Here is a 111,453-nt window from a genome sequence, read left to right on the forward strand (position 1 = left end):
ATTCTCTAAGGATAAGTGCGGACCGTTGTTTTTCAGGCAAATTATTAATCGCTTCGCGAACCATCGCCATTCGCTCATTGCGAAGCACGAGCTGCTCCGGACCTGCATCAGGGGCCGTTACGGGCACAATTCCCGATTCATCTAGAGACAAATTCGCAGCTTTCTGCTTGCGCAGCTCGCTAAGCACGGTATTGCGGGCAATCGTATAAAGCCACGTGGAAAAAGAAGCATCCACCTCACGAAACGAGTGCAGGCTACGATAGGCTTTATAAAACGTTTCCGAGCATAAATCCTCTGCCAGTAGCTCAAGCTTCGCGCTTTTGAGCATATGAAAAATAAAAGATAATATTTTGCGCTGATAACGGCTCATTAGCTCTGAATAAAGCTCAATGTTGCCATCTTTAATTTCCCTTATTAATTGGGAATCAGTCATGACAGGCGAACCTCCCCACCTGCGAATTCATCTTCCCGGCCCTGTTATCATTAAATTGTACCAAGCCGGAAGCAAAAAGTTGCGGTATGTATAATAAAAAATATGAATCGCTAGTCTATCAACATAAATTCGCGCCGCATAATCAAAATCCTGCTTTATTCGACAAAAGGATAAATGAGGAATTTTTTAGAAAAAGGTGCTTGCTATTGATAAATCCCCCTCCGTTTGCCCTATAGAACAAAATAAAAGTGGTTAAGCAGGCAACTAATCCTGCTCAGCCACTATCCCGTTTGCCTATCCTGCTCTTCCTCCTTCAGGTAATGCTCAAAGGGCAAAAATCACGTATAACGACAGCAACTCAAGGTTATGATATTTATGTTTCACCGCCCGTAAGCCCTTAATATAAAAAGTTCCACTTATCAAGCTTAAATACAGGGTGGCGTTATTGCTCTAGTATTAATATTAAATTTAGTGAATTGAGGAATATAAATGAATGAGAAAAAAAAATGGGATTTATCGGCTCTCGCGACTATCCCGCTTATTATGACGCTTGCGAATTCCATGCTAATTCCTATCCTTCCTCTTATTCAAAAAAAATTGCATATCTCTTCTCTTCAATCCAGTCTCATTATTACAGTTTACGCTGCGATATCCATCTTATGTATCCCTTTCGCCGGTTATCTTTCCGATCGCTTCGGAAGAAAACGAATTATTGTCATCGGGCTGTGTATTGCGGCTGTCGGTGGTTTAATCTCAGGTTTAGCAGCATGGTTATTGCATGATCATGTTTACGCATTCATTTTAGCAGGCAGACTCATTCAAGGAATCGGTGCCGCTGGCGCATTCCCGATCGTTATGCCATTGGTTGGCGATATGTATAATAGTGAGGAAGAAGTTAGCAATGGACTTGGCATTATTGAAACCTCTAATACTTTAGGCAAGGTTTTAAGTCCCATTCTAGGTTCTGCATTGGCGCTAATCATTTGGTTTCTACCTTTGGCTGTCATTCCCGTCATTTCAACCGTCTCCATTTTAGCCGTTATTTTTCTCGTTAAAGCACCCAAACAGCAAAATAAAGCAAAGCTCAATTTTAGAAATTTTCTTGCTTCCCTTAAAGGCATATTCTCCGAAAATGGGAAGTGGCTATATGTCATATTTGCGCTCGGCGGAAGTGCCATGTTTATGATGTTCGGTTTTCTTTATTATTTATCATCCGTCCTTGAGGAGAACTATCATATAGAAGGTATTTGGAAAGGTGCGCTGCTGGCAATCCCGCTCAGCGCTATTTGCATCGCTTCTTTCGCCTCGGGGAAATGGATTGGAAAAAATAAAGTGAAAATGAAATGGTTTACCGTGGTCGGATTTGTACTTCTCGCCTCAGCAATGCTAATTTGTGCATTAGCTAATACAAAAAGCTTATTTTTCCTAATCTCTCTCATGTTTATTAGCGGATTAGGCATTGGTCTTGTTCTGCCCAGCTTAGATGCGTTAATTACGGAAGGAATAGACAAAAAACAACGTGGGACTATCACTTCTTTTTATAGCAGCACAAGGTTTATAGGCGTTGCCTGTGGACCATTAGTCGCTTCCATGCTTATACGACATATCGAATGGTTGTTTTATATTTTTGTAGCTATTGCTGGCGCGTGCTGCTTAATTGCTTTGTTTTTTATAAAACCGAGTCAAATTAAAATATAGAAAAATGGAATCTATTGCTCTCTAAATGATCCTTTAATAGGGCTGTTAGCACGGCCTCCATTATTAACCCCTTGACAATCCGTTCTATTATAATATAGGCTTTCATCTGTCATTATTCGCCCTTCTTGCACAAAGATAGATAGGAGTCTAGTAAACCTTGGGTTGTTACCCTTCCAAATTTCCACCTCCTACGTATGATAACTCAAATCTTAGGAGGTGTATTCATTGAGCTGTACCATGAACAAGAACAAGAAACGTTGTCATAAAAAAGTTATTACGGTATGTAAACCTAAAAGAAAAAAGAATGTAATTATACAGAAAAAAGTTGTTAAAGTAACCTGCCCTGCCCCTAAAGTTAAAGTTAATGTTACTCCTACACCGGGCCCACAGGGACCGCAAGGGGCGGCTGGAGCTACAGGGCTGACAGGACCTCAAGGACCGGCCGGAGCTACAGGGCCTCAAGGACCAATTGGAGCTACAGGACTTCAAGGACCAGCTGGAGCTACTGGACTAACAGGACCTCAAGGACCTCAAGGACCTCAAGGACCTCAAGGAGCTCAAGGCGTGCAAGGGGCCACTGGATTAACAGGGCAAACAGGGCCTCAAGGGCCAGCTGGCGGCATCTCTTCCTTCGCCTTCCTATGCAGCACAGAAGCACAAAATGTAGCAGCAGCACCGGTACCAGGCGGGCAAGGAGGAGCAGTAACCTTTAACGATATGGTGATTAGCGCAACTGCGCTTACGTTCTCACCACCAAGCGATATTATCATAAACGAAAATGGATTTTACAATATCAGCTGGGAAGTATTCCCAACAGCTGGAGACTCTGCATTTGGTCTTTTCTTCGACCCGGACGGAGCAGGCCCTACTGTCGCAACACTTGTGCCATGCAGCAACTACGGTTCTGGAGCAGGCAACAATCCTTACCAAGGTCAAGTCGTTGTTCAATTGACCGCTGGCGGCGTATTGACTTTGAATCGTATTGATAACATGGGCAATCAAGTATTGCAAAACGCTATTGGCGGCGGCACGCCAACCGTGAGTGCCTCTATTGTCATTGAAAAACTAGCCTAATCTAGTCTATTCTTCGGGGCTGACCAGAAGTCATTAGTAATGACTTCTGGTCAGCCCTTTTTTACATAGAACTAGAACTATCTCTATATAAATACACGTTAAGCATCTTTCGTAAAACAACAAAAAAAGACCGCCATATAGGCGGTCCATGTTCATTTACAGAACATAAGTTTTGGATAGGAGTGGAGAGAAACCATACTGTACTTTTATTATATGTATACGCTTCCAATATGTCAATAAGCGTTTTCATTTTTTTGAAATATATTTTGTAAGCGCTTATATCCCTATCAGCTAATTTCGCTTGTTCGTCAGACGCATGGTTTTTAATTAAGAAAGGCCCGCGTTAGCTCAAAAGCTTCTGCGGGCCAAATTGCTATATTTACTGATGGACCGCAAAGCCGGCATCCGCGAGCACAAGCTGAGCCTCATCCAAATCCTCCTGAGTACGGAAGGACAGCCTGAGAATGCCTGGAACGTCCTCTCTGCTCTCAATAATATGGATATTGCTCAAATTGATGCGCTTCTTGCCGAGGTCGCTGGCGATTTTACCAATAATGCCGGGATGATCGGGTACGTCTACATAACAATCATAAATCGAATGCAGCATACCCTTGCGGCGCTCAGGCAGCTTGCGGCGGAATTCGCCCGCTGTACGGAACGCTTCCTCTATGCCTTCTCCATCTTCCCGCTCCAGCAGGTCCGCGAATGTTGCGATTTCTGCATTCCAATCTTTCAGCAGCTTAAGCAGCACGCCTTTGTTATTAACCAAAATGTCGCGCCAAACGACCGGGTCGCCTGAGGCGATACGGGTAATATCGCGGAAGCCCCCCGCTGCAAGCGAAGCATACAACTGATCCTGCTCATTGTAGCCGCGGATCTGGTTGACCAGCGCAACTGCAATCATATGCGGCAGATGGCTGATCGCGCCCACGATTTCATCATGCGACTTAGCGTCCACACTGACAATGTGCGCTTTCGTCAGCGCAAGCAGTTGGGTGAGCTTGTCCAGTTGTCCCTGCGGCGTCGACGCGTCGGGCGTGAGGACGTAAAAAGCATTTTCGAACAAATGGGTCGAGGCCGCTTCAACGCCGGAGCGCTCCGAACCAGCCATCGGATGCCCGCCGATAAACGACACGCCCGGCTGGCTCTCCAGCCTGCGTCCGCACAGCGCCACGGAAGCTTTCGTGCTGCCGACATCCGTCACAATACAGCCCGGCTTCAGCGGAAGCAGGCTCAGCTCATCTACATACTCCTCCAGCTTGCCTACAGGCACGCAGAGGAATATAAAGTCAGCGTCAACAGCTGCCTCCCGAACAGACGTCGTTGCTGAATCGACAACGCCACGATTGACATATTTCTCTGCGGAGGACGCCCGGTTTGAATAGCCGACAACCGTTACGTCCGGCTTGCCCTTAAAACAAAGGGCAAGCGATCCGCCAATTAATCCTACGCCAAAAATCGCTATTTTCACCATAACCTTATGACTGCACCGCCACTTCCTGCAAAACCTGCTCCAAAGCAGCTATAAACTGCTTATTTTGCTGCTTCGTGCCTACGCTGACCCGAATATAGGTCGGGTAATACGTCCAGCGGGAACGAATAATAAAGCCTTTGCGCAGCAGCGCATCAAATACTTCCGGGGAAGGACGTTTTACATCGACCATAATAAAATTGCCATGCGCCGGGTAATAAACAAGGCCAAGCCGGTCAAACTGCTCAGCAAAATAAGCGATGCCCGCTGCATTTTGCTGCACAACATGCTGAATAAAAGCTTGATCGGATACGGCCGCTTTCGCCGCTGCCTGTGCGATTCTCGATGTATTAAACGGCTCTCGCACCTGATTAATAAAGCGAAGCACGTCCGCATCGCCAACGCCATAGCCAATGCGCAGCGCAGCCAAGCCATACACCTTCGAGAATGTGCGGAGTACGATCAGGTTCCGGTAGCTGCTCAGCAGTTCAATGCCGTTCGGAAAAGCAGGATCTGTTACTAGCTCGCAATACGCCTCATCCAGAACAACAAGCACATGGCTTGGAACCTCCTGTAAAAAGGAAGTCAGCTCATCCTTCGTCACAATCGTGCCGGTCGGATTGTTCGGGTTGCAAATCCAGATGATTTTCGTGCGCTCTGTTACTTTTGCCAGCATAGCAGGAAGATCATGCTTACCCTCCTTCAGCGGCACCTCAATGATGCGAGCGTTCTCAATTTCGGCGTTATGCTTATACTGCGGGAAGGTCTCATCCGCCATAATTGTTTCGTCGCCGGCAACAAGAAACGCGCGAGCCAGCATTAAAATAATTTCACTGGAGCCTGTGCCGAAAATCAGCTGCTCCGGCTTTACGTTAAGATGGTTTGCAAGTGCTGCTGCAAGCTCAATGCTGGCGCCATCAGGATAAATATTCGTTTGGTTTATTTCTTCCAACATTGCCGCTTTAGCCTGCTCGGAACAACCATGTGGATTTTCATTGGAAGCCAGCTTCGTAACTTCAGTTAGCCCAAGCTCTCTCTTCACATCTTCAACCGGCTTGCCAGGCTGATAGACAGGGAGATGTAAAATATTGTTTTTTGGCTGCATGCTGCCGATCACCTCTTCTTAATATATCAACACATTAATTGATATATAAATATCAATTGCATAAAGCCTATTGTCTCACATCTTGTCCCGCTTTAAAAGATGTTCTATTGCAATTGATTGCGCCTGTCCAAAGAAAAAATCTAAAATCCCATCTCGGCAAGCCATGATGACAGTTTGGCCTCCCGCTCCTTCAATTCGGCTTGTCCGAGCCCACCGAGCCGCCGTTCGCCAACGATGCATCCGTCCAGCATAAATAGCACTCGCTGTGTTTTGGCAGCTACCCTCGCATCATGGGTTACCAGCATAATCGTCGTCCCTGCAGCGTTCATTTCCGCTAAAATATCCATGACCTCATCACTCGCCTTGGAATTAAGCGCCCCCGTCGGCTCATCGCCAAACACCAATTGCGGCTGGTTGATGAGCGCCCGGCAAATGGCCGCCCGCTGGAGCTGTCCTCCAGATACTTGCGACTTGTCCGCATGAGCCAGCTGCGCAATGCCTGTCCGCTTCATCAGCTCGCTGGCACGCCTGTTGATAGCAGCGCGGCTCTCTTCTTTCGCGATATAAGCGGGTAAAATAATATTATCGAGCAGACTGAGATTTTTCAAAAAACCGCTCTGCTGAAAAATAAATCCCATTTTCCTCAAGCGAAGCTGCGCCAGCCGCTCTTCCGGCAGATTGCCGATTTCTTCCCCTTGTATGGCGACGCTGCCTGACGTCATTTTATCCATCCCGCTGATGATTTGCAGCAGGGTCGACTTGCCGCAGCCAGAAGGCCCCATTATGGACACGAACTCGCCTGCCCGCAATTCCAAATTCACATTTTTCAGCACAGGCTGTACGTTATTTTTACCTAAGGAGTAGCTTTTGCTAACCTTTTTCGCCTCTAACACATTTGTCATCACGATGCCCTCATTTCGAAAATGATTTTGCTGCGCCAGCGCCTTTGCCAGCTCCCATTACGGCTAAACTGCTGAATAACGTCGTTATGATTACGACAACGATAAGTGCCAGCGGAATCCATATGTAGGCCATAAGCGGATTTATGACAAACGCGACGCGGGCTGCGCCCATAAAGGACATTAGCACGCTGACTGCACTCTGCCCAAGGGTTCCTGCTGCTGCGGTGCCTAACACCATTCCCGCCAGTAATACGACCAGCGAGCGGATGATGTATTGCAATCTGATCTGTTTCAAGGAAAATCCAATGCTTCTCATAATGACGATGTCGGAAGCGTCTTTCACGATTAGCATGTTGAAAAATAAAGCGGTAATCAGCAGCGCGATCACGAGAGCTGCTGTCGAGGTGAGCGCTGTTATTTTTTGCAGCTGGCTTATGGTGGAGCTTAACGTCTGGGACAGGTAATCTTCCATAAACGTCACCTTTGCCGGATGAAAGGCCGCTGCGTATTCCGCTGTTTTTTCGCCAATTGGCACACCCGGCTTTACATTCAGGCTGACCATGTACCAGAGAACAGATTGTGCTTCGTAAGGCAGCAGCGCCTTCGCCGTCTTGCCGCCATTGGTCACATCCTGATAAATGCCCGAAAGCTTCAGCTCTCGTTCTTTCCCGGCTACGAGGAGCGTTAGCGTGTCGCCGAGCTGCTTGCCGCGCTCCTTCGCATGGAGATAAGAAAGCGCAATTTCATCATTTTGAGCAGGCGCAGCCCCGCTTAAATAGGCTAGCGGGAACAGCGAAAAATCGCCCGTTTGCACGCTCACATTTTCATAGACGCCATCCTCGCTGCGCAGCTTAAAAGAGCTCGTTACGAGCGGCGAATACATTTCCACATCGCTGTCGTTTTGTATATAGGCGAGCATATCTTTGTACCGCTGCGCTGCGTCGCTTGTCTGCCGCATATCGATTTGAATATCACTCCTCCCGGCTCCCATATAAGTTATAAAATCGGGCGATTTCATCGTATTCAAAAAATTCGCCGGCACAATGATAAGGAAAAAACAAAGCGTAAACACGAGGCCCAGCAAGCCGAATGTTCTAATCCGGACGAATACATCCTGTAAGGCAACAAATAGATGGATAGGGATAACCCGGCTGCGATGGAGCTTCAACAGCCCTGACATCCGTCCTATGGTCGAAGTGCTGCCTGAACGCAAAGCTTCAACGGCCGATATTCGCTTAAATCTCCGCAAAACGAAGCGGCAGAACAGCATCACTAGCAGAAAAATACAGACCGCTCCCAGCAAGGGGACGATATAGCTAAGCGCATTTTTTTCAGCTGTGCCCATATATAGGCTCCGATTCGCTATGAAAGCCCGCTCTGTAAATAGGGACAGCACATACCCTGCCATACTCCCCAGCAAAGCGATCATCCGATATTTCATTAAATAAAGCCGGCGGATATGCTCTCCAGCCATCCCAATCGCCTTCATGACGCCAATCTCATAAAAATCCTCCTCCATCGCAGCAAGCATCGTGAACCGCAGGCAAAGAAAGGCGATCGCAATCAGCAGCAAGCTGGCTAAAAGAATAACAACAGCCGCAACGCCATCGGTCAGCGCATTCAATAGCCGAAATTGGGCGGATGTAATCGCGGGCCCTTGGTGGGGAAGTCCAGATGAGAGATAAAGCTGTTCAAATTCGCTAGTTCGCTCCCCATCATACAGCAGAAATTCGATCAAATATTCTTTTTCGGCAAAATAGTCCTTAAGCGTCTCCCAATCCGAATCGCTCACAACGATACGCTTCGAGCTGACAATGGACGGATTCATCTGGGCATCCCTAACAAAATCCGCTATCGTAAAAGTCATGCTAAAGGAACCTTTGGTAATCCGCATCGTATCCCCGATTTCCAGTCCCTGCTGCTGTTTAAAATAAATCGGCACCGCTATTTCGCCTGGAAGCACAACCAGCCTGTTATTGTTCAAATCAAGTAAAAAATCAAACACTTTGTTTTGCTTTACAAGGCTCATTTCCATGACGCTGCCTGCCTCTGACTCACCGCTCGTGCCAAAATAAACATGAGCCGGCTCCATAGAAATCATCTCGACCGTTTGCTGCTCCTTCACTAGCTTACTGCCGTTTGCAAAAGCATCCATTTCCCGCTGGTCGATTTCCCCGGCATGCATTTGGACAAAATGAGGGACAGCCGCTTTCTCAAACCAGTCATCCACCGAACGGAATAGCTCCAGCAGCATACTTGCACTGCTTGACACGAGCAGCGAGGAAATCATAATAAATATAAATAAAATAGCGGTAATCCATTTATTCTTTGCGATATCTTTTCTCCACATCGTTCCTAGCATCTTGCTCTTCCTCCCCTTTTTGATTTTGATAAAACCTCTTTGTCAGCCAAGCGGTTAAGAGCAGGGCTGCGAACATAAGCAGGGCAGGAATATACACCTGTAAGCTGAACATTTCAAACAGCTCGCCGTATACGATTTGCCCAACAGGAGCCGCTATTTGGGCAACCGCCATAATAATGGCCATCACCTTGCCAAGCAGCTCATTAGGGGTCTGCTTTTGCACCCGGGTCAGCACAAAAATTGAAATCATCGTCAATGCCATCGCGATGGGAACAATGCTTGCCATAAACAGCATATAAGCGGGATAATAGCCGAGCCCCAGCATCCATGGCGTCAGCGATAATGACATTGGCAGCAGCCATGCGGCTATGACGAGCAGCCACCGGTATAAGGTGCTCATTTGCATTTTTCTCGCGAAAAAGCCAATCGTCAGTGCCCCCAGTATCGTGCTGCATTCCACAATGCCCATGCCAACTCCGTAAAGCGTATCGCTGCTTTGCATCGTAACCCGCAAAATAATCGGCCCGCCCACAACAAAAAACGGCGTTAAAATAAAATTGAGCAGCGCCGCTAATACCATCGCTTTCAAGATCGGTCGCCGCTGGACTACATAGGCCATCCCTGCTTTCATATCGGCTGCAAGCATTGCAACAATATTTCCCTTCTGCTCGCGTTTCACAAACGGGATTTTAATAAATAGCTGCATGAGAGCTGACAGCAAAAAAGCGATACCGCTTCCGATCATTAATGTATGCAGGCCAAGAACACCATACAAAATGCCCCCAAGCACCGGGGCAGCCATTTGGGCCAGAGCGCCGATGCCATTCACCATTCCATTGGCCTGCTCCAGCTGGCTCTCCTGCACCAGCTGCGGGATACTCGCCTGTACAGCAGGCTGGTACATCGCGCTGATCAGCGAAAGCAGCACCATTACAATACCAATAACAACAACGGGCGCGTCGCCTGCTGCTAACAGGAGTATAAAGCCCAGAACGACGAAGCCGCCTCCAAAATCGTATAGAACGAATAAATTACGGCGGTTGAAACGGTCAGCGATGGCCCCGCCAATGGGCGACAGCAGCAGCGGAATGCTGGACATCGCATAAAGAGTCCCATAAATATCTGCTCGCCCTGTAAGGTCTAGCGCATACAGCGACAGCCCAAAGCGCAGCAGCGCGCTGCCCAGAATGGAAATCATTTGCCCTAAAATAAGCAGCTTAAAGCTTCGCGTGAACGGTACCCTTTTTACGTTATTTTGTATCATTTTCCAGCTCCCCTTTTGAAAAATAAATTAGTCCCCCTTATGGACTGACCGTCAGTCTATAAAGTTCAAAAAAATAAGCCAGCATCCAAGCGTATCCCGTCATTTGACGGCTTCGGAATACTGGGCACGCTAACGGCTCTACTTGCAAAATGAAGTCGGATGCTGCAATAAATCAGGTCATTCCCCGTTCGTCAGCATTTCATATATAAAATCAAAGCTGCCTTTTTTCGCGCCAAGCGTCGTTTCCATCACATGAATAAAAGCTTTCGCCTTCTGGATGATCTCCGCTGGCTGCCATTCGAATAAACCTTCATCGAATAGAAAAGTGGAGGATACGATTAGAAATTCCACCGTCTCCTTCGGAAATTCGGTTTGAAAAATATGCTCCTCTATGCCTTGCTCTATGACTTCTGTTAACACTGGCGTCAAGTGATTGATCGTCTGCACGAGGCTTTTCTGATGCATTTCTGCATTGCCGACCTGATGGAATTGCTCCAGCAGCTGCTCCTTACGGTCACCATGCTTAGGCTTCTGAGCCATCAAAATTTGAAATAATTTGACCAAGGTCGGCAGCTCCGGGCTAGAGGCTATCTCCTTTGCAGCGGCAACATCCGCTGCGACGATCCGCATAATGATCGCATCCATAACTTCCTCTTTGGATTTAAAGTAATAATAAAACGTCCCCTTCGCAATGCCAATCTCCTGAAGGATGTCATTGATCGTCGTTTTATTGTAGCCCTTCGTATAAAAAAGCATTTCTGCTGTATCTAAAATTTCATTTTTGCGTTCTTCAGGGTCTTTCAGTATACGCATTGTCCGCTTAGTCGCTCCCTTCTATAGACCGTCGGTCGGTCTATGTGTAGTATATGCCATTTTTGGAGCATGATCAATCTTATTTTTGAGATGACACAAGCGTAAACGGCTTTCGCCGTCCTCTGGCGGCAAAGCTTCCGTTTCGAGGGTGGAATATAAGCCGATTATAAGAGTGAAACTTATAATTTCTTATATTTTAAGAAAAACGCCTGGCGGCGTCCTTTCTATTAGACGCCAACGTTTTGGCGAAACGTATAGAGAAAGGATGAGAACATTCATATCCTTTCCTTATTTAAGAAAAGAGGCACAGAATACGCTCGTATTCTGCACCTCTTAAACTATGCCTCCCGATAAGAGGTTAAGTATGCCCTAGCCCTTCAGCGCGGCTACAAACTCGCCGATCTGCTTCAAGCCTGCTGCGCGAGTGCTATCCTCTTCGAGCAGCGGAATGGATTCTTCTATTTTGCGGACGATCGCGCTGCCAACAACAACGCCATCGCATTGCTTGGAGAAACGCTCTACTTGCTCGCGGCTCGAAATGCCAAAGCCAACTGCAATCGGCAGATCGGTCGCTTCCCGCACGGTAGCGAGGAAATCGTCGATCCCACTGTGGAATTCAGCCCGCACGCCCGTTACGCCCAGCGAGGAGACGCAATACACGAAGCCTTTAGCTTTTTGCGAAATACGTACGACGCGATCCTTGGAGGTCGGAGCTACGAGCGGAATGAGATGAATGCCTGCCGCTTCCGCTAGCTGGCGAACCTCGGCATCCTCTTCGATCGGCAGGTCGGGAATGATTAGACCGCTGATTTCTTTATTTTTGACCAGCTCCATAAAGGCTTCCAGACCGAACTGGAGCACCGGATTAAAATAAGTAAACAAAATGAATGGCAGCTTCACGCCAGCTTCACGTGCCTGTGCCGCCGCTTCAATGCAGTCGCGCAGCGTAATGCTGCTTCTCAAAGCACGCTCGGATGCCCGTTGAATAACTGGACCATCGGCGAGCGGATCAGAATAAGGAACGCCCAGCTCAATTAGATCAGCGCCGGATTCCTCCAGCTGCTTAATAATCGCCAGCGACGTTTTCAGGTCAGGATCGCCCACTGTTAAAAAAGGAATCAGCGCGGTACGCTTCTCCTCACGTAGCTTTGCAAATACCGTATCAATGAGATTCATCGACTGCGCCTCCCAGCTTGCTCATAATCGTCTCTACATCTTTATCGCCGCGTCCCGACAGGCTGACAACGATAATTTTATCCTTAGCAAGCGTTGGAGCCAGCTTGACTGTCTGGGCAATCGCATGTGCCGACTCAAGCGCCGGAATGATGCCTTCTGTCCGCGACAGCAACTGCAAGGCATCCATCGCCTCGTCATCGGTAATCGGGAAATATTCCGCACGGCCCGAATCCTTCAAATAGGAATGCTCAGGGCCAATGCCCGGATAGTCGAGACCAGCCGAAATCGAATGCGCAGGCAGCACTTGTCCGTTATCATCCTGCAGCACATAGCTCAGCGAGCCTTGGAATACGCCATGACGGCCTTTCGTCATGGTAGCCGCATGCTCCTCTGTCTCTACTCCACGTCCAGCTGCTTCTACGCCAATCAAACGCACATTCGCATCTTCAATGAACGGGTAAAAAATACCGATCGCATTGCTGCCGCCGCCAACCGCTGCTACTACATAATCCGGCAGACGTCCTTCTTCTGCCACAATTTGCTTGCGCGATTCGTCGCCGATAATCCGCTGAAAATCGCGGACGATCATCGGATATGGATGCGGTCCTGTCGCCGAACCCAAAATATAATACGTATCGTCTACATGGCTAACCCAGTAGCGAAGCGTTTCATTACAGGCATCCTTAAGCGTGCGCGTTCCCGAAAGAACCGGCACGACTTCCGCTCCAAGCAGCTGCATGCGGAAAACGTTGAGCTGCTGGCGCTTCATATCTTCCTCGCCCATAAATACTTTGCATTCCAGTCCAAGCAAAGCTGCAATCGTCGCCGAAGCAACGCCGTGCTGGCCAGCGCCGGTTTCAGCAATAATTTTCGTTTTGCCCATGCGTTTCGCCAGGATGCCCTGACCGATTGTATTATTGATCTTGTGGGCGCCCGTATGGTTCAAATCCTCGCGCTTCAAATAAATTTTAGCGCCGCCAAGCTGCTCGCTCAGGCGATCCGCATAATAGAGCGATGTAGGTCTTCCCGAATATTTATGCAGCAAATTGCGGATTTCCTCTTGAAATGATTCATCCTTGGAATGGCGGTTGTACGCTTCCTCCAGCTCAAGCAGTGCGTTCATCAACGTCTCGGGAACATAACGGCCGCCAAACTTGCCGAAACGACCATTTTCATCCGGTACTCGGTTCATCGTTGCATCACCTTTCTGACGAATAATCTAATTTTATCGATATCCTTTACGCCGTCCGTCTCTACTCCGCTGGACACATCAAGGCCACTCGGAGCATACGAAGCTAACAATTCCTGCACGTTGTCCGGGTTTAGGCCGCCCGCTACATAAAGCGGCACCTTCAACTGCGCTTCCGCAGCCTTGTAGTCCTCTATAACCTGCCAATTAAACGCTTTGCCCGTGCCGCCCCCCGCTGTGTCGATTAATACAGCATCGACTTTGCCAGCATAAGGAGCAAGGCGGGCAGCGGCCTCATCCGCACTAGCACTCGTATTAGCGCCCGAGCCCCTGTCTGTAACTTTCTCAGACTGAACCGCCGCTTCATCGCGTATAGAAAATACCTTCCACACCTTCACTGCCAATTGCTCACGTACCATTTGGCAAAAAGCAGGCGTTTCGCTGCCATGCAGCTGCACCACATCAAGCGGAGCAATAGCCAGCGTCTCGCTCAGCTCCGCAAGCGCAGGATTGACGAATACGCCGACGGTTTGCGGGCGCTGTCCGTCTGCCGCCTTCAAGCCGTGTACAGCCGCAATCAGCTCTGCTGCTTGCGCAGGAAGCACTTGACGCTTGCTAGCCGCAAATATAAATCCAATGTCATGGAACGGCAGCCCATCCATTTGCTGAATCGTCGCCGCAGTCTTCAGGCCGCAAATTTTGATCCGGGGAGTCGTCTGCGCTTTCACTAGCGGCTCACCGGACCCATCAAATCAATAATAGCCTGGCCAGCATCGGCTTGACGCATGAAATGCTCGCCAATAAGAACGCCCTGTGCTCCAATGCCTTGCAAATAATCCATATCTGCCGGACCAGCAATGCCGCTCTCGCTAATAACGGTCACACCTTGCGGCATCAAGCTGATCAGCTGCTCCGTTGTACGCAGATCGGTGACAAAGCTTTTCAAATCGCGATTGTTGACTCCGATAAGCGTCGCTTTATTCAACTCAAGCACCGCCTCCAGCTCCTCGCGGTTATGCACCTCGACCAGCACATCCATACCGAGGGAAACGGCCGTATCATACAGCTCAGACATCTGCTGCTTCGTCAATATCGCCGCAATGAGCAAAATCGCATCCGCACCAATGACTCTCGCCTCATACACCTGGCGGTAATCAATAATAAAGTCCTTGCGAAGCAGCGGAATGCTGACCGTATCCTTCACTAGCGTCAAATACTCATTTGCCCCTTGAAAATACTGCCTGTCTGTCAGCACGGAAATACAATCCGCGCCAGCCTGCTCATACGCAGCAGCCAGCTCCGCCGGATGAAATTCCGGGCGAATCAGCCCCTTAGAAGGTGAAGCTTTTTTCACCTCAGCAATGAGTCCAACCGTGCGCTTGCGGCCCGCAGTCAATGCACGCTCAAAGCCGCGGCACGGAGCAAGCTCGGCAATCGTCCGCTCATATTCCGCTAATTGGAAGGTCGCGGATAATGCTTCAACCTCTTCGCGTTTCGTTACTACGATTTTATCCAAAAACATGGGTCAGCTCTCCTGTCGTTTGAATCAGACCCAGCAGCTTTTGCTCGGCCAATCCGGAATCAATCATATCCGCCGCGATTTTAACGCCATCTGTCAAGCTCGCAGCAGCTCCCCCTACATAAATGCAGGCCCCTGCATTCGCAAGCACGATATCGCGATAGGCGCCGCGCTGTTCACCGCTGAATATGCCGCGAATAATCGCCGCATTAGCCGCAGGATCGCCGCCCAGCACCTCGCTTATCGGATAGCGGGTCAAACCTAGCTCCTCCGGCGTAATTTCATACGTGCGAACCTCGCCGCTTCGAAGCTCCGACACTCTAGTCGGCGCCGAGATGCTAATTTCGTCAAGCCCGTCGTTGCTGCTGACGACCATCGCACGCTTGACGCCAAGCTCTGCCAGCACGGATGCGACGGTGTCCGTTTTCTTATAATCATACAAGCCGATTAGCTGGCGATCAGCACCAGCAGGATTCGTCAGCGGGCCTAGCATATTAAAAATCGTGCGGATGCCCAGCTCTTTACGCGGAACAGAAGCATGGCGAAGCGATGGATGGTACAGCTGCGCGAACATGAAGCAGATGCCAACCTGCTTTAGACATTCCTCCGCCTGCTCAGGCGTGAGCGTAATTTGCACGCCCAGCGCCTCCAGCACATCAGCGCTGCCTGCTTTGCCGGACATTGCGCGGTTGCCATGCTTAGCTACGCGAATGCCGGCTGCCGCCGCAATAATCGCCGAGGACGTCGATATATTGAATTTATGAATGCCGGAGCCGCCTGTGCCGCACGTATCGAGCAGTCCCTCCTGCTCGGTCTGCACATGGCTCGAATGAGCCCGCATCGCCTGGGCAAAGCCTGTAATTTCGTCCTTCGTCTCGCCTTTCATGCGCAGCGCGGTCACGACGCCTGCAATTTGAACTGGCGTCGCTTCCCCACTCATAATAATATCCATGACGGAGCGGGCTTCTTCCCGTGACAAATGCTCGCCGCCGATTAATTTGGTTAACGCGCTTTGCATTGTAATCGGTGTTAGGCTGTTTGTCATTGTACGAAACCCTCCCCTGCTTTAATGTAATAATCGCTATTGATGGCATTGAAGCTCTGGCCCAGAGCATCTCCAGGCTTGCCGAACAGCTGCTCAGCGGCCCGAATGGCCGTCAGCAGCGCTTTCGCTTTATTCACCGTTTCGGTATATTCGCTTTCCGGAACGGAATCCCAGACGATGCCTGCCCCGCTCTGCACGTAGGCTTTGCCATTTTTGAAAATGATCGTCCGAATCGTGATGCAGGTGTCGAGCGTGCCGCCGAAGCCTAAATAACCAATCGCTCCCGCGTAAGCGCCGCGAGCTTCATTTTCAAGCTCCGCAATAATTTCCATCGCCCGCAGCTTCGGTGCGCCAGATACGGTCCCGGCAGGGAGACAGGAGAGGAATGCATCGTAAAAATCCTTGTCCTCCCGCAGCTTGCCCGTCACATTCGAGACGATATGCATGACGTGGGAATAACGCTCGATTTCCATGAAGGAATCGCATTTCACCGAGCCGAACTCGGATACACGGCCGATGTCGTTGCGACCTAAGTCAACGAGCATCAGATGCTCCGCGCGCTCCTTCTCGTCTGCCAGCAAATCCTGCTCCAGCGCAAGATCCTCCTCCGGCGTTTTGCCGCGAGGGCGCGTTCCGGCGATTGGGCGGGTTTCCACCTTGCTGCCATCTACTTTAACGAGCGCCTCCGGCGATGTGCCGACGATAACCTCTTCCCCCATTTTCAAATAATACATGTATGGTGAAGGGTTCATCGTGCGAAGTACGCGGTACACATGCAGCGGATCAACATCCGTCTCAATGCTGAAGCGCTGGGACAGCACCACCTGGAAAATATCGCCGGCGCGAATATACTCCTTCGCTTTGTCGACATTGGCGATGAACTGCTCCTTCGTCAAATTGGACTGCACATCGCCAACCTCGGGCATAGTCGGCACGCCAGCACCGATTGGCACCGGAATTTTCACCTGCTGCTGCAGGCGCTCGACCGTCGCTTCGATTTTGGCAACTGCTGCGTTGTATGCCTCCTCGACGCCGTAGGACTGAACGATGCCCGTCTGCGTCGTCTCCTTCGGCACATGCACATTGCCGATAATTTGCAGCTGCTGCTTGAAGTGGTCGAAGACGATGACTTGATCGCAGAACATAAACTGCAAATCATTCATTTCCAAATCATCAATACGGTGGGGTGGGAGCTTCTCATAATATTGCAGCAAATCATAGCCGAAAAACCCGATAGCCCCGCCCGTAAACGGCGGAAGATGGGACATCGCCGGACTGCGATAGTAACGAAGATGATCCTTCAGCAAGCTTAGCGGCTTATCATCGAAGCTGATTTTTTCACCATTTTTCTCAAAAATCATTTCGCCGTTTTTGCCGTACAGCATCATAAACGGATCGGTTCCAATGAACGAATAACGCGCCCATTTCACGCCGCCCTCTACACTTTCAAGCAGAAATGCATGCTTTTCCTTGGCAAAATGCTGAAACAGCCGAATCGGCGTCTCCGTATCCGCCATCATATAACGAACGATCGGAATGAGATTGTATTCCTCAGAGAGCTTGACCACTTGCTGTAATTCACTATTCATCGTTACGTCCCCCTTCTCGGTATGTGTAGACACATTCAAAATAAAAAGCCCCTGCCAAGGCAGGGGCGTTGATTTAAGATGAGGACAAAAAAGTAAAGGCTAGCCAACAAATAAACCTATAGCAGCATCATGCACAAATGTACGCAATGTAAAACAGCTGTCGCCATCTGATAAGATGGATAGGCTCTTCTCATGACGAAATAGAATATGATTATAAGCGCTAAGCTTATACATCATCTACCTTTCATCATCACGTACTCTGCTCTATAGTCTTTATATTCGTAACTTGGCTATGCTCGTCTCTGCTCTGCTCATCTAATTTCAACTAAAACCTGCTCACTTGCCACTCAACTAGTCTTATTTACTTCATCCAATATACAACATCTTGTGCCTGATCGTCAATTAGATTAGGATTGCGTTAAATCTGGACGAAGCACTTGGGCTCCTCCCAAGTACACATGTTTAATCTCGGCTTGCGTTTTGTCCGTATTTACGGTAACCATCAGCCTAATGCAGCGGGCAAGGCTTCCCTTGACTGGCACCTCCAGCGCGCACATGAGTGGAACAAGCTCCCAACCGCTCATTTGGCGAATAGCCACGGCCGGAAAAGCATCGTCCAAATCATTCGTCACCGTAATAAATACGCTGCAAATATCGTCAGGCTGAACGTCATTGTCTGCGACAATGGCATGCAGCATTTCAAGTGTTGCTTTTAAAATAGGCTCTTTCTCGTTTGTATCAACGGTAATTGCCCCGCGAATTCCCCTAACGCTCATATTACTCGGCCTCCTGTTTCAATTCCTCCACGATTTCCCGAACCCATGACGCCGGAACATCCTTCTTGATTTCCACTTCGCCGATCGCCGTCGGCACTACGAAAATCATCGTGCTTTCGCTGAACTTTTTGTCATGCATCATCGCTTCCATAATCGCGTCCACGTCAAAGTGCGCCGGCAGCTTCACCGGAAGCCCGCATTTAGCAAGCACTCGCTTCGTTGTTGTATAGACGTCCTCAGGCGCTCCATAACGCAGTCCAAGCTTGGCCGAGCCAATCATGCCTATCGAAATCGCCTCGCCATGAAGCAGCTCCCCATAGCCAGCTACAGCCTCCAGCGCATGTCCAATCGTATGGCCCAGATTCAAAATCGCACGCAGGTCATTTTCGCGCTCATCCTTGGATACGACAGCCGCTTTTACACTGCAGCCCTTGTACAAGGCATAGCCGAGTGCTTCTGGATCAAGCGCCAGCAGACGCTCTGAGTTTTCATCGCACCACTGCACGAAAGCGTCGTCCCAGATGAAGCCGTGTTTGACCACTTCTGACAAACCTGCACGAACGTCGCGCGGCGGCAGCGTCTGAAGCGTGTTCAAATCATATAGCACCATTTCCGGTTGGTGGAAAGCGCCGATAATATTTTTCGCCAGTGGGTGGTTGACTGCCACTTTGCCGCCAACACTGCTGTCATGCGCCAAAATCGTCGTCGGAATTTGAATAAACTTCACGCCGCGCATATAAGACGCTGCTACGAATCCAGCTAAATCGCCAACTACGCCGCCGCCAAGAGCTACGATCGCTGACTTGCGATCAAGCCCTGCCTTAAGCGCATGCGTAACCAAATCTTCCAGCATCGCCAAAGACTTCGAGCTTTCACCTGACGGTACGATTGCCGTAGACGGCTGGAAGCCCGCTGTACTTAGCGCGTTTGCAAGCGGCTCCAAATAATGGGGGGCCACCTTGTCATCTGAGATGATAAGCAGCGGCGATTTTTTACTAATGCCATGCTTTTCGAAAAAAGAGGGAGCCTCCTGCAGGAGACCCTCCCCAATATAGATCGGATAAGAGCGTTCGCCTAAATCAACCGTTAGCTCTCTCATCCCTTAGTACCTGCCTATTTGCTCAAGGTATTGATTCAGGTTCGAGCGGATTTCCTCAATGGAGTCGCCGCCGAACTTCTCCAAGAATGCTTTCGCTACTTCAAAAGCCACAACATGCTCCATAACTACGCTCGCCGCCGGAACTGCACAGCTGTCGGAGCGTTCGACTTGCGCAGTGAACGGCTCCTTTGTGTCAATGTCCACGCTGCGAAGCGGCTTGTAAAGCGTTGGAATCGGCTTCATAACGCCGCGGACGACGATCTGCTCGCCATTGGTCATACCGCCCTCGAATCCACCCAGACGGTTCGTCGCTCTCGTATAACCTTCCTGTGCGGTGTACAAAATCTCGTCATGCACCTGCGAGCCGCGCAGCTTCGCCGCTTCAAAGCCAATGCCGATTTCACAGCCTTTGAAGGCATTAATCGAAACGACAGCGCCCGCGATGCGTGCATCCAGCTTGCGATCCCATTGCACATGGCTTCCAAGTCCAATTGGCACGCCTTCAATAATGCATTCGACTACGCCGCCGATGGAATCGCCTTCGGCTTTAATTTGGTCAATGTACGCGGTCATTTTTTCTTCCGTTTCTTTATCAACGACGCGTACAGGCGATTCTTCCGTAATGCGAATAAGCTCATCGAGCGGCAATTGGTTTGCCGGCGCTTCAATCTCGCCAATGCGGATAACCTGTCCACCCACTTTAATGCCGAATTCAGCAAGAAGCTGGCGTGCAACCGCGCCTACCGCTACGCGTGCTGCTGTCTCGCGGGCACTGGAGCGCTCCAGTACGTTGCGAAGATCCTTCAAATTATATTTCAAACCGCCGTTCAAATCCGCATGTCCAGGACGCGGACGGTGTACCCGGCGCTTCTCTTCATCTCCGCCTTCAATCGGGGCGATGTTCATTACGCTCGTCCAATGCTTCCAGTCATTGTTCTCAACGATTAGCGCTACAGGAGCGCCAGTCGTCCGACCATGACGAACGCCGCCGACAATGTTCGCTGTATCCTTCTCAATTTGCATGCGACGGCCGCGGCCATGGCCCTTCTGGCGACGGTGAAGCTGAAAATTAACTTCCTCAAAATCAATCGTTAAATTGCTAGGAAGACCCTCAATAATGGCGGTCAATTGGGGACCATGTGTTTCCCCCGCTGTCAAATAACGTAAACTCAACCTAAAGCTCCTCCTTCAACGCAAACAACCTAATATGGCCTCGTGCGCTGCAAGCGTGCGCACTTTGCCGATTATTAGGCGCATGCTATCATCAGCTACCCTAAACATCTTTGCTCATTATAGTACAGCCTTGCGGGTTTGACAAGAAATGCGCACCGCCAATCCGCGGTCAAACGCCTTTTTTATCTCAAGCGCAAACGGCTGTCGCTTTCCTTTGGCGGCAAAGCTACGTTTCGTGATGAAATATAGAGAAAGGATCGAAAAATCATATCCCTTCCAATATGTCAAAAAAAAAGCAGGATCAGTAGCCTGATATGGCACCTGATCCTGCTCTTTTTCAAACGATGACCTTCTATGGGCTTTCCTTAGCTATTCACTGTACGCTTGCTCTGCGAATCCGCATAGTCGGAAGCCAGCTGCTGGGATTTCATTAATCCAGACAATTGCCCGCTGTCCAGTCCCAAAATCTGCGCGCACTCCTGAATCGATATAAAACCAAGCTTATAGGCTTGAATCACTTTGCGTTTATCCATCTTTCGTTCCGCCTCCAAATGGTGCTTTACTACCACTAGTATAGGAGAACAAGGATGACGATATACATTAATTGCTCGTTTTTCTATAAAAGAACGTATCCGCCGTGTCAAAGCCATACTGGGCTGGCGAAAAAATCTGCTCCGTGCTGCCGACGAACAAAATGCCGCCCGGCTTCAAAGCCTTAGCAAACTTGTGGTACAAAATGCGCTTCGCATCCTCGGTAAAATAAATCATAACATTGCGGCAAACAATAAGGTCGAATCCGCTGTCAAACGTATCATGCAGCATATTTTGCTGCTTGAACTGAATCGATTTTTTTAAATCGTTTGAGACGGCAAAGGCTCCATGATCTGGAGCAAAATATTTCTGACGGAACGCTGGCGGCACATCCTTAAGCGAACGCTCTAAATAAATGCCCTCCTGCGCCTTCTGCAGCACGATATTATCAAGATCCGTCGCCAAAATCGACGATTTGCCAATCGCACCAATTTCCGTCAAAATCATCGCCAGCGTATAAGGCTCCTCGCCCGTCGAACACGCTGCGCTCCAAATTTTCAGGCGGCTGCTGGTTTGCAGCATTTCCGGAAAAAACTGATTTTTCAGCACTTCCCACCGGTTCGGGTTACGCCAAAACTCCGAGACGTTAATCGTCATCCGGTCGAGAAATTCATTCATCAAAGTACGGTCATTCTCTAGCTTTCTCCAGTATTCATCGAATGTCTGGAATCCGTGCTTCATGCGCAGCGTCGTGAGCCTGCGTTTCATTTGCGCTTCCTTATATTGCGATAAATCAATGTTGGTCTTATCTCTCATCTTCTGGATAAACGTTGCAAAATCCCGATCGTCCGTCATTATGCCTTCAGCCTCCGTTTGTATTGCAGCTGGCTAAACCCAGCGCTGCATCGTTTGTTCGTATTCCACAAGCTGTTCAGGAGTGAAGAAAATGGAAATTTCCCGTACGGCATTTTCGGGAGAATCGGAGCCATGAATCAAATTATAATTCGTATGTACAGCAAAATCAGAGCGAATGGTGCCTGGAAGCGCATCGACTGCATTCGTCTTGCCAATTAACGCGCGGGTTAGCGCAATGACGTTATCGCCTTGCCACACCATCGCAAACACGGGGCCAGACGTAATAAATGCCAGAAGCGGCTCATAAAAAGGCTTGCCTTCATGCTCCTCATAATGCTTTTGTGCCAGGTCGCTACTTACGGTCATAAACTTGGCTGCAACCAATTGAAGCCCTTTACGCTCAAAGCGCGACATAATTTCTCCAATGAGGCCACGTTGAACACCGTCAGGCTTAATCATTAAAAAAGTTCTTTCCACTAGTAGCAGCTCCTTTTCGCATCTTTATTAATAATTGCGTTTGCCGACAAAATGTGCGATATCGGATAAGTTCTTCTTCGCCGGAAGAGATGGCAATTCCTTCAAAGCAGCTAGAGCTTTCTCGACATACTTTGCTGCGAGCTGCTCAGCGACATGAATGCCCTTGCTATTTTTGATCAAATCGATTGCTTCTCGCGTATCCACATTGCCATTATGCTCGCGAATACGGGCGATTTCCACAAGCAGCCGCTCGCGGGTCGCCTCATCCTGCAAAGCCAAAATAACGGGCAATGTAATGTTGCCCTGTCTAATGTCAGAGCCTGGCGGCTTGCCGATCTGCTTCTCGGTTCCGAACAAATCAAGCAAATCATCGCGGATTTGAAACGCCATTCCCACATTGTAGCCATATTCATATAGCCGGTTTGCTGTCTCTCTGTCCCCATCGGCTGCAATCGCTCCAAGCTGGCAGCTTACTGCAATGAGCAAGGCGGTTTTGCGCCTGATGCGCAGCAAATAATGGCGGATAGTTTGTTCCGTATTGAAAAAATAACGGATTTGCTCCATTTCGCCAATGCTCATTTGCACAATCGCCTTGGACAGCACCTGATGAATTTGCGGGTTGCCAAGCTCCGTGGCGATAACGAGCGCTCTTCCGAAAATATAATCTCCGGTATACATCGCAACCCGATTATCCCATTTAGCCTTGACCGTTGGCTGGCCACGTCTGGTAGCTGCATCATCAATCACATCGTCATGGACAAGCGAGGCCATATGGATCAGTTCAAGAGGCACGGCGATTTTTTTCATGACCTCCAGATTGTAGCGCCCAAACTTGCCGGCAAGCAGCACAAAAACAGGACGCAGCCTTTTGCCGCCTGCCTTGAGCAGATGAAGGGATGCCTCGCTCAGCAGCTTATGCTCGAAAGTGACGCTGCGTTCAAGCTCCTTCTCTATTTGCGTTATATCGCCTTTTAATTTTGCGTACATATCTAATAGTTTCATTCTTTCACCTATTCGGCAGAATTGTCTTCGTAGAACGCCAGCTGAACCTCATGGTCCAGCAGACCTAATTGTGTCGCATAACGGAAATACAGCGCCAGTCCCTCGCGCAGCTTCTGTCCGAAATCATATTGCAGACATGTAAAATAGTCCAGCCAATACGCGCGTTCGCCGCCAAGCTCCTCACAAGCCTTGTCCACAAGCGTTGACAAGTCGGCAAGATTGTGGTGCTTAGTTGCAAGCATCGCCTGATGGAGATCATGAATTTCCTGAGGAAAGGCAACTGCCGCCTCCTTATGTACCGCCACAACCGCAAAGGTCATGCCAAGGCCCGTCCAGCGATGCCATAGCTCGCCAAGATCGATGATTTGCAGCTCTTCACTTCTCCAAGAGGCATGAATAGCTGGGTCGCCAATAATAAGCGCCCCATCCGCGATCTCAAGCATCTGATCAAGCACCGGCTCAGCAGGAATATATTCCGCATCAAGATCGTAATAAAGCTTCATAAGGATTTTGAGCAAATTGACGGAAGTGGCAGAAGCGGTTGTAACCGCAATTCGTTGTGGACGCACTCGCTCAATCGGCTGCTTAAGGAACAGCAGGACCGAATTAACCCGGCCCTCCGATCCTACGCATAGCTCAGGGAGCAGCAAGTAGTCTCTGCTGTTTAAGCCGTAAGCATAGGATGAGACGGCCGAAGCCTGAAGCTCGCCTTCGCGCAGCTTGCGGTTCAGCTCTGCCGGAATGCGAGAGCACAGCCCCAGCTCAGAAGCATCAAGACGCTGATCAAGGCCAACAAAGAGCGGCCATGCATTCGCGTAATCAATTTCTCCAATCATTAGGGGCAAGCTGTCTTTAGTCAGCATCAGGCCCATCCCCCCATCTTGTAAACAAAGCATGCTCAATTCCCATGCAGTCTAATAATTTGCCAACCAGAAAATCAATCATGTCATCCATCGATTGCGGCTTATAATAAAAGGCCGGCATAGCTGGAACAATCGTTACGCCCATTTTTGCAAGCTTCAGCATGTTTTCCAAATGAATCGCATGCAGCGGTGTTTCCCGAGGGAGCAGCAGCAGCTTGCGTCCTTCCTTCAGCATTACGTCCGCTGCCCTGGACAGCAAATCATCGGATATGCCGTGAGCGATGGATGCGAGCGTCCCCATAGAACATGGCGCAACGACCATTCCCTGTACCCGGAAAGAGCCGCTGGCAATGCTTGCCCCAATATCTGAATTCGGATGCAAAACAAGCCGCTTCGCCTGTACTGCCTCTGCAAAATGCAGCTCGACAGCAGCTTGTCTGCGGCTCGTCATCCAGCCCAGCTCTTCCTTAAGCACTCGCCAGCCAGCCTCAGTCACAACGAGATGGACGTCAAAGCCCGTTCTAAGCAGTTCCTCTGCCAGCCGAATGCCGTAGATGGAGCCGCTTGCTCCGGTGATGCCAACAACCCATCTGCCAGCCGTCCCGCCCCCTACCATTTGTGCAATACCATCAAGTCAACAATGGCAAACAAAAACAGAACGACGCTTAATGTGCCATTCATTCCGAAAAAAGAAAGCTGAACGCGGGAAAGATCGTTTGGGCGCACCAGCCAGTGCTGATAGAACAGCATAACGATGGCAAGCAGTGTTCCAAGCAAGTAAACCCAGCTCAAATTTGTCAAAGTAAATAGCGTGATAAAACCGACTGCCGTTACCATATGGAAACTGCGGGCAATCCACAGCGCCTTTGCTACGCCAAACCGGGCAGGAATGGAGTTTAAGCCTTCCTTGCGGTCAAACTCGTAATCCTGCGTTGCATAGACGATATCGAAACCGGCAATCCACAGCGCAATCGTCCCATAGAAAACCCATGCTGCCGCGTTAAAACCGCCCGTAACGGCTACCCAGCCGCCAAGCGGCGACAGCCCGATCGTCAAACCGAGAAAAACATGGCACAACCAAGTGAAACGTTTCGTATAAGAGTAGAGCACCAGTAATACGACAGCAATTGGAAGCAGCTTCATCGCAAGCGGAGCCAGATTAGCCGCAGCAATGAACAACAGGACGAAGGATACAATCGTAAACAAAAGCACCTCCGCTGACTTCAGCAAGCCTGCCGGAATGGCGCGGTTGCTTGTGCGGGGGTTGCGCAGGTCGATCGCCGCATCAATGAGTCGATTGAGGCACATCGCTGCGCTTCGCGCCCCAACCATTGCGAGTGTAACCCAGCCGATTTCCGCCCAAGAAGGAAGACGCTGCTCCATAACAACAGCGCCCAGAATCGCTCCCATAAAGGCGAAGGGAAGCGCAAATATCGTATGCTCAAATTTGATCATTTCAAGAATAATGCGTATTTTGCGAATCATGTTGGCTTCTTCTCCTTTATGCCTATATGCAGCGCAGCAATGCCTCCAGTCAGCGGGTAGCCTTTTACCTGCTTGAGCCCTGCTTCTTCAAACAATGCGGACAGCTGCTTTAGGTCAGGAAAAAGCTTTAATGAGTCCGGCAGCCATTTGTATTCTTGGAATCGCTTGGCTACCAGCTTGCCGATCATTGGCAAAATCCGTTCAAAATATAAATAATATAAGGCCTTGAATGGCTGCCAGCCCGGCTTTGAAAGCTCCAGGCATACGACCTGTCCACCCGGCTTCACAACGCGGTGCATTTCCTTAAGCACCTGCAAATAATCAGGTACGTTGCGCAGACCGAAGCCAATCGTTACATAATCAAACGAATTATCCTCATAGGGCAATTGCATCGCGTTGCCCTGAACGAGCGTAATTTGCTTGTCGAGTGACAGTTGCTTCACTTTCTCGTGGCCGACATTCAGCATATTCTGACTGAAATCAAGTCCGCTAATTGCCCCGCTCTCACTGGCCTGGGCTAGCGATATCGTCCAGTCACAGGTGCCGCAGCACAAGTCAAGCGCAGTCTGGCCACGCTGTACATTCATTTTGCGCATGGTGAACTTCCGCCATGCCTTATGACGCCGAAAGCTTAGCAGGTCATTCATTAAATCATATTTGGGAGCAATGTTTTCAAATACAGCATGTACATGCCCCTTGGAGTTTGCATCCATTTGTCTAAGGTCACCTCGTCTCGTTGAGAGCGGGAGTAAATCCCGTAATCTTGTAAAGCACGGCATCCGTAATGTGCTGCAGCTCCTGAACCAGCTTGTCTGATTCCAGCTTGGCCGCAATCATCTGGACATCTTCCACAGCCTGCTGCAGCAGCGCAGCAAGCTTGGCATGAATATCATATTTGTTAAAAAGATCGCTAATGAAACCAGCCTCAATCTGCTGACCTTCCAGCATTTGTTGCTCTTCCAACGTACCTGCCTGCAGGATATGCCAGTAAGCCCAGCTCTGGTGAAAACGAGCAGGCACCTTGCTGCGCGCAAGCTCCTCCAGAACAACCTCGCAGCGGCTTAAAGCATGGAGCAGCTCCGTCCAATAAAGGGCCGCTGCACCTTCCAGCAAATCCTGAAAGGCAAGAAACAATCCACTTTTCAGCTGCACCATGCTGCTCAAATAATCGTCATCCTGCATGACAGCCTGCTGCATACGCAAGTAAAGGTTTATTTTCAGCCCATTGACTTCGCATACCGCCTGGCTGATCTTGGCTATCATTGCTATTTCTCCTGCTTGTGCGAGCAGTTGATAGAATCGGCCGCTGAAATAATCGCCGGCCAGCACCTTGAGCTGCCTTGAACGCATTTCGCGCTCCGAGCGGCTTCCATCCTCAACATCAATTTCATCATGCGTATCCAGCCCTAGCTGCAATAAAGACAGCACGAGCGCAAATAGCTCGGCCTTCTCGGCATAGGTGCGGGTTTCGCTAAGGAATGCTTGAAGCAGATGCAGACGCGAATCGGGAAAAGCAGGAAGCTTCGTATGGTTTTGAATCATGTCATAATCGACGTACTTCTTCGCTAATTGTGGTACACGATACGGTTTCATGGGGTAAGCCTCCGAACAGAGAAGCAGATATTGCCGCTCAATAATCTAAACTATTATAGCACAACTTTATGTAAGACGCATATGAAGCTGCCCACAGGATTGGCATTTTTTCAAGCAGAAAGGCGGAGCAGGCCATTAACCTTTACTCCGCAGCAGGTCTAGTAGAATAAGTAGGCACCGGCCCATACCATTTCGTCCACTCCGATGTGCTGCTCATGCGCAGCCTCTCCCGCCATATTTCATCATGCAGCGGATCAGCGCTGCCCAGCTCCCCAAGGCTTGCAAGCCAGCTGTCTGTGCGCCGAATATCCGCCGCAAGCAGCAGCCGAGATTTCACTGAGCTGTCTGCAAGCTCAGTTTGCCCATCTCTTTCTTTGCTGGCATTGCTCGGCAAAGCGGCCTTATCTGCTGGCACAGCGTAGCGGATCAGTACCCGGTTCACATTTTCCATCTTCACAAAAGAAAGCCGCAGCAATTGCTCTACATCGCGAGTCCATTCGACTGGCAGCCCTCTTGCTGCATTCACTTTAAACTCCACCGTAAGCAGTGAATTCTCCCACTCCACCCGTAAAATAGGCGTAGCCAGCTGCAAGCCAATCAGCAGATCAACAAGATTGCTGTTCGTCAGCCTTGTTGCAGCAGATGGACGAAATACAGCCACTTCCGTGCCCGACTCGGATTTTCGCATATCTCGCAGAAGGGAAAGTCCCGCCATTACAACAAGCACAAAAACCAGCGACAGCAAATAAGGCCGAGCCATACGCAATATTACCGCCCCTTTCGAGCGTAAACGGCTTTGCCATCTTAATGGCAAATGCTCGTTTCGCGGAGATATAAGCATTATGATGAGTGACACGCCTCATTCATCCTTATATTTCGAGCGTAAACGGCTTTGCCATCTTAATGGCAAAAGCTCGTTTACGCTTTTTATACCAAGTGTGTACGCACGAATATGTCCTCATACCCATTGTACAAACATTTGGTCCCGCCTATGCCTGGAGCGGCTGTTTCCGCCATAAAAAAACTCCCGCCCTGCATCGAGGCAGAAGGGAGCGGCAGGTCGCTATTGGTCGGTCTCTATTTGGCCATGCTTCGTCATGATGACCGCTTTTCCCCGCACCTTAATGGCTGAAGTATGGTCCGTGAACTGCACGATCAGCACTTCGTTGCGATCCAGCTTTTCGGTGTGATGAAACTTCGTATCTTGTCCGCGGGTCAGCCCGATGACCTGCACCCCTTGGTCCTTCGCCTTAATGACGATAAAATCGCTGTTTGTCGGCTCCATTTTCCATCCCCCTTGTCGTTCCTCTCTGATAGACAGGTCGTTTATAAGTGTCACACTTATAAACGCTTATCTACAAGCGTAAACGGCTGAAGCCGTCCTCTGGCGGCAAAGCTGCCGTTTCGCAAGTGAAATATAAGCCCTTTATAAGAATGATACTTATACATGCTTATATTTTTAAAAAGCGCCCGAACGCTAACGTCCGGACGCCGATTTAACGAATGCTGCTGTTAGTTGGATACGAGATCCTTAAGCGATTTGCCTGGCTTGAAAGCCGGGATTTTGCTAGCCGGAATATCAATTTCCAAACCGGTTTGCGGATTGCGTCCTTTACGAGCTTGACGCTCGCGAACCTCGAAGTTGCCAAAGCCAACAAGTTGGACTTTGTCGCCGCCTTGAAGCGCATCAGAAATGGCATCAAATACAGCATCAACTGCTTTAGTCGCATCTTTCTTGGACAGATCGGATAATTCAGCAACCTTGTTGATCAAATCCGTTTTATTCATTCGTTTCACCTCCCTATTAGGCAAATGAAGAGTCATCTTATCCCTCTTATTAACGGAATTACCTAAAAATATACATGCCATAGTTTTCTATGCATTTACCAAACCTATAGTAATACAGCCGTTTAGCAATTTCAAGTATTTCAGCGTGTTTCCGCATTTTTTCACGATTCTCATTAAAATCGGCTAGCTATTTCGGCGTTTGTTCAAATGAATGAACGTAACGGCGAGCGCCAAAACGAGCACGACACCTTTAATAATATCATTGGAATAATACTGCACCTTCATCATCGTCAAACCGTTCAATAGCACCCCGATCAGCAGCGCGCCAAAAAAAGTGCCGATTACATTCGGCTTGCCCGCGCCAAACACGGAATAGCCTACAAATACGGCCGCTACGGCCTCCATCATCATAGGCGCTCCAGCGTCAATTTGCCCCGTTCCAACACGTGCGGCGAACAATACCCCGCCAATCGCAGCGAAGACCCCTGAAGCCACATAGGCGGCTGTACGAATGCGGCGAACGCGGATGCCGGACAAGCGGGCTGCTTCTTCGTTGCCGCCAGTCGTTTGCATTTGACGTCCCCATTTGCTGTACTTGAAAAACAGATGAACGACTATAACAGCAATGACCATCAGAATAACAGGTACCGGAATTTGCCCGATTTTGCCTTGGCCCAGCCACAGGAAGGAGCTGTTGAAAACGCCAGGCGCAGTCGAACCATCAGGCATTGGCATATTGTTGTAAATCGAGTAGCCCTTCGTATACGTTTTGTGAATGCCGGCTACAATGTACATCACGGCAAGCGTAGCGAGCAGATCCGGAATTCGGATGCGTACGATGAGCAGCGCGTTAAGCAGCCCTACCAAGGCGCCAATCGCGATTGCCACAATCAGTACAACAATAAGCGGCTGCTGAAACCACACCATCATAGCGGCGGTTACAACCGTTGTCAGCGACACCGTCGAGCCAACCGACAAGTCAAAGCCGTCTACCGTCAGCGAAAAGGTTACGCCAATCGCAACAAAGGTCACGATGGAAATCGAACGCAAAATATCAGAAAGATTGGCATAAGTGAAAAAATGCTCATCCCATAATGAGAAAAATAAAATGACAATGGCAATAACGATGAGCGAGCCATATTTAAATAAAAAGCTTGAAAACTTCTCCATTACACCGTTTCATCCTTTCCACCGCTGGCATACAGCATCAGCTTCTCCTGCGTCGCTTCACCGCGTCCAAATTGCTTGACGAGCTTCCCGTCGCACATGACCATAATCCGGTCGGCAATACCGATCGCTTCGGCAAATTCACAGGTCAAATATACAATTGCTTTTCCTTGGGTTGCGAGCGTACCGATTATTTTGAAAATATCGCTTTTGGCGCCAATGTCAACGCCCTTAGTTGGCTCATCAAACAAATACACGCTTGCCCCGGTGGGCAGCCATTTGCCAATGGACACCTTTTGCTGGTTTCCACCGCTCAGATGTGCGACCTTTTGCTCCGGTGAGGAGGTTTTGACCCCAAGCCGCCCAATTACAGCTTCAGCATTATTCGTCTCACGCTTCGCTGACAAAAACCCGAGCTTGGACAAAGCGTTCAAAATCGGCAAGCTGAGATTGTTTTTAACCGATTCCTCTACCAAAATCCCCTGCTTGCGGCGTTCCTCCGGCACAAGCACAAGCCCGCCTTTAAAAGCATCTGCTGGTGAAGCCAAATTGACGTCCTGTCCATTTACGCTTACCGTACCGCCGTCCGCTTTGTCTGCACCGAACAGCAGCCGGGAAAGCTCTGTTTTCCCCGCTCCTACAAGGCCGACTATCGCGACGATTTCACCGCTATTCACATCAAAGCTGACATCTTTAACCTGGTGGCCCCGATGAATGCCGGTTACGTTTAGGAGCGGCTTCCCAATTGCTGCCTCCAGCTTCGGATATTCCTCCTCGAACACACGTCCGAGCATGGCATGGACGACGTCCTGCATCGTCATAGACGCAGCCGCCTCTGTCACCATTCTCTCTCCATCACGCATAACGGTTATACGATCGCAAATTTGGAATACTTCCGGCAATCGGTGAGAGATAAATACGATGCCGATTCCTTCTCCCTTAAGCTGGGCGATAACACGGAATAACCGCTCCGCTTCTTCCAAACTCAAGGGGGCGGTCGGTTCATCAAAAATGACATATTTGGCTTTCTCGGTGAGCAAGCGCGCAATTAATACGAGCTGTTTCTCCGCAAGCGTCAGCTCTCCAGCCTTCTTTCGAACGGGAATACGCGCACCTAAACGAGCCAGAGTTTCCTCTGCCTCCTTCTCCAGCTTGCCCCAGTTCAGCCACGCCTTGCTTCCTTTTGCCGAAATGCGATCCAGCATGACATTCTCCACTACGCTTAGCTGTGCAACCAGTGCGGTATCAACCTCCTGATAAACACAATGGATGCCTAATGACTTGGCATCCCCTGGCGAACTGATATGAACTTGCTGTCCATCAATTACAATGGTTCCTTCATCCTGGCTGTAGGCCCCTGATAAAATTTTCATCAGCGTGCTTTTGCCCGCGCCATTGGCGCCAAGCAGCGCATGGACCTCACCGCTTTGCAAGATAAAATCAACATTCCGGAGAGCGGGAATGCCGGAAAAAGCTTTCCGGATTCCCTTCATTTGCAATTGTTTGTTTGCACTCATCGTTTGCATCTCTCCATCCCTGCATGTGCCTATTGCTTAGGGCAAGCCCTTATTTCAATGCTTCCAAATCTTTCATCCAATCCTCATAACCTTGCGAACTGCTTCCCCAGCCTTCTACATGCTCGGAAAGTTGTGTAGTGCTGACTTTCTCTTCTGGCAACGCATCACGGTGAACGTATACCGGCTCCAGAACGACTAAAGGCTCATTTGCATCGCCTTTGAATTCTTTGTACAAAATACGAACTTGAACGCGGCCGATATCTTTAGGATCAACAGCCGCCGAAGCGACCCAAGGGCTCGTTTTGTCTTGAATCATTTGCAGATCCTCATCGCTCATGTCGATGCCGTATACTTTAATTTCTGTACGGCCAGCCTGCTGAATGGCACGGGAAGCGCCTTTAGCGAACTCATCCCAAGCCGCCCATACCGCTGTAATATCGCCTTTGTTCGGGTATTGGCGCAAAATGGCTTCCATCTGCGATTGTGTATCAAGCGCCGGGTTGTTGGCATTACCGAAAGCAGCAATTTCTTTAATGTCAGGATATTTCTCTTGGAACTGCTTGTAGGCCACTTGACGGCGCTCCATTGGCGCAAAGCCTGCTACCCATACTTTAACGATATTGCCTTTGCTGCCAGCATCTTTAGCGAGCTGCTCAAGCGTAATTTCAGCCATTTTCTGGTCATCCTGCTGCAATACAGGCACACCATCCACTTTCACGTCTGCATCGAATACGACGACAGAAATGACTTGCTCTTTCGCTCTTTTAATTCCCGCTTCGAGCGCCGCAGCTTGTCCATGGTCAATCAAAATGCCGTCAAAGCCTTGGTTGATTGCTGCATCAAGGTTTGAGGACATTTTCGCCAGGTCATTGTCGGATGCGAAAACCGTTACTTCTCCGCCAAATTTTTGGGCTTGCTCTTTCACCCCTTCTACGTATTGGGACGAAAAGGTTCCTGTATTAAATTGCATAACGAGCGCAAGTTTTTTACCTTTTAAAGCTGCCAAATCGCTGCTTCCGCCAGCTGCATTATCTGCTGTAGCTTCAGCTGATGCTGTCGGCGAGGACGATGCTTCCCCTGCAGGCGCATTGTTTTTTGCCGCTCCGCAAGCCGATATTACAATCAGTACCGCAGCTAAAAAAATTGTTAATGAAAGCTTTCCCCATTGTTTCATGTTCTTTCCCTCTCCCCATCTCATGTCTCTACCATCATCAGTATATTGCTTCCTTGCAATCATATCACTTTATCCCACTATGTCAATCGGAATTTAGTATATTGTCGAAAAAATCGTTTGACGCGACAATTGTCATTATAGTAACGCTTTTCAAAAATTGCAACCTCATTTTAATAGCTGCAACAGCCCCGAGCACAATCCGCCGCAAATGCAAAACAGCCGCTGCTTGAAAGCCCGTTAGGCCTTTCAAGCAGCGGCTGTTTTCAACTATATCAGAATGCGTTACAAAATAATGGCGATCAGGCCGCCGGAGCCTTCGTTAATAATTCGGCCCAGCGTTTCCTGAAGCTTGTAACGCGCGTTGTCCGGCATCATCGCAATTTTTCCCTGAATGCCTTCTCTTACGAGCGAATGCAGCGACCGGCCAAAAATATCGGACTCCCAAATTTTGATTGGATCGCTCTCGAAATCCTGCATCAAATATCGTACGAGCTCTTCGGTCTGCTTCTCCGAGCCTATAATCGGCGCAAATTCCGATTCCACATCGACGCGGATCATATGGATAGATGGAGCTGTTGCTTTCAGCCTTACGCCGAATCTTGAGCCTTGGCGAATGAGCTCCGGCTCCTCGAGCGCCATCTCTGCAAGCGTCGGAGCTGCAATGCCGTAGCCCGTCGCCTTGACCATTTCCAGCGCTTCAGCGAATCGATCATATTCCCGCTTCGCATGGGAAAATTCCTGCATTAGCTGTAGCAAATGATCTTTGCCGCGAATTTCTACGCCGACCACTTCCATTAAAATCCGGTCATACAGCTCATCCGGCGCATACAGGTCGATCTCAGCTACGCCCTGCCCCATGTTCATGCCGCTGAGTCCCGCCCGGGCGATAAAGTCGTAATCCATAAACTGCGCTACTACCCGGTCCACATCCCGCAAACGGCGAATATCCTTCACCGTATCGCGGACCGAATTTTCATAGTTGCTGCGCAGCCAGTGATTTTCATTAAGTACCATTACCCAGCTTGGCAGATTCACATTGACTTCATGAACAGGGAACTCGTAAAGCACTTCGCGCAGCACCGAAATAACTTCCTCTTCCCCCATCGTTGCTACGCTGAGTGTAATGACCGGAATATCATATTTCGTTTGAAGCTCGGAGCGCAGCTGCAGCGCTTCCTCACTGCGTGGACGCGTCGAGTTAATAATCAGTACAAACGGCTTGCCTACTTCCTTCAGCTCGCTGATGACCCGCTCCTCGGCCTCTACATAGGAGCTGCGCGGGATTTCTGCGATCGAACCATCAGTCGTCACGACTACGCCTAATGTAGAATGCTCCTGGATGACTTTGCGCGTGCCGATTTCCGCTGCTTCCTGGAAAGGAATCGGATCATCGAACCACGGCGTTGTAATCATCCGCGGCCCATTTTCATCCTCATAGCCTTTCGCGCCTTCCACCGCATAGCCGACGCAATCGACCAGCCGCATATTTACTTCGAGCCCTTCGGCTACTTTCAATTGCACCGCTTGGTTTGGCACAAATTTCGGCTCGGTTGTCATGATGGTTTTGCCCGCGGCGCTTTGCGGCAGCTCGTCTACGGCTCGTATACGATCAGCCTCACTCGTAATGTTAGGGAGCACCACCGTTTCCATGAACCGCTTGATGAACGTTGATTTGCCCGTACGGACAGCCCCTACAACACCGAGGTAAATATCCCCACCAGTACGTTCGGCTATGTCCTTGAAAATGTCTACTTTCTCCACTGAATATCCCCTCCCAATTGATTTCCCGGTTCGCCGCCTTCCACCGGACAAGAGGGCAGGCCAGCGACGCAACTCGTACAGCTTTTAGGACTAGTAATATCCTATTGTTCCAGCTCTCCAATTATGACGATTGTTATGAAATCTTTTAAAGCTTAAGTCACGCTCTTGCCCTTCCAAGATTGAGTTATATGAGAAATGCAGCTGCAGTATGCCAATACAGCAAAAAATCCTCTCCCACAAAAGCTCTATTTTAACAAGCGTCCTTGATTCAAATGGGCAGGTTCGTTTTCTTTAAAATAGATTTCGTTCAGAACGTTGATGCGAACGTTTATCTTTTGCTCCAGCTTCAAAAACCAATTGGATTTCCATTCCTTTAAATTCTCCTCTGTCAATTGGGGACGAAAGATCAGCCCGATACCCAATACATCCGATTTAAGGAAATGGATCTTTTTCACCGTTTCCTCAAATCGCCGACTTAACTGTTCCAGCATCTCTTTCTCAATTAATGCATTGGCTTTTCCCTCAGGACTTTCCAAGACAACTACATTGAGAAGAACATCCGTCTGGATGGATGGCCCTTTCTCCGACCATTTTGTGTGATGCTTGATTTCGGCATTTTCAATGAGAACGCTTGTGTTTTGGGCTACCTCAATCGTTCCCCCGGTATACTTTCCTTTGAATAAATTGAACAATAAAGTCTCGTCTTCATTCAGCGTTCCTACCATGCGGTCCTCCCGCATCACGGCCGTACCTTTAAAGGTGAACAAGGTTTTATCGCCGTTTTTGAGCATGGGGACAGCCATGTCTTCAGAATAAGATTTTTGGCCTTGATAGGCTTCCCATATTCTGACGATGGATTGATTGGGGGTCCATCCGGCTTCTTCACTAAAAAAATCATAGGAAGAAATTTCGGGTGTCGGCGAGATTTGATGATAGAGCGTCTTTTCGAAATTGCCGTCAACGATGCCCACCAAGCCTTTGATCGAGATGTCATTCGCTCTGACGGCAAAATTGATAATGTTTCCAATGCCCTGCTGGGCGATCTCCCTATCGATCAGCAGCAATCTAAGATGCACCAATTCGATGCTCTTTTCGGAGTCGGTACGGATCAAATCGATTGCTTTGCTGATAGATTTCGCTTCCTTGTCTAAAATTTGGGTTTTACCCAGCGCATTCGGTATTTGGAGAATGACCCGGTATTTTTCGCTTTTGCCTTTTCCGACTCCCATTACGACTGGCAGGTACTGCTTATTAATATCCTTCGTGTCCCAACACCCGGCAAGCAGGATGCTCATACATAGGGCTAAAGTCATTGTTCGGATGATGCGGACATTCATGTGATTACCTTCTTTCGCTGCCATAGCGCTGCAAGAAATACGACGACCGGGAAACCGATAATGCTGTACAGGCAAAAGTAAGAATTCAAATATAGATAAAAATTCATAGCGTCCATATCCGGTATCCGCAGGGACGACAGATACAGGATGGCGCATAAACTCGGCAGAATCCACATTCGATTTATATTAGGCAGAAATAGTTGATGAAGCAGCGAAACAAGCATCCAGAGTAAAACGGAAAACTGTACGATCCCCAGCACACTTGAAGAAACGACATAAAAGCTGGGCAGCCAATCAAATACGACCCATTCCAGATCAATCGTATCCGAGGCCATGAGCATAGGGTATTGAAAATTAACAGCCGTCTCCCGGCCGAATACGAGCAGTGGAATATAGACCGATGCCATAGCGAACACAAAAAGGATAGCGACCAGCGTCGCCATTTTTCCAAAACGTATCGTCTTTTTTGAGGGAATCATGCCAAGGAATAAAAATCCGGACAAAATAGAAAGGCTTACATAGAAATCCGAATGAGAGATAAACGAAAAATGGCTATCCCAAACCGGAAAGATATAGTTAACTCTAAAATTTTGGAGACTGATCAGCATGGAGAAGATGAGGAACGGCATTAACAGAAAAAACAAGGCAGCGCTTGCCCGGATGATTGCAGCAAGGCCCTTCCATGCTCCGTAAAAGCAGATAACGACAAATATAGCCGATGTTGCTGCTGCAGGCGTTCTCTGAAGCAATACGGCTTTAATTTCAATGGTCTGGTAGTACAAAAGCAAAGCAAGCTGACATAAAAGAAAAAACATTAACGGCAGAACAACGAGCCACGTTCCCCATTTGCCCAGAGCATCACTGCAGATCTCGACCACTGTTCTTCCCGGGAACAGTGACATGCCCTTAAGGTAAAGCCACAGAATCAGCAGCTCTGCCAAAAAGACAACCGCTATGGGCAGCCAATGCCCTTTTGAAGTAGCCGCTATCATTCGTTCAGGGAATATGGCAAATAACGATGCGAGATGGAGCAGAAGAAACAGGGTAAGGATCGGGGTTCTATTCATCCGGAGACTTTCCTTTCACGCTTAAGCTTAAATAGGGAACCGAGCATGTATTCATAGAGGCAAAATAAACTATAATCCAAATGATTGATACCTCCAGCCCCCATATGCCGAAGCAGGAACTGACGAACACGACAACATACTTGTACATACGTATGCCAATTGTATTCATGTATCCTGCAAGTACAAAATTAGCGATAGCTGAGGCTACCAAAATAATGATTAACAGATTGCTGACAAGTTTGGCCTGGACAATCGCTTGCCCCAAAAGAATGCCGCCAATCATTGTAAAGGTTGGGCCAATGTTTTTGGGAAGGCGAATTGCGGCTTCGATAATCATCTCCAGAAGCAGCATAACCAGTAACACTTCGATCAAGGTAGGATAAGGAACGCCCTCCCTGCTCTTGGCTACCGTTATGGCTAATTGGATTCGCAATAGTTCCGGGTTCACGGAATTAAGCACGACATACATACCTGGAAGCGTAGTGGCCAAAATCGCGCCTCCCGCCCGGATGATGCGTAAAAACACTTGAAACAGGTACGGGTAATTGAGATCAAGCGTGGTGGACCAAAGATCCGTGATAATGGCCGGGAAAGCGAATGCAAACGCAAATTGGTCGATTAGGATAACGACTTTTCCGTTTTTCAGATTTTGTACCATTTCTCCTGGGAGCTCGGAAGAGATATAGGTTGGTGTAATCGCAAATTTGGGATGACCCAGAATTTGAAGCAGATCTCGAACCGTAGTAAGCTCCCTATCTTTATTTTGTTCCAGCTTTTCCCGGATAGATTGGATGACTTTTGTTTGGGCAACCCCCTCCAGATAGAGCACAGCAAGTCTCTTCGTGGATTGGCTGCCTGTATACCGGGTCTCAATTACCAATTGGTCGGAAACCATTTTTTTTCGCAGCAAACCGATGTTTATATTAATGTCCTCTGTAAAGGCATCGAATGCTGACTGCAGGGGGTTCTCGCTCTCAGGAGAGGAAACCGGTCGAAAAATATCGGACCGCTCCTGTTCAATGACAGCGACCGACCCTTCCATGCTCAACAATATGATCCCCCCCTGCAGCAGAGCGCTCAACCAATCGCCCGATAGCATGATGGAATCTTCTTCAATGGGCCTGAACATATTCATTAGGGACTCGTTGTCACGCCCTGTTACCGACTCCTTTATGGCAGACAACGTCGCAGGAAAATTGACTAAGGTTTCAAAAAAATAAGCTTCGAATTTCTCAGTGCCGATCACCACATTTTTGCAGGTAAAATCAGAGTTTTTCTCTAAACGGCCACTCAGTTGTTTTTTCAAAGCATTAAGGTTTTGTTCATTGATTCGCTGCAAATTTTACCACCTCTTGAGAAGTAGTATGTCGTTAAGAAAAAACTTTATTCAACACGGCGATTAGGCGAATATACGATCCCTCCACCAAATAAAAAAAGCATCTGCTCATGCTATATCGTTGCAAGTCTTAGCCAACAGATATAGCACTAGCAGATGCATATTAACTAAAAAAGTCGATTTAAGATGCAGCAGCCTGCGGCTGCCCGTCTACCCAAATATAGACGGGAGACTTTACGGGCACAAACACATCCCGCTCGACCAACAACCGGCGCAGATCGAAATCGGCGGCGAAGGACGTTTCGCCATCCTTCTGGATCGCCTGCATAAGATCAGGTCCATAATCCGCATAAATCTGGCCTTTCTCGTCCAGCATGGCCGCCATCGTCAAGCCTGAGTAGCTGCTGACAATCGTAGGCGCTTTTTTGCAAAGCACATTGTAATCCACATAATAAAAGCCCGGGTAAACCTCGTCGCCCTTCGGCAGCTTGCCTGCATTAGCAGTGGAATAAGCCTGCACCCAGCTCGAAATATCGTTAATCTGCTGATAAATGCGCAAATCCATCAGTCGAACTTTAGGATCTGTTTCTTCATCCGTAATTAAAAAATAATAATTGCCGCCCTTCTCAAACGCCGCGGACGGAATGTCACCCAAATACCCTTTTCCTTGCAGCGAAACGAAATCAAGGATGAACTTCTCATATAGCGGCGTTTCAGACGTGCTATTCTTAATGGGCAGTACACCCGTATCTGCCTTATACTCATCAATAGCAGCCTGTACATTACGGACCGCCTCTTTCGGAGCGCCTTGATTTTGTGATAGGCGATCATTCGGATACATGCATCCGGTTAACACTAACAGCACGGCGGCAGCTGCCAGCAGCGCTGCCCTCCGCCCCCATAGCCCGTGGCTAACGGGATGCGCAAGCACAAAATTAAACATTATAACGCTTCCCCCTGTCTCTCCAGACTTACCAAAGCTTATCATCTTCCTCGGCTTGTCTCGCCAGCTGCCTTAATACCGCTGCGCGAAGCGGGTCCATCGGAATTACGGCCTGCACCTTGCCCTTCACGCGCGCCTGGCAAGACAGCCGTATGCCGTCTTCCATGCCTGCAAGCTTGCGCCGTTCCACTTCACCGATCGGCATCAGCTCGCTGCCTGGCTTTACTTCCATTTTGCACATAAAGCAGGCGGCATTGCCATCACAGCGTGTTCTTACGACAATACCCGCTTGTCTTGCAGCGTCCAGCAGCTTTGTGCCAGGGCGCACCTTAATGGTTTTGCCAGAAGGCAAAAACGTCACCTCGGCGCTCATATCAGCTGCCCTACCCGCTGCTCCGCAATCCAGCGGCGCACTTCAGCTTTCAGCGCTGCGCTGAGCTGATTGCGGCTTTCCAGCTGCTCAAGCGCTGGTTTATGGCGGACTTCATCCTCGCAATACGCTTCAATAATCAGCTCATAACGATCTGGACGATCACGAAGCACATTAAACCATAACTCATGAGCCAGCGGCACAACAGACACGGTCGCAGCGGGTGCAGAGCCGCCTCTGCCAACCTTTATCTGCTCTGCGTAAGGCAGCAGCAGCGAACGCACCTGCGTCTCATAGCAGCTGTCATGTGCTCGCACAACAAATCCGCCTACAAGCTCAACGGGTACACCGTCAATGACATAGTGGCTTAGCCTGGAACGGTAGATACCCGTTTCATCCAATACAGGCATATCTGTGGAAAAAGGCTGCAGCAAGGCATGAAGACGATCGACGTCAGCCTCATCGGTGTATAAATCCAAGTCTCTAGGTTCGCTGGTCAGCGCCATGCCTCTCAGCATAAGCCCTGCGCTGCCCCCAACGATCCAAGAAGCACCGATTCCGGCTGTCAGCTGGGCAATGGAGGTTAGCGCTTGCTCGATTTGTCCTCTAATGCTCATCACTTGCACTTCCTTCATCAAAAATAATGGCGGCAAAGCTGCCGGTTCGCGGTGAAATATAGGCTGATTATAAGGGTAAAACTTATAAATGCTTATATTTTAAAAATAAGGCTTGTTAACCGCTTTAATGGTCACATCAACCGATTTTACAATCGCCTGACAAGCAAGGCGATAGCCTTCTTCAAACTCTTCCGGGTCCATGCGGTCCCATTCCTGATCCGTTATCCCTTCAAGCCCGCTAGCCCCTTCGATTACTTGACAGCGACAACGGGCGCAGGTGCCCCGCGTGCAAGAGAATGCAAAATCCACATTATGCTTCATGGCCAAATCCAGCAGCGACAGCCCGTCTTCCGCTTCTACAATCGCCGTTATCGTTCTCCCCGTAAGCTCAATCATAAACGCAATCGTCCCCTTCTCTATCTGGATGTATGTATGCCCCTCGTACTTGTATAACCGTTAAATAATGGATATGACTCCGCAAATAAAACCAATGATCAGCAAAACAAAAGCAATCAGCGATAAAATAAATTTGACGATCCCCTTCGTCTTGATTCGAGCAAATGTAATGATAACCGCCGAAATGGCCATTAAACCGATGCCGATCAGCGAAACCCACATTTTCATCATAGCATCCATAGTCGACTTCTCCCACTCTTCACCAATGTAATAAATGCAACCCATATTATATCATTGACTGCAAAAAAGGACAAAAGGCGCAAAATTGCCGCAGCGAGATCGCTCCGCTGCAGCAAAGCTTTGCGCTTTTGCCCAATTATAAGGATTTGTTACTTCTTGATCATCATTTTGATAAGCGATTCCATACTGTTCATATTCATGCCGGTCGCCTTAACGGCTTTGACAATATCGTTTATGGTCGATTCCGCCACAGGCACCTTCGCCATCTCTGCCACTTGCTTGATCAGCTTGCGAAGTTCGGCTTCGTTCTGCATCGTCGAATCCGTTACTCCGCTGGCCAACTTCTTGACCGAGTTTTCAGAAATATTTTTGCCTGTTTTTTTATTAATAGCGCCGAGCACGTCTTTTGAAATATTTTTCCCCATGCTTTTACCTCCCATCGCAATCGCATCAGCTTGTTAAGCTTCAGCTCCGATGGGATATCATATGAACAGGGCAATCGTTTGGTGTAGGCGCCTGTCTTAGCCGATGCTTTCAATCTCATGGGTTTTTAGCCGGCCCATCAGATGCTCAACCGCTGCCTTTGCCGAAAATTCCTCGAACAGCACCTTGTACAGTTGTGCAGTAATCGGCATTTCAACCTCATAGCGCTTGGCCAGCTCAAACGCGGCACGCGTCGTACGCACGCCTTCGACGACCATGCCCATATTTGTGAGCACCTCGGCGAGCGGCGTGCCATCCGCCAGCATATGCCCCGCACGCCAGTTGCGGCTGTGCTGGCTCGTGCAAGTAACAACTAGATCGCCAACACCGGCAAGCCCAGCGAAGGTGAGCGGATTGGCGCCCATGGCCGCGCCAAGGCGTCCAATCTCTGCAAGCCCGCGCGTTAGTAGCGCCGCCTTGGCATTATCGCCGAAGCCGAGCCCGTCTGATAAGCCAGCGCCGAGCGCGATAATATTTTTGATCGCGCCAGCTACTTCGACGCCCACGACATCGGGATTCGTATAAACGCGAAAATCGGAGGTCATGAAAGCATCCTGTGCTTGCTCGGCTGCTTTCATGTCTGCCGAAGCGACAACAACGGTTGTCGGCTGGCGTTTAATGACTTCCTCCGCATGGCTCGGGCCAGACAGCACGACAATTTGCTCAGGCGCACGGCCTAGCTCTTCGGAAAGCACCGTCGTCATCCGCTTAAGCGTATCGGCTTCAAACCCTTTCGTTGCATGCACGCAAAGCGTCTCGGCTGCAAGAAAAGGAGCGGCCTGCTTCGCCACTTCCCGCATAGCACCGGATGGAGCAACGAATAGGGCAAGCTCCGCTCCGCTGAGTGCTTCCTGCAAGTCGGTCGTTGCCTTAAGCCCTTCCGGAAGCGTTACGCCTGGCAAATATTTAGCATTCATGCGGCTTTCATTGATGCCGCTAGCCTGCTCCGCATTACGCGTCCACAACAGCACCTCATAGCCGTTGCGAGCCAGAACGGAAGCAAGCGCTGTTCCCCAGCTTCCCGCTACAAGCACCGCAGCGCGGCGCGCTTGTTCGGTCTTTGCTTTTGCCATATTGGACTCACATTCCTTTCTTTGCGCCAAGCTTGTTCTCCGTTCCCTTAAACAGCTTCACAATATTCGCCTTGTGACGAACAAACGCGAAAACGCATAATACAAGGCTCGCGCAAAGCAGCGGCAAAGAGTAAGTAAGCAAAGCAATAAAGATCGGCGTCAATGCTGCAAACAGCAAGGAACCAAGTGATACGAAGCGCGTAATCGCAATAGCAAGTATAGCGACGATACCCGCAAGCAGCGCTGGCAAGAAAGCAAGCGTTGCAATGACACCAACGGTTGTCGCGATGCCTTTGCCGCCTTTAAAACGAAACCAAATGGGCCAGTTATGGCCAATAATGGCTGCCAGGCCACATAAAGCAGGCGTCCAGCTTGCCGCATCGCCTCCGCTGAGCCACTCTCCCAACAGTACAGCTACTACCCCTTTTGCAATATCCAGCAAAAAGACCGTAATACCCGGCCCTTTACCAAGCACACGAATCGTATTCGTCGCCCCGGCATTGCCGCTGCCATGCTCGCGAATGTCAATGCCTTTCAGCCATTTCGCGATGACGATGCTGAATGAAACGGAACCTAATAAATAACTGATAATAACTGCAATGGCTGAGTACAGCACGCCTCTTCTCCCCTAATCCTCGTCTGACTTGCGACGTGTAAATAACCGTAGCGGCGTGCCTTCAAAATTAAACGCTGCCCGTATTTTATTTTCTAAATAACGCTCATATGAGAAATGCATCATCTCTGGCTCGTTGACGAAAATGACAATCGTCGGCGGTTTTGTCGCCACTTGAGTCACATAGTTGATTTTCAGGCGTTTGCCTTTGTCCGTCGGCGGCGGGTTGTAAGCAACCGCATCTCCAACAATATCATTCAGCAAATGCGTCTGAATACGCAAAGCATGCTGCTCGGAAACGTGATTGACGACTGGCAGCAGCTTATGCAGACGGGACTTCGTAAGCGCAGATAAATAAACGATCGGCGCATACGACATAAACAGGAAGTGGTCGCGAATCGTCTGGGAGAATGCTTGCATCGTTTTCTCGTCCTTCTCGACGACATCCCATTTATTAACGACAAAAATAGACGCTTTGCCTGCTTCATGCGCATAGCCTGCAATATGCTTGTCCTGCTCGATAATGCCTTCCTCACCATTTATCAGGATGAGGGCAACGTCAGCGCGTTCAATCGCTTTCATCGCACGCATAACGCTATATTTTTCCGTGGATTCGTACACCTTGCCGCGCTTGCGCATACCAGCCGTGTCGATTAGCACGTACTTCTGTCCATCGCGCTCGAAAGGCGTATCAATAGCGTCGCGAGTTGTACCTGCTACATTGCTGACGATCACGCGTTCTTCGCCAAGCAGTGCATTTACAAGCGAGGATTTGCCTACGTTTGGACGTCCAATTAAGGCAACGCGAATAACATCTTCCTCATATTCAACATCTTCAATTTCTGGCAGCTTCGATACGGCAGCATCCAGCAAATCGCCAATGCCCATACCGTGGGAACCAGAAATAGCAATCGGTTCGCCAAAGCCCAATCCATAAAACTCATAAACCTCGTCCATACGTCCCGCATTGTCCACCTTGTTAATAGCGAGTACGATAGGCTTGCGGGAGCGAAACAGCATTTGTCCCACTTCTTCATCCGAATGGGTGAGGCCCGCTTTCGCATCTGCCATAAAAATAATGACATCTGCCTCTTCAATTGCCAGCTCGGCTTGCATCCGAACCGATTTCATAATTTCATCTTCACCATCAATTTCAATGCCGCCTGTATCTACAATATTAAAGGCTATGCCATTCCATTCTCCGGTGCCGTACAGCCGATCCCTCGTAACCCCCGGCTTATCTTCTACAATTGCCAGCCTGTCGCCGACTATCCGATTAAATATGGTAGACTTACCCACATTCGGGCGCCCGACGATGGCGATAACAGGTCTTGCCATAGTTATCGATTCACTCCTTCAGTAATTCTCACGCTTACCATCATAGCAAAAAACAGCCGCCTTGGCTAACTTTTCATGTTAAAGGTGATTAACGAGGATTATGACGCCATTTTTTAGATTATGGGCATTGGCATTCAAAATCTTCTCCAGTAGAAAAGCGGTTTGTTCCAGCTCCTGTTCATTGTCTGCAAAAAAGATTGGTGCCCCGCCTCCTGCGACATCCCGGTTGCTTGAAACGACTGCAACAATATTCGCCATTTTCAGCCCTCCTGCTTATTGACTTTCGCTTCTGTAGGCATGCGCACAGCCGATTCGAGTATCGGAACACGTCCGATCACCTTCAGCGCCTTGCTCTTGTCCTTGTCCTGCGGAAGCATAAACACGGCAAGCCTTCCGTCCTTCATATCGAGCTTGGCCATTGGAATTAAGGCCGGTTCTCCGTCGTCCCGATATACCCCCAGCATCGTAGCCAAATCGTACAAAATCGCTTGGCGCTGGCCCAAATTACCAATGGTAACCTTGCTGTTCGCGTTGAGAGGCGTCAATATAAAGCCCATTCCGCGCTCGCGAATGATATCCTGATTTGACTTAAGCCCCACATTCATAATATAAATGTCGCCAACGAGCAGATCTGGCCCATCCATACGCACTTCCGCTGTTTCCGCCGAAATAATATGGGACAGCGTTTTGCCCGAACGAAAATGATGGACGATCAGCAGCGATAGGCCTCCTGCCAGCAGGCCGACCCAGAGATTGACCATTACCGCAAAAAGGCTGGTAAGCAGCGAGGACATGATTACGAGGTAATTGCGCCCTTCAAATACCATAGCGATGCCCTCGATATAAGTCGCTCCGCGACTGACCAGCTCCAAGCTGTCGATTTTCGTCAGCGTCTCGCGCTCCATTTTTCTGACATCCCGAAATTGCTGTGCTGCTAGTGATAAAAAGGTAATAGCCGTATAGTCTTTACTATATAGCGCAGGAACAGCCACTGCACCGAGTGCCGCCGCAATAACGCCTAGCGAAATATGGATAATTCGGCCGTGAGGATAAGTCGGATATTGGCGATAATCGGTTTTTAGCATCAGCAGCCTCGCAATAATACCGAATGCCATTCCAAGCAAAACGCCAAGCAAATGCTTATTCGCAATTAAATAATGGCTCATTTCGGGGAACTCCCTCCTTTATTTCTCCAGCCCGCTTCCGCTACCTTGCTGTAAGAAGCTCTGAGCAACTGGAAAGCTATACTGATGAGCCTCGCACAGACAAAAGCGAGCCAAAAGCTGTCCCACCAAGCCAAGGAGCCAATGCGAGCCATGTAAGTGCCACTTGTTAAAAGCCCGTTCCCCAATTCCGCCATAGCAGCCGCCAGCAGCAAAATACCAAATTGATGACCCGGCTTCACTGAAAACGCAGCTACGAGCAAACCGCCGAGCAGCCCTCCATCCCAAGCAGGGTCAAGCCAAAAAAACACCGGATCAAGTCTGTATAGCCTTTGGATGGCACCTAAAATAATACCGGTCAAGAAAGCACACAACAGCAGATAACGCCTCGATTCTCCGTCCACCCTTCTGCTAAACGACCAGCAAACAGCGACTCCCACAATCATTATGCTCGCATAAATCTCAACGGCCGTCCCATAAATGGTTACATGATAATGAAACGGCTGGGCAAATAGACATAAAACGGCAACAATCAGCTTTGAGCGTCCTGCTCCGACATATTCCGCCCAGCCAGTCGTCATTAATATGAATGCCATAATCATAATCCAGAACGACAAATATCCTTCGTTCACAGCCAAATCACCCCACGTGAAGCTATTATGCGCCAAAAAAAAGAGGCTATTCCTCATTATGAAACATAAGGAACAGCCTCTTCTTCACCTTATTTATGGACTCCTTACAAATGTTTGCCTAATAATGCTCTTACCTGTACCAAAGAGGATGGCAGCACCTTATCCATTTGCTTCTTGGATTTGATCTGAAACTCCTCCAGTCTCCGAAGCACGTTGGAGCGAATATAATCTTTGTCTGTCTGGTACTGCTCCAGCAAACGCTCATAAATAGGCAAAAGCGCGGGATCTATTATCCCTGTCAGTGCCTGTAGAGCAATAAGCTTTACTCGTACTTCTGAATCGTCAAGCCTTTGGATAAGTTCGCTTGCATACATCGCTTTTTTGCTAGATTGGCCTGCCTGGTAAACAGCATGAATTCGAATTTCCACATCCGGAAAAGTGAAAAAAGGCAGCAGCATGGGCAGCATTTCAACCCCCGTCGCATGAAGAATGTAGCAGATGAACCGAAACGTTTCAGCATCTTCCACCGCTTGCAGTATGCTTATGAGCTCTTCATTAAATTGCTGATCTCCTTTGGGCATATACCAGTGAATGGCCTGGATGGCACGCAATCGATTTTCAGCGCTGCTGCTGTTTAATTCCTCGCGAATGAGCCTCTCGGCCTCGGTAAAATTTTTCTTGGCCAAGATTTGCAGACATAATTGGCTTATTTCATTTGAAGAGCTTTCATATTGCGAGATCAGAAAAACAATCGTCTCCGCAGAAATATTTTTCAGCTTGAACATTCCGTTTAATGCCTCAAGCTTTATAGACTCCTCTGTTGTAGATTGATAGAGCTCGGTGAGTTCCCGTTCATCTCCACCACGCCGCATACCGAACCAGCTGGTTTCATAGCCAGCAATGATTTCATCGAGCCAACGCTCGTACCAGTCCAGAAAATTTGCTTCAAAGGTAACGAATGGTTTTTGGTAATCGAGATCGATATAAACGACCTTCCCGCGATGCTCGCCTGTTATCATTAACATCGTCTCATACGTGCAGCCCTGCTCCCCAATGTTCAGCAAGCCTTGAAAAGCTTTCGCCCGCTCTTCTTCATACTGCTCGTCACTTATACCGCCATCATCATGCAGCGCAGGAAAGTCGGCTTTCCATTGCTCTTTAGTCCATTCAGGTCGTATAGAAGAAGGTTTATCCATTCGCTCAAGCTCAATGGACTGTTTTTCCCCTAAAGGGTGAATGCCATAATAAGGCCCCGCTCCTCCGTTGCCAATATTCGTCAAAAAAGCGGCATATTCCGCAGGCAAAACAATGCCGTATTTTTGCTCAAATTCGCGGAGTTCCTCTAGTCCAAGCGGTTCATGCAAACGATAATGATGACTGTCCGCACCAAATAGCTGTTGGTCTGTATCCGCCTTAGCTGCGTCCTTTAGCTTCCGCCTTATACGCTCTAATTGAATATGTATCGTCATTTTATTCCACCTTTTTGAGAAGGCTTCCATACTATAACCTGAAATGATAAAATGCAAAAGGCCAAGCTGCTGCTTGGCCTTTTGAGCGAACACCTATACGTCAATGCTCGCTGTAAAACGCAATAACGTATTATTTCAATTTATTCAGTTTGTCGCCGAAGCGCTCAGCCAGTGAGTAGCTCATGCTTTGGCTGTTCAAGCTAACATTTGGATTGTTCAGTTCCTCTTGTTTAGGAGCGCGCTCGCGTTGTTGTCTTTCTGGCTTTTGCGGTTGCTCAGGAGCTTCTTCTGTTTCCTTGATGCTCAGGCTAACGCGTTTTTCAGCAGGGTTGAAGTCAAGAACTTTCGCTTGAACTTCTTGCCCTTCTTGCAATACCTCGAAAGGAGTCGCAATATGACGGTGAGCGATTTGGGAAATGTGGACCAAACCTTCAACGCCTGGAGCAATTTCAACGAATGCGCCGAAAGTAACGAGGCGACGAACTGTACCTGTTACAATATCGCCAATGTTGAATTGGCTTCCAGCTGTTTCCCAAGGGCCTGGTTGAGCCGCTTTCATGCTCAGGCTGATTTTACCAGCAGCAGGATCAACTTTAAGGACTTTAACCGTTACCGCTTGACCTTCAGCTACTACATCCTTAGGATGAGCAACGTGCTGCCATGAAAGCTCGGAAACGTGAACAAGACCGTCAACGCCGCCGATATCAATGAATGCACCAAATGGTGTCAAACGTTGAACTGTACCTTCAAGCTGTTGGCCTGGTTCAAGAGCCGCGATTAACTTCTGTTTGTTGCCTTCGAATTCTGCATCCAATACTTCTTTCGCAGACAAGATAACTTTTCCGTTTTCTTGGTCGATTTCTTTCACTTTTACGCGAAGCGTGCGGCCTTTGTAGTCGCTGAAATCTTCTACAAAATGACGCTCAACCATCGAAGCTGGAATAAAGCCGCGCACGCCAACATCAGCGACAAGGCCGCCTTTTACAACGTCAGCTACGACAACCTCAAATACTTCGCCGCTCTCGAAACGAGCTTGAAGCGAATCCCAAGCGCGCTCGCCATCTACGCTTTTCTTGGAAAGAACAAGCTTTTCTTTCTCGTCATCAATGCTGATAACTTTAAGCTCAACCTCTTGGCCTACTTGTACGGCATCGTTTGCATTATCCAATTGAACTGCGGACAGCTCGCGAATCGGGATAACACCGTCATATTTATATCCAAGGCTTACATAAGCTTGGTTATCTTCGATTTTGACGATCGAACCTTTAACTGTATCCCCTTTTTTCAAGGATACGAAATTATCCATAGCCTCTTGATTTTCCGCTACTGCGGACTCTTGCACATTGGTTTCTTCTGACATTGAAATAACCTCCTCAATTCATCCAACAACTTTTCAACTTACAAATTTATTTAAATCCGCCAACGTTCTAATAGTAAAACATTAAGCAGCATTTAAAACAGCTATGTTTATTTGTTCGCTGCAATAAGGGCGCGAACATCCTTCATAATCGTATCCGTCAGACGGTCCAGCTTATCCGGTGAGGAATCATCAATAAATGCGGTAAGATCAACCGGCTTGCCATAATAGACCGTTACTTTGCGAAACAAGGAATAATTACCCACAATTGCCACAGGAATAACAACCGCATTGCTTCGAAGCGCAATCATTGCGGCTCCCTTCTTCGCTTCCCCGCCTTGATTGCGGCGAGAGCCCTCCGGGAAAATGCCCATTACATTGCCTTCCTTCAGCAGGGTGATCGCTGATTTGATCGCCTCTTTGCTCACGCCTCCGCGCTTAACCGGAAAAGCTCCAAATGCCCGAATGAGCGGTCCGAAAACCGGAACTTTAAACAATTCCGCTTTCGCCATATAATGGACTTTCCGTGGAACTTTGACTCCGACCGTAGGCGGGTCAAAGTTGCTGACGTGATTGGCGCATAAGATGACCGGCCCGTCAGCAGGTATATTCTCAAGCCCTTTGGCTTCAAGACGGAATAGGCATATATAAAGCACGCGGAGAAGAAATCGGAACAACAGGTATAACATAGTTTACTTCGCCCCCGCCAATTTGGTTCTGCTTAATTTGACAATAGCCTGGGCGACCTCTTCAATCGACATCGCCGTGCTGTCCAGCAGGATTGCATCTTCAGCGCGGACGAGCGGTGAAATCTCCCGCTGTTCATCCAGTTGGTCACGCTGCGAAATTTCTTCAGCAAGCTGTTCCAGCGTCACCGGCTGCTTGCCGGCTAACTCCTTGTACCTGCGAAGCGCACGCTCCTCAACGGATGCCGTTAAAAAAACCTTCAACTCAGCGTTCGGCAGCACGTGAGAACCAATGTCCCTGCCATCCATTACAACACCCTTCTCCTCAGCGAGCCTGCGCTGCGCTGCGCCAAGAAATTGTCTGACCGCTTCATTCGCCGCATAATGAGACACACTCAGCGTCACATCGCGTGAACGGATTTGTTCGGTGACATTTTCCCCATTCAAAAATACAGTCTGTCCATTGTCGCCAGCCTGCAGCTTAATGTCCAGATGCGTCACATGGTCAGCCAGCTTGCCAGCTTCCCGCGGCTTAATGCCCGCCTGCTGCGAACTATAGGTCACGGCTCGATACATAGCACCTGTATCAATGTATACATATCCTAATTGTTCGGCAACTTTACGCGCTACTGTGCTTTTCCCTGCCCCAGCAGGTCCATCGATAGCAATGTTGATCCGCTCGCCGTCACCGTCTTGCTGCATCACTTAAAGTCAACCCCCCTTATGTCGAGATGGCTGGCTTGATACACCGTGACAGATGCGACGCTAACCTCTCAATAAAAAAGCAGGCTTTGCCTGCGGACGTGAAAATTATACCACACTATACGAGCGGATGCAAAAACACCCTCGACCCCGCATCCACGTATTTGAACGCATTATGAAGAAACCTGTCCTTGCAGACGGGTTCCTTCCATGCGCTCGGCTCTCGACAGCAAGTGTCTGACCGTGCTGCTTTGCAGCGCTGTTTGCGCAAGCAAACATGCGATAAGCAGCGCGGCAGCCACGATGCCGAGCCCTTTTCCTATTTTATCAAACGGAACTGAATAAGATTGGCCAGCAGCTTGTCCCTCCTGCTGTTTCCCGCTTTGCCCAGACGCCCGAGCCATGCAATCATTCCCTTCTAGCCCTGTTAAAGGATAGCATGCCTAGGGGGTGCACCAGCTATTCAGCGATTGCGGAATTCCAGCTGGCGCTCAAAGCAATAACGAATAATCCGCTGGCGGTCTGAATCATTAATGCCGGCAAATTTAATCATCGCCTGATTGCGCCCCGTTTCAAGCTTTACAACGCGCACGATTTCCGCATTGAATGACGCATGCTCTATGGACCCATTTTTATAAGGAACAAGCAGCCAGCACTCAAGCACCTGACCTTGGGATATCGGCCATTTCCCATCGCAAATAAACGAAATTCCGCCGCCGCCAACATCATCTGTAAGCGCCACGAAGCGGATCTGATCCGGCGTTTTTACGGCGATTTCAAGCTCGGCAGCTACCCGCAGAAAATTGCGCCGCTGCACCTTTGTAATCTGATCAAGGTCCGGCTTTCGGATCTTGACCAGCTTGACGACATCTTCCCGGAAACCAAGAACGTGGGAATTAAAGAAATGCTTGATTCCATCCTCCGATACAAAATAGACCGAAAGCTCGTCTCCCAAAAACATTCTTTTCATTCTGCCATTTTGGCTATTTATCGGGTTCTCAATCAAAAAACCTTCATCCAGCACTTCGGCAATACGCGCCTTGTACTCGATGGCAGCTTCTGCTTCATCAGAAGAAGCAATTTGGAAAAATAACATTTGATTAATTTTCGGCAACAAGTTGGCTCCCCCCTATAATGCTGTCATTATAACACGACATATAGAGAGGAGCCATATGGTTATTTACCGGAACTTGCCACTTTGTCAAGCGAAGACAGCACTTCAATTGATTCTTCCATACCGTTGTCTGCATTAATGTAAATTCGGTAATCGCTATCATTGATCCGGCCCGTATATTCATAGCATAACACTTCATTGCCGTCATCATTTTTGATTAGCGCCATCTGCTCTTTGGACACTTTCATATCCGGGTTCAGCGCCTTGCGCGCGTCTGCTTTGGAGATGCCCGCCTTCGGCAGCGTCCGCTTATGATGCTCGAAAACATATTCATTCGCTTGCAGCGCCGCTATATCTCCATTATCAAGCGCAACCTTGACCGTCAGCTTGTCTGGATAAATCAGCACATCGTCCTGGTTTCCGACGAAGCCGAACGTTCCTGCATTATCATAGGCGTCATAGCTGACCGCCTTCATTCCGTCAAAGCCATGCTCTTTCAAAAACTTTTCAGCCGCAGCCCGCGCCTGCTCAATGTCCAGCTGCTTTTCTCCAATTTCTCGGGGATCCATATATGCGATCAGTTGGCCGCCCTTTTGCGAAAAATCCATATGGATCGTATTGCCCGACTTATGCTCGGACAGCACTGCGGAATACGAAGCATATTCCGTGCCTTTGCCATTTTCAGCAACGCGAATTTCTTTGCCATCGCCTTTTTTGCCGGCAAACTTGGCAGCACGCTCCTTAATTTCTTCTGGCGTAACTGCTTTACCGCTCAGCATGCTGATTGGGCGCTTCTGGTACATGCTTGAAACCGAAGGACCCCAGTTAATTTCCGGATAGCTGCTTACCTTTTTATCGACACCTTTGAAGCCGTCGACAATCGTCTGATCGCCCTTGGCTTCCTTCGCAGCCAAAGACAGCTCAACATCCATCCAGCGCAAATGATTCGAGAGCACTTTTTCCTGCATGCCCTGCAAATCTTTTGAAATATCCTTGGAGTTGGCGTACAGCGTTTTGAGGGTTTTGAATTCATCCTCAGACAGCGGCTGCTTCGTCAAATCGCGAACGGAAGTTTTATAGGCAAAATTGGAAATGCGCGACAAAAACTCCTCCGCCTTGTCAAATGGAAGCATGGAAAGCGGCAGCTGGCTAATTTCGTTCTGCGCCTCGCTTGTGAGCCGCCATACGTTAACGAGCCCTTTTCGGTGATACGCTTGTGAGGTGGAATTGACGGCTAACGTATTGCCAAGCTGCTGATGCAGCTTATCCACATGGTAAGTTAAATTATGGAACGCCCGTTGATACTGATTTTCCGCCTTTATTAATACAGTGTTTTTCTCCTGATGCTCCTGATAGCCCCAATAGAGCGAACCTACAAGCAAAATAGCCGCAATTGGGAACAGCACCGCGCTTATCCGTTTATAAACCATACAAAAAGCTCCTTTCTTGTGCAAACCTGGTGTTAGTTTGGTTTGCTGAAAGGAGCTTTATGCATTCAATTTGTTTAAATACTATGTTCTTCAATATCAAGATCGTCAATGTTGTTGCAAATGCACTGCTTGAAACCAGTATCTACGCCGTTGCTTTCGCGCTTGCCCCGCAAAACGAACTTCTCGCCACATACATTGCAGCGAATGGTTACTTTCACTCTGACTGCTTCCATCCCTACCTCCAGCTTACCCTAAAAATGTTCTCTAGCTTTCAGTATGGACCGCTGCTTTACAATTTAACCTCTTCATCCCGCTTCAAAAAACGAAATGGCGAGCGAGAGTTGGCCCGCTGCATTTTTCGGAGGCCAACGACCCATAGCACGGCCATGAACGGAATGATGAACCAGATCCAGCTGGAACGCATCGTGATCATAATCCAGTCATAGCTGCCGTGCAGCATAATGGGAAGTAGAAACGATACGATGATATAATTTCTGCGTTTCTTGCCATTGCTTTCAAACTTCGCTTTGCCTACATAATACCCCATCATAATACCGAATAGGGCATGCCCTGATACGGGAAGCAGCGCCCTCATAATGAGCGACCCGAACGATGCGGGTGTCAGAAAGGCATACATCACATTTTCGAGCGTCGCAAATCCTAGCGAGATGGAGCCGGCGTACACGATGCCGTCGTAAGGTTCGTCAAACTCCGTATGATTGTAAATAAAATGATAAAGAACGAACCATTTCATAAATTCCTCTACGCCAGCTGATTGAACAAAAGAAAAAACGACTGAATTATCTCCCCACCAAAGCTGCAAGCCGCGCTGCACAACCATAATCGGCAGCACAATCAGCACGCCCAGCAAAAACATCCGGACGACCATATGAATGGGCTCCGTATCGTATTTGTCCTTTAAATATAAATAAGTCAGCAGTGCTATTCCTGGTGCCACCGCTGCTGTCAAGACAGAGATCCACATCATCGTCGTTCTTCACCCCCCATGCCGTGCCTGCAACAACCACCCTTGATCAAGGGTGACAACATATCTATTTCTACTTCATCCAGTAATAGCCCTAATTATTTTGCACCCATTCAAAATAGGTCTTGATTACTTGTCATATTGCCCTGCGAAACCTGCTTGCTGTTTGCTGCTTGTCCAACAAATCAGGAATGTCCAGTTCCTCTATATTATACAACGCTACAGACACAACGGATATACCTATTATTATAATGACAATACCTCACGCAGCGCTTGAACGATTACATAAAAAAGAAAAAGAGCATCAGCAGGCTTGACAGCTCCTGCAGATGCTCCATTCATTACGCCCTCTTCGCTTAAGCATTGCCTAGTTGAAAAAATGAGTGCATATTTCTTTCACAGCCTCGGAAGGCATGATTACTTTCCCGTATTCCTCCAGCATCGCATAAGTGACCGATGTGGCTTCGCCGTATTCCGCCAGCAGGGCGATAACGGCATTATGGCGGGACGTTTCAATCAAAGCCGGTTCCAGCGCCAGTATATATTTATTATTGTAAGCATACAGGCGCCCATCTTCTGTCAGGGCAGCGGCTTGCAGCTGTCTGCAAACCTGTATAACATCCTCGAAATCCCGAAAGGAATACATGACGATATCGCTTTGCTCAAGGGTCACTTCCATTTCGTAAATTTCGTCATCTGCGTCATCATCATCGGACGTTCTCTCTTCCGAGCTTCCGTTCATTTTGCCGCGAGTGACAATCACGACCATACCTTGGGCCGGCAGGGCAAACACTTCGACCGCTAACGGTCCGCTGGCATCGAATCCAAGTTCACTGTATGCTTGATCCATCATTTCACTGAATAGTTCGTGCACCTTTGGAATTTCGCGCCACATGTCGTCCTTCTGGATCCCTCGTTCCAGCAGGTCGTCGAACGTCAGAAATATTTTTATCTTGTCCTGACTAAGTCGTTCGATCTTCATGACAGGATCCTCCTCTGCAGCATCTGTTGTAACAGCGTATGAAATTTATTAGAAGATGTGACCAAAATGGTCAAATCAAACTATGTAACTACTTTATCATGTTCAAACTCGGATTGCACCTAAAATAGGCAAAAAGAATCGTTCGAATCTGCACTTTTTCAGTGCCTCGTTCAAACGATTCCTTCCAGAAACTGTTGGTTAATGTGTCTTGTTCGACGATTCCGCCATGATCTCCTCGGCTTGCTGTTTTAGCTGTGGATCACTGTTCATCATTGCTTCAATCTGAACCCAGCCGTCTCCGAATTTTCCGGCGGTATCGTCTGTACGCTTTGGGCCCTTGTTTACAGCCTTTTGCGTCCAATCGTCATTCCACAAGGACATCGCCTTGTGGCTAATCGTTGAACAAGCGCTCGCCAGTACGCCAGCTGCGAGTGCAGCTGTACCTGGACGCTTGCGGGCAACATAGAGAGCAGCGGCTGCCCCGGCAAGCCCTCCGAGAAGAAATCCTCTTAGCCTCATAGTAGGACAAAACCTCCTTGATTTAGGGCCTTAAAAAATCCCTATTCAATATTCGATTTCACCCTTTAGTGTGGCTTGCCGCATCTTATTTATCCTGCTTAATAAAGGAAATCCCGCTGCCTGCAAAACACAGCATGATTGATTATGCTACAATAATACCCATTGACAACTACAACATAAATGGAGGTTCATTATGTTTAAACGAATGACCGCATCGCTCGCTGTTCTTTTGGGAGCCGCATTAGTTGCTGCCGCTTGCAGCCAGCAAAGCGTCCCATCAAGCAGCAACCTGCCACAGGAAAATGCTTCGGCACAGGAAATCCAAGCAGCCGAGCAGTCGCCTACCACTTCTCCTGCCCTTCAGCAAGAGGAGCTAACGGCGTCGCCCCTAACAGAAGAAGCAACGCCGTCGCCAAGCGAGGCACCGGCTGCCAAGCTGTACAAAATGGACAGCGTATACCGCTTCAAGCCGCTTGATAAAGAAACGACTGATAAAGCTGTGCTGCTGACCTTTGATGATGGCCCGCACAACAGGGAGGTGCTGACCAGCCTGCTCGATACGCTGGACAAGCACAAGGCTAAAGCGATCTTTTTCGTGAACGGCTACCGGGTTAAAGCGAACCCTGATTTGCTGACGCTCATTCATGAGCGCGGGCAGACGATCGGCAACCACTCCTGGGACCACATCAACCTTAAAAAAGAATCCGCCGCCAAAGTGGAGCAGCAGGTTGCTGATGTTCAGGATAGCGTCATGAAGCTGACCGGAGAAGCGCCAAAGTTTTTCCGGCCGCCTTATGGCTCCGGCAACGATAGCGTTAAAGAAATCGTCAAAAACCACGGCATGCTGTACATGACGTGGTCCAATGGTTCGCTTGATTGGGAACAGAAGTCTCCCGGAGATCCTGACAAAGTCGTCGCGAGTGTGCTGGAACAGCTGCATCTAGGCGCCAACATTTTAATGCATGAGCTGGCCTGGACCGCTGAAGCGCTTGACGAGCTGCTGACGCAGCTTGAAGACAAGGGCTATGGCTTCATCGATCCGGCTTCAATTGATACGGACCTCACGAATTAGAAGCTTGGAACAGCTAAATGCTCCATTAGCTTAATTCGCATATTTCAATCCGTACCAGAACAATCCTGCGACCAAACCCAAAAAGAGAAAAAACAATACATTATAATACCATCTCGTTACTTTGCTAGCGCCCGAAGGGAACTTTTTCCGTCTTGGGGGAAGGATCTCCCTTCCCTCTTCATCGATTCGGGGAACTTCCGTATTCTCGGGCGACGGCCCTTTGCGCGTGGCTTTCCCGAATTTTTGTACCCTGCTCATAATTGCCCTTTCGGTTCCCTCCTGAATCTGATAATAAAGCCCATAATCATATCTATCGCAAAGTGTGCAAGAATTGGGGCCCATAAGCTGCCAGTTTGTATATAAATCCATCCTAAGCCGTAGCTGATGGAAAACACAAGTCCAGTTGGGATCCAATGCTTTAAATACCGGACATGAATGGCTGCAAAGATGATGCTTGTCCAATATGGCCCGAAAGCGTGCTGCAAAGCGCCCCTGAAAAGCAGCTCCTCACATACCGAGACAACGAACGACAATACGATAATATGCCAAATCGGGCGTTCACGGAAAATCCGGTCATTTACGCCGCCATCATCGGCTGCTTCATCAGGCACAAAACGGGAAATGGACAAATCTACTATGAGTACAACCGCCGCTAATCCTAGTCCAAACCATACGACGGCAAGCTCTTTTGGAAAATGAAATAAATGAATTATGCTCTGACGCTGAAATAAAACCCATATCAAGCCGATAATAAAAGTAAGTGCTTGCGTCATGTACAAATTAATGAGCAGCATGCGATCGTCAAGCTCGTCAACGGTCACCTTGCGCACTCGAATTTTACGGATGTCGAATTTTTTCATAACTTCCCGCCCGTCCTGGAGGTTCGTATTTTTTGATGTAAATTCACCTGTACGCACAGGCAGCAAAAGAGAGCAATAATGAATACATACATAAAAGGGAGTTTTGTTATGGAAAAGCAGCTAACTCGTTCCGCCATGTTTTACAGCATTGGTTTTATTTTTATGCTGGTTTGCGCAGTCGGCGCATTTTTCTACGGAGTACAGTACGGCAGTGAGCAGACTAAAACCAGCTACGAAATGAAACAGCTAAACAGTGAGGCTAAATCCAAGTCGACTCCGTATCAGCAGCAAGATCTTGTCTCCTACTATCATACTGTATTTCTGCCCTACCGTGAATTCCAAAACGAATGGTTCAACGCTTGGAAAAAACTGGAGCAGGATGATTCAGCCGATGGCAACGCCATGTTTAAGGATTTGTCCAAGCTAGCCAAGAAAAAAGCAGGCGAGGTCGCTTCCTTCAATATGCAGCAATCGCCACTGCTCGGTGAAGCACAGGCAAGCGTCATTAAAAGCCTTGAATTGTTTGAGCAAACGTCAAATAGAGCGGCGAACAAAGCGAAGACGCTCAATTCTGCGAAGCTCATCGCATCCGTTAATGACGATTCCATTTACCAGGCAGCTGTGAAGCAATCCCTTTCATCGCAGCAATCTTATTACAGCGCGATGATGAAATGGGCTGCTACCGTAAACAGCGACATTCCTAACGAATACAAGTTCCCGAATATTTTGGAAATCAGTAAATGGAACAAGCTGCCCCTTATTGTGAAAAACAAATTAATGGCCGACCATTTGCTCTCGCATAAGCAGCTCACAAATTACTATCCGCAGGATCTGGTTATCCGGATCGATGAATTTATTAAGACGGGCCAAGCGAGCAAAATGAAAATCCGCTCCATCGCTGCTATTGCTGAGTTGTTGATGAATACTGCCGCAGTTCGCAACGGCGACTACAGCAGCGGCTTTGAGCAAATGTACAGCAAGGAAGTGCTGCCGCTGCTGCCTTTCTTCACTACTACCTCGTCTTAAAAGACTGCTTGTGCTAGTCGTATTGAAACCCTTGAAGCAGGGCTATGGCCGCCATTCCTCCCGTTACATTGTGGAGGCTGCCATAGCCCTGCTTTTCTAAATATCCGCATACATTAGCGCTGCGTACGCCATGTGCGCATACGATATAAAGCGGCTTGTCATCCGCTAATTGTCCCAAGTGATGAGGAATCGTATTCATCGGAATAAGCGTAGATTGCTCCAGATGGTAATAGTCCCATTCAAATGACTCCCGAACGTCAATGACTTGCCCTGCCTCTATATGTCCTTTCTCCAAAAGCTGCAAAAAAACATCCGCTTCGATCTCTTCCCAATTGTTCATGTCTCGTCTCTCCCCTTTATCTATTTAAGCAGGCAATGCATGAATCATATCAAAAAATTTCACATTTGATCAAGTTTGAGGATTGCAATTGTCCATGTTAATGCTTTAAAATGATAAAGGCTATCCTTTCTGTCCGTTCGACATGATTCGAGTAGCCGTTTGACTATATGAAACTCTCGCCTCGCATGCGTATGTGTGCAAGAGCGGTTTTTATTTTAGTATCACACCTGATGCAGCTTACGAAATGATTTTAACATTCGCAAAAATTTTAGGGGGCAATCTACTTATGTTTAAAGTGCTAGTATCCGATCCCATCAGCGATCTGGGCATCCAACAGCTTGTAGACGCGGAAGATATCATTGTCGATAAAAAACCAGGTTTAAGCGAGGACGAGCTCGTAGCCATTATTGGCGAATACGACGCTCTGCTCGTTCGCAGCCAAACGCGTGTAACAGCACGCATTATGGAAGCCGGCAAGCTTCTGAAAGTCGTTGGACGCGCAGGCGTTGGCGTAGACAACATTGATCTGGACGCTGCAACGCAGCGCGGAATTATCGTTATTAACGCTCCTGACGGCAATACGATTACAACAAGCGAGCATACTTTTGCCATGATGATGGCTGTAGCCCGCCATATTCCTCAAGCCTATATGAAAACGGTCAATGGCGTTTGGGATCGCAAATCCTTCCTTGGCGTAGAGCTTCGCAACAAAGTGCTCGGCGTTCTTGGCATGGGCCGTATCGGCAGCGAAGTGGCAAAACGTGCAAAAGCTTTCGGCATGGACATTCTCGGCTACGATCCGTTTATGACAGAAGAGCGTGCAGAAAAGCTTGGCATCAAGCTTGCATCGGTGGACGAAATTGTCCGTAACGCGGATTTTATGACGGTGCACACCCCGCTCACACCTGAAACTCATCATATGATTGGCAAAGACCAATTTGCTGTTATGAAGCCCGGCATGCGCATCGTAAACTGCGCTCGCGGTGGCATCATTGACGAAATTGCTCTGGTTGATGCGGTTGACCAAGGCATCGTCGCAGGAGCAGCATTCGACGTATTTGAAGTTGAGCCTCCGGCTGAGGACCACCCGTTCCTGAAGCATCCGAAAATCATCGTAACGCCTCACCTTGGCGCATCGACAGTTGAAGCGCAAGAAAACGTTGCGATCGACGTTTCGGAGCAAGTGCTGCACATTTTGCGCGATGAGCCGTTCAGCAATGCCGTTAACATGCCGCCAATTCCGGCTGGCCTGCAAAGCAAGCTTCAACCGTATTTCATTCTTGGTGAGAAGCTGGGCAGCTTTATTTCCCAAATGACAGACGGTCCGGTACAGGAAATCGTTGTCGGTTACTCCGGTGAACTTGCAGAAGTAGATACACAGCCACTGACTCGCTACGTTGTCAAAGGCATTCTGTCCCACCACCTTGGTACTGAGCAAGTGAATGTCGTCAACTCGATGCATCTTGCGAAAGAGCGCGATGTTAACATCGTCGTTCAAAAATCACATATTGCAAAAGACTTTACGAATCTCGTAACCGTATCGCTGCGCACGAAGAAGGAAGAGCGCACTGTTGCCGGCACACTGCTTACCGGTTATGGCCCGCGTATCGTTCAAATTGACAATTTCCCTGTCGATGTTACGCCAGAAGGCAATCTAATCCTGATCTCGCATAACGATAAGCCTGGTATTATCGGCCGCGTAGGTACGTTGCTTGGAACGAATGACGTGAACATTGCAACGATGCAGGTGGGTCGTCAGCTAGAGGGCGGCTCCGCGATTATGGTATTGCGTGTTGACAAAGGAACGCCGAAAGAGGTTCTTGAGCAGCTTACGAACTTGACTGAGCTGAACACTGCAAAAGAAATCAAAATCTAATACGGACTTCTGTCCATGCGAAAAACCCCGAAGTGGTCGTTGTTGACCGCTTTGGGGTTTTTGTTTGTCACTTGCTTGCTATACCTGCACTGTTCTACTCCTCTACTCCTATATCAACGAGATAGAACGCCTCAGGCCCCGTCAGCTCAGCTCATAGAACAACCTATTGGATACCTTATGCGTACAGCAAGCCGCTGCATTTGCATAATCTGCTATTGTGTCGCAAGCGACGTTCCGTATCATTTAATAACATGATTTGTTAGACAACTCTATTCCATTTATTCAAATGTTTCACGAGCAACAAGATTTAATGCTTCATTTCAACAAAAAATAGCGCTCCTATCGGAGCGCCTTGACAGCTAATGCTTTGTTTCGACAGGCAGCAGCAGCGTAAAGGTCGTCCCTTTGCCGAGTATGCTGTCTACTTCTATTTGTCCATTATGCTGGGTGATGATGTTTTTGACGATCGCAAGGCCGAGTCCTGTTCCTACAGAGGTGCCGCGCTTGCGCGATTTGTCTGCTTTGTAAAAGCGTTCGAAGATATACGGCAAGTCCTCGCTAGGAATGCCTTGTCCCTCGTCTTTAATTTGCATTTGGATATAGTCGGTGTGGTTAATCGTCATCGGGCTTGCTGCAATTGTCACAGATTTGCCAAGCGGCGTATGCCGCAGCGCATTATCGAGCAAATTCGTCAGCACCTGTTCAAGCCGGTCTTCATCCGCCCCTAGCAGCAGCAACGGCATATCAGGCAGCTCGGTCTTGAACATGACTTCCCGCTCCTTGGCAAATACCTGGAACTTGCGATGCACACGCCTGATTATTTGCTGCAAATCGAACTGCCGCAAATTCAGCTCCACATGCCCGGCCTCCATGCGCGCCATATCCAGGAAATCATTGACCAGCCTGCCCATGCGCAGCGATTCATCATAAATGACCTGCACAAGCTCCTTGCGCTCCTCTGGGGAAGCCACAATGTCGTCCAGCAGCGCTTCGCTATAGCCTTGCATCATTGAAAGCGGCGTTCTAATCTCATGGGAAACATTTGCTACAAAGTCACGCCGCAGCTTCTCCAGCTTATGCTCCTCTGTCACGTTCCGTATGACCGCAACCGCTCCGCGGGCAACGCCATCAAGCATAAGTGGAGCCATGACAACCGACCACATGCTGTTGTGCACGTATACTTTATTTGACACGTCGCGGCCTTCATCCATAACCTTCTCAAATATATCAAGCAGCGGCCCTGGAACCGAGCTGTAAGGCTTCGTACTATCGTAAAAAGCATCTCCCCACTCCTGATCCAGATCAGCCCAGCGGTTAATAAGCAGATGCCCTGGCGGATTTGTTAAAATAATTTCGCCCTCAGCATCGAACGTAATAACCCCATCACCCATGCTGCGCAGGATACTCGACAAATGCTCCTTCTCATGATTAAGATCATGAATCAGCTTGTCAACCTGCTCCGTCATATTGTTGAACGTATTCGCCAGCTCGCCAATTTCATCATTTGAGCGGATCTTCACCCGCATCTGATAATTTCCTTGCGATATCGAATCCGCAGCTTCCTTCAGCTCGAGCAGCGGCTGCTGGATTTTACGCGATAGAAAAAAGGCAAAGAAGGTCGACATCAGAAAACCGATAACTGCAACGATGACGAACAGCAGCATCACTTCATGGCTGGCATCTTTTTCAAACAAATAACCGATATACGGAACGAGAAATACGCCAAGCGTCAGAAGCACGACAGCCACGAGCAATATAATCGTCACCCACAGCTTGCCAACGACGCTATGCCACAGCAGAAAAGGAGAGTACTTCCTCCAGTTCATTACTTTGGCACCTCAAGCTTGTAGCCGACGCCCCATACCGTCGTAATCATGGCTGCTGCGTCGCCAGACACTTTGTTCAGCTTCTCGCGCAGACGCTTGACATGCGTATCGACAGTTCGGAGATCACCGAAAAACTCATAGTTCCATACATCCTTAAGCAGTTCCTCACGGGAAAACACTTTATCCGGCGAAACAGCCAAATAATGCAGCAGCTCATATTCCTTTGGCGTCAAGCTCACCTCCTGACCTGCCGCTGTTACGCGGTGGGCATCATGCTCAATGACCAAATGTGGGAATACGATATTGTTGCTGGAATTGACTTCCTTCGTCAAAAAGGCAGTAGCCGAGGAGCGGCGCAAAATCGCCTTCACCCGATAAATGACTTCGCGCGGGCTGAATGGCTTAACAACATAATCGTCAGCTCCTACTTCAAATCCTTGCACCCGGTTCATTTCCTCGCCTTTCGCCGTCAGCATAATGACAGGCGTCGCTTTCACTTGACGAAGACGGGAGCACATTTCCACGCCGTCAATGCCCGGAAGCATAACGTCGAGCAAAATAAGCGCATAGTCCGTAGCCGTAGCCATTTGCAGCGCAGATTCTCCATCTTCCGCTTCATCAATGACGTAGCCTTCCTTTTCCAAATACATTTTGAGCAAACGGCGAATCCGTTCTTCATCGTCAACAACCAAAATTCGGCTGGCGAAATTGGACATATTTATTAACCCCTTTCCCAATCGCGATTAATTCGTTCCCGCGTAAGAATGAAGGCCCGCTATTACCAGATTTACGCCAATCAGCGTAAACAAAATAACGACGAAGCCGATGACCGCGAGCCAAGAGGACCGCAGGCCCTGCCAACCGCGCGACAATCTGAAATGCAAATAAGCACTGTAGTAAAGCCAGGAAATAAGCGCCCAAACTTCCTTCGGGTCCCAACCCCAGAATCGGCCCCAGGCAATGTTGGCCCAAATCATGGCAAAGATGAGCGCACCGAGCGTGAAAATCGGAAAGCCTATCGCAATGGCACGATAGCTGATTTCATCCAGATCATCCGGGTCAACACCCTCCATGACTGGATGAATGACCGCCCCAAGCGGCTTGCGGAATACAAGGCGAAGCAAGCCATACAAAATCGTTCCGGCAATAATCGACCAAATAACCGTATTGAGCTTGCGGCCCGCATTTACGCCGTTCATCCATGATGGTGCCTCAAGCTTCGTATCCGTCATGCCGAGGAAGCTGTCTGCATGGACAACCTGGCTGTTATAAGGCTTCACAATTGGAGGCAGCGTATAATCAACCGTTTCGACTTTAGAAGACTCAATCCCTTTAGCATCGACCGTAGAGAGCTCTTGTGAGAACTGTGCTTCATAACCGGCGGAGCGGAAACCAAATACCGCAACCAGAAATCCAATAATAATAATAATCGTATATAGCGAAAATTCGACCCAAAAACGCGATCTCCGCGCTTCCTTGGTCTCGCTATTGAAATCAACAACCCGCAGCAAATACATAAGCCCAGCAGCAAAACCGACGGCAAAAAAGGCTTCGCCGAGCGCAGCTGTCGTGACATGCACTTTAAGCCAAATCGAGTTAAGCGCTGGAATAAGCGGCTGAACCTCTTGTGGAAAAACCGAAGCATAAGCCACGATAATAACGGTTAGCGGCAGGGAAAACATGCCCAGCAGCGCTTTACGATAAATCGCATATATAATCGTAAAAGCAATCATAATCGCCATGCCGAGGAAGGTCATAAATTCGTACATATTACTCGTGGGAATTTGACCGCTTCCTGCCCAACGTGTGAAGAAGAAGGTCAGATGGGCGGCCAGCCCCAAGCTTGAAGTTATAAACGCAATGCGTCCCCAGCGCTTCTCATGCTGAAACGGATCGCGGTTGCTCCACTTTTTCCCCGCTATCGCAATGACATAAAACAAAAAGGCAAAGCAATACAGAAAAAAAGCGGCTATAAAAGCATCACTGCTCAAATCAACTAAACTCACGCGTTATTCCCTCCGTTATCTAGCGACTTTGGATCTACGGTCACGCCAATTTTTTGAAGCGTGCCCGCCACATCCGCCCGCATCCCATACCAGTTTTTATTCGTGTGTGCGCCAAGCGACAGCTGGCCATCGTCAATGCGCAGCCAAATTCTGCGATGCTGCCAATATGAGCCCATCAATAGGCCAATCATTGATATAGCTGCGCCGACCCAGACGAAGTTCAATGCCTTGTCCACACGAACATTAAGCGAGGTAGAAGCTTCTGAGAAGTTGACATTTTGCATTCCGTCGACCTTGATCTCAAACTTGCTTGCTAAAGCGCCATTAATTTGATCTTGCCCGAACTTCTCCTTGTCCTTCTGCATCGGGAAATACATATAAGGCTGTCCCGTTTCAGGCAGTCCCGGCCCGGTAATCAGAAAGACGAATGCTGGCGCGTTCGGTTCTCGTCCGAGCGTCGTCGGTTCGCCGTTCTCGCCAACTGCGAAATCCATGTAGTTGGCGATCAGCCGCATTTTGTAAGGGCCGAGCTCATAATTCAGCGCCGCATCCTTCATCGTCAGCTCAAACGGCCCGTATTTCTCGCCCGTCTCTTTGTTAATCAGCATCGGCTTCACGCTGATCAGCTTAGGAGTCAGGTCGAAGTCAAATTGATAAAGCTTCAAACCCTTGTACTTCAGCGGACTGTTGACGATAATATCATGCTTCGCTACTTCCTCCAGCACCGGCGTCTGGCCAGCTTCACAGCCGCTTGTACATGTATAAAGCACAGCCGCTGTTTCATAAAGCTTCGCCCTGGCTTGTCCCTTGAGCTCCGGTGGAAGCTCGTCATCGGTATAAAAATCAACGGTAAACTTTTCATTTTTGACAAAATAGTTGGTGCCTTCAATCGGTACGGTTGCGCCGTCAGCAACGGTAATATAGCTGTCCATTTGCCAGCCTGGCAAGCTGCGAGCGAGTATCGACAGCAGAAACAAAATAAGGCCGATATGATTAATATAAGGCCCCCATCTACTAAATCGGTTTTTCTCCGCAAGCAGCGCTGAACCGTCCATATGAACACGATAGCGCTTCCGCTTTAGCTGAGCTGCAAACTGCTCCACCCATGCTTCGGCAGGCTCGTCCACTTTTGCGGAATAAACCGTCTTCTGCCGATTGATGAATTGGAGATGCTTGCGAATTTGCTGTTTGCTCAGTGCCCGATAAAGCGGCAAAATCCGGTCCAGGCTGCAAATGACGAGCGACGTTCCGATCATTACAAGCAGCGTAATGAACCACCAGGATTCATAAGTGTGCGACAATCCCAGCATATGATAAATTTTTCCTGGGAGGCCGTATGTACTTTCATAATAAGCCGCAATATCAAAATTATTAATAAATGTGTTTTCCTGCGGGTAAATCGTTCCGAGAGTAGCGCCGAGAAACGTCAGCACGATCAAATAAATCGCAATTTTAACGGAAGAAAAAAAGCTCCAAATCCGATCGATCGGATTTTGGTTTTTTTTCTGCGAGCGCCGGGCAATACCGTCGTAACGCATTTCCAGCGGCTCACTTTGCTGCTGGTCCTCCATAAGCGGCTTGCCGCAGCTTTCGCACAGCACCGTTCCAATCGCGTTCTGATGCCCGCATTCACACTTGGTGTTATGTATAGATAACACGGAAGAAACCTCCTAATACGTTAACAGCTTCTCAATACGCTCATCGATATATTCCTCTGTCATTCCACCAACTGTAATATCCATAATGGTGCCATCCGGCTTAACGAAAAAAGTAGTCGGATACGACCTAAGTCCATACTTACGCTCCGTCTTCCTGTCAACATCGCGCAATATCGGATAGTTCAGCTCAAACTGGTGGACGAAATTGTTAACGGTGAGAGTATCCTCACTCAAATTAATAGCCAGAATTTCGAGGCCATCCTTTTGCCATTTGGCAAATTGACGTTCGAATTCCGGCATTTCCTTCACGCATGGCGGGCAGAACGTTCCCCAGAAATTAACGACGATCGCTTTCCCCTTATAATCGGACAGCTGATGCACGTTGCCCTGTAAATCTACAAGCTTAAACTCCGGCGGTGTGCCTCCCACCTTCGGAATGTCCCCGCTTTCGCCTGAGGCAAACAAAGTTGTTCCAATCGCATACCCTCCGATAATGAGCACGGCTGACAATATGACGATTTGCATGATTTTGCGTGACGATTTCATAGGGCTTTCATCACCTGCATTTCGGTTAGTGTGTCATCATAGATAGTTTCATTATAACGAAAAGCTGGCGGCAATTGCCGCTGCCGCCGTCTACTTTTTATGAACTTTATGTGACTTGCGAGCAGCTTCGCGCAGCTCCTTCACTTCTACAGGCGTCAGATGGCGGAATTGCCCCCTTGCCAAATTATGCAAGCCCAGCTCGCCGAACTTCACCCTTCTCAAACGAACGACAGGATGGTTAATCGCTTCGAACATCCGTCTCACCTGACGATTGCGGCCTTCATAAATGGTAATACGGACAGTCGATGTATTTTCTTCCGTATTAACGTCCTGGTACTCAACCTCAGCAGGAGCGGTCATGCCGTCTTCAAGCTTAACGCCCTTCTTCAATTGGTCCAGCAGCGTTCCGTGAGGCACGCCCTTTACTGTCGCATAATAGGTTTTCGGCACATGATGGCTCGGATGCGTCAGAAGATTGGCGAACTCGCCGTCATTCGTCAGCAGCAGCAGCCCTTCCGTATCATAGTCCAAGCGGCCTACCGGATACACGCGCTCCCTGATGCCTGGCAAATAGTCAGAGACGATTTTGCGGCCTTGCGGATCACTCGCGCTCGTAATAACGCCCTTCGGCTTGTTCAGCATCACATATACTTTTTTCTCATTTCGGATCGGCTTGCCATTCACGAGAATGACATCAACAGCAGGGTCTGCTTTCACACCAAGCTCGGTCACTTTCTCGCCATTGACTTCCACCACTCCGGCCAAAATCATTTCCTCGCATTTTCTTCGGGATGCGATGCCCGCTTGCGCTAATATTTTCTGTAAACGTTCCAATACTTTCACCTCAAACTTTATCATACCGATATGAGGCACAAAGCACAAGCACTGTTAACCGAATATGTACATGCAAATGAAAATTGCCGCCAAAAAACCGATCAGATCGGAAAACAAGCCCACTTTAAGCGCATATTTGGTTTTTCGAATGCCGATAGCGCCAAAATAAACGGTCAGCACATAAAGCGTCGTATCCGTGCTTCCTTGAATGGTAGACGCAATCCGGCCAATCATCGAATCCGGCCCATAGGTTTGAATCAGGTCTGCGGTGAAAGCAAGCGACCCTGCCCCCGTCAACGGCCTAAGCACCGCAAGCGGCAATACCTCGCTAGGTATGCTGAGCCAATCGAACAGCGGGCGAACGGCGCCAATCATAAAATCCATCGCGCCAGAAGCGCGAAACATGCTGATCGCGACCATCATCCCGACGAGATGGGGAATAATGGCAATGGCCGTACCGAAGCCGTCCTTGGCTCCTTCTGTGAAGGTCTCATAGACGGGAACTTTGCGAAAAGCCGCATAAAGCGGAATAAATACGATAATTGCGGGTATCAGCCATGCCGATGCTCTTGTAAAAGCGTCAAGCAACGCCGCCACCTCCCCCCGAAGCTGCCGCAGCTCCCGGCTTGGCTGGAGAAGCAAGAGGCTGGGATGGGCCTTTAATAATAGGCGGCTTCTGCCTGCTGCGGTACCAGCGATCAGCTGCAATCGCCGCGGTGGTGGCAATAAACGTTGCGGCGAGCGTTGTGCCGACGATTTCCGCCGGATTCGCTGAGCCGTAATTCATGCGAATCGCAATTAATGTCGTAGGAATAAGCGTTATGCTGGAAGTATTTAGCGCTAGCAGCGTGCACATAGCTGGAGTGGCTACTTCCGGATCTGGGCTCAGCTTTTGCAGCTCCTGCATCGCCTTAATGCCCATTGGCGTTGCTGCGTTGCCTAATCCGAAGAGGTTGGCGCTGAGGTTGCTCATAATATAGCCGAGTGCCGGGTGGTTTTTAGGTACATCGGGAAATAGAAAGCGAACGATGGGACCAAGCAGCTGCGCCATTTTTTTCAACAGCCCGGCATCCTCCGCTATTCGCATCATGCCCAGCCAGAAAACCATAATGCTGATCAGCCCAAAGCTGATCGTCACGCCGGATTGCGCCCCTGTGAACGCTGCTCCGGCTACTGCATCGATTTTGCCATTGAAAGCACCGACGACGACGCTGATAACAATTAAAAACAGCCAAATAAAATTAACCATGCTTCCCGCCTCCCCAAGCAGTCAAGCGTAAACGGCGGCTTTCATCTTAATTACGAAGCAGCCGTTTCAGAAACAATTAATAGTAATATACTGCAGACTTTTCTCATCTAAACAACGCCCGAATGGCTTCGCCAGCCGCCGCCAAATAACTTTCTTTCCTTAGCCCATCGTTGAAAAAAGCATCCGCTTCGGCTTTTTTGTGCTCCGGAGGTGTAAGTCTGCTGCTCCCCGTATCATAGATGGGCACAGCTCCTATTTTCGCCTCGTTCATATACCACTCCAGCGTTCCTCTTTCGCCTAGTGCATAACGCGTCGTTGCCTCTTTTACCACAACAAGCCGTGAAGTTAGCTGGCCCTTTTCTTCCTCCGTTAGGGGGTAGCTGAAGCTTTGCCCTACAGCGTAAGGATAGCCGGTTAGCGCCTGTCCTTTGCCCGCTATTTGGGCAAGCGGATAATGCTCGAAGCCCCAATCAAGCATCTGGCGATGATCCGCCCAATCGTCACCATCGCTAAGCGTGACAGCTGCCAGCTGCTGACCGCCACGGGTGGCGGAGCTTACAAGGCAGCGCAGCGCCTGCTTGGTATAGCCGGTTTTAACACCATCTGCTCCTTCATACATTTGGAGCATTTTATTTTTGTTAACCCATTTGTACTGCCACTGCTTATGCGGGTTTGGAACCTGCTTGACCGGTGTGCTGACAATTTTGGCAAACACGGGATTGCGCAGTGCATAAGCGGCCAGCTTAGCAAGATCGTTAGCAGAGGAATAATGGCCCTCCTCATCAAGGCCATGCGGGTTTTTAAATTGGGAGTTTTTCATTCCCAGAAAAGCAGCCTTTTCATTCATCAGCACAACGAAGCCTTCCTCTGAACCGCCGACATGCTCGGCAATTGCGGTTGCTGCATCATTTCCCGAGCGCAGCATAAGGCCATAGAGCATATCCTGCAATTTCATTTCTTCATTAAGCTGCAAATAAATCGAGGAGCCTTCCTTGCCTACCGCACGCTTGCCCGTCTTGACGGTGCCTGACAGGTTGCCATGCTCTATCGCTACGATTGCGGTCATAATTTTGGTTAAGCTGGCTATAAGCATCGGCTTGTCTCCGTCCTCGCTGTAGAGCAATCTGCCCGAGGTGACATCAATCAGCGCCGACGCTGATGCATGGGTGCTCAGCGGTTCTGGTTCAGCCGCGTAGCCTGACGTAGGAAGGCTTGTCCCTGTCAAGCAGAGCGCCAAACCTAACAAGAGCAGTATTCGAGCTGTTTTCACATTGCTATTCATTCTTCGCGGCCCCTTTCCTATGTGTAAGTCTAATAAACTAGAAAGGACATCTGCCTTTCCCACAGACTTTTAAACGCCTTATACACTATATGCTTGTCTGGGCAAAATAAGACTGTAATGTGTAGATGGCTTAAAACGAAAAACTGCCCTTGCGGGCAGCTCTGGCCTTAAATAATAGTTGAATCGGTGGTGCTCATATAGCCTGAGTTCATGTTGGTGCCTGATAATTGACCCGCACCACTTGATGAGCTTCGCATCATCGATTGCACCTTGTCAAATACATACGGTGTCGAATCAATAATCCGCTCGAGCAAATGCGTGTTGTTGTCGAGCGGCACGATTTTAACACCTTGGGTGCCGACAACGAGGAAGGCAATTGGTGTGATTGATACGCCGCCGCCGCTTCCGCCGCCGAAAGGAGTTGCTACGGTAGCTTTGTGACTTTCATCGGAGCTGCTGGACGAAGCCGAGCTGTCATCACTGAACCGCATATCACTGCCTCCGGCTACAAAACCGAAGCCAACTTTACTGATCGGCATAATAATGCTGCCGTCTGGCGTTTGCACAGGGTCGCCTACAATCGTATTGACGTCAACCATTTCTTTAATATTTTCCATTGCTGTCTGCATAAGGCCCTGTATTGGATGCTCTTGCACAACATCTCCTCCTAATTGTCCAAATCAATTTAACGTAGGCTACGCTAATAATGTTTCCCGCGGCCACGCATTGTATGTATTTTAAAAAAAGCAAAACCACGCCCTTTTTGAAGGAGGTGGTTTTGCTTGCCTATGAAATATTTAGCTATGCTCATCCTTTATTTGAACAATATATGGTGCCACACGTGAATGCCATGCGAGCCTTTTTTGAGTCTCAGCCGCAAAGAAAGCCAAGATCTCACCGCATGGAACATGCTGAGCTTAGCCGTACAATGCCATTCCGTCTGAAAATAAGTTCCTTGGTACATCGGCTGCACCTGGAGCACCGGATCGGCTTTAAGCAGCACGAACTGCGATATGACGCCCAGCATCGTCGTTTTAATCGACCACACAGCCCCAGTCGTCATGGCTGTCCACATCGCGTCCCCAACACCTACCGTTGTCGACCATTTCCATTCGGTCAATTGCACCTTTTTCAGCAGCTGCTTAACCCAGCCTTTCAAATTATCGGTTACTTCCAGCGCATGCTTCAGTTTTTCAATAAACCGCTGTACATTTTCGGCGTCAATTTTCCCCTGATGCTCTTTGGAATGCTGTACGCCCGCATGGTTGGTACTAATTTGCTCATGCAGCCGAATCGTGGCCCCCTGCAATTTCAGATGCGGGATCTTCACCTTATAGTGCAGCAGCCCATATAGCCCAACAATTCGCACATCGATATGGTCAAACTCGCCCTTCCTTGATAGCTTTCCAAATACACGTACCGGCGAAGCAAGGGCAAGCAGCAATAAGAACAAAAAAAAGAGACCTGCCGCCGTCATCAAGCCGTAAAGGTTTCCGGGCATATTGCTTCCTCCGTTTTCCTGTTATGGGTTGAATATAGTATGACCCGGCGGTCAAATCTCATTCTCTGCAAGCCTGATTAATTAGGCGGAATCTCGTCAATCGTCATTTGGCGCTCGCCAATCCGTTCAAACAGCATTTGCGTCTGTTCTTCAAGCGCGTCTTCAACATCAATGTGCTTCGGCTCTGGCAAAGCCTTAATGCTCGACAAGCCGAAATAATCGAGGAATGCTTTAGTCGTGCCATACAAAATAGGACGTCCAATTGCTTCCGCGCGGCCCACCTCTTCAATTAAATCTTTAGAGACAAGCGACTGAATCGCTCTATCGGTTTTGACACCGCGTATTTCCTCGATATCAATACGGGTAATTGGCTGGCGGTATGCGACGATTGATAACGTCTCCAGCGCAGCCTGCGACAGCTGCGAACGTGTTGGCGTATAGGCCATCCGCTCAAAATAAGCTGCGTGATCAGGATGCGTCGTCAACCGATAAGCACCAGCAACCTCCGTTACCTGAACGCCTCGCTCTTCCCGCGCCAAATCACGGTGCAGCTCATATACCAAATCGGCAGCAAGCTCGGCATCAAACTGCATGATATCAGCAATTTGCCGCTTGGTCAGCCCCTCATCTCCTGCCATGAACAGCAGGCCCTCAATAATCGACTTCAACTTCTGATAATCCACTGTCCTCTGCATCCCCTCTCCAATGAATGACAATATCATCAAACAGCTGATGCTGAAAACAACGAATATGCTTCATCTTCATCAACTCCAAAATCGCCAAAAACGTTACGACGATTTCATGCTTGTCCATATTTTCACGAATCAGCTTTGAAAACTGTACCGTCTCGTACTGCCGCAGCACTTCTACAATGTCGCGAATCCGATCCTTCACCGAAATTTCATCCCGCTGGACAGTTGCCACAAATTGGCGCCTCGCCGCCTTTTTGAGCGCACGCTGAAAAGCCGCTACCAGATCAGACACATGCAGGCCCTCAAGCGGGTTAATGTCCTGCTCCTGCAAAAAGGGGGTCATGTCCTCCGGCTCACGCGAAAAAACGAGGCTCCGCTGCGTTTCCTTCTCGCGCAGCTGCTCGGCAATTTGCTTGAATTTGCGGTATTCAACGAGCTTCTGAATGAGCTCATCACGAGGATCAAGGCCATCATCCGGCCAGTCCTCATATTCTTCCTCAAATACGGGCGGCTTCGGCAGCAGCTGCCTGCTCTTGATGGCCAGCAGCGTAGCTGCCATCACCAAAAACTCGCTGGTTACCTCAAGCTCCATCTCCGTCATTGCGTTCAAATAGTCCATATACTGATCTGTAATCTCGTTGATCGATACCTCATGAATATCGATTTCTGCTTTATCAATCAAATGCAGCAGCAAATCCAGAGGCCCTTCGAAAGATTCCAGCTTGTAAAGCACTGACACTGCCATTTCCTCCCGACTAATCTTCCGATAAAATCGCTGCGCCACCCGTAAGCGTAAACAGCTGATGCCAACACACACTAGCGGCATTCATCCGTTACGCGTAAAAAATAGAAAGGCCTCTTCTCAGAGGCCCTTCTCACGAGCTGCAAGCCTTAAGCTTAATTATGCAGCAATTTTGTCAAATTAGCCATCTCTATTGCACTAGCAGCTGCTTCATAGCCTTTATTTCCAGCTTTTGTTCCTGCGCGTTCAATCGCTTGCTCGATGGAATCAACCGTTAATACGCCAAAAATCGTCGGTACGCCTGTTTTCAAGCCAACAGCCGCTACTCCTTTTGCCGCCTCGTTGCACACATAATCAAAGTGCGGCGTTGATCCTCGAATAACGGCGCCAAGCGTAATAACCGCATCATATTTGCCGCTCTCTGCCATTTTTTGCGCGATAAGCGGAATTTCAAAAGCTCCTGGCACCCAAGCAACCTCAACCTCATTATCCAAAGCGCCATGGCGTTTAAACGCATCAAGCGCTCCGCTCAGCAGCTTGCCGGCAATAAATTCGTTAAACCTTCCAACAACGATTCCGTAACGCAAGCCTTCTGATACTAAATGTCCCTCATATACATGCGGCATAATTAATTCCTCCCAAATGGTTTTTATAATGAGTGTAATATTACTGTTGTTCCTGATTTTGATCCTGAAAATCAAACAGATGCCCAAGCTTCGCCTGCTTCGTCCGCAAATAACGGTCATTGTCCTTATTCGCTTCCATTTGAATCGGCACACGCTCGGTTATTTCAAGGCCATAGCCTTCCAGCCCTTTAATTTTGCGCGGATTGTTGGTGAGCAGGCGCATTTTGCGAATGCCGAGATCGCGTAAAATTTGCGCTCCAATGCCATAGTCTCGCAAATCCGGCGCAAATCCAAGCTGCAAGTTGGCATCAACCGTATCGAGCCCCTGCTCCTGAAGCACATAAGCTTTCAGCTTATTAATCAACCCGATTCCGCGTCCCTCCTGGCGCATATAAAGCAGCACGCCATTACCCGCTTCCTCAATTTGTGTCAATGCCGCCGCAAGCTGAGGACCGCAGTCACAACGATGCGAATGGAATACATCGCCCGTCAAGCATTCCGAGTGCACGCGCACGAGCAGCGGGCTTTCCGGATCAATCTCGCCTTTGACAAAAGCAACATGCTCCTTGCCGTCTACATCATTCGTAAAACCAATGGCTTTAAAATCGCCGAAATCCGTTGGCATATTTACCTCAACGACACGCTCGACGAGCTTTTCCTTCGCATTGCGGTATATAATCAGCTCTTGGATGGTAATAAGCTTGAGATCATGCTCATGCTTAAACGCCACGAGATCCGGCAATCTTGCCATTGTTCCATCTTCATTAATGACCTCGCAAATGACCGCTGCTGGTTCCGAGCCGCACATCAGGGCCAGATCAATACCCGCCTCTGTATGGCCTGCCCGTCTGAGCACACCGCCATCTTTCGCAATTAGCGGAAAAATGTGGCCCGGCTTGCGGAAATCCGCCGCCTTCGTATTCGGGTCAATGAGCGACTTGACCGTCTCGGAGCGCTCATGCGCGGAGATGCCAGTCGTTGTGGAAATATGGTCAACGGAAACGGTAAAAGCCGTTCCATGAAAATCCGTATTGCGCGCTACCATCGGCGGCAGCTCAAGCTGCTCCGCACGCGCTGCGGTAATCGGAACGCACACAAGCCCGCGCGCCTTCGTAATCATAAAATTGATCACTTCAGGCGTCGCCATTGAGGCCAGCGCAATGAGGTCGCCCTCATTTTCACGATCCTCATCATCTACAACGATAACGGGCTTGCCAAGTAGCAAATCCTCAAGCGCTTCCTCAATCGTATTAAACAATGATTTATCCAAAGGCTGATCCTGCTGTCCCATAAAGCTTCCCTCCTGATCGTTCACCACTTCTTCTATATCGGTATTACATAAATCCATTTTCACTTAAAAAAGCAGCGCTCAGCTTCGCTCCGCCCGCCTTGCCAGCTTTGCTGCCTGAAGCCGAACCAGCTTCGCGAGCCGGCTTGAAATGCAGCAAATGCTCCACATATTTGCCAATCATATCGCATTCGATATTAACGGAATCGCCTATGCGCTTATCCAGCAAAGCCGTTTCGCCAAGCGTATGCGGGATGACGGATACCGAGAAGCCTGAATCATTCGTCGCGACAACCGTTAAGCTGATGCCGTCAATGGCGATCGAACCTTTGGGTATGATATATTTCTGCGTCGCTGCGTCGCTCAACTTAATGCTGAATATAACTGCATTGGCGTCGGTTGCCCTTTTTGCAATGATGCCTGTGCCGTCAATATGTCCCTGCACCATATGACCGCCAAAGCGCCCTCCAGCCAGCATCGCACGCTCCAGGTTGACCTGTTCACCGGGCTTTAGCTGGTGAAGATTGGAGCGTCGGTATGTCTCTGGCATTACATCAGCGTCAAAGGTGCTGCCAGTAAAGGAGATGACCGTCAGACAAACGCCGTTTACGGCTATGCTGTCGCCCAGCGCCACGCCTTCAAGAACGCGGGAAGCGGCAATCGTCACTACCATAGCCTCGCCCTGCTTGACCACCCGCTTCAGCTTGCCGACTTCTTCAATCAGACCCGTAAACATGGCTAATCCTCCTTTCTAAACATGACGGTAGACCGGGTAGCCGCTTATGCAAATATCAGCTCCTGCTTGTTCCACCTGCGTACGCTCCAGCTCAATAGCCTGTGCCATTTTTTCAAATCCTTCAAAATCAAAGGTGCCGGGAGCTGCTGCTCCACCAATGATTTTGGTAGCCATATAAAGCATAATTTTATCGATGAGTCCTGCTGTGAGCATTGCGCCATTGAGCTTGCCGCCGCCTTCCAGCAAAATCGACCCGATTTCCAGCTCGCCGAGCTTTCTCATCGCTTCCGGCAAATCAACCTTCTCTCCGCTGCCTGCCCGAATGAGCTCGACGCCAGCTGCCAGCAGCTCCTGCGCCTTAGCTTCATCCGCCTGCTCAGTCGCAATGACGATCGTTCTTGCCGTCCGATCCGTAACCACGCGCGCGGTGAGCGGCAGCTTCAAGCTGCTGTCGATCACAATCCGCACTGGATGCAGCGCCGGTACATCCGCTCTCGTCGTGAGCTGCGGATCATCGGCAAGCACGGTGCCGATACCAACCATGATACCCATATGCTGGTGGCGCAGCGTATGCACCTGCTCCCTTGCCGCACTGCCCGTTACCCATCTGCTATCGCCGGTGCGGGAAGCAATTTTGCCATCGAGCGTGCTCGCTGTCTTGAGGGTGACAAACGGCAGCTTCGTCGTAATGTACTTGTTGAATTTCTCATTCATCTGGTTGGAACGTTCTCCCAGAAGCCCTACCTCAACTTCAATGCCGCATTCTTTGAGCCGCTCTATGCCCCGCCCAGCTACCTGCGGGTTTGGGTCGGTCGTAGCAACGACTACCCGTGCCACCTTGGCATCAATGAGCCGCTCGCAGCAGGGAGGCGTCTTGCCAAAATGGCTGCAAGGCTCCAGCGTGACATACGCGGTAGCGCCTTCCGCTTCATTGCCCGCCATTTGCAGCGCATGCACCTCGGCGTGCCCGGTTCCCCGCTTGAGATGCGTGCCAATGCCGATTATTCGACCGTCCTTTACAACGACACACCCGACAATAGGATTAATATCCGTCTGCCCAGCCGCTTTCTCTGCCATATCCAGTGCCAAGCTCATATAATAACTGTCATTCAAAATATCCATGAACGCAAAAAACCTCCATTAGCAACATAGCCAACGGAGATGAGAGTATACCTTAGAGACCCTCTTTCAAGTACACAAATAATCGATTTTAACAGACCTAATTGCCCAGCGAAAAAAAAGTGCAAGCAAATAAGCATGAAATCACGCCTTGAAAGTGTCTCCTTCTCCCATCCAGACTGTACTGTCGGTCCCGGAATTGCACCAGGTCAGCCGTATACAAACCGCTCATGCGTTCACACGCTCTGAATGGATTGTACACGGGTCACGGACTGACAGGCAGCAGCTAATCGCTTCATCGTTCAAAGCGCTTAGACAGCCTCCTGATCACCGCCGGTTGGGAATTTCACCCGACCCCGAAGGAAAGTCACTGTATTATTTTTTTATATAAGAATTTATAAGTTTTCCATTTTATAATGGGCTTATATTTCACTCTTGAAACAATTACTTTTAAAATGTAACTCTGATGAAATGTTACCACCGCAAAATTGAAAAAGCAAGAAATTTCGATTCTGATTCTCAGGTCAGCAGCCATACTGTCCCATTCTATTATAAAAAAGCCGTTTATTTTTCCGACGAGTCGAAAAAACAAACGGCCTTCCCGCAACGATTAAACCGTTACGATTTCAACTTTTTCCATTTTTTCGCCTTGGCGGAACGTGTCAACATGCTCCATACCTTTAGCTACTTTGCCAAATACAGTGTGTCCGCCATCCAAATGCGGCTGTGGAGCATAGCCGATGTAGAATTGGCTTCCGCCTGTGTTGCGTCCAGCATGCGCCATTGCAAGCGTACCGCGCTCATGCTTGTTCGGGTTGATCTCACAGTTGATTGTGTAGCCAGGTCCGCCTGTGCCATTGCCTGTAGGGCAGCCGCCTTGAGCAACGAAGCCCGGAATTACGCGATGGAAAGTCAAACCATTATAAAAACCATCGTTTGCAAGCTTCTCAAAGTTTGCAACTGTGTTAGGCGCATCTTGATCAAAAAGGTCAATAATAACCTCTGCTCCGTTTGCCATTGTAATTTTCGCTTGTTTTGCCATCTATTAAACATCTACCTTTCTATATCCGAATAAGACTACGTTACCAAATTTAACCCTTATTTCGCAAGGGCTGTTTTGTGAAGTCTTGCCGGAAGCAAGTCATTGCCGACAATATTGTCCAAAGATTCGCGCTGAACGACGAGATCAGACACGCCATCTTTGACAAATACGACGGCTGGACGGCGGAAACGGTTGTAGTTGCTCGCCATCGAATAATTATAAGCGCCCGTGCAAAATACTGCAAGCAGATCGCCGCTGTTTGCTTTCGGCAATTCCAGATCAATAATGAGCTTGTCGCCGCTTTCACAAGCTTTGCCCGCTACGGTAACGGTCTCTTCGTTCGCTTCGTTCGCACGATTCGCAAGCACCGCCTCATAAACGGATTGATAAAGCGCCGGACGCGGGTTATCCATCATGCCGCCGTCTACAGCGATATATTTGCGCACGCCTGGAATTTCTTTGCTCGTTCCAACGGTATAGAGCGTTGTGCCTGCATCGCCAACCATGCTGCGGCCTGGCTCAACCCAAATTTCAGGAAGCGGGAAATCCGCTGCCGTAAAGCTGGAAATAAGCGTATCCGTAATCGCTGCTACGTATTGAGCAACTGGAAGCGGGGAATCCCCGTCAACATAACGGATGCCGAAGCCGCCGCCAAGGTTGATAACCTGGAACGTCAAGCCAAGGTCCTGGCGAATTTCAATCGCAAACGCCGACATTTTCTCAACAGCCATCTGGAAGCCGTCTACCTCGAAAATTTGCGAGCCGATGTGGGAATGAACGCCAAGCACATCCAGATTGGACAGCTCCATCGCTTCTTTAATCGCCGACTTAGCCGCGCCATTCGTCAAGTCAAAGCCGAACTTGGAGTCCTGTTGGCCTGTGGAAATATAGTCATGCGTATGCGCCTCAACACCTGGCGTAATCCGCAGCAAAATTTTAACTGTCAAGCCTTTGTCCTTCGCCAGCGCATTAAGCACTTTAAGCTCAACAGAATTGTCGACTACGAAGCAGCCGATGCCTGCATCAAGCGCCATGTTGATTTCGTCCGGCGATTTATTGTTGCCGTGAAAGTGGATGCGCGCTGCCGGGAAGCCCGCTTTCAGCGCCGTATGAAGCTCTCCGTCGGAAACGACGTCAAGCGACAGGTTTTCCTGCTCGGCAAGCGCACACATAGCCATTGTGCTGAATGCTTTGCTGGCATAGGCCACTTGGAATTTCAGGCCGGATTTTTGAAAAGCGGTCACATATTCATTCGCACGCTGACGCACAAGCGCCTCATCGACAATATATAGCGGCGTACCATATTCTTTCGCCAGCTCCGTTACATCGCAGCCACCGATTTCCAAATGCCCCAGGGCATTAACTTTGCTCGTTCCATGCAAGTACATTGTTATTATTCCTCCATACGTGAATAGATTCGATTTGCACCAATAGCAACAGTATATCGCAATCTATCCGCAAGCGTAATGGATAATTTAACATGTCATTTGCATTTTTTACGATTTTACTCCGTTTCAGGCATTTTATCGAGCTGCTGCGGCCGCAGCAGATTGGGCCGCTTGCGATTTTGCAGCACGGGCGTCCGGAAAATAATATTCAGCATCGCCCTGAAGTCGAATGGGATGAACGGCCACATGTAAGGGCGGTTGAATGAACGCTCCATGCACAAAAACAGCAGGATGACCGTCGTTCCAACGATGAAGCCCGGCACCTGCAAGGAGGCTACAAGCGTAATGAGCACAAGCCTGATAATCCGGTTCGCCAGGCCCAGCTCATAGCTCGGCGTCGCAAACATGCCAATAGCCGCAACCGACATGTACAAAATGACCTCGTTGACGAAAATGCCTGTCTTCACTGCAATATCGCCAATGAGAATAGCCGATACGAGCGACATCGCCGTTGCCAGCGAAGTTGGTGTATGCACCGAGGCGAGGCGCAGCAGATCGACGCCGACCTCTGCCAGCAAAAACTGCACGAGCAGCGGCAGCTTGCCGGTTTTTGAAGGTCCGAGAAATTCCAGCGCCTGCGGCTTCAGCTCCGGATGGATAACGAACAGCAGCCAGAGCGGCAGCAGAAAAAGCGAGGCGAATATGCCAATAAATCGTACCCAGCGCAGATAGGTACCGATAAACGGCGTCTGGCGATTTTCCTCGACATGCTGGATAAGATCGAAATACGTCGTCGGCAAAATCATGACGCTCGGCGACGTATCCACGAAGACGACAACTGCCCCTTCAAGCAAATGTGAGGCTACGACGTCTGGACGCTCAGAGTAACGCACAAGCGGGAATGGGCTCCACCCCCGTTTAACGGTCGCCTCCTCCAGCTGCTTGTCGGCAAGCGGAAGGCCGTCAACCTTGACCAGCGAAATTTTTTCCTTAATGGATTTAAGCAATTCCTTGTCTACCAGATCGTCAATGTAGGCGATACAGACATCCGTCTGCGTTCGCTCGCCGATCTGCACCAGCTCGTAACGAAGCTGCGGGTCGCGCAGTCTGCGCCGTACAAGCGATATATTCATCATCAACGTTTCGACGAAACCGTCACGGCTGCCCCTGACGGCCCGCTCCAGGCTCGGCTCGTCCGGCGAGCGGGCCGGGTAGTTTTTGGCATCAATGAGCAGCGCCGTCGCTTCCTTGTCGATGAACAGCGCCGTTCCCCCAGAGAGAATGCCCGTCAGCAGCTTGTTCCAATCCTGCTCAGACCTAACTTGAGTCGCTGGCACATACATATCTAGAAAGGCATGCAGCGCATCGGATGACAAATCGTCCGGCTGCAAATAGGTCAGCCGCTTAAGCACTTCTGTTTGCAGCGTATCCTTTGCCAAACCGTTCATAAACACGAAGGCAACCCGCCGCTCGCCGAAGATCATTTCCCGGACGACTACATCGAAGCTGGTGCCGTAGCCAAGCTCATTTTTCAGCCGCTCCAATACATCATCCAAATCTGAAGGAATGCGCTCATCACGGCCGGACTGCCCTTTCCCTTTATCCTGCTCTTTGCCTTGCTGCTTCCCTTGTCCTAGCGTTTTAGAGCGGGCATGCAGTGGTTTATCTTGCTTCTTATGCTCCCCTCCAGCAAGCTGCTTGGCGTGAATGAACTTCTTCACCTGCCGCCAGCTTCTTTTGCTTCTACCGGAAGAATGGTTGTCCACATCTGCATCGGTACCCCGCTCATTTCCCAGCTTCATCATTTCAGGAATACTAGCGTGCTTGTAATTTTGTCCCGGTTCATTATGCTGCTCCTGATCCTTGTCCATCTTCTTCCTTCACCTCACACAGTTCTCCAGCATGGCCATTCTATCTCCCTGCCTTTTCCTACCATTGATACCAAAGCCAGTCCAGCAGTGATCCTAGTGTTTTGCCAAGCACCATCGCCATTACAAGACCAACTAGATAGTCCGACAAATGGATGCGTTTGGCGAGGATTGGGAAGACGTTCAGCACCTCCGTAAGCGCCGCCGCAAGCAAGCCGACGAAAATGCCGTTCATCAACCCGGCAGCAATTTGTGACGTAATGCCTGCAAGCGAAAGCTTCCAATCGAAAAAATCTGCGAAAGTCCAATAGACCGCCCCGCTTATAACGGCCGTCTCAAACCATATGGACAGGCTGTAGGCATAAGCGATTTGCGCAAGCCGCGGAATAAGATCCAGCACAGTCAGCAGCGCCACCAGTCCGCTGCCTACCGCAAGCCCTCCCGATAAGCCCAGCATGACAATAAACGCATGAATCGGAAAGTCAAGCATCGTCCTCACTCCGAGCGGTTTGACGATCATTTTTTTTGCGCATCTCGTCGGCGATGACGTAGGCGTTCACATTTTCCTGGTAGGTGAACAGCTCTACCTCCAGCGGGTTCGGCTCTTCATTGAACCTTTTTCGGAACAGATGGTTGAAAAACAGCACCATGCCCAGCCCGATGCCGAAGGAGTATGGAATCTGAAACCACAGTGGATGCTCGTTATGCTCTCCGGTAATCAGCTCGACGATCCGAATATGGACCTCCTTCATACTGACGTCCGTATGGAAGTTCATAATAGCCAGGCCTGCGCCGAAAAACAGCAGCAGCCATGAAAAAACCAGCAGCGGAATGCGCGGCTTGGGCGGCTTATCCGCAATCATGACCAGCACCTGCGGATCGCCATAGGCTTCAATAGACAAACCTGGCTCCAGCTCCCGCAGCTGGCTGACGATTTGAAGCAAATCGATGACGACGCGGTTGCCGTCTGGCTTGCTATGACGATATAGAACGACCTGGCCCAAGCGGCGTTCCTGCTCTTCGGACTCGCCAAGCAGCCTCGCCGCCTGCCCGAGCGTCACTTCTTTCCCGGGGCGTATTCCAATCCGCTTGCGCAAGCGCAAATAGAGAGGCTGTCGCTGCATCGTATCCATCCGTCATCAGTCCTTTGTCTGTACTTGGGTTCGTTTCCCTTTTAGTATGAGAAAAACAGGAATCAGATAGTCACGCTGCAGCAGGTAAAAACAAGAAAAAAAGATCAAACCGCCTACAAGGCGATTTGATCTTTGATGGACTGCAATATTTTTTTCTCCAGACGGGACACCTGTACTTGTGAAATGCCTAGACGACTGGCTACTTCAGACTGTGTCTTGTCCCGGTAATAACGCAAATATACGATGAGCCGCTCCCGCTCGCTGAGACCTTCAATGGCCTCGGTGAGCGCAAGCTTGTCGAACCAGCGCTCCTGGGAATCATCAGCAATTTGATCCATCAGCGTAATGGGATCGCCATCATTTTCAAATACCGTCTCATGAATCGAGGTTGGCGGCTTATTCGCTTCCTGCGCAAATACAACATCCTCCGGCGTAATGCCCAGCCGTTCCGCTACTTCGCTAATGGTCGGCAGCCGTCCCAGCACCTTGGACAGCTCGTCTTTCATTTTGCGTACCTTATTTGCCGTTTCCTTGAGTGAGCGGCTTACCTTAAGCGTACCATCATCGCGCAAAAACCGCTGGATTTCACCGATAATCATCGGCACGGCATAGGTGGAAAATTTAACATCATAGGAAAGGTCGAATTTGTCAACCGACTTGAGCAGACCGATACAGCCGATCTGAAACAGATCGTCAGGCTCATAGCCCCGGTTGATGAAACGCTGCACTACTGACCATACCAAACGAATATTGCATCCTACAAGCGTGTCCCTTGCCAACGTGTCGCCAGACTGGCTTAACGCAATAAGCCGCTTTACTTCCGCATCATCCAAATACGGCTGAGCCGTTTGTTTCAACCCGGAATCCATGAGGTTCAACCCCTATGCGCTAGTTGTATAGCGCTTTTTTCGATTCAATTCGTTTCAGCATGCTGACGCGCGTACCGCCGCCAAGCTCGCTGACAACCTCGAATCGGTCCATAAAATTTTCCATGATCGTAAAACCCATTCCCGAGCGTTCAAGCTCCGGCTTGGAAGTGTAAAGCGGCTGGCGAGCCAAGTCCAAATCTTCAATACCGCGTCCGTGGTCAATAACCGTCAAGGAGATCGCATCTCCTTCAATATACCCCTCTATCGTCACTTTGCCGGCTGCGTCGCTATCATAGCCGTGAATAATCGCATTGGTTACCGCTTCCGAGATTGCTGTCTTTAAATCATTCAGCTCCCCAAGCGTCGGATCGAGCTGGGAGACGAAGGCTGACACCGCTACGCGGGCAAAAGCCTCGTTCTCTGAGCGGGCGCTGAAGGTTAATGACATTTCATTGCTTCGCTTCACGATACCACCTCCAGACTTGAAATCGCCATCCGTTCATTATCATGAATCTCTAAAATTTTAAACAAGCCCGACATTTCAAAAAGCCGGTGAACGCTTGGACTAACGTCGCAGACAATCATTTTTCCGCCTCTTGCCTTCACTTGCTTATACCTGCCCAGAATGACGCCAAGCCCCGAGCTGTCCATGAATTGCAAATCCTTCAAGCTGAGAATGATGTGGTCGCTGCTTCCTCGTAAAATGGCATCCTCCATCTTGACCTTGACGACGTCCGCTGTATGATGATCCAGCTCTCCACGCAGACGTACAATAAGCACATTGCGATAATGCTCCAGTTCAGCTTGCAAATTCATAATTGCTGTTCATCTCCTTTAAGCTGTGCATTTGGATAGAACTAGCATTTCTCCAGCGGGGCATGCGTTTCCTGCACGGCGACAAAACTAGAAGCAGAGCCCTAAGAGGTGACAAAATATGCAGCTTAAGCTCGCTATTTTCTGGCAAAACGTTGCCTGGCTAATCCAGATAGATCCGGTTTAATTCGATTTAAACCGTTAAGCGAACAATCCGCCAAACGAGCGCTTCAGCATTTTCCACCAGCCAGCCCGTTCAATCGTCTGCGGCGCATCAACGGGGAATTCCTTCAGCAGCTTGTCTCCCTGATAGACGAGCAGCTTGCCGATCGGCGCACCAATCGCAATCGGCGCTTTTAGCGAGCCGTCGATTTTCAGCTCATAGCGGATATCGCTCGTGTTTGCCCCTTTTTTGAGCAGTACGCTGTACGCATGGGGAGCGACCAGCTCAAGCTCGGACACCGCGCCTTTCTCCACATGTACCTTGCCCATAGCATCGCCCTCTTTGAAAATCGGATGCGTCATATATTGGGCAAACGCATAATCAAACATTTGCGATACTTCCGTGTTGCGTGTCTTCGTATTCGGCTCGCCCATTACGACTGCAATGATGCGAAGCCCATCCCGCCTTGCCGTGGCCGACAAGCAAAACTTAGCTTCATTCGTAAATCCGGTTTTCAGACCGTCTGCGCCGCTATAGAACCGGACAAGCTTATTCGTGTTGACGAGCCAGAATGGCTTCTCTGACGTTTTACGCAAATAATCCTGATACATTCCCGTGTATTTCGTAATATTCGTATGCCCCAGCAGCTCACGCGACATAACCGCAATGTCATGGGCCGACGAATAATGATCCTTTGAAGGCAGGCCATTGCAATTGGCAAAATGGGTTTCCTTCAGCCCGAGCTGTTTCGCTTTCTCATTCATCATCGCTACGAATTGCTCCTCGGTGCCTCCAAGCTTCTCTGCCATCGCAACAGAAGCATCATTGCCAGAGGCTAGAGCAATTCCTTTAATCATGTCATCAACGCTCATTTCCTCGCCGGGCTCCAGAAAAATTTGCGAGCCGCCCATGGAAGACGCATATTCGCTCGTCTGCACCATGTCGGTCAGCTTGAGCTTGCCGTCAGCCAGCGCTTCCATAATAAGCAGCATCGTCATAATTTTGGTGATGCTTGCCGGAGGCAGCTGATCATGGCTGTTTTTCTCGTAAATAATCGTTCCACTGTCCGCATCCATAAGAATGGCAGAACGGGCCGAAGATGCCAAATGAGGCTCCGCGCTTCCGGACTGCTCCGCTGCTGGCAGCGATGGGAAGGGCGGTGTCTCAGCCGCTTCTTCGGCGAATACAGCGGTTGGCAAAGAGACAGCTAGCGCAAGGATGCATAAGCACAGTTTATTCCGTAGTTTTTTCAAGAACAGTTTCCCTCCTATGAAGCTGCGGCATGCCCGTACTCCGCAAAATATTCAGTTCACGGGAATTCGCCGCAATTCGGCTATATTTAAATATAAGAATTTATAAGTTTCACACTTATAAATGGGCTTATATTTCACCCGCGAAACGGCAGCTTTGCCGCCAAAGGACGGCTTCAGCCGTTTACGGTTGTCTTCCACATTGTCGCCTGTTTTTATGTAAATTATTCCACATTGCTTATATTCGCAAAAAAAACCGCCCTTGCAGAAGCTTTCGCTTTTCGCAGGAACGGTTTTTGAATTTTTTCACGTCATTACTTGCTAATTAAATCTTAATACCCCTTTTTTTTGCGACAGTCGCCCTCACTAAGCATCATAAGGCAGTTCTCAACATACGTAACATGTCCGCTTGCTCTGTTTATTTATGACTGGAAACGGTCCGTCGCTCTTCCTGCGCACGCACGATTAAAACGTCTAGCGATTGGCTTAGCCGCAGTACCTCTCGGTGAAGAAAAGTTTGTTTGATAAGCGCCGTCTCAACCATTTTATCGCGCAACTTCTCCATCTCCAAGAGCAATTGCTTGTCCATTTAACTCCACTCCATTTTTCTATAATTATGGACATTATACGACGATGGCGTTTTAAAATACTGTCACAATGAGTCGAGCCAATTGTTACAATTGTGTTACAAGTTTGCGGACAAAATAACACCAATTTTCAGCTAATCTAAACTACTTAAGCAATAAACTGTTCTTTAAATGAGCGGAACCAAACCTTTTACGAGGTCTAAAAACTGAGATTTCACGCGCTCTGCCGTCTCCATAACCTCTTCGTGGTTAAGCGGCTGATCCAAAATTCCCGCAGCCATATTCGTAATACAAGAAATGCCAAGAACTTCAATTCCCGCATGTCTTGCGGTAATCACTTCCGCAACGGTCGACATTCCGACAGCATCTGCCCCCAAAACGCGCAGCATGCGAATTTCCGCAGGCGTTTCATACGTCGGTCCGAGCAGTCCAGCGTATACTCCCTCAGCTAGTGCAAGCCCTTGGCTTGCAGCAAGTTCACGGGCAATACCGCGCAGACGCTTGCTGTAAGCCTCCGACATGTCAGGGAAACGAACGCCCAGTTCGTTATCATTAGGACCAATTAGCGGATTTTTGCCTGTCATGTTCAGGTGGTCAGAAATCAGCATCAGGTTGCCGGATTCAAACGCAAGGTTGACGCCGCCAGCTGCATTCGTCACAAGCAGCGTGGATACGCCAAGCGCCTTCATTACGCGCACCGGAAATGCCGTCAGCTCTGGGCCGTAGCCCTCATACATATGAAAGCGGCCGCGCATCAATAGGACTGGCCTTCCGGACAAGGTACCAATAAGCAGCTCTCCTGCATGTCCTTCCACTGTGGACACTGGGAAATGCGGAATATCGTGGTATGCAATCGTCACTGGATTTTCCAAATGATCGCCTAAAACACCAAGACCTGAGCCCATAATCAGGCCAACCTCTGGGTTCAAGTCCGTACGTCCGGCAATGTAGGATGCCGCTTCTTTAATTTGTGCTGCTGTAATTACGTTCATAGTGATAGCCTCCAGGTCGTTAGTTCGTTCGTTCGTTAGTTATTTGAGATAATTCAATTAGCTTCAAGCAAGTCGAGAAAGCTTGTGCCGTTTGGCGGAGCCTGTACGTTAAAGTTGTCAGCAATCGTCGCTCCCAAATCGGAGAAGGTTGCTCTTGTTTCGAGCTGCCTTGGCTGCTTGAATGCCGGGCTGTAGAGCAGCAGCGGCACATACTCCCGCGTGTGGTCCGTTCCCGGATGAACGGGATCATTGCCGTGATCTGCGGTAATGACCAGCAAATCGCGCGGGCCAATCGTTTGCGTCAGCTCAGGCAAAGCGCGGTCAAACTCTTCTAATGCAGCGGCGTAGCCTTCTGGATCTCTGCGATGCCCGTACAAGGAATCGAAATCAACAAGATTCGTAAACAGCAACCCCTTGAATGGTTCCTTCAGAGCCGCAATCGTACGAGCGATGCCATCGGCGTTGCTCTTCGTCGGCGTCGAAGCATTAATGCCCTCTCCATCAAAAATATCATTGATTTTTCCAATGGAAATCGTGTCGAGCCCCCCATCCTGAAGCGCATTTAGCACCGTAGGCTCTGGCGGCTTGACTGCATAATCATGGCGATTAGGCGTACGCTTGAATGCGCCTGGCTCCCCTTCATACGGCCTGGCGATAACCCGGCCTACCGTATAACGCTCATCCATCGTCAGCTCGCGTGCAATTTCGCAAGCACGGTACAGCTCGTCTAGCGGAATGATGCCTTCATGCGCTGCAATTTGAAAAACGCTATCAGCAGAAGTGTAGACGATCCATGCCCCCGTCTCCATTTGCTCAGCGCCCAGCTCGTCCAAAATTTCTGTACCGCTTGCCGGCTTATTGCCAATGACCTTGCGTCCTGTGCGCTCCTCGAATAAAGTGATCAGCTCATCCGGGAACCCATCCGGAAACGTCTGAAAGGGAACCGTCAGCTTTAGCCCCATCAGCTCCCAATGCCCGGTCATCGTATCCTTGCCAACCGATACCTCCTGCATTTTTCCATAGTAGGCGCCAGAAGGGCCATCTGCGGGCTTCCAATCGCCCAGTGGAGCAATACGGTCAAGTCCAAGCTGACGCAAATTTGGCAGGCTTGTCCCCTTTACTCTTTCTACGATATGCCCAAGCGTATGCGAGCCAAGGTCGCCGAACGCCTCCGCATCCGGCTGTTCGCCAATTCCAACGCTATCGAGCACAATAACGGCAATACGATCAAATTTACTCATGTAGTCCCAACCTTTCTGGTAATAGAATCTGGTGAAAAACAATGTGCCTATGTGAAAGGTTTTACTTTCCACCAACATTCGGTGCGCATCCGCGCTACCTAACGAGGTCTAAGTAACCGCTGACTTCACTATCTTTCAAGCGCGTGGATGCGCGCTGTTGTATACGTCTTTCATTTTCACCTTTGTCAGCTTGGAGTATTTCTGCGTTGTAGCAACGTCGGCGTGGCCAAGCAGCGCTTGAACGGTACGCACATCAGCGCCGTTCTCGAGCAAATGGGCAGCGAACGAATGGCGCAGCGTATGCGGCGTAATATCCGCTTCAATGCCTGCCTCCTTTGCATACTTTTTGACCGTCTTCCAGAAGCCCTGCCGCGTCATCCGCGTTCCCAGATGATTCAAAAAGAGCGCGTCCTCCTGCTTGCCGTGCCGCAGCAGCCCGATTCGCCCATGCTCCAAATAATCATTCAGCGCTTCTGCAGCTTTTCTGCCAAATGGAACGATACGCTCCTTCCGGTTGCTGCCTACACACTGAATAAAGCCGAGCTGCTGGTTGACGCTTGGCACATCCAGCGAAATCAGCTCCGACACCCGCATGCCTGTTGCATACAGCAGTTCCAGCATTGCCTTGTCCCGCTTTCCTGCTGTCGTCACGCATTGCGGCGTATCCAGCAGCAGACTTGTTTGCTCCATCGATAAAATTTGCGGCGGCTTCGTTTCCTGCTTCGGCGATTCAATATAGATGGAAGGATCGCGGTCAATGAAACCTTCAACCAGCAAATAATGAAAGAAAGCGCGTATCGACACGATGTGCCGCGATAAAGTAGACGGCTTGCGCCCATCCTCCTTTAATTGCAGCAAATAATGCGCCAAATGATGCTTTTGCACGGCCGCCGCTGCCACGATATTCTGGCTTTCCATATAATCCAGTAGAAACAGCAAATCCCGCCCGTACGACTCCAATGTATTTTTCGACAAGGAGCGTTCTACGCTTAAAAAACGAATAAATGAGTTCACCAAAGATTTCATCCTGTTTCCTTTCATGCTTCCAGCCTTTGCACGCCATTAAAGCGTACTTCGGTATTTCCACACCAAGGATCATAAATCCTGCTTGGCGAGCTTTTTATCCTGCCCGGCTATTCGCCGTACCAATAGAAAAAACGCAGCCTATCTGCTATATTACCATTATCCCAATCATATGTACTATGCCAAATGGCCTTAACGGCCTCGCCTTGCGGAACTTCATAAGGATTGCTTGGCGTCACGACATCAACGAACCAATCATAGCCGCCAGTGGCGACTATGAACAAACCGATGAACAGCAGCATAAATACGAAGCGGCTGAACCATTTGCGCGCAGACAATACCATTTGCCTCTCGCCCCTCTCTATATGCGAGCAGGTTTGTCCCGCCCATTTTTACCTTATGATCAGAGAGGGGCTTATATGCTCATGCCAGCATTGTTTGAATCGGTGTAAATGGCAACTCCAGTGCCGCCGCCACCTGCTCATAGGTTAACTTGCCCCTATGCGTATTAACGCCTCTCTGTAGAGGCTCGCTGTGTTTTATCGCCTCCAGCCCATCATTTGCGAGCAGCAGCGCGTACGGCATGGTGACATTTGTCAGCGCAAAGGTCGAGGTGCGCGGTACAGCACCCGGAATGTTCGCTACCGCATAATGGATGACGCCATGCTTCACATAAATAGGGTCCTTATGCGTAGTAGCTCGGTCAACCGTAGCAATGGAGCCGCCTTGGTCTACGGCGACATCGACGATGACTGCGCCTTTTTTCATCGTTTTGACCATTTCCTCCGTCACCAGATGCGGAGCTTTCGCCCCCGGAATCAGCACAGCTCCAATGAGCAAATCCGCCTTCGCCACCGCCTCGGCAATATGATACGTGCTCGACATCACGGTCTGGATGCGGCCGCCAAATATATCATCCAAGTAACGCATGCGATCAAGGCTGCGCTCAAGCAGCACGACGGTTGCTCCCATGCCAAGCGCAACCTTCGCCGCATTCGTACCGACAATGCCGCCCCCGATAATGACGACCTCCCCCGGTGCGACCCCAGGCACACCGCCCAGGAGGACGCCCCTGCCGCCATTAAACGCCTCCAGAAACTGGGCGCCAACTTGTACGGCCATTCGTCCTGCAACCTCACTCATTGGCGTCAGCAGCGGCAGACTGCCATTTTGAAGCTGAATCGTTTCATAGGCTATAGCAGTAACCTCGCGTTCCATTAAAGCTTTCGCCAGCTCCGGCGCAGCCGCAAGATGCAAATAGGTGAACAAAAGCTGCCCTTTGCGAAAAAATCCATATTCCTCTGGGAGAGGCTCCTTTACTTTCATAATCATTTCTGCGCGTTCCCATACTCCAGCAGCCGAGTCTACGATTACGGCACCCTCGCTTGCATAATCGCCATCCTGAAAGCCGCTGCCATCTCCTGCCCCCGTCTGTACTAGCACTTGATGTCCCGCTGCTTTAAGCATGGTGACGCCCGCTGGCGTCAATGCCACCCGGTATTCACTCGTTTTTATTTCTTTGGGAACGCCAATGATCATGAAAAAACCTCCTAAAGAAAATAATGGGGATATAGCCATATTGTACGTCAAAGGCTTGTCCTAAGCGATACAATTTCCATCTGCTGCAAAAAATATGTACTTGGGGACGAATACCCAGTCCACACCTGCCCCTCCTCCATACACTACACAAGTAGTCTCATGTCTGCCTAATACTTGGAGGAGGAGCCCATCATGCCTCGACTGGATAACCTGATCGCTTCCTGTTCTGCCTATAAACCCTCTAAACATACAGAACGCCAGCTCATCAGCTTTACTACGCACAGCTCCTATAAACGCTGCTTGCGCCTGCTAGAATCCCGCGGTATTCATCCCTTCAAAACGATGCCTGGCTGCAAAATGATCGGTTTTCTGCTTGATCGGCGCAGCTCGTGGAAACATATTATTCGGCATCCTGAGGTCAAGCTGATGGAGCGGGATGTTAAAATCCGCAAGCATGATACCACCCCCCAAATGGAAACCCGCACCATAAAACCCAATCTCCCCATTTTAAAAACGAACGTGGACGCTAATAAGGTGACTTGGAATATTAAAAGGGTACAGGCGCCGCTGGCCTGGAAGCGCACACTAGGCAATTCTGTCAAACTTGCAATTATTGATACCGGCATTGCCAAGCATCCTGATCTGCGCATATCGGGCGGTATCAATACGATGGGCGGCACAAGCTATTACGATGATAATGGCCACGGTACGCATGTGGCGGGCATTGCCGCAGGCAGGGGCTTAAATGGCCTGCATGGCGTAGCTCCCAATATAAAACTTTATGCCGTGAAGGCGTTGGATCGTTACGGTTCAGGCTATGTGTCAGACATCGTAGATGCCATCGAATGGTGCATTCGCAACAAAATGAACGTTATTAATATGAGCTTCGGCATCGTCAGCGGCCAGCATAGCGATTTGCTGCGCCAAGCGATCAAGCGGGCAGCCATGCAGGGCATCGTCATTACAGCTTCAGCTGGCAACGAGGGGCCCAATACGACGACGATCGACGAGCCAGCTTCCTTTCCAGAGACCATCGCAGTGGCCGCCACCAATCGGCTCAACCAGATCGCCGATTACAGCAATCGAGGCATGGGCATTGATGTTGCTGCACCTGGAACAGACATCGTCTCTACTTGGCTGAACGGCAAATATGCCATCATGTCAGGAACGAGCATGTCCTCTCCCCATGTGGCTGGCGGTGCTGCTTTATTGCTCTCCGTAAGGCCGAAGCTAGGCTCCGCTCGTGTAACGAATGTTCTTCGCAAGTGGTCTATACCGTTAACAGGCTATTTGCCTACTGCGCAAGGCTCCGGTCTGCTGCGGGTCGGGCGCATTCGCAATGTAAGCTCCTGATCCTGTCGGCACCCGCTATACCCCGACCCGAATGTCTTACCTCGTATGTAACGCCAAAACGGCTTCGCCGTCCAGAAGCACTGGGCAGCAAAGCCGTTTATGATTCGTCTTTTTTCGCATTCGCATTCTTCTCATTGCATTTACGACAAATGCCCTGGAAGTCCAAACGATGGTCGAGAACCGAAAAACCATATTCCTCTTCCAATCGCTCCTCAAGTGGCAGCAGCCAATCGTCCTTAATCTCATCCATCGATCCGCATTGCACACAAATAAGATGATGATGATGATGCTTGCTGCTGTCCGTTCTTAGATCGTATCTGGCAACTCCGTCGCCAAAATTAAGCTTCTCCACTACATGCATTTCGCTTAATAGCTCAAGTGTTCGATACACCGTTGCAAGGCCAATTTCTGGTGCCTTGTCCTTCACAAGCATGAACACATCTTCCGCGCTCAAGTGATCTTCCTCATTCTCAAGCAATACACGTACTGTTGCTTCACGCTGCGGGGTTAATTTGTAGCCCTGCGACTGCAACTGTTGTTTAATCTTATCAATCCGGGCTTCCATGATTTCCCCCCTACCACACATGTCTGCGCCAACATCAGAAAACGTTTGCTTTCATTATAGAATCAAACCCTTGTGAAAGTCAAACATTTTGGCTTGGATTAGACATCAGATTGCCGCGGCGGAAGCGTCTAAAATCGGCGCTGCCCAGCTCATTAACAGTGGAGAAACGTAAGCTTCAAGCAATGCGGCACCGATTAAAACCATCAGCATCATCATCGCTGTCGTCGTAAAGCTCAGCATTTGCGGGGCAAGTGTTCCGTTTTGCCGCATCAGCCTATTTTTCACCACATACATTGAAAAGGACAGCGCCGAAGCACTCGCCATTAAAATAGCCGGCACAATAATTAAATTAGGAGGCGCAATTGAGACGAGCGAAAACAGCACGCCCTTCCATGAATATTGCGTAATGAGCGTACCAAGCGCAAAGCCGACAAGCACGCCTTTAAGAAAATCCATAGCCAGCACAAGCGGTATGCCGACAACGGTAATGCCAAGGAACCACAGCACCAGCAGCCATTTTCCATGGAAAAAAACGCGCTCCCAAAACGTAGCCGCCCCATCCGCAGCCGCTCCGCCATGCATAAGCTGAACATACTGGCTCATATCCGAAGCCAAATCCTGCTGCTGCTCAAAGGTGAGCGCATTTACCATCAATCCGCCAAAAATGACGCCCACGACAAACAGCACGCCCACAAATACATACAGCGTCAGCTGGCCCCCTGCGGGCCCCTTCCTCATTCGCGAACGCATAGCCTTCCCCCTCTTGTCCCATGTGATAAAGTGTATGTTCCTATAAGCACACCTATGACGGGAGAGAAGGAGCTTATACGCTTCCTCTTTCTAAATGGGCAGCTTGCCTGTCAGCAAATAAAGCTTCCACACGTAGACGGCCATAATCGTCTTGGCATCACTGATGCGGCCTTCGGAAATATAGGCTTCTGCTTCTTCAAGCGTAATCGCCATGACTTCCAGAAACTCATCCTCATCCGTCTGCTGCTTGCCAGAAACGACCTGATCCGTGAAATAAACATACAGCTTCTCATCCGCAAAACCTGGCGACGTATAAAAAGCGCTCACAAGCTGCAGCGATTCCGCTTTGTAGCCCGTCTCCTCCTCCAGCTCGCGACTCGCTGCCTCAAGTGGATCTTCACCAGCATCCAGCTTTCCAGCCGGCAGCTCAATCTGGAATTTCTCAAGCGGCTTGCGGTATTGCTCAACGACGAGCAGCTTGCCATTTAATAGAGCGATGACAGCCGCAGCACCCGGATGCTTGACGATTTCTCTCGTTGCTGTACTGCCATCCGGCAAGGCGACCGTGTCCACCTGCAGCGAAATGATTTTGCCAGAAAAAATCGGTTCGGTATGGGTTGTTTCTTCTTTCCAACGATTCATTTCCTGATTCATGAATGAATATTCCCCTTTGCGTGTAAGAATATGGTAACATGCATAACTTGTCCGATATCCGCATACCTATCCTTATCCAAATATTTTTGATAAAGAAGGAGCTTAGGTAACGATGAAAACCTATACAAGCGTCAGCCATCTTCGCCTTGTCGGCAAAGCATGGGAGATTCGCCATCAACTGCGCCTCATGTCCTGTAAGGCAGCGAGCGGAGCTTCTGAGCCATTAGCAAGCTTTTTGACACGGATCAGCACTTAAAAAAGGCTCCATGAACCAGGGGAACGCCAACAGCCAGCAGCCTGCCATCCGAATACATGGAAAACAAGCGATACGCCCGGGAAAATAATCTTTTCCTGACCTATCGCTTGTTTGGTCTCTCAACTGTTCTGCTATTCTGTCACAGTGCCTATTAGGCTTTTGCGGCCTGCTTCATAATCTCAACGACCAATTCCGTCGTTTTGACCAGATCGGCTACTTTAATTTGCTCCTGCGTCGTATGGATATGCTCATAACCAACAGCCAAGTTAACCGTCGGTACGCCGAGTCCATTGAACACATTGGCATCGCTGCCCCCGCCAGAGTGGAAGGTTTTTGGCGTCAATCCAATCGCCTTAATCGCCGTTTGGGCAAGCTGCACAACGGCATCGCTCTCATCGTACGAATACGACGGGTAAATAACCTCGCTGCTCAACACGCCCTTGGCGCCAAACTCAGCTGCTGCACTTTCTACTGCCTCGCGCATAGCGCCGAGCTGGGCATCCAGCTTATGCTGAACAATACTGCGCGCTTCTGCATTCAGCTTTACATAATCCACTACGATATTCGTAGCGCCGCCGCCTTCAAATGAGCCAATATTCGCTGTCGTTTCCTTGTCGATGCGGCCGAGCGGCATTCTTGAAATCGCTTTTCCCGCCACTTGAATCGCACTGATTCCCGCCTCCGGGTTAACGCCAGCATGAGCCGACTTGCCATGAAACTCAATCGTTACTCTCGCTTGCGTTGGCGCAGCAACCGCAATTTCGCCTACCGAGCCATTGGAATCGAGCGCATAGCCGAATTTCGCCTTCAGCTTGGAAGCATCCAGTGCGCGAGCCCCGAGCAGTCCTGACTCCTCGCCTACTGTAATTACAAATTGAATGGGACCATGCGGAATCGATTGTTCCTTTAGCACGCGAATCGCTTCAAACATGGCCGCAAGACCCGCTTTATCGTCCGCTCCAAGAATCGTAGTGCCATCGCTGCGTATGTACCCATCTGCATCCACTTGCGGCTTAATGCCTTTACCAGGCGTTACCGTATCCATATGGGAAGTAAAAAAGATAGTCGGAGCATTTTCCACGCCGGATGCCTCAAGAAAGGCAAATAGATTATTCGCGCCATGACCTGTTTTAGCTGCCGCATCATCCTCTTCCAGTGTAAGGCCCAGCTCTCCGAATTTCTTTTTGAGCTCAACGCTTATGAGCTGCTCATGCTTCGTTTCACTATCAATTTTCACCAATTGTACAAATTCATCCACTAACCGCTGCTCATTAATCATTAACGTTTCCTCCGTTCGTCATTTTCGACTATAATAGGGCTTATAGAAATGTTTAGAAAGGAGATCTGCCTTGTGAATCCTTCCAAGTATGTTCGTATTGTAGCCATCGTTGTTATTGCCGCTATGCTGCTATCCAGCTTGGTTGCCGGCATCGGCATGCTGTTCTCTTATTAGAACAGCATCCGGCGCAAAACCAAATACATCGCAGAAATGCGGCAGCAGTTGCTGCGCCGCTTCACTTACCGACAGCTCGCGGCCCGTCAGCGTATTAAATGAAGTGACGCCGAACTGTTCGATGCCGCACGGCACAATGCCGCTAAAGCCGCTCTCCGCAATGCCCGCTTCTATATTCAGCGCAAATCCATGACTCGTCACAAATCCGCCGCGCCTCCGCGCCCGATTAAATTTCACACCGATAGCCGCGATTTTCTCATCCCCTACCCACACGCCGGTGTATTCGGGCTTTCTGCCTGATTCGATACCATAATCCTTCAGCCAATTGATGATGACCTGCTCGACGTTGCGCAAATAAGCATGCAGATCCAGACCGGCCGCATCGAGATATAGCAGCGGATAGCCGACAAGCTGCCCGGGCCCATGATAGGTAATATCCCCACCGCGGTCAATTTCAAATACAGAAATGCCCCGCTCCGCAAGCTCCGCCTCACCGAGCAGCAAATGCTCAGGATGTCGGTCTGAGCCAAGCGTATAGGTCGGCGGATGTTGAAGAAGGAGAAGCGTCTCCGGACGCTCCTCCTGATCAACTTGCTTCACCATTGATTTTTGCAGCTCCCATGCCTCCGCGTAGCCAAGCATGGAAATATAACGGGCTTCAAGCGGTTTCCTCCCATAAGGTACATGAGTAGAGTCAGTCATAGCGGCGTCCCTCATTTCTAATACAATTTCGTATCGTTGTTGAAGCTCTCCAGATTTTCCTTCACCTTCTGCATAAAACGACCGCAAATAATGCCGTCCAAAATGCGGTGATCCAGCGACAAGCAGAGGTTGGCCATCGAACGAATAGCGAGCATGTCATTAATGACAACCGGACGCTTCACAATCGATTCAAACGTCATAATGGCCGCTTGCGGATAGTTGATAATCGGATGCGTAATAATCGAGCCAAAGGAGCCCGTATTGTTGACGGTAAACGTACCGCCCTGCATATCAGCCAGCGTCAAGCGCCCTTCGCGTCCACGGCGAGCCAAGTCGTCGATTTCTTTCGCAAGTCCAGCGATCGTTTTGTGATCGGCGTTTTTAATGACGGGAGTCGCAACCGATTCCTCGGTACCTACCGCAAGCGAAATGTTAATGTCGCGCTTGACGATGATTTTATCGACCGCCCACATGGAGTTCATAATCGGGAATTCCTTGATCGCATTAACGACTGCTTTCAATACGAAAGCGAGATAGGTCAAATTAATGCCCTCGCGCTTCATAAATTCATCTTTCACCTTGTTGCGCAGCACGACGAGATTCGTGACATCAACCTCAATCATCATCCAGCCGTGCGGAATTTCGGTGACGCTTTGCTTCATATTACGTGCGATTGCGCCGCGAATCGGCGTAACCTCAATGTAATCTTCGCCTCGTCCAGGCACCCCTGAAACGGGAGAATCATATTGCTGAATCGTTGGCAGGCGCGGCGTTTCGGTCAAATGCAAGCCAGTTGAACGAACTTGCTCAATACTTGCCTCCCGACCGGCTTGCGGGCTGGCCTTGCTCGCAGAACTGCCTGCCGCTCCGCCCGACTGGGCGAAGGTAAGTACGTCTTTACGTGTAATACGACCGCCAAGACCAGTCCCCGGAACGTCGCTCAAACGAATATTATGCTCGGCTGCCAGCTTCTGAACAGCTGGAGAGAAGCGATTGCGCATCGACATATCTCCTTCCGCCTCCTGTGCACCGCCTTGCTGAGCTGTAGACAAGCCCGCGCCCTGCGCTGCTTCACTATAACCCGATGGCGCCCCGCCAGTAGCCTGCATTTCTGCTGCGCCTTCCGTTTCGATTAGGCATACAGCTGTCCCTACAGGAACCGTTTCACCGTTGCCAACCAAAATTTTAACCATCGTACCCGATACCGTAGAAGGCAGCTCCGCGCTAACCTTGTCCGTAATAAGCTCACAAATAGGCTCATACATGTCAATGTGGTCGCCAGGCTGCTTAAGCCACTTATCGATCGTTGCCGATACGAGCGATTCCGCCAGCTGCGGAATAACAATCTCCGTCACCGATTTCATCAATTATCCATCTCCCTAAAGGCTTGTGCTACGTGGACTGGCTTTCGTCCAAATTAATGCATTGCAGCGAAATGACTGCTTCGAGCAAGCTTTAATACAAAGCCAAATTGCGCATAGCCTCTTTCACTTTTTCTTTATTCAGCAGGAAAAACTTCTCGCCAGGCGGATTAATAGGCATCGCTGGAGCGTCCGGTCCGCATAAACGCATAATAGGAGCGTCCAGCTCATACAACAGCTGCTCTGCAATAATAGCCGACACTTCGGCGCCAACGCCGCCCGTCTTATTATCCTCGTGAATGATTAAAACTTTGCCCGTCTTGCGAACGGACTCCAAAATAGCCTCTTGATCAAGCGGCTGCAGCGTGCGCAAATCAAGTATATGAGTGCTGATGCCTTCCTGGGCTAGCTCCTGCGCTGCCTGTTCAACGAACAGCAGCGGCATGCTGTAGCTGATGACGGTAATATCGTCTCCTTCACGCAATACATTTGCTTTGCCAATCGGCACAATATAATCGTCATCCGGTACTTCGCCGGTAATCAGCTTGTAGCATTTTTTATTTTCAAAAAAGAGAACCGGGTCCGGGTCGCGTACAGCGGCCTTTAGCAGTCCTTTCGCATCGTAAGCCCGGTATGGGGCTACAATTTTCAAGCCGGGTGTTCCGAAAAATACCGATTCCGGACACTGGGAGTGATACAGCCCGCCAAAAATCCCGCCGCCAATTGGGGCGCGAATCACGATGGGACAGCTCCAGTCATTGTTGGAGCGATAACGAATTTTAGCCGCTTCGCTAATAATTTGATTCGTTGCGGGAAACATGAAATCCGAATACTGCATTTCTGCAATTGGCTTCATCCCGTACATCGCTGCACCAATAGCTACACCGGCAATTGCCGACTCCGCTAGAGGTGTATCCATAACGCGCTGCTCTCCGAACTGGTCAATTAAACCTTTCGTCGTTGTAAAAACGCCGCCCTTGACGCCAACATCCTCGCCAAGCACGAACACGTCTTCATCGCGCTCAAGCTCTTCCTTCATGCCAAGCCTAATCGCTTCAATATATTCGATAACAGCCACTAAATGTCGCCTCCTTGCCCAGCATCTCCTGCATACACATGGTCAAGCACTGATTCCGGCGTTGGGAATGCCGCCTTGTCGCCGTATTCAGTCGCCTCGTCGATTTGCTTCTTTATGCCCGCAAGCAGCTCCGCATCCTTCTCCTCGGTAAGGAGTCCACAGTCGATCAAATACTGTCTATATTTCGGCAGTCCATCCTTCGCACGGTTCTCATCGACCTCTTCCTTCGTCCGATAAGCAAGATCATTATCCGAAGTCGAATGCGGAGACAAGCGATAGACCATCGCCTCAATAAGCGTCGGCCCCTCGCCAGCAATCGCGCGCTCGCGCGCCTCCTTCACGGTGCGGAACACTTCCAGCGCATCATTGCCATCAACTTGCACGCCTGGGAAGCCATAACCAAGCGCCCGATCCGCAACGCGGCCTGCAAGCTGCTTGTGAACGGGAACAGAGATTGCATATTGATTATTTTCACACATAAAAATGACCGGAAGCTTATGAACGCCTGCAAAATTGCAGCCTTCATGGAAATCGCCCTGATTGCTTGAGCCTTCTCCAAAGGTTACGAAGCTTACGAGCTCCTGCTTCTTCATCTTCGCAGCGAGTGCAATGCCTACAGCATGCGGAACCTGAGTCGTTACAGGACTCGACCCTGTGACAATACGCAGTCTTTTGCTGCCAAAATGCCCTGGCATCTGCCTGCCGCCGCTATTGGGATCTTCCGCTTTCGCAAACACGGACAGCATCAGCTCTTTCACCGTCATTCCGACGGACAAAACAAAACCGTAATCCCGATAATAAGGCAAGTAATAATCGACTGTACGATCAAGAGCAAATGCCGCGGCTACCTGTGCGACCTCTTGACCCACACCCGATACGTGGAAGTTGATTTTTCCTGCCCGCTGCAGCAGCAAATTGCGCTCATCAAACTTGCGAGCGAGCTGCATCATGGCATACATTTCGACAGCCTGTTCATCCGTTAAGCCAGCTGCGGCATGACGGGATTGCTGCTCAATTGAACCGGATTTCCCCATGAGAATTCGGCCTCCTTTAAAAATGCAAGAGTGTTTAAGCTACGCGCTTATACTCGGCTTCTATTTCACCGCGAAACGTGCTTTTGCCGCCAAAGTACGAGGGCAACCGTCTACGCCTGGCTACAATTAAAACCAGGTACTAATACTTGATATTACCCATTATAACCTCTTTTTGCGGAAAAAGAAAACCCATGCTTTAAGCAAGCATGGGCAGCTGCTACATCGCAGTCGCCTTTCCGTCTATCGCCAGCATCGCCTCACCCAGCGCTTCGGACAGCGTTGGATGCGGGTGAATCAATTGCCCGACCTCCCAAGGCGTTGCATTGAGAAATCCAGCAAGCGCAGCTTCCGAAATAAGATCGGTCGCATGCGGGCCTATCATATGAACGCCCAATATGTCGCCTGTCGTACGGTCAGCTATCACTTTCACGAAGCCGTCAGCATCGCCAAGCACGAGTGCTTTGGCAATCGCTTGAAATGGAATTTTACTCGTCTTAATGTCATGTCCTTTCGTTCTCGCCCCATCCTCCGTCAAGCCGTAGGAGGCAATTTCCGGACGCGAGTATACACAGCGGGTTATGAGATGAGGCTCTATCGCCGCATGACCCTGGCCGCCCATATGCTCCACAGCCGCAATTCCTTCATGCGCTGCTGCATGCGCAAGCTGGACTCCGCCGATGCAATCGCCGATCGCATAAATATGCGGCTCATTCGTCTGGCCAAATTCATTGATTTGAATAAAGCCGTCCTTCGTGCGAATATCGGTATTTTCAAGCCCGATTCCTTCTACATTTGCTTGACGGCCTACGGCCAGCAGCAGCTTGCTTGCACTTAGCAGCACATCGCCATCCGCAGTTGTAGCCGGTATCGAAACTTCCCCGTCTCCCACACTTAGCTCATTCGTCCTAAGCTGCACGCTTGTAAGTACTCGAACGCCGCGACGCTTGAGCAATCGCGTAAGCTCAGCCGACACTTCGGCATCCTCGCCAGGAAGCAGCCTTCCTCCCGCTTCAATGAGCGTCACCTGCACGCCAAAGTCCTGCATCATCGATGCCCATTCCACGCCGATTACACCGCCGCCTACGATCAGAATCGAAGCCGGAAGCTCTTCTAATGCAAGCGCGTCATCACTTGTGAGAATATAGTCGCCATCTGGCGTTAAGCCAGGCAACGAGCGCGGTCTGGAGCCTGTTGCAATGATCAGATTTTTGGAAACGACCTGCTCCATTTCTCCATCTGCCAGCTCAACCGCAAGCGATCCGCTGCGAGGTGAGAAAATCGAAGGCCCAATAACGCGTCCTCTGCCATTAATGACTTGAATGCTATGTTTTTTCATTAAATATTGCAGCCCTTTATGAAGCTGTTCCACCGTCTGCTCCTTGCGGCTTTGCACTTTATCGAATTGCAGCGAGATCGCTCCGTCAGCTATTGCAATGCCATAGGCATCAGACTCCAGCAAGGTGGCGTATACTTCTGCGCTTCTAAGCAGCGATTTGCTAGGAATACAACCTTTATGCAGGCATGTTCCGCCAAGGTTGTCCGCTTCGACGATCGCTACGCTTTTCCCCATCTGGGCCGCGCGGATGGCCGCCGTATAACCTCCCGGGCCGCCGCCAAGCACAGCTACATCTACTTCTATCGCCATCTATTTTAACCTCCACCTGTATTTCTATATGTATGCTAGCAAATGATGTCCTTTATTAGTCACCATCTCCACTATATTTAAGAGCGTCGTTTGTTTGCATCTTTATTATTGTAACCTTTTTAGCAGCGGTTTTCATCGTAAACTTTTCGGAAATAGACACTTTTCCCTGAAAAGGGTATCATAATAGCACAAGCCTATCTTACTATTATTAAGGAGTCATTCGATTATGAAGTTAGTTACAGCAAGGCTGGTTGCTATTTTGCTGCTCGTCATTCCAGGCATACTTGCCTGTATTGGATTTTTGAAAATGAAAAATGCTGTCTACAACTATTTTGTTTCCTTCGGCTACGACGATATTCAGCCAAACTTTGAATGGCTGCCCTTCCTGCTGGGCCTGCTGATGTTCGCCATTGGTGTCGGCTTTATCGGCGGCTGGACTTTTTTTCGCGACCGCAAGCGCAACTATGTCGCTTCCCGTTTCCGTCCAAAGCGCCCCAAGCCGCCAAAGCCAACCGCTTAAACGCTGCAAGCATTGCTCCCTTGCATCAAATCAAGCTCCTGCCGGAACGCCACGTTTGATTAAGTGGCCCGTGGGGGCTTTTGTTTTTTCAAATTGTAGCGATCACCCACCCCACAATATGTAAACCTTGACGAAGCTGATAGCTGTAGTGTAAAAATCTATAATAAATTTTCGTTTTTCAGTTATATATATTATTTTCGTTTCCATTATTTCCGATATAACCATTAGGCAATCATCATAATGAATAAAAGGGGGTGCTTTCCATTTCTGCAATATCGTCTGCCTCATCAGCATCACGCTCAAAAACCGCTTCAACGGCTTCATCGAGAGAAACTACATCTGCTTCGCCGCGCGAAAAAGAAATTCAGTCGCTCATGAAGCAAAAAGCAAGATTAAACGAAGAAATGCAATCCGTCAAAACGAATGAAAAGCTCGACACGAAGCTGAAAATGGAACGCGTTAAAGCGTTAACCGCTTCAATTTCTCAAATTGACGCACAAATTTCACAGATTCGCGCAGAAGAAATTCAGGAAAAAACGAATATTGGCGCTTCGAAGGACGATCAGCCTAAAAAAAGCACTTCGGACAATCCCGAGAAAAATATGGACCAGGCTGTCAAAAACAGCATGACCTATGATCATCTCGGCAAGCTCGCCGGCGTTCGGGAAAAACTGCAAGGCTCCAACGTTACCATGGAAAGCGGCATTCGCTTCGACCGCATGGTTATTGAATCGAATCCGCACAACGACGCTGGGAAATCCGCTATGCTGGAAAACGCCGAGCAAACCGTATTCAAGCTGAAACGGGAAATGATGGCCAAAACCACTCGCCAAATCCATGTCGTGGATCAAAAAATGAAAGAGCTGGTTGACGATTTGGGAACAACGGATGACAGCTCTTCAGAGAATGAGACGGAAACTGTTGGCGGCAAAGTGATCGCTGGTTCAGTCGAAAACAATGACAAGGTAAGAGAACGCAACAATAAGCAAACAGAGGAAGAACTGCAAGCTTCTCCTCAGAAAGCGAACTTTCCGTCATCTGCAGCAGCGCAATCCATCGATATTCGGGTATAATGATTAAACGGCTTATTCGTCTACGAGGTTAATGGATAATTCCGCTCCTTTACTGGTTCGCTGTAACCAATAAAGGAGCGTTTTTTTTATTTCACTTCCTTAAAAAGAAGGATGATGTCCACTATGTTCTAGACTTCGATTTGTTGCGCTTTGCGTATCCACACTGGATAGCGCGGTGCATTCACGGAATACAAAGTGCTTACATCCCAAGCATTTATTCGAATCCAGATGAATCAAGGCACAGCCGATCGCATCACCAGTATGATCAAAGAAGTGATGAGCCCCGATTCGCTCATATAAACCTGTTTTTTTTAGCACTTGCAACGGCTGCAACTGGGCTCCTGTCAGCAGTACGATTCCTCCGTGTTTCTGAAATGCCTTGACTAAAATAGTCAGATTGGCTGCTCCTGTCGTATCCATAAAGGGCACTTTCCCGAGACGCAGCAGCAAAATGGTAGCCCTCTGCTGAAGCGTATCCCTCATATCCTGTTCAAACTTATTTGCCGCCCCAAAAAACAAAGGCCCATCAATCGTATATATACTGATTTGGGGACAGTCATGTCCTTCGTATACCATATTCGCTCTGACTTTTTCATGTTTATGGTTAGGATCTGGCAGCACCTTCTCGACCGTTAAGGATTGGCCCATACGTTTCACAAATAAAAGCAAAGCAATCAGTAATCCCACTTCTACTGCCGTTGTTAGATTCGTAAATACAGTGAGAATAAAGGTTATGGCAAGTAAAAGTGAATCACTCGTTCTCGTTTTTAAAATATGCATAAAAGTGCTTCGTTCACTCATGTTCCACGCAACTACCATTAAGATTGGAGCCATGCTAGCAAGCGGGATGGCGGACGCATAAGGCGCAAACAGTATAAGCACCAGCAAGACGACGATGCCATGAACGATGCCTGAAATCGGTGAGGCCGCTCCGCTTTTAATATTAGCAGCTGTGCGTGCGATTGCTCCCGTTGCCGGTATTCCACCAAAAAACGGCGTTATCATATTGGCAATTCCCTGCCCAATAAGCTCGCGATTGCTATTGTGCCGATTGCCAGTCATACCGTCGGCTACTACAGCGGATAGCAGCGATTCAATCCCGCCCAACATAGCAATAATAAAAGCAGGCTTAAGCAAATTCACTATTCGCTCCCACGTCATGTCAGGAATACGTAAAGCAGGCAGCGTGCTCGGAATCGTTCCATAAGCAGAACCTATAGTTGCCACCTCCCCGTTAAAAAACAAAGCTGCGACGACGCTCGAAACAACGAGCCCCAGCAATGAACCAGGTAACTTAGGCATAAATCTCGGTACCAGCAGGATAATCAACAAACAAATTCCGGCCGTCAGCAGACTATAGCTATTTACAGTCGAAGCATGAAACCCAATTTCTTTCATATTGGACAAAAAATCCTCATGCTTTTCGATCCCCTTCAAACCCAAAAAGCTAGCTATTTGTCCACTGAAGATGATCACGGCAATGCCCGCGGTAAACCCAATTGTAACAGGCCGAGGTATAAATGCGATCAACGAGCCTAGCTTAAAAAGTCCCATAGCAACAAGCATAATGCCGGCCAGGAAACCGGCAAGCAATAAATTTTCGTAACCATATTGCAGCACAATAGCGAAAAGAATAGGAATAAAAGCACCTGTTGGGCCACCAATCTGAAATTTTGAGCCTCCGAATGTCGAGATAAGGATGCCCGCTATAACGGTCGTATATAGTCCATATTCAGGCCTGACGCCTGAAGCAATAGCAAACGCCATTCCGAGTGGAATGGCGATAATACCGACAATGAGGCCCGAGACCATATCCTTGCGAAGCGCAGATAAATGATATCCATCAAATCTCCCTCTCCCCTTCATTTTTCATAACCTTCTTTTCTTCATATATTTGATTATTTGAATATAAAGAAAAGATACTCCTGTACTCCCTTTATGTCAAACACACTAATCAGTCGAGGATCCGAATAAGTCGTTATAAAATGCAAAAAAACAAGGTTTTCCTAATTGTTGCTCACGGATTCCCTTGTTTTTTCAATTATGGTTCTTTACGAATGTTTTCCAGCAAGGAAATAGCGTCGACGAGATGATTGTCAAAAATCTGTTTCGTTACCGACAATAAGTCCTTAATTAATGGATCTCGCAAGGAGTAAATGACCGAGGTGCCTTCTTTCACACTGTGGACAACATTTTTGTTGCGTAAAACAGCCAATTGCTGCGATACGGCGGAACCTTCCGATCCTAAAATGCTTTGCAGCTCGTTTACGTTCTTTTCCCCTTCGCTTAACACTTCGAGGATGCGGATTCTCATCGGATGAGCCAAAGCTTTATAAAAATCGGCTTTAAACTGTTGAATATGCTGATTCATAAACTGCTCCCTACTATTAAACTTTTGAATATATGAATATCATAGCACACATCCGGAAATGATTGAAAACGATGTAGGCTTGTTGATTGTTTTCATTGCGCGTATAATACTCATTATATTCATACTTTTGAATATTTGATTTTAAAATGATTCACAGGAGAGGAAAGGATTCGAATGCCCGGCTTTACGATTCAACCACCATCTATAGAAAATTCGCTAATCCTTGATGAAGGACCACAAAAAATAAGCAAGCAAGTGGTCATTGACCTTGGAATGGCCTCCCTGCAAGCCATAGGTTCTGACCATATTTGCAAAGTTTGCATTTCAAATAGCGGTTCCTGCTGCAGCGGCTGCCGACATCTTTCAGATCGGGTTGGATGCCAGCGCCGCAATACAAGCTGTACCGCATGGTTATGTGGGTTTATTAAATATGTTCTTTATGAAACGGGATTTTTACAAACGTGGCATGAGTTTTGGGATCAAGTGCCTGGACAGGACTACCGCGTAGATTACACGCCCGATTCGTTTTTCATTCAAAAATCTTTAAAGCTTCCAAACATGCGCAGCTTAAGCGAAGCGCTTGCTGCCGATTTGCAAGAATTGGCTCAAACCCATATCGCGATCGGTTTTATTTTAACACTTAGAGAGAAGCTGGATAAAAATATAGATCAATTCATGTTTTATCATGATGACCCTGGGAAACAAGCCCGAATTAGAAAAAGAATCGAATTTTTATCAATCCCGTTTGAACGCTTCCGCCTTGCCTTGCCTGATTTTACGGAGAAGTGCAGCGATTTGTCTGATGAAAAAGAGAGCTCCTCTATGCTAAGTGAGACAATCTAACTTTGAAAGAGAGACGGTCAATTAGAATCCCAGATTCTCTAATGAATAATGTTCGATTTTAACTATCCAACTTGAAAATCAACCCCAATCATAATCGATCAATTTATTAAATTTGCCCGTCTCGGTATTTCGTTCATATGCAGAAAACGGTTCGTCATCTACAAATGCTAAAAAAGAATCGTCGATATTAAGCGCCGCTCCAAGTGATACAATTTGGTAATTCTCCAGATTCCCATTGTATCCTTCAGGTTCATGGCCGCTAAAAAAGATCCAGCCTAAATGATTTTCTTCATTCGGTTCATCTTTCAGCATAAGATTGAAGCTTCTCTTTTCTAGAGCATCTCGGGTCATTACGATTTTTGTATCCATATAATAATTCCATTTGCTCGCTTCTGGATCATCCAGCTTCGTATCGCATATATGCTCACACGTAAATTGAATTTCTTGCCCATAGCTTAGTTCAGTTATGTAAGATGGTATATTTCTGAGCAAGCCCTTGAAGTTGTCCTCATTACGCTCCACAATTTCAACCCACATTCTTTCGCCAATAAATTGCTCGTGCTCCTCATCGGACAAAAAAATCAATTTCACAAGATCCCCCGCCTGTAACAGATTTAACATTGGAGGGCTAGGCAAATAAAAAGTGTAAGGCGCATCTTTGTTTCGATCATATACGCTATCAAGCATCCAAGTCATGAATACTCCACCTTATTCATTCGTAGTATTTAGCAGCCGTATGCCCATAATCCCATTATAACAATGGTTTAATTGTACGACTACAAGCGAGAAATTTTTTGAAAAATAAAATACCGTTTGTTATTGGTCTATCACAATCCAATAACAAACGGTATAGGCAATTCGCTATTGGTCGGTTTCGACTTGCTGATGTTAATTGTATAGCCGAAGATAAATGAAATCGAATCAATGTTGCCGATGCCCTGTGCATCAAGAGTATTGAGGGAATGAAGTCATTATTTGGGACTTATTTCTTTAATGATAGACAACCTACCAAAACCAAATATTTATCGGGTTCCAGTAGGATTAATTACGGGCAAAATCGCCTAAGAACAAGTTAAGCGATTTTCGTAGTAATGTCAAATCCCTTCATTGCATTTCTTATTACTTGATATACTTTGTCTTATATGTAAATCGACGCGATTCAAGCGGGAGCAAAGACTTTATTGTAATACCATTCAACAAAGATAGGGTGTCGGAATTCGATGGGTCAATTTGTCGCTGTAGAAAAAATAAAGAAACCGTCCAACAAGACGCCGTTGCACGGTTCCGCTATGTGAAAAGAAGTCGCGGAGGGTAATTCACGAGTTCGACAATACATCGTATTCGGAACGGGTTGGATTCGTGACGTTATTTCATATACGCTTGAATAAGCTGAGAACCAACTTTTTGTATTGAAAATCTGTCCTTCACTGTTTTCGCACCAAATTCACCTAATAATCGAGCCCTACGGGGACTACTTAATATGCTATTGACATCTTCCGATAGCTTTTTAACAGTAATAGATACAATAGCTCCATGATCGCCAAAGTGAACTCGAATTATTTCGTTTATATTCTTAGGCTCTACTACACCGCAGTATCCCGCAACTCCTGTCGCGATAACTGGTCTTGCACACGCCATGGCTTCAAGTGCAACACGCCCTGTCCCCACAATGACATCTGCTGCATAATAAGCATGTTGTATGTCTGATAAGGGAGGACGAATATATATTGCTCGTCTACCAAGACGGCGGTTAGCTTTAGCAGCAAGTTCTACGAGTTTTGATCTCGTCACGGAAGAACCAGGGCCAAATAAAACAGCTACAAAATTAAGGTTATTTTTTGCAACAATCTCTGATGCCAAGATCACTTTTTTTGCTATGGGCAATTTGTCAGATGAGAATCTTCCAGCATAAACAAGAATCTGGGCAGATAGTGGTAAAGTAAGTGCTTTTCTCCACTTTTTTTTATTAGATCTCGAATTGAATGTTAGAGTATCGATCCCATTAGGTATAATTAGGATTTTATTGGAAAAAATTTTCATGTGTCTAACCAACCAGTTTGATAAATTTGGCGAAACAGCAATGAGATGTTTTGCCACTTTTGAAGTAGCTAACAAAACAGATTGTTTATGATAAGTACCATGAACAGTAGCAATCAATGGTATTTTATATTGTCGATGCAAAATTGCTGCATATCGAAATGACATTGAATCATGGGCGTGTATAAGCCCGTACCTTCCTTTGGAAATTATCAAGGATAATAAGGATATTCGTTCTACTAACGATTCTTTTTTTGGGGATAGAAGGTGAACAGTAATCCCTGCTTTTTTAAACGAATTTAAAAGTGGCCCTCCCATAGTAACAACGCCAATTCGAAACCCTTTTGATATTAAATATCGGGAAACAGAATGAATGTATTTTTCGGTTCCTCCAGTATTTAACTGCGAAACGAACATTAAAATATTCACATTTTCACCAACCTCACTTATCGACTCTAACAGTGGAGATCAATAACTTACTGACGACCATACGCTTTTTGATACCTACAAATTTTCTGATAGATGCTCTTATCTTTCAACATTTTGAATCCATAGATTGCCGGTTGAGGGCTAGCTTCTAGAATCCATGGGTGTAAATTTCGGTCTATGCCGGCATCATAGCCTAATTCCTTAATTCATGGGAACGTCTTATTTAACTGTCGTGCTGCTCGATACCCAAAACTTTTCAACCGTTTGGTCTATTCAGTAACATCGGTTATGTGCTTTTTTAGCAGTACATCAATTGGTTTGGAGTTACCGCCCTGGCAAACGTTAGTTACAATCTTTTTCGGATGGCCTAATCGACCGATCACACCTGTCGTTTCCCATTTGCCTTTTGGGTTTTTCTGCACCATAATCCTAAGGTCAAAAAGTCGGTTGTTGTGCCGCAGTAAATGGATTCCATGTTGAATCACATATTTTTCGCTTTTCGTTTTCTTATGGATGGAATTAGTCATACTATTAATGGAGTTGAACGTCCTTGTGACAGTATTTAGTTGGTATTTATAAGAACCTTGCCCTAGCATTTCCACACGTATGATGCCTTGCCACCAGTTCCCCTATTTGGCTTGACATAGACCATTTTGTACTTATTCAACATCGTCAATAGCATGGACTCGTTGTATAACTTTGTTTCAGGAACGTTACCACTAAGTTGTTTTGTAACGATTTGCTTACATTCTTTTTTAGTTATAAATCCAACCATATTCAGCCGACCCCTTTTACATAATGAGTATCCGTATCAAAGTATGTGCCTTTACTAAAGGCTGCTTGTGCTAATGTCCGTAGCATAGGGGCTGATTGGTGTGTACATTAGTCACTATATCTGAGGAGGTGACTTCTGCAAATGCAAATATCGACTCATCAACTAGCAAAAGGCACTAAGTTCGAAACGCCATATTACATTATCAAGGGTAAATCCGTGGGAAATACAGTCATGATAACGGCGGGGCTACAAGAAGACGAAACGGTAAACATCCTAGAGCAAAAAAACTGTTGGATTTACGACAGAAGGACATTTTCCACATCGAAAACGGAATGTTGATTATCGTTCCAATCGTTAATCAGATCGCCTATAAACGGCGTATCAGGGATATTCCCGATTTGAATCGGACATTCCTGCGTAAATTCAATCAAGCAGCGAGTCACTCACTTTCGGTCGCATTATTTCGGTTAACGAAGCAATTCAATCCTGAGTAGTATATTGATCTACATGAAGCTAGAGGCATTTTTCGGTCCGTTTCCAGCTTCACCAGCACGAGTAAACAGCATGCGAGTGCGATCCAAATCTGATTGGTAACGGCCTGTTCACTCGTCCTATAAAGATGCTTAATCTGCAAGTGCTGCTTCATCCATTTGAAAAAGGTCTCGATTGCCCAGCGGCTACGGTACCTCTCACTAATTTCATCACACGTCAAGTCGAAGCGGTTGGTTACCAGAAAGAGCAGGTTCCCTTGCGAGTCTTCGGTCTGAACCATTTGCAGAGCATGCTTCTTCTGCTGCTGCTGCTGGGAGCCGCTTCGGACGAGGCAATCGGCCGATACCAAACTGCCTGCGGGCACATCCATCTCCTCCATGGGCTCGAGTTGCGTATTGCTCTTCAGGCGGGTCACGAAGAAAATCTCAACCCGGCAGTAGCGATCAAATACGGCGTAGTCGATGTAGCCACCCTTCTTGATTTCTTCTGCCGTCAAAATTTTCTTGACCTTCCGCTGAACCTTTGGGTTCTCTTCGCTTTCGACTGGATTCTTCGGTATCTCGCGTTCCACCTCGTCAAGATAATTGAAAAACACTTTGATGTTGCGAACGTAATTTGCTATTGTCGTCATTGAGATATCTTTTTTATAGTCTGTTCGATTTTCAGGATGGTTCTTATATTTCGACTCCACTTTGTTTACAACGGTGTATTTGCCCCGCTCACGCAAATACTTAATGTACTGTCGGATAAGACCCGACTGAGCTTTCTTAACCTCTTCAATCTTGAAATGCTCTTGCAAGTACTTACCGAACAGCTTTAACGTCTGCTCGTAACTTGCCAAAGTCTTACGTGAAAGGTTTTTAGACGAACAATAAATCATGAAATTGTCCAGTTGAAAATCAAAATCGGTCATAAAAAATACCACTCCTTCATTGGTTTTGGAGAACCAATAAATAAGTGGTATCAGTTGGTTTACTATTCTGAAGTTTATAGGCTTAGAAACATCCAATTCGGATGTTTACCGCCAAAAATGTTTTGGCTGGATGCTTTTTCCAAAACCCGAAATCCCTTGCTATGACTCTAATCTTCCCCTGTTCAGCTTACCTTATGCTCAATCCGCAG

General features: G+C 48.8%; 118 protein-coding genes, 1 pseudogene and 1 riboswitch (1 of these 120 cut by a window edge). Of the genes and pseudogenes, 11 read left to right on the forward strand and 108 right to left on the reverse strand.

Features of this window, described 5'->3' with window-relative positions; all coding sequences use genetic code 11:
* On the reverse strand, positions 1-433 hold the 5' portion of the coding sequence (locus ABEW34_RS06875) for an RNA polymerase sigma factor (protein WP_046232059.1). It extends 164 nt beyond the left edge of the window; the window shows 433 of its 597 coding nt (coding positions 1-433); it begins with the start codon at positions 431-433; the stop codon falls past the left edge of the window.
* 489 nt (positions 434-922) lie between these two features.
* Here ABEW34_RS06875 and ABEW34_RS06880 point away from each other — a divergent pair, with 489 nt between their 5' ends.
* Together ABEW34_RS06880 and ABEW34_RS06885 are read left to right on the forward strand one after the other, a co-directional pair.
* A complete protein-coding gene (locus ABEW34_RS06880; protein ID WP_430156342.1) occupies positions 923-2,131 on the forward strand; it encodes an MFS transporter in 1,209 nt (402 codons plus the stop codon).
* Between the two features lie 564 nt (positions 2,132-2,695).
* A complete protein-coding gene (locus ABEW34_RS06885) occupies positions 2,696-3,205 on the forward strand; it encodes a collagen-like protein (RefSeq protein WP_430156344.1) in 510 nt (169 codons plus the stop codon).
* A 379-nt stretch (positions 3,206-3,584) separates the two neighbouring features.
* Here the strand turns inward: ABEW34_RS06885 and ABEW34_RS06890 are convergent, their stop codons facing one another.
* The 57 genes from ABEW34_RS06890 to ABEW34_RS07170 form a co-directional block, all read right to left on the reverse strand.
* Entirely contained in the window at positions 3,585-4,679 is a 1,095-nt protein-coding gene (locus ABEW34_RS06890; RefSeq protein WP_430156346.1) for a prephenate dehydrogenase, read from the reverse strand.
* Positions 4,680-4,683: 4 nt separating this feature from the next.
* A complete protein-coding gene (gene hisC, locus ABEW34_RS06895) occupies positions 4,684-5,781 on the reverse strand; it encodes a histidinol-phosphate transaminase (RefSeq protein ID WP_430156349.1) in 1,098 nt (365 codons plus the stop codon).
* 140 nt (positions 5,782-5,921) lie between these two features.
* Entirely contained in the window at positions 5,922-6,683 is a 762-nt protein-coding gene (locus ABEW34_RS06900) for an ABC transporter ATP-binding protein (RefSeq protein WP_430156350.1), read from the reverse strand.
* 10 nt (positions 6,684-6,693) lie between these two features.
* The gene (locus tag ABEW34_RS06905) at positions 6,694-9,045 is read right to left on the reverse strand and encodes an FtsX-like permease family protein (protein WP_430156352.1); all 2,352 of its coding nucleotides are present in this window, start codon (positions 9,043-9,045) and stop codon (positions 6,694-6,696) included.
* The gene (locus ABEW34_RS06910) at positions 9,005-10,309 is read right to left on the reverse strand and encodes an MFS transporter (protein WP_430156354.1); all 1,305 of its coding nucleotides are present in this window, start codon (positions 10,307-10,309) and stop codon (positions 9,005-9,007) included. The genes ABEW34_RS06905 and ABEW34_RS06910 overlap by 41 nt, the downstream gene beginning before the upstream one ends.
* 177 nt (positions 10,310-10,486) lie before the next feature.
* The gene (locus ABEW34_RS06915; protein WP_430156356.1) at positions 10,487-11,122 is read right to left on the reverse strand and encodes a TetR/AcrR family transcriptional regulator; all 636 of its coding nucleotides are present in this window, start codon (positions 11,120-11,122) and stop codon (positions 10,487-10,489) included.
* A 369-nt stretch (positions 11,123-11,491) separates the two neighbouring features.
* Complete coding sequence (gene trpA, locus ABEW34_RS06920; RefSeq protein ID WP_430156358.1) at positions 11,492-12,298, reverse strand: tryptophan synthase subunit alpha; 807 nt, start codon at positions 12,296-12,298, stop codon at positions 11,492-11,494.
* Complete coding sequence (gene trpB, locus ABEW34_RS06925) at positions 12,285-13,490, reverse strand: tryptophan synthase subunit beta (RefSeq protein WP_430156360.1); 1,206 nt, start codon at positions 13,488-13,490, stop codon at positions 12,285-12,287. The genes trpA and trpB overlap by 14 nt, the downstream gene beginning before the upstream one ends.
* A complete protein-coding gene (locus ABEW34_RS06930) occupies positions 13,487-14,215 on the reverse strand; it encodes a phosphoribosylanthranilate isomerase (protein WP_430156362.1) in 729 nt (242 codons plus the stop codon). The genes trpB and ABEW34_RS06930 overlap by 4 nt, the downstream gene beginning before the upstream one ends.
* Complete coding sequence (trpC, locus tag ABEW34_RS06935; RefSeq protein WP_430156364.1) at positions 14,215-15,009, reverse strand: indole-3-glycerol phosphate synthase TrpC; 795 nt, start codon at positions 15,007-15,009, stop codon at positions 14,215-14,217. Before trpC ends, ABEW34_RS06930 begins: the two co-directional genes overlap by 1 nt.
* Positions 14,996-16,051 (reverse strand): anthranilate phosphoribosyltransferase, encoded by a 1,056-nt coding sequence (gene trpD / locus ABEW34_RS06940; RefSeq protein WP_430156366.1) that lies wholly within the window; start codon positions 16,049-16,051, stop codon positions 14,996-14,998. The genes trpC and trpD overlap by 14 nt, the downstream gene beginning before the upstream one ends.
* Positions 16,048-17,640 (reverse strand): anthranilate synthase component I, encoded by a 1,593-nt coding sequence (trpE, locus tag ABEW34_RS06945; RefSeq protein ID WP_430156368.1) that lies wholly within the window; start codon positions 17,638-17,640, stop codon positions 16,048-16,050. The genes trpD and trpE overlap by 4 nt, the downstream gene beginning before the upstream one ends.
* 407 nt (positions 17,641-18,047) lie before the next feature.
* Positions 18,048-18,416, reverse strand: a complete 369-nt coding sequence (gene aroH / locus ABEW34_RS06950) for a chorismate mutase (protein WP_099519937.1) — start codon at positions 18,414-18,416, stop codon at positions 18,048-18,050.
* A gap of 1 nt (position 18,417) precedes the next feature.
* Positions 18,418-19,515: a 3-dehydroquinate synthase gene (aroB, locus tag ABEW34_RS06955; RefSeq protein ID WP_430156371.1), complete on the reverse strand. Its 1,098-nt coding sequence runs from the start codon at positions 19,513-19,515 to the stop codon at positions 18,418-18,420.
* A gap of 3 nt (positions 19,516-19,518) precedes the next feature.
* A complete protein-coding gene (gene aroC, locus ABEW34_RS06960) occupies positions 19,519-20,688 on the reverse strand; it encodes a chorismate synthase (RefSeq protein WP_430156374.1) in 1,170 nt (389 codons plus the stop codon).
* Positions 20,689-21,053: 365 nt separating this feature from the next.
* The gene (locus tag ABEW34_RS06965) at positions 21,054-21,221 is read right to left on the reverse strand and encodes a hypothetical protein (RefSeq protein ID WP_430156377.1); all 168 of its coding nucleotides are present in this window, start codon (positions 21,219-21,221) and stop codon (positions 21,054-21,056) included.
* Positions 21,222-21,288: 67 nt separating this feature from the next.
* Positions 21,289-22,074, reverse strand: coding sequence for a CheR family methyltransferase (locus tag ABEW34_RS06970; protein WP_430156380.1), 786 nt, complete (start codon positions 22,072-22,074; stop codon positions 21,289-21,291).
* A gap of 33 nt (positions 22,075-22,107) precedes the next feature.
* Positions 22,108-22,551, reverse strand: coding sequence for a nucleoside-diphosphate kinase (ndk, locus tag ABEW34_RS06975; protein WP_430156383.1), 444 nt, complete (start codon positions 22,549-22,551; stop codon positions 22,108-22,110).
* 27 nt (positions 22,552-22,578) lie between these two features.
* Positions 22,579-23,553 carry a polyprenyl synthetase family protein gene (locus tag ABEW34_RS06980; protein ID WP_430156386.1) on the reverse strand — a complete coding sequence of 325 codons (975 nt, stop codon included), beginning with the start codon at positions 23,551-23,553 and terminating at the stop codon, positions 22,579-22,581.
* Between the two features lie 8 nt (positions 23,554-23,561).
* A complete protein-coding gene (locus tag ABEW34_RS06985) occupies positions 23,562-24,416 on the reverse strand; it encodes a menaquinone biosynthesis protein (protein WP_430156388.1) in 855 nt (284 codons plus the stop codon).
* On the reverse strand, positions 24,406-25,032 hold the full coding sequence (locus ABEW34_RS06990; RefSeq protein WP_430156391.1) for a UbiX family flavin prenyltransferase: 627 nt from the start codon (positions 25,030-25,032) through the stop codon (positions 24,406-24,408). The genes ABEW34_RS06985 and ABEW34_RS06990 overlap by 11 nt, the downstream gene beginning before the upstream one ends.
* Positions 25,026-25,901, reverse strand: coding sequence for a UbiA-like polyprenyltransferase (locus tag ABEW34_RS06995; protein WP_430156394.1), 876 nt, complete (start codon positions 25,899-25,901; stop codon positions 25,026-25,028). The genes ABEW34_RS06990 and ABEW34_RS06995 overlap by 7 nt, the downstream gene beginning before the upstream one ends.
* Complete coding sequence (locus ABEW34_RS07000) at positions 25,898-26,614, reverse strand: demethylmenaquinone methyltransferase (RefSeq protein WP_430156397.1); 717 nt, start codon at positions 26,612-26,614, stop codon at positions 25,898-25,900. Before ABEW34_RS07000 ends, ABEW34_RS06995 begins: the two co-directional genes overlap by 4 nt.
* A 10-nt stretch (positions 26,615-26,624) precedes the next feature.
* Entirely contained in the window at positions 26,625-27,494 is an 870-nt protein-coding gene (locus tag ABEW34_RS07005; RefSeq protein ID WP_430156399.1) for a heptaprenyl diphosphate synthase component 1, read from the reverse strand.
* A 142-nt stretch (positions 27,495-27,636) separates the two neighbouring features.
* A complete protein-coding gene (locus ABEW34_RS07010; protein WP_430156402.1) occupies positions 27,637-28,260 on the reverse strand; it encodes a hypothetical protein in 624 nt (207 codons plus the stop codon).
* A gap of 297 nt (positions 28,261-28,557) precedes the next feature.
* Positions 28,558-28,779 carry a trp RNA-binding attenuation protein MtrB gene (gene mtrB, locus ABEW34_RS07015; protein ID WP_046232031.1) on the reverse strand — a complete coding sequence of 74 codons (222 nt, stop codon included), beginning with the start codon at positions 28,777-28,779 and terminating at the stop codon, positions 28,558-28,560.
* Positions 28,780-29,006: 227 nt separating this feature from the next.
* Entirely contained in the window at positions 29,007-29,318 is a 312-nt protein-coding gene (locus ABEW34_RS07020) for an HU family DNA-binding protein (RefSeq protein ID WP_074904845.1), read from the reverse strand.
* Positions 29,319-29,465: 147 nt separating this feature from the next.
* The gene (locus ABEW34_RS07025) at positions 29,466-30,452 is read right to left on the reverse strand and encodes an ABC transporter permease (protein ID WP_430156405.1); all 987 of its coding nucleotides are present in this window, start codon (positions 30,450-30,452) and stop codon (positions 29,466-29,468) included.
* On the reverse strand, positions 30,452-31,966 hold the full coding sequence (locus tag ABEW34_RS07030) for a sugar ABC transporter ATP-binding protein (protein WP_430156408.1): 1,515 nt from the start codon (positions 31,964-31,966) through the stop codon (positions 30,452-30,454). The genes ABEW34_RS07025 and ABEW34_RS07030 overlap by 1 nt, the downstream gene beginning before the upstream one ends.
* A gap of 49 nt (positions 31,967-32,015) precedes the next feature.
* On the reverse strand, positions 32,016-33,140 hold the full coding sequence (locus tag ABEW34_RS07035) for a sugar ABC transporter substrate-binding protein (RefSeq protein WP_430156411.1): 1,125 nt from the start codon (positions 33,138-33,140) through the stop codon (positions 32,016-32,018).
* A gap of 282 nt (positions 33,141-33,422) precedes the next feature.
* On the reverse strand, positions 33,423-34,901 hold the full coding sequence (gene spoIVA / locus ABEW34_RS07040) for a stage IV sporulation protein A (RefSeq protein WP_430156414.1): 1,479 nt from the start codon (positions 34,899-34,901) through the stop codon (positions 33,423-33,425).
* A gap of 245 nt (positions 34,902-35,146) precedes the next feature.
* A complete protein-coding gene (locus ABEW34_RS07045; protein WP_430156597.1) occupies positions 35,147-36,262 on the reverse strand; it encodes a Ger(x)C family spore germination protein in 1,116 nt (371 codons plus the stop codon).
* Positions 36,235-37,305 (reverse strand): GerAB/ArcD/ProY family transporter, encoded by a 1,071-nt coding sequence (locus tag ABEW34_RS07050; RefSeq protein ID WP_430156417.1) that lies wholly within the window; start codon positions 37,303-37,305, stop codon positions 36,235-36,237. Before ABEW34_RS07050 ends, ABEW34_RS07045 begins: the two co-directional genes overlap by 28 nt.
* Positions 37,298-38,644, reverse strand: coding sequence for a spore germination protein (locus tag ABEW34_RS07055; RefSeq protein ID WP_430156419.1), 1,347 nt, complete (start codon positions 38,642-38,644; stop codon positions 37,298-37,300). Before ABEW34_RS07055 ends, ABEW34_RS07050 begins: the two co-directional genes overlap by 8 nt.
* A 178-nt stretch (positions 38,645-38,822) precedes the next feature.
* Positions 38,823-39,584: a hypothetical protein gene (locus ABEW34_RS07060; protein ID WP_430156421.1), complete on the reverse strand. Its 762-nt coding sequence runs from the start codon at positions 39,582-39,584 to the stop codon at positions 38,823-38,825.
* Between the two features lie 28 nt (positions 39,585-39,612).
* Positions 39,613-39,957 (reverse strand): 2Fe-2S iron-sulfur cluster-binding protein, encoded by a 345-nt coding sequence (locus ABEW34_RS07065; protein WP_430156423.1) that lies wholly within the window; start codon positions 39,955-39,957, stop codon positions 39,613-39,615.
* Positions 39,954-40,571 carry a hypothetical protein gene (locus ABEW34_RS07070; protein ID WP_430156425.1) on the reverse strand — a complete coding sequence of 206 codons (618 nt, stop codon included), beginning with the start codon at positions 40,569-40,571 and terminating at the stop codon, positions 39,954-39,956. The genes ABEW34_RS07065 and ABEW34_RS07070 overlap by 4 nt, the downstream gene beginning before the upstream one ends.
* Before the next feature lie 99 nt (positions 40,572-40,670).
* Complete coding sequence (locus ABEW34_RS07075) at positions 40,671-40,967, reverse strand: 2Fe-2S iron-sulfur cluster-binding protein (protein ID WP_430156428.1); 297 nt, start codon at positions 40,965-40,967, stop codon at positions 40,671-40,673.
* 60 nt (positions 40,968-41,027) lie between these two features.
* Positions 41,028-41,207 carry a DUF2768 family protein gene (locus ABEW34_RS07080; RefSeq protein ID WP_430156430.1) on the reverse strand — a complete coding sequence of 60 codons (180 nt, stop codon included), beginning with the start codon at positions 41,205-41,207 and terminating at the stop codon, positions 41,028-41,030.
* A 149-nt stretch (positions 41,208-41,356) separates the two neighbouring features.
* The gene (locus ABEW34_RS07085; RefSeq protein WP_430156433.1) at positions 41,357-41,632 is read right to left on the reverse strand and encodes a stage VI sporulation protein F; all 276 of its coding nucleotides are present in this window, start codon (positions 41,630-41,632) and stop codon (positions 41,357-41,359) included.
* Between the two features lie 96 nt (positions 41,633-41,728).
* Complete coding sequence (locus tag ABEW34_RS07090) at positions 41,729-42,763, reverse strand: NAD(P)H-dependent glycerol-3-phosphate dehydrogenase (protein ID WP_430156436.1); 1,035 nt, start codon at positions 42,761-42,763, stop codon at positions 41,729-41,731.
* Positions 42,764-42,770: 7 nt separating this feature from the next.
* On the reverse strand, positions 42,771-43,379 hold the full coding sequence (plsY, locus tag ABEW34_RS07095; protein ID WP_430156438.1) for a glycerol-3-phosphate 1-O-acyltransferase PlsY: 609 nt from the start codon (positions 43,377-43,379) through the stop codon (positions 42,771-42,773).
* Positions 43,380-43,391: 12 nt separating this feature from the next.
* On the reverse strand, positions 43,392-44,714 hold the full coding sequence (der, locus tag ABEW34_RS07100) for a ribosome biogenesis GTPase Der (RefSeq protein WP_056028842.1): 1,323 nt from the start codon (positions 44,712-44,714) through the stop codon (positions 43,392-43,394).
* Between the two features lie 78 nt (positions 44,715-44,792).
* The gene (locus ABEW34_RS07105) at positions 44,793-44,972 is read right to left on the reverse strand and encodes a capping complex subunit for YIEGIA (RefSeq protein ID WP_056028844.1); all 180 of its coding nucleotides are present in this window, start codon (positions 44,970-44,972) and stop codon (positions 44,793-44,795) included.
* 2 nt (positions 44,973-44,974) lie between these two features.
* Positions 44,975-45,880, reverse strand: a complete 906-nt coding sequence (locus ABEW34_RS07110) for a YIEGIA family protein (protein ID WP_430156441.1) — start codon at positions 45,878-45,880, stop codon at positions 44,975-44,977.
* Positions 45,877-46,509 carry a YphA family membrane protein gene (locus tag ABEW34_RS07115; protein ID WP_430156444.1) on the reverse strand — a complete coding sequence of 211 codons (633 nt, stop codon included), beginning with the start codon at positions 46,507-46,509 and terminating at the stop codon, positions 45,877-45,879. Before ABEW34_RS07115 ends, ABEW34_RS07110 begins: the two co-directional genes overlap by 4 nt.
* 104 nt (positions 46,510-46,613) lie before the next feature.
* Complete coding sequence (locus ABEW34_RS07120; protein WP_430156447.1) at positions 46,614-47,978, reverse strand: SMI1/KNR4 family protein; 1,365 nt, start codon at positions 47,976-47,978, stop codon at positions 46,614-46,616.
* A gap of 130 nt (positions 47,979-48,108) precedes the next feature.
* Complete coding sequence (rpsA, locus tag ABEW34_RS07125) at positions 48,109-49,338, reverse strand: 30S ribosomal protein S1 (protein WP_056028850.1); 1,230 nt, start codon at positions 49,336-49,338, stop codon at positions 48,109-48,111.
* Positions 49,339-49,445: 107 nt separating this feature from the next.
* Positions 49,446-50,024 carry a lysophospholipid acyltransferase family protein gene (locus tag ABEW34_RS07130; RefSeq protein ID WP_430156450.1) on the reverse strand — a complete coding sequence of 193 codons (579 nt, stop codon included), beginning with the start codon at positions 50,022-50,024 and terminating at the stop codon, positions 49,446-49,448.
* 3 nt (positions 50,025-50,027) lie between these two features.
* The gene (cmk, locus tag ABEW34_RS07135; RefSeq protein WP_430156599.1) at positions 50,028-50,723 is read right to left on the reverse strand and encodes a (d)CMP kinase; all 696 of its coding nucleotides are present in this window, start codon (positions 50,721-50,723) and stop codon (positions 50,028-50,030) included.
* Between the two features lie 173 nt (positions 50,724-50,896).
* Positions 50,897-51,127: a hypothetical protein gene (locus ABEW34_RS07140; RefSeq protein WP_430156453.1), complete on the reverse strand. Its 231-nt coding sequence runs from the start codon at positions 51,125-51,127 to the stop codon at positions 50,897-50,899.
* A 59-nt stretch (positions 51,128-51,186) separates the two neighbouring features.
* Complete coding sequence (locus tag ABEW34_RS07145) at positions 51,187-51,840, reverse strand: flagellar brake protein (RefSeq protein ID WP_430156456.1); 654 nt, start codon at positions 51,838-51,840, stop codon at positions 51,187-51,189.
* Positions 51,841-51,899: 59 nt separating this feature from the next.
* Positions 51,900-53,267, reverse strand: coding sequence for a germination protein YpeB (gene ypeB / locus ABEW34_RS07150; RefSeq protein ID WP_430156458.1), 1,368 nt, complete (start codon positions 53,265-53,267; stop codon positions 51,900-51,902).
* A 74-nt stretch (positions 53,268-53,341) separates the two neighbouring features.
* Entirely contained in the window at positions 53,342-53,500 is a 159-nt protein-coding gene (locus ABEW34_RS07155) for a hypothetical protein (RefSeq protein WP_430156460.1), read from the reverse strand.
* Positions 53,501-53,556: 56 nt separating this feature from the next.
* A complete protein-coding gene (prsW, locus tag ABEW34_RS07160) occupies positions 53,557-54,255 on the reverse strand; it encodes a glutamic-type intramembrane protease PrsW (protein ID WP_430156463.1) in 699 nt (232 codons plus the stop codon).
* A 364-nt stretch (positions 54,256-54,619) separates the two neighbouring features.
* A complete protein-coding gene (locus ABEW34_RS07165) occupies positions 54,620-55,234 on the reverse strand; it encodes a genetic competence negative regulator (protein WP_046232007.1) in 615 nt (204 codons plus the stop codon).
* Between the two features lie 198 nt (positions 55,235-55,432).
* Positions 55,433-55,753, reverse strand: a complete 321-nt coding sequence (locus ABEW34_RS07170; protein WP_430156465.1) for a hypothetical protein — start codon at positions 55,751-55,753, stop codon at positions 55,433-55,435.
* 193 nt (positions 55,754-55,946) lie between these two features.
* Between ABEW34_RS07170 and ABEW34_RS07175 the strand changes: the two genes are divergently transcribed.
* On the forward strand, positions 55,947-56,825 hold the full coding sequence (locus tag ABEW34_RS07175; RefSeq protein WP_430156468.1) for a polysaccharide deacetylase family protein: 879 nt from the start codon (positions 55,947-55,949) through the stop codon (positions 56,823-56,825).
* Between the two features lie 254 nt (positions 56,826-57,079).
* Here the strand turns inward: ABEW34_RS07175 and ABEW34_RS07180 are convergent, their stop codons facing one another.
* Positions 57,080-57,685 carry a CPBP family intramembrane glutamic endopeptidase gene (locus tag ABEW34_RS07180; protein WP_056028870.1) on the reverse strand — a complete coding sequence of 202 codons (606 nt, stop codon included), beginning with the start codon at positions 57,683-57,685 and terminating at the stop codon, positions 57,080-57,082.
* Between the two features lie 108 nt (positions 57,686-57,793).
* On the opposite strand from ABEW34_RS07180, the gene ABEW34_RS07185 reads away from it, so the two are divergent.
* Positions 57,794-58,711 carry a hypothetical protein gene (locus tag ABEW34_RS07185; protein WP_430156471.1) on the forward strand — a complete coding sequence of 306 codons (918 nt, stop codon included), beginning with the start codon at positions 57,794-57,796 and terminating at the stop codon, positions 58,709-58,711.
* Between the two features lie 13 nt (positions 58,712-58,724).
* On the opposite strand, the gene ABEW34_RS07190 is transcribed toward ABEW34_RS07185, so the two are convergent.
* On the reverse strand, positions 58,725-59,051 hold the full coding sequence (locus ABEW34_RS07190) for a rhodanese-like domain-containing protein (protein WP_430156474.1): 327 nt from the start codon (positions 59,049-59,051) through the stop codon (positions 58,725-58,727).
* A 286-nt stretch (positions 59,052-59,337) separates the two neighbouring features.
* Here ABEW34_RS07190 and serA point away from each other — a divergent pair, with 286 nt between their 5' ends.
* Positions 59,338-60,927 (forward strand): phosphoglycerate dehydrogenase, encoded by a 1,590-nt coding sequence (gene serA / locus ABEW34_RS07195; RefSeq protein ID WP_430156476.1) that lies wholly within the window; start codon positions 59,338-59,340, stop codon positions 60,925-60,927.
* A 359-nt stretch (positions 60,928-61,286) separates the two neighbouring features.
* Here the strand turns inward: serA and ABEW34_RS07200 are convergent, their stop codons facing one another.
* From ABEW34_RS07200 to ald, 32 genes are all read right to left on the reverse strand, one after another.
* The gene (locus tag ABEW34_RS07200) at positions 61,287-62,753 is read right to left on the reverse strand and encodes an ATP-binding protein (protein WP_430156478.1); all 1,467 of its coding nucleotides are present in this window, start codon (positions 62,751-62,753) and stop codon (positions 61,287-61,289) included.
* On the reverse strand, positions 62,753-63,469 hold the full coding sequence (locus ABEW34_RS07205; protein WP_046231997.1) for a response regulator transcription factor: 717 nt from the start codon (positions 63,467-63,469) through the stop codon (positions 62,753-62,755). Before ABEW34_RS07205 ends, ABEW34_RS07200 begins: the two co-directional genes overlap by 1 nt.
* 27 nt (positions 63,470-63,496) lie before the next feature.
* A complete protein-coding gene (gene ccsA / locus ABEW34_RS07210; RefSeq protein ID WP_430156481.1) occupies positions 63,497-64,759 on the reverse strand; it encodes a cytochrome c biogenesis protein CcsA in 1,263 nt (420 codons plus the stop codon).
* A complete protein-coding gene (gene resB / locus ABEW34_RS07215) occupies positions 64,756-66,417 on the reverse strand; it encodes a cytochrome c biogenesis protein ResB (protein WP_430156484.1) in 1,662 nt (553 codons plus the stop codon). The genes ccsA and resB overlap by 4 nt, the downstream gene beginning before the upstream one ends.
* Before the next feature lie 12 nt (positions 66,418-66,429).
* On the reverse strand, positions 66,430-66,963 hold the full coding sequence (locus tag ABEW34_RS07220; RefSeq protein WP_430156487.1) for a redoxin domain-containing protein: 534 nt from the start codon (positions 66,961-66,963) through the stop codon (positions 66,430-66,432).
* A gap of 90 nt (positions 66,964-67,053) precedes the next feature.
* A complete protein-coding gene (locus tag ABEW34_RS07225; RefSeq protein ID WP_046231994.1) occupies positions 67,054-67,797 on the reverse strand; it encodes a pseudouridine synthase in 744 nt (247 codons plus the stop codon).
* Positions 67,798-67,851: 54 nt separating this feature from the next.
* Positions 67,852-68,385, reverse strand: coding sequence for a spore maturation protein (locus tag ABEW34_RS07230; RefSeq protein ID WP_056028883.1), 534 nt, complete (start codon positions 68,383-68,385; stop codon positions 67,852-67,854).
* A complete protein-coding gene (locus ABEW34_RS07235; protein WP_430156490.1) occupies positions 68,378-69,046 on the reverse strand; it encodes a nucleoside recognition domain-containing protein in 669 nt (222 codons plus the stop codon). Before ABEW34_RS07235 ends, ABEW34_RS07230 begins: the two co-directional genes overlap by 8 nt.
* A 103-nt stretch (positions 69,047-69,149) precedes the next feature.
* Positions 69,150-70,328 (reverse strand): D-alanyl-D-alanine carboxypeptidase family protein, encoded by a 1,179-nt coding sequence (locus ABEW34_RS07240; protein ID WP_430156492.1) that lies wholly within the window; start codon positions 70,326-70,328, stop codon positions 69,150-69,152.
* A gap of 167 nt (positions 70,329-70,495) precedes the next feature.
* The gene (ytfJ, locus tag ABEW34_RS07245; RefSeq protein WP_430156495.1) at positions 70,496-70,984 is read right to left on the reverse strand and encodes a GerW family sporulation protein; all 489 of its coding nucleotides are present in this window, start codon (positions 70,982-70,984) and stop codon (positions 70,496-70,498) included.
* Positions 70,985-71,142: 158 nt separating this feature from the next.
* Positions 71,143-71,829: a DUF2953 domain-containing protein gene (locus ABEW34_RS07250; RefSeq protein WP_430156498.1), complete on the reverse strand. Its 687-nt coding sequence runs from the start codon at positions 71,827-71,829 to the stop codon at positions 71,143-71,145.
* A 77-nt stretch (positions 71,830-71,906) separates the two neighbouring features.
* Positions 71,907-72,512 (reverse strand): SMC-Scp complex subunit ScpB, encoded by a 606-nt coding sequence (gene scpB, locus ABEW34_RS07255; RefSeq protein ID WP_046231988.1) that lies wholly within the window; start codon positions 72,510-72,512, stop codon positions 71,907-71,909.
* A complete protein-coding gene (locus ABEW34_RS07260; protein ID WP_056028893.1) occupies positions 72,481-73,260 on the reverse strand; it encodes a segregation and condensation protein A in 780 nt (259 codons plus the stop codon). The genes scpB and ABEW34_RS07260 overlap by 32 nt, the downstream gene beginning before the upstream one ends.
* Positions 73,261-73,418: 158 nt before the next feature.
* Complete coding sequence (gene ribH, locus ABEW34_RS07265) at positions 73,419-73,889, reverse strand: 6,7-dimethyl-8-ribityllumazine synthase (protein ID WP_056028895.1); 471 nt, start codon at positions 73,887-73,889, stop codon at positions 73,419-73,421.
* Positions 73,890-73,929: 40 nt separating this feature from the next.
* Positions 73,930-75,180 carry a bifunctional 3,4-dihydroxy-2-butanone-4-phosphate synthase/GTP cyclohydrolase II gene (locus ABEW34_RS07270; protein ID WP_430156501.1) on the reverse strand — a complete coding sequence of 417 codons (1,251 nt, stop codon included), beginning with the start codon at positions 75,178-75,180 and terminating at the stop codon, positions 73,930-73,932.
* 43 nt (positions 75,181-75,223) lie between these two features.
* Positions 75,224-75,913 (reverse strand): riboflavin synthase, encoded by a 690-nt coding sequence (gene ribE, locus ABEW34_RS07275; RefSeq protein WP_430156503.1) that lies wholly within the window; start codon positions 75,911-75,913, stop codon positions 75,224-75,226.
* Positions 75,914-75,928: 15 nt separating this feature from the next.
* Positions 75,929-77,035, reverse strand: a complete 1,107-nt coding sequence (gene ribD, locus ABEW34_RS07280; protein WP_430156505.1) for a bifunctional diaminohydroxyphosphoribosylaminopyrimidine deaminase/5-amino-6-(5-phosphoribosylamino)uracil reductase RibD — start codon at positions 77,033-77,035, stop codon at positions 75,929-75,931.
* 155 nt (positions 77,036-77,190) lie between these two features.
* Positions 77,191-77,400, reverse strand: a riboswitch (FMN riboswitch).
* 242 nt (positions 77,401-77,642) lie between these two features.
* Complete coding sequence (locus ABEW34_RS07285; RefSeq protein ID WP_056028903.1) at positions 77,643-78,074, reverse strand: peptidylprolyl isomerase; 432 nt, start codon at positions 78,072-78,074, stop codon at positions 77,643-77,645.
* A gap of 56 nt (positions 78,075-78,130) precedes the next feature.
* Complete coding sequence (gene lysA, locus ABEW34_RS07290; protein ID WP_430156508.1) at positions 78,131-79,462, reverse strand: diaminopimelate decarboxylase; 1,332 nt, start codon at positions 79,460-79,462, stop codon at positions 78,131-78,133.
* 116 nt (positions 79,463-79,578) lie between these two features.
* Complete coding sequence (locus ABEW34_RS07295) at positions 79,579-81,333, reverse strand: spore germination protein (protein ID WP_430156511.1); 1,755 nt, start codon at positions 81,331-81,333, stop codon at positions 79,579-79,581.
* 58 nt (positions 81,334-81,391) lie between these two features.
* The gene (locus ABEW34_RS07300) at positions 81,392-81,820 is read right to left on the reverse strand and encodes a stage V sporulation protein AB (protein ID WP_430156514.1); all 429 of its coding nucleotides are present in this window, start codon (positions 81,818-81,820) and stop codon (positions 81,392-81,394) included.
* Complete coding sequence (locus ABEW34_RS07305; protein WP_430156517.1) at positions 81,813-82,463, reverse strand: stage V sporulation protein AA; 651 nt, start codon at positions 82,461-82,463, stop codon at positions 81,813-81,815. The genes ABEW34_RS07300 and ABEW34_RS07305 overlap by 8 nt, the downstream gene beginning before the upstream one ends.
* A 113-nt stretch (positions 82,464-82,576) precedes the next feature.
* Entirely contained in the window at positions 82,577-83,332 is a 756-nt protein-coding gene (gene sigF / locus ABEW34_RS07310) for an RNA polymerase sporulation sigma factor SigF (RefSeq protein WP_046231980.1), read from the reverse strand.
* Between the two features lie 19 nt (positions 83,333-83,351).
* On the reverse strand, positions 83,352-83,780 hold the full coding sequence (gene spoIIAB / locus ABEW34_RS07315; RefSeq protein ID WP_430156602.1) for an anti-sigma F factor: 429 nt from the start codon (positions 83,778-83,780) through the stop codon (positions 83,352-83,354).
* A 14-nt stretch (positions 83,781-83,794) separates the two neighbouring features.
* Entirely contained in the window at positions 83,795-84,148 is a 354-nt protein-coding gene (gene spoIIAA, locus ABEW34_RS07320) for an anti-sigma F factor antagonist (RefSeq protein WP_430156519.1), read from the reverse strand.
* A gap of 198 nt (positions 84,149-84,346) precedes the next feature.
* Positions 84,347-85,561 carry a D-alanyl-D-alanine carboxypeptidase family protein gene (locus ABEW34_RS07325; RefSeq protein ID WP_430156522.1) on the reverse strand — a complete coding sequence of 405 codons (1,215 nt, stop codon included), beginning with the start codon at positions 85,559-85,561 and terminating at the stop codon, positions 84,347-84,349.
* 415 nt (positions 85,562-85,976) lie between these two features.
* Positions 85,977-86,147, reverse strand: coding sequence for an aspartyl-phosphate phosphatase Spo0E family protein (locus tag ABEW34_RS07330; RefSeq protein WP_081418563.1), 171 nt, complete (start codon positions 86,145-86,147; stop codon positions 85,977-85,979).
* Between the two features lie 165 nt (positions 86,148-86,312).
* Positions 86,313-87,137: a purine-nucleoside phosphorylase gene (locus ABEW34_RS07335; protein ID WP_430156524.1), complete on the reverse strand. Its 825-nt coding sequence runs from the start codon at positions 87,135-87,137 to the stop codon at positions 86,313-86,315.
* 53 nt (positions 87,138-87,190) lie between these two features.
* Positions 87,191-88,378, reverse strand: a complete 1,188-nt coding sequence (deoB, locus tag ABEW34_RS07340) for a phosphopentomutase (protein WP_430156526.1) — start codon at positions 88,376-88,378, stop codon at positions 87,191-87,193.
* 135 nt (positions 88,379-88,513) lie between these two features.
* Entirely contained in the window at positions 88,514-89,404 is an 891-nt protein-coding gene (gene xerD, locus ABEW34_RS07345) for a site-specific tyrosine recombinase XerD (RefSeq protein ID WP_430156529.1), read from the reverse strand.
* Positions 89,405-89,511: 107 nt separating this feature from the next.
* Complete coding sequence (locus tag ABEW34_RS07350) at positions 89,512-89,745, reverse strand: DUF4227 family protein (protein ID WP_430156532.1); 234 nt, start codon at positions 89,743-89,745, stop codon at positions 89,512-89,514.
* Between the two features lie 79 nt (positions 89,746-89,824).
* Positions 89,825-90,940: an alanine dehydrogenase gene (gene ald / locus ABEW34_RS07355; RefSeq protein WP_430156535.1), complete on the reverse strand. Its 1,116-nt coding sequence runs from the start codon at positions 90,938-90,940 to the stop codon at positions 89,825-89,827.
* Between the two features lie 192 nt (positions 90,941-91,132).
* Between ald and ABEW34_RS07360 the strand changes: the two genes are divergently transcribed.
* Positions 91,133-92,293 carry a S8 family peptidase gene (locus ABEW34_RS07360; protein ID WP_430156538.1) on the forward strand — a complete coding sequence of 387 codons (1,161 nt, stop codon included), beginning with the start codon at positions 91,133-91,135 and terminating at the stop codon, positions 92,291-92,293.
* A 97-nt stretch (positions 92,294-92,390) separates the two neighbouring features.
* Here ABEW34_RS07360 and ABEW34_RS07365 read toward each other — a convergent pair whose 3' ends face one another.
* The 3 genes from ABEW34_RS07365 to ABEW34_RS07375 form a co-directional block, all read right to left on the reverse strand.
* A complete protein-coding gene (locus tag ABEW34_RS07365; protein WP_056028925.1) occupies positions 92,391-92,858 on the reverse strand; it encodes a Fur family transcriptional regulator in 468 nt (155 codons plus the stop codon).
* A 105-nt stretch (positions 92,859-92,963) separates the two neighbouring features.
* Entirely contained in the window at positions 92,964-93,608 is a 645-nt protein-coding gene (gene spoIIM, locus ABEW34_RS07370; protein ID WP_430156541.1) for a stage II sporulation protein M, read from the reverse strand.
* 90 nt (positions 93,609-93,698) lie between these two features.
* Positions 93,699-94,262, reverse strand: a complete 564-nt coding sequence (locus ABEW34_RS07375) for an NUDIX hydrolase (protein ID WP_430156544.1) — start codon at positions 94,260-94,262, stop codon at positions 93,699-93,701.
* Between the two features lie 112 nt (positions 94,263-94,374).
* Here ABEW34_RS07375 and mciZ point away from each other — a divergent pair, with 112 nt between their 5' ends.
* A complete protein-coding gene (gene mciZ, locus ABEW34_RS07380) occupies positions 94,375-94,518 on the forward strand; it encodes a Z-ring formation inhibitor MciZ (RefSeq protein WP_430156548.1) in 144 nt (47 codons plus the stop codon).
* 151 nt (positions 94,519-94,669) lie between these two features.
* On the opposite strand, the gene ABEW34_RS07385 is transcribed toward mciZ, so the two are convergent.
* Positions 94,670-95,797: a M20/M25/M40 family metallo-hydrolase gene (locus ABEW34_RS07385; RefSeq protein ID WP_430156551.1), complete on the reverse strand. Its 1,128-nt coding sequence runs from the start codon at positions 95,795-95,797 to the stop codon at positions 94,670-94,672.
* Positions 95,798-95,845: 48 nt separating this feature from the next.
* Between ABEW34_RS07385 and prli42 the strand changes: the two genes are divergently transcribed.
* Complete coding sequence (prli42, locus tag ABEW34_RS07390) at positions 95,846-95,971, forward strand: stressosome-associated protein Prli42 (protein ID WP_150131586.1); 126 nt, start codon at positions 95,846-95,848, stop codon at positions 95,969-95,971.
* Here the strand turns inward: prli42 and lipB are convergent.
* From lipB to lpdA, 5 genes are all read right to left on the reverse strand, one after another.
* Positions 95,927-96,673, reverse strand: a complete 747-nt coding sequence (gene lipB, locus ABEW34_RS07395) for a lipoyl(octanoyl) transferase LipB (RefSeq protein ID WP_430156554.1) — start codon at positions 96,671-96,673, stop codon at positions 95,927-95,929. The two genes, prli42 and lipB, sit on opposite strands and share 45 nt — an antisense overlap.
* Before the next feature lie 17 nt (positions 96,674-96,690).
* Complete coding sequence (locus ABEW34_RS07400) at positions 96,691-98,037, reverse strand: dihydrolipoamide acetyltransferase family protein (RefSeq protein WP_430156557.1); 1,347 nt, start codon at positions 98,035-98,037, stop codon at positions 96,691-96,693.
* Between the two features lie 91 nt (positions 98,038-98,128).
* A complete protein-coding gene (locus ABEW34_RS07405) occupies positions 98,129-99,112 on the reverse strand; it encodes an alpha-ketoacid dehydrogenase subunit beta (RefSeq protein WP_430156560.1) in 984 nt (327 codons plus the stop codon).
* Positions 99,112-100,146 (reverse strand): thiamine pyrophosphate-dependent dehydrogenase E1 component subunit alpha, encoded by a 1,035-nt coding sequence (locus ABEW34_RS07410; protein ID WP_430156562.1) that lies wholly within the window; start codon positions 100,144-100,146, stop codon positions 99,112-99,114. Before ABEW34_RS07410 ends, ABEW34_RS07405 begins: the two co-directional genes overlap by 1 nt.
* A gap of 217 nt (positions 100,147-100,363) precedes the next feature.
* Positions 100,364-101,791 (reverse strand): dihydrolipoyl dehydrogenase, encoded by a 1,428-nt coding sequence (lpdA, locus tag ABEW34_RS07415; RefSeq protein WP_430156565.1) that lies wholly within the window; start codon positions 101,789-101,791, stop codon positions 100,364-100,366.
* Positions 101,792-102,017: 226 nt separating this feature from the next.
* Between lpdA and ABEW34_RS07420 the strand changes: the two genes are divergently transcribed.
* The gene (locus ABEW34_RS07420; protein ID WP_430156567.1) at positions 102,018-102,311 is read left to right on the forward strand and encodes a DUF2627 domain-containing protein; all 294 of its coding nucleotides are present in this window, start codon (positions 102,018-102,020) and stop codon (positions 102,309-102,311) included.
* 374 nt (positions 102,312-102,685) lie between these two features.
* Positions 102,686-103,384 carry a hypothetical protein gene (locus ABEW34_RS07425; RefSeq protein ID WP_430156570.1) on the forward strand — a complete coding sequence of 233 codons (699 nt, stop codon included), beginning with the start codon at positions 102,686-102,688 and terminating at the stop codon, positions 103,382-103,384.
* A 99-nt stretch (positions 103,385-103,483) separates the two neighbouring features.
* On the opposite strand, the gene ABEW34_RS07430 is transcribed toward ABEW34_RS07425, so the two are convergent.
* Positions 103,484-105,250: a SulP family inorganic anion transporter gene (locus ABEW34_RS07430; protein ID WP_430156573.1), complete on the reverse strand. Its 1,767-nt coding sequence runs from the start codon at positions 105,248-105,250 to the stop codon at positions 103,484-103,486.
* Positions 105,251-105,425: 175 nt separating this feature from the next.
* Positions 105,426-105,755 (reverse strand): ArsR/SmtB family transcription factor, encoded by a 330-nt coding sequence (locus ABEW34_RS07435; RefSeq protein ID WP_056028951.1) that lies wholly within the window; start codon positions 105,753-105,755, stop codon positions 105,426-105,428.
* Between the two features lie 174 nt (positions 105,756-105,929).
* Between ABEW34_RS07435 and ABEW34_RS07440 the strand changes: the two genes are divergently transcribed.
* Entirely contained in the window at positions 105,930-106,598 is a 669-nt protein-coding gene (locus ABEW34_RS07440; protein ID WP_430156576.1) for a hypothetical protein, read from the forward strand.
* 78 nt (positions 106,599-106,676) lie between these two features.
* On the opposite strand, the gene ABEW34_RS07445 is transcribed toward ABEW34_RS07440, so the two are convergent.
* The 5 genes and pseudogenes from ABEW34_RS07445 to ABEW34_RS07465 all read right to left on the reverse strand — a co-directional run bounded on the left by ABEW34_RS07445 (position 106,677) and on the right by ABEW34_RS07465 (position 111,244).
* The gene (locus ABEW34_RS07445; RefSeq protein ID WP_430156579.1) at positions 106,677-107,294 is read right to left on the reverse strand and encodes an immunity protein Imm33 domain-containing protein; all 618 of its coding nucleotides are present in this window, start codon (positions 107,292-107,294) and stop codon (positions 106,677-106,679) included.
* A 669-nt stretch (positions 107,295-107,963) separates the two neighbouring features.
* Positions 107,964-109,064, reverse strand: coding sequence for a glycosyltransferase (locus ABEW34_RS07450; RefSeq protein WP_430156583.1), 1,101 nt, complete (start codon positions 109,062-109,064; stop codon positions 107,964-107,966).
* A gap of 47 nt (positions 109,065-109,111) precedes the next feature.
* Positions 109,112-109,839 (reverse strand): annotated as a pseudogene (locus ABEW34_RS07455) (YheC/YheD family protein).
* A 296-nt stretch (positions 109,840-110,135) separates the two neighbouring features.
* Entirely contained in the window at positions 110,136-110,270 is a 135-nt protein-coding gene (locus ABEW34_RS07460) for a hypothetical protein (protein ID WP_430156585.1), read from the reverse strand.
* A gap of 8 nt (positions 110,271-110,278) precedes the next feature.
* Positions 110,279-111,244, reverse strand: a complete 966-nt coding sequence (locus ABEW34_RS07465; protein WP_430156587.1) for a transposase — start codon at positions 111,242-111,244, stop codon at positions 110,279-110,281.
* Between the last annotated feature and the right edge of the window lie 209 nt (positions 111,245-111,453).

This window comes from Paenibacillus algorifonticola, from assembly GCF_050481745.1.
GTDB classification, from domain to species: domain Bacteria; phylum Bacillota; class Bacilli; order Paenibacillales; family Paenibacillaceae; genus Pristimantibacillus; species Pristimantibacillus algorifonticola_A.

Bases quoted from the DNA above. Each gene is read 5' to 3' on its own strand.
- ABEW34_RS06880 (WP_430156342.1), top strand. From the start codon at position 923: ATGAATGAGAAAAAAAAATGGGATTTATCGGCTCTCGCGACTATCCCG.
- ABEW34_RS06890 (WP_430156346.1), bottom strand. From the start codon at position 4,679: ATGGTGAAAATAGCGATTTTTGGCGTAGGATTAATTGGCGGATCGCTT.
- hisC (WP_430156349.1), bottom strand. From the start codon at position 5,781: ATGCAGCCAAAAAACAATATTTTACATCTCCCTGTCTATCAGCCTGGC.
- ABEW34_RS06900 (WP_430156350.1), bottom strand. From the start codon at position 6,683: ATGACAAATGTGTTAGAGGCGAAAAAGGTTAGCAAAAGCTACTCCTTA.
- ABEW34_RS06905 (WP_430156352.1), bottom strand. From the start codon at position 9,045: ATGCTAGGAACGATGTGGAGAAAAGATATCGCAAAGAATAAATGGATT.
- ABEW34_RS06910 (WP_430156354.1), bottom strand. From the start codon at position 10,309: ATGATACAAAATAACGTAAAAAGGGTACCGTTCACGCGAAGCTTTAAG.
- ABEW34_RS06915 (WP_430156356.1), bottom strand. From the start codon at position 11,122: ATGCGTATACTGAAAGACCCTGAAGAACGCAAAAATGAAATTTTAGAT.
- trpA (WP_430156358.1), bottom strand. From the start codon at position 12,298: ATGAATCTCATTGATACGGTATTTGCAAAGCTACGTGAGGAGAAGCGT.
- trpB (WP_430156360.1), bottom strand. From the start codon at position 13,490: ATGAACCGAGTACCGGATGAAAATGGTCGTTTCGGCAAGTTTGGCGGC.
- trpC (WP_430156364.1), bottom strand. From the start codon at position 15,009: ATGTTTTTGGATAAAATCGTAGTAACGAAACGCGAAGAGGTTGAAGCA.
- trpD (WP_430156366.1), bottom strand. From the start codon at position 16,051: ATGACAAACAGCCTAACACCGATTACAATGCAAAGCGCGTTAACCAAA.
- trpE (WP_430156368.1), bottom strand. From the start codon at position 17,640: ATGAATAGTGAATTACAGCAAGTGGTCAAGCTCTCTGAGGAATACAAT.
- aroH (WP_099519937.1), bottom strand. From the start codon at position 18,416: ATGAGCGTTAGGGGAATTCGCGGGGCAATTACCGTTGATACAAACGAG.
- aroB (WP_430156371.1), bottom strand. From the start codon at position 19,515: ATGAGAGAGCTAACGGTTGATTTAGGCGAACGCTCTTATCCGATCTAT.
- ABEW34_RS06965 (WP_430156377.1), bottom strand. From the start codon at position 21,221: ATGGATAAACGCAAAGTGATTCAAGCCTATAAGCTTGGTTTTATATCG.
- ABEW34_RS06970 (WP_430156380.1), bottom strand. From the start codon at position 22,074: ATGACGGACGATCGGGATTTTGCAACGTTTATCCAGAAGATGAGAGAT.
- ABEW34_RS06980 (WP_430156386.1), bottom strand. From the start codon at position 23,553: ATGAAACTATTAGATATGTACGCAAAATTAAAAGGCGATATAACGCAA.
- ABEW34_RS06985 (WP_430156388.1), bottom strand. From the start codon at position 24,416: ATGCTGACTAAAGACAGCTTGCCCCTAATGATTGGAGAAATTGATTAC.
- ABEW34_RS06990 (WP_430156391.1), bottom strand. From the start codon at position 25,032: ATGGTAGGGGGCGGGACGGCTGGCAGATGGGTTGTTGGCATCACCGGA.
- ABEW34_RS06995 (WP_430156394.1), bottom strand. From the start codon at position 25,901: ATGATTCGCAAAATACGCATTATTCTTGAAATGATCAAATTTGAGCAT.
- ABEW34_RS07000 (WP_430156397.1), bottom strand. From the start codon at position 26,614: ATGGATGCAAACTCCAAGGGGCATGTACATGCTGTATTTGAAAACATT.
- ABEW34_RS07005 (WP_430156399.1), bottom strand. From the start codon at position 27,494: ATGAAACCGTATCGTGTACCACAATTAGCGAAGAAGTACGTCGATTAT.
- mtrB (WP_046232031.1), bottom strand. From the start codon at position 28,779: ATGGAGCCGACAAACAGCGATTTTATCGTCATTAAGGCGAAGGACCAA.
- ABEW34_RS07020 (WP_074904845.1), bottom strand. From the start codon at position 29,318: ATGACTCTTCATTTGCCTAATAGGGAGGTGAAACGAATGAATAAAACG.
- ABEW34_RS07025 (WP_430156405.1), bottom strand. From the start codon at position 30,452: ATGGAGAAGTTTTCAAGCTTTTTATTTAAATATGGCTCGCTCATCGTT.
- ABEW34_RS07030 (WP_430156408.1), bottom strand. From the start codon at position 31,966: ATGAGTGCAAACAAACAATTGCAAATGAAGGGAATCCGGAAAGCTTTT.
- ABEW34_RS07035 (WP_430156411.1), bottom strand. From the start codon at position 33,140: ATGAAACAATGGGGAAAGCTTTCATTAACAATTTTTTTAGCTGCGGTA.
- ABEW34_RS07045 (WP_430156597.1), bottom strand. From the start codon at position 36,262: ATGGCAGCGAAAGAAGGTAATCACATGAATGTCCGCATCATCCGAACA.
- ABEW34_RS07050 (WP_430156417.1), bottom strand. From the start codon at position 37,305: ATGAATAGAACCCCGATCCTTACCCTGTTTCTTCTGCTCCATCTCGCA.
- ABEW34_RS07060 (WP_430156421.1), bottom strand. From the start codon at position 39,584: ATGTTTAATTTTGTGCTTGCGCATCCCGTTAGCCACGGGCTATGGGGG.
- ABEW34_RS07065 (WP_430156423.1), bottom strand. From the start codon at position 39,957: ATGAGCGCCGAGGTGACGTTTTTGCCTTCTGGCAAAACCATTAAGGTG.
- ABEW34_RS07070 (WP_430156425.1), bottom strand. From the start codon at position 40,571: ATGAGCATTAGAGGACAAATCGAGCAAGCGCTAACCTCCATTGCCCAG.
- ABEW34_RS07075 (WP_430156428.1), bottom strand. From the start codon at position 40,967: ATGATTGAGCTTACGGGGAGAACGATAACGGCGATTGTAGAAGCGGAA.
- ABEW34_RS07080 (WP_430156430.1), bottom strand. From the start codon at position 41,207: ATGGATGCTATGATGAAAATGTGGGTTTCGCTGATCGGCATCGGTTTA.
- ABEW34_RS07085 (WP_430156433.1), bottom strand. From the start codon at position 41,632: ATGGGGAAAAATATTTCAAAAGACGTGCTCGGCGCTATTAATAAAAAA.
- ABEW34_RS07090 (WP_430156436.1), bottom strand. From the start codon at position 42,763: ATGGCAAAAGCAAAGACCGAACAAGCGCGCCGCGCTGCGGTGCTTGTA.
- der (WP_056028842.1), bottom strand. From the start codon at position 44,714: ATGGCAAGACCTGTTATCGCCATCGTCGGGCGCCCGAATGTGGGTAAG.
- ABEW34_RS07105 (WP_056028844.1), bottom strand. From the start codon at position 44,972: ATGGCGAATATTGTTGCAGTCGTTTCAAGCAACCGGGATGTCGCAGGA.
- ABEW34_RS07110 (WP_430156441.1), bottom strand. From the start codon at position 45,880: ATGAGCCATTATTTAATTGCGAATAAGCATTTGCTTGGCGTTTTGCTT.
- ABEW34_RS07120 (WP_430156447.1), bottom strand. From the start codon at position 47,978: ATGACGATACATATTCAATTAGAGCGTATAAGGCGGAAGCTAAAGGAC.
- rpsA (WP_056028850.1), bottom strand. From the start codon at position 49,338: ATGTCAGAAGAAACCAATGTGCAAGAGTCCGCAGTAGCGGAAAATCAA.
- ABEW34_RS07130 (WP_430156450.1), bottom strand. From the start codon at position 50,024: ATGTTATACCTGTTGTTCCGATTTCTTCTCCGCGTGCTTTATATATGC.
- cmk (WP_430156599.1), bottom strand. From the start codon at position 50,723: ATGCAGCAAGACGGTGACGGCGAGCGGATCAACATTGCTATCGATGGA.
- ABEW34_RS07140 (WP_430156453.1), bottom strand. From the start codon at position 51,127: ATGGCTCGGGCGTCTGGGCAAAGCGGGAAACAGCAGGAGGGACAAGCT.
- ypeB (WP_430156458.1), bottom strand. From the start codon at position 53,267: ATGGTTTATAAACGGATAAGCGCGGTGCTGTTCCCAATTGCGGCTATT.
- ABEW34_RS07155 (WP_430156460.1), bottom strand. From the start codon at position 53,500: ATGGAAGCAGTCAGAGTGAAAGTAACCATTCGCTGCAATGTATGTGGC.
- prsW (WP_430156463.1), bottom strand. From the start codon at position 54,255: ATGATGTGGATCTCTGTCTTGACAGCAGCGGTGGCACCAGGAATAGCA.
- ABEW34_RS07165 (WP_046232007.1), bottom strand. From the start codon at position 55,234: ATGAAGATCGAACGACTTAGTCAGGACAAGATAAAAATATTTCTGACG.
- ABEW34_RS07170 (WP_430156465.1), bottom strand. From the start codon at position 55,753: ATGAGGCTAAGAGGATTTCTTCTCGGAGGGCTTGCCGGGGCAGCCGCT.
- ABEW34_RS07175 (WP_430156468.1), top strand. From the start codon at position 55,947: ATGTTTAAACGAATGACCGCATCGCTCGCTGTTCTTTTGGGAGCCGCA.
- ABEW34_RS07180 (WP_056028870.1), bottom strand. From the start codon at position 57,685: ATGAAAAAATTCGACATCCGTAAAATTCGAGTGCGCAAGGTGACCGTT.
- ABEW34_RS07185 (WP_430156471.1), top strand. From the start codon at position 57,794: ATGGAAAAGCAGCTAACTCGTTCCGCCATGTTTTACAGCATTGGTTTT.
- ABEW34_RS07190 (WP_430156474.1), bottom strand. From the start codon at position 59,051: ATGAACAATTGGGAAGAGATCGAAGCGGATGTTTTTTTGCAGCTTTTG.
- serA (WP_430156476.1), top strand. From the start codon at position 59,338: ATGTTTAAAGTGCTAGTATCCGATCCCATCAGCGATCTGGGCATCCAA.
- ABEW34_RS07200 (WP_430156478.1), bottom strand. From the start codon at position 62,753: ATGAACTGGAGGAAGTACTCTCCTTTTCTGCTGTGGCATAGCGTCGTT.
- ABEW34_RS07205 (WP_046231997.1), bottom strand. From the start codon at position 63,469: ATGTCCAATTTCGCCAGCCGAATTTTGGTTGTTGACGATGAAGAACGG.
- ABEW34_RS07220 (WP_430156487.1), bottom strand. From the start codon at position 66,963: ATGAAATCGTCACGCAAAATCATGCAAATCGTCATATTGTCAGCCGTG.
- ABEW34_RS07235 (WP_430156490.1), bottom strand. From the start codon at position 69,046: ATGGTTAATTTTATTTGGCTGTTTTTAATTGTTATCAGCGTCGTCGTC.
- ABEW34_RS07240 (WP_430156492.1), bottom strand. From the start codon at position 70,328: ATGAATAGCAATGTGAAAACAGCTCGAATACTGCTCTTGTTAGGTTTG.
- ABEW34_RS07250 (WP_430156498.1), bottom strand. From the start codon at position 71,829: ATGCCCGGAAACCTTTACGGCTTGATGACGGCGGCAGGTCTCTTTTTT.
- ribH (WP_056028895.1), bottom strand. From the start codon at position 73,889: ATGCCGCATGTATATGAGGGACATTTAGTATCAGAAGGCTTGCGTTAC.
- ABEW34_RS07270 (WP_430156501.1), bottom strand. From the start codon at position 75,180: ATGGGACAGCAGGATCAGCCTTTGGATAAATCATTGTTTAATACGATT.
- ribE (WP_430156503.1), bottom strand. From the start codon at position 75,913: ATGTTTACGGGTCTGATTGAAGAAGTCGGCAAGCTGAAGCGGGTGGTC.
- ribD (WP_430156505.1), bottom strand. From the start codon at position 77,035: ATGGATATTTTGAATGACAGTTATTATATGAGCTTGGCACTGGATATG.
- ABEW34_RS07285 (WP_056028903.1), bottom strand. From the start codon at position 78,074: ATGGCAAAACAAGCGAAAATTACAATGGCAAACGGAGCAGAGGTTATT.
- lysA (WP_430156508.1), bottom strand. From the start codon at position 79,462: ATGTACTTGCATGGAACGAGCAAAGTTAATGCCCTGGGGCATTTGGAA.
- ABEW34_RS07295 (WP_430156511.1), bottom strand. From the start codon at position 81,333: ATGGACAAGGATCAGGAGCAGCATAATGAACCGGGACAAAATTACAAG.
- ABEW34_RS07300 (WP_430156514.1), bottom strand. From the start codon at position 81,820: ATGCTTGACTTTCCGATTCATGCGTTTATTGTCATGCTGGGCTTATCG.
- ABEW34_RS07305 (WP_430156517.1), bottom strand. From the start codon at position 82,463: ATGGATACGATGCAGCGACAGCCTCTCTATTTGCGCTTGCGCAAGCGG.
- sigF (WP_046231980.1), bottom strand. From the start codon at position 83,332: ATGGATTCCGGGTTGAAACAAACGGCTCAGCCGTATTTGGATGATGCG.
- spoIIAB (WP_430156602.1), bottom strand. From the start codon at position 83,780: ATGTCATTAACCTTCAGCGCCCGCTCAGAGAACGAGGCTTTTGCCCGC.
- spoIIAA (WP_430156519.1), bottom strand. From the start codon at position 84,148: ATGAATTTGCAAGCTGAACTGGAGCATTATCGCAATGTGCTTATTGTA.
- ABEW34_RS07330 (WP_081418563.1), bottom strand. From the start codon at position 86,147: ATGGACAAGCAATTGCTCTTGGAGATGGAGAAGTTGCGCGATAAAATG.
- ABEW34_RS07335 (WP_430156524.1), bottom strand. From the start codon at position 87,137: ATGAACGTAATTACAGCAGCACAAATTAAAGAAGCGGCATCCTACATT.
- deoB (WP_430156526.1), bottom strand. From the start codon at position 88,378: ATGAGTAAATTTGATCGTATTGCCGTTATTGTGCTCGATAGCGTTGGA.
- xerD (WP_430156529.1), bottom strand. From the start codon at position 89,404: ATGAAATCTTTGGTGAACTCATTTATTCGTTTTTTAAGCGTAGAACGC.
- ABEW34_RS07350 (WP_430156532.1), bottom strand. From the start codon at position 89,745: ATGGTATTGTCTGCGCGCAAATGGTTCAGCCGCTTCGTATTTATGCTG.
- ald (WP_430156535.1), bottom strand. From the start codon at position 90,940: ATGATCATTGGCGTTCCCAAAGAAATAAAAACGAGTGAATACCGGGTG.
- ABEW34_RS07360 (WP_430156538.1), top strand. From the start codon at position 91,133: ATGCCTCGACTGGATAACCTGATCGCTTCCTGTTCTGCCTATAAACCC.
- ABEW34_RS07365 (WP_056028925.1), bottom strand. From the start codon at position 92,858: ATGGAAGCCCGGATTGATAAGATTAAACAACAGTTGCAGTCGCAGGGC.
- spoIIM (WP_430156541.1), bottom strand. From the start codon at position 93,608: ATGCGTTCGCGAATGAGGAAGGGGCCCGCAGGGGGCCAGCTGACGCTG.
- ABEW34_RS07375 (WP_430156544.1), bottom strand. From the start codon at position 94,262: ATGAATCAGGAAATGAATCGTTGGAAAGAAGAAACAACCCATACCGAA.
- mciZ (WP_430156548.1), top strand. From the start codon at position 94,375: ATGAAAACCTATACAAGCGTCAGCCATCTTCGCCTTGTCGGCAAAGCA.
- ABEW34_RS07385 (WP_430156551.1), bottom strand. From the start codon at position 95,797: ATGATTAATGAGCAGCGGTTAGTGGATGAATTTGTACAATTGGTGAAA.
- prli42 (WP_150131586.1), top strand. From the start codon at position 95,846: ATGTTTAGAAAGGAGATCTGCCTTGTGAATCCTTCCAAGTATGTTCGT.
- lipB (WP_430156554.1), bottom strand. From the start codon at position 96,673: ATGACTGACTCTACTCATGTACCTTATGGGAGGAAACCGCTTGAAGCC.
- ABEW34_RS07400 (WP_430156557.1), bottom strand. From the start codon at position 98,037: ATGAAATCGGTGACGGAGATTGTTATTCCGCAGCTGGCGGAATCGCTC.
- ABEW34_RS07410 (WP_430156562.1), bottom strand. From the start codon at position 100,146: ATGGGGAAATCCGGTTCAATTGAGCAGCAATCCCGTCATGCCGCAGCT.
- lpdA (WP_430156565.1), bottom strand. From the start codon at position 101,791: ATGGCGATAGAAGTAGATGTAGCTGTGCTTGGCGGCGGCCCGGGAGGT.
- ABEW34_RS07420 (WP_430156567.1), top strand. From the start codon at position 102,018: ATGAAGTTAGTTACAGCAAGGCTGGTTGCTATTTTGCTGCTCGTCATT.
- ABEW34_RS07425 (WP_430156570.1), top strand. From the start codon at position 102,686: ATGAAGCAAAAAGCAAGATTAAACGAAGAAATGCAATCCGTCAAAACG.
- ABEW34_RS07430 (WP_430156573.1), bottom strand. From the start codon at position 105,250: ATGAAGGGGAGAGGGAGATTTGATGGATATCATTTATCTGCGCTTCGC.
- ABEW34_RS07435 (WP_056028951.1), bottom strand. From the start codon at position 105,755: ATGAATCAGCATATTCAACAGTTTAAAGCCGATTTTTATAAAGCTTTG.
- ABEW34_RS07440 (WP_430156576.1), top strand. From the start codon at position 105,930: ATGCCCGGCTTTACGATTCAACCACCATCTATAGAAAATTCGCTAATC.
- ABEW34_RS07445 (WP_430156579.1), bottom strand. From the start codon at position 107,294: ATGACTTGGATGCTTGATAGCGTATATGATCGAAACAAAGATGCGCCT.
- ABEW34_RS07465 (WP_430156587.1), bottom strand. From the start codon at position 111,244: ATGACCGATTTTGATTTTCAACTGGACAATTTCATGATTTATTGTTCG.